At 65.7% G+C, this 112,891-nt stretch carries 103 protein-coding genes and 5 tRNA genes (1 of these 108 cut by a window edge); 59 read left to right on the top strand and 49 right to left on the bottom strand.

All coding sequences use genetic code 11. From position 1 onward, the window contains the following. From AC5RVS_RS00540 to AC5RVS_RS00505, 8 genes are all read left to right on the top strand, one after another. Positions 1-473, top strand: partial view of an MFS transporter gene (locus AC5RVS_RS00540; protein ID WP_493976947.1) — the end only. 937 nt of this gene lie to the left of the window's left edge; 473 of the gene's 1,410 nt are visible here — the last part of the coding sequence; the start codon falls outside the window, past its left edge; its stop codon occupies positions 471-473. 74 nt (positions 474-547) lie between these two features. After that, on the top strand, positions 548-946 hold the full coding sequence (locus tag AC5RVS_RS00535; RefSeq protein WP_493988806.1) for a GlcG/HbpS family heme-binding protein: 399 nt from the start codon (positions 548-550) through the stop codon (positions 944-946). 9 nt (positions 947-955) lie between these two features. Continuing rightward, positions 956-1,711 (top strand): SDR family NAD(P)-dependent oxidoreductase, encoded by a 756-nt coding sequence (locus tag AC5RVS_RS00530; protein WP_494106701.1) that lies wholly within the window; start codon positions 956-958, stop codon positions 1,709-1,711. A 223-nt stretch (positions 1,712-1,934) separates the two neighbouring features. Beyond that, a complete protein-coding gene (locus AC5RVS_RS00525; RefSeq protein WP_493976944.1) occupies positions 1,935-2,138 on the top strand; it encodes a cold-shock protein in 204 nt (67 codons plus the stop codon). A 411-nt stretch (positions 2,139-2,549) separates the two neighbouring features. Next, on the top strand, positions 2,550-2,780 hold the full coding sequence (locus tag AC5RVS_RS00520; RefSeq protein WP_493988808.1) for a zinc-ribbon domain-containing protein: 231 nt from the start codon (positions 2,550-2,552) through the stop codon (positions 2,778-2,780). Between the two features lie 128 nt (positions 2,781-2,908). Next, the gene (locus tag AC5RVS_RS00515; RefSeq protein ID WP_493988809.1) at positions 2,909-3,112 is read left to right on the top strand and encodes a hypothetical protein; all 204 of its coding nucleotides are present in this window, start codon (positions 2,909-2,911) and stop codon (positions 3,110-3,112) included. Positions 3,113-3,679: 567 nt separating this feature from the next. Beyond that, positions 3,680-4,987 carry a Glu/Leu/Phe/Val family dehydrogenase gene (locus AC5RVS_RS00510; protein ID WP_493988810.1) on the top strand — a complete coding sequence of 436 codons (1,308 nt, stop codon included), beginning with the start codon at positions 3,680-3,682 and terminating at the stop codon, positions 4,985-4,987. A gap of 162 nt (positions 4,988-5,149) precedes the next feature. Next, positions 5,150-5,347 (top strand): hypothetical protein, encoded by a 198-nt coding sequence (locus AC5RVS_RS00505; RefSeq protein WP_494106700.1) that lies wholly within the window; start codon positions 5,150-5,152, stop codon positions 5,345-5,347. 90 nt (positions 5,348-5,437) lie between these two features. Here AC5RVS_RS00505 and AC5RVS_RS00500 read toward each other — a convergent pair whose 3' ends face one another. Next, positions 5,438-5,941 carry a hypothetical protein gene (locus AC5RVS_RS00500; protein WP_494106699.1) on the bottom strand — a complete coding sequence of 168 codons (504 nt, stop codon included), beginning with the start codon at positions 5,939-5,941 and terminating at the stop codon, positions 5,438-5,440. Between the two features lie 120 nt (positions 5,942-6,061). On the opposite strand from AC5RVS_RS00500, the gene AC5RVS_RS00495 reads away from it, so the two are divergent. Next, positions 6,062-6,625, top strand: a complete 564-nt coding sequence (locus AC5RVS_RS00495) for a CGNR zinc finger domain-containing protein (RefSeq protein ID WP_494106698.1) — start codon at positions 6,062-6,064, stop codon at positions 6,623-6,625. Positions 6,626-6,738: 113 nt separating this feature from the next. Here AC5RVS_RS00495 and AC5RVS_RS00490 read toward each other — a convergent pair whose 3' ends face one another. The 3 genes from AC5RVS_RS00490 to AC5RVS_RS00480 form a co-directional block, all read right to left on the bottom strand. Continuing rightward, a complete protein-coding gene (locus AC5RVS_RS00490) occupies positions 6,739-7,140 on the bottom strand; it encodes an NUDIX domain-containing protein (RefSeq protein WP_494106697.1) in 402 nt (133 codons plus the stop codon). A 424-nt stretch (positions 7,141-7,564) separates the two neighbouring features. After that, positions 7,565-8,164 (bottom strand): shikimate kinase, encoded by a 600-nt coding sequence (locus AC5RVS_RS00485; protein WP_494106696.1) that lies wholly within the window; start codon positions 8,162-8,164, stop codon positions 7,565-7,567. Between the two features lie 206 nt (positions 8,165-8,370). Further along, complete coding sequence (locus AC5RVS_RS00480) at positions 8,371-9,621, bottom strand: MFS transporter (RefSeq protein WP_494106695.1); 1,251 nt, start codon at positions 9,619-9,621, stop codon at positions 8,371-8,373. A 73-nt stretch (positions 9,622-9,694) separates the two neighbouring features. Here AC5RVS_RS00480 and AC5RVS_RS00475 point away from each other — a divergent pair, with 73 nt between their 5' ends. Continuing rightward, on the top strand, positions 9,695-10,237 hold the full coding sequence (locus AC5RVS_RS00475) for an ArsR/SmtB family transcription factor (RefSeq protein ID WP_494106694.1): 543 nt from the start codon (positions 9,695-9,697) through the stop codon (positions 10,235-10,237). A 342-nt stretch (positions 10,238-10,579) separates the two neighbouring features. On the opposite strand, the gene AC5RVS_RS00470 is transcribed toward AC5RVS_RS00475, so the two are convergent. From AC5RVS_RS00470 to AC5RVS_RS00455, 4 genes are all read right to left on the bottom strand, one after another. After that, positions 10,580-11,197, bottom strand: a complete 618-nt coding sequence (locus tag AC5RVS_RS00470; protein WP_494106693.1) for a hypothetical protein — start codon at positions 11,195-11,197, stop codon at positions 10,580-10,582. Positions 11,198-11,265: 68 nt separating this feature from the next. Next, a complete protein-coding gene (locus AC5RVS_RS00465; protein ID WP_494106692.1) occupies positions 11,266-11,781 on the bottom strand; it encodes a hypothetical protein in 516 nt (171 codons plus the stop codon). A gap of 585 nt (positions 11,782-12,366) precedes the next feature. Continuing rightward, positions 12,367-12,579: a hypothetical protein gene (locus AC5RVS_RS00460; RefSeq protein WP_494106691.1), complete on the bottom strand. Its 213-nt coding sequence runs from the start codon at positions 12,577-12,579 to the stop codon at positions 12,367-12,369. Positions 12,580-12,867: 288 nt separating this feature from the next. After that, positions 12,868-13,242 (bottom strand): hypothetical protein, encoded by a 375-nt coding sequence (locus tag AC5RVS_RS00455; RefSeq protein ID WP_494106690.1) that lies wholly within the window; start codon positions 13,240-13,242, stop codon positions 12,868-12,870. A 443-nt stretch (positions 13,243-13,685) separates the two neighbouring features. Here AC5RVS_RS00455 and AC5RVS_RS00450 point away from each other — a divergent pair, with 443 nt between their 5' ends. The 4 genes from AC5RVS_RS00450 to AC5RVS_RS00435 all read left to right on the top strand — a co-directional run bounded on the left by AC5RVS_RS00450 (position 13,686) and on the right by AC5RVS_RS00435 (position 16,186). Further along, complete coding sequence (locus tag AC5RVS_RS00450; RefSeq protein ID WP_494106689.1) at positions 13,686-14,477, top strand: ATP-dependent DNA ligase; 792 nt, start codon at positions 13,686-13,688, stop codon at positions 14,475-14,477. 30 nt (positions 14,478-14,507) lie between these two features. After that, positions 14,508-14,939, top strand: coding sequence for a hypothetical protein (locus AC5RVS_RS00445; RefSeq protein ID WP_494106688.1), 432 nt, complete (start codon positions 14,508-14,510; stop codon positions 14,937-14,939). A 159-nt stretch (positions 14,940-15,098) separates the two neighbouring features. Continuing rightward, positions 15,099-15,539 carry a hypothetical protein gene (locus tag AC5RVS_RS00440; protein ID WP_494106687.1) on the top strand — a complete coding sequence of 147 codons (441 nt, stop codon included), beginning with the start codon at positions 15,099-15,101 and terminating at the stop codon, positions 15,537-15,539. A 332-nt stretch (positions 15,540-15,871) separates the two neighbouring features. Then, on the top strand, positions 15,872-16,186 hold the full coding sequence (locus tag AC5RVS_RS00435; RefSeq protein ID WP_494106686.1) for a hypothetical protein: 315 nt from the start codon (positions 15,872-15,874) through the stop codon (positions 16,184-16,186). Between the two features lie 182 nt (positions 16,187-16,368). Here the strand turns inward: AC5RVS_RS00435 and AC5RVS_RS00430 are convergent, their stop codons facing one another. The 4 genes from AC5RVS_RS00430 to AC5RVS_RS00415 form a co-directional block, all read right to left on the bottom strand. Next, a complete protein-coding gene (locus AC5RVS_RS00430) occupies positions 16,369-16,551 on the bottom strand; it encodes an Lsr2 family DNA-binding protein (protein ID WP_494106685.1) in 183 nt (60 codons plus the stop codon). A gap of 47 nt (positions 16,552-16,598) precedes the next feature. After that, the gene (locus tag AC5RVS_RS00425; protein WP_494106684.1) at positions 16,599-17,360 is read right to left on the bottom strand and encodes a hypothetical protein; all 762 of its coding nucleotides are present in this window, start codon (positions 17,358-17,360) and stop codon (positions 16,599-16,601) included. An 838-nt stretch (positions 17,361-18,198) separates the two neighbouring features. Continuing rightward, on the bottom strand, positions 18,199-18,444 hold the full coding sequence (locus AC5RVS_RS00420; RefSeq protein WP_494106683.1) for a type II toxin-antitoxin system Phd/YefM family antitoxin: 246 nt from the start codon (positions 18,442-18,444) through the stop codon (positions 18,199-18,201). Positions 18,445-18,576: 132 nt separating this feature from the next. Continuing rightward, positions 18,577-19,077, bottom strand: coding sequence for a hypothetical protein (locus AC5RVS_RS00415; protein ID WP_494106682.1), 501 nt, complete (start codon positions 19,075-19,077; stop codon positions 18,577-18,579). Positions 19,078-19,203: 126 nt separating this feature from the next. Between AC5RVS_RS00415 and AC5RVS_RS00410 the strand changes: the two genes are divergently transcribed. From AC5RVS_RS00410 to AC5RVS_RS00400, 3 genes are all read left to right on the top strand, one after another. Beyond that, the gene (locus AC5RVS_RS00410) at positions 19,204-19,401 is read left to right on the top strand and encodes a hypothetical protein (protein WP_494106681.1); all 198 of its coding nucleotides are present in this window, start codon (positions 19,204-19,206) and stop codon (positions 19,399-19,401) included. A gap of 1,117 nt (positions 19,402-20,518) precedes the next feature. Further along, the gene (locus AC5RVS_RS00405; RefSeq protein ID WP_494106680.1) at positions 20,519-20,746 is read left to right on the top strand and encodes a hypothetical protein; all 228 of its coding nucleotides are present in this window, start codon (positions 20,519-20,521) and stop codon (positions 20,744-20,746) included. 1,221 nt (positions 20,747-21,967) lie between these two features. Beyond that, on the top strand, positions 21,968-22,180 hold the full coding sequence (locus AC5RVS_RS00400; protein WP_494106679.1) for a hypothetical protein: 213 nt from the start codon (positions 21,968-21,970) through the stop codon (positions 22,178-22,180). Between the two features lie 652 nt (positions 22,181-22,832). Here the strand turns inward: AC5RVS_RS00400 and AC5RVS_RS00395 are convergent. Further along, on the bottom strand, positions 22,833-23,045 hold the full coding sequence (locus AC5RVS_RS00395; RefSeq protein WP_494106678.1) for a hypothetical protein: 213 nt from the start codon (positions 23,043-23,045) through the stop codon (positions 22,833-22,835). A 30-nt stretch (positions 23,046-23,075) separates the two neighbouring features. Continuing rightward, complete coding sequence (locus AC5RVS_RS00390; RefSeq protein WP_494106677.1) at positions 23,076-23,504, bottom strand: hypothetical protein; 429 nt, start codon at positions 23,502-23,504, stop codon at positions 23,076-23,078. Between the two features lie 318 nt (positions 23,505-23,822). Here AC5RVS_RS00390 and AC5RVS_RS00385 point away from each other — a divergent pair, with 318 nt between their 5' ends. Then, positions 23,823-24,050 carry a hypothetical protein gene (locus tag AC5RVS_RS00385; protein WP_494106676.1) on the top strand — a complete coding sequence of 76 codons (228 nt, stop codon included), beginning with the start codon at positions 23,823-23,825 and terminating at the stop codon, positions 24,048-24,050. Between the two features lie 88 nt (positions 24,051-24,138). Next, on the top strand, positions 24,139-24,366 hold the full coding sequence (locus AC5RVS_RS00380) for a hypothetical protein (protein ID WP_494106675.1): 228 nt from the start codon (positions 24,139-24,141) through the stop codon (positions 24,364-24,366). Positions 24,367-24,784: 418 nt separating this feature from the next. Here the strand turns inward: AC5RVS_RS00380 and AC5RVS_RS00375 are convergent, their stop codons facing one another. Together AC5RVS_RS00375 and AC5RVS_RS00370 are read right to left on the bottom strand one after the other, a co-directional pair. Further along, on the bottom strand, positions 24,785-26,521 hold the full coding sequence (locus AC5RVS_RS00375) for a fibronectin type III domain-containing protein (RefSeq protein ID WP_494106674.1): 1,737 nt from the start codon (positions 26,519-26,521) through the stop codon (positions 24,785-24,787). A 637-nt stretch (positions 26,522-27,158) separates the two neighbouring features. Beyond that, complete coding sequence (locus tag AC5RVS_RS00370; RefSeq protein ID WP_494106673.1) at positions 27,159-27,524, bottom strand: hypothetical protein; 366 nt, start codon at positions 27,522-27,524, stop codon at positions 27,159-27,161. Between the two features lie 108 nt (positions 27,525-27,632). Between AC5RVS_RS00370 and AC5RVS_RS00365 the strand changes: the two genes are divergently transcribed. The 4 genes from AC5RVS_RS00365 to AC5RVS_RS00350 all read left to right on the top strand — a co-directional run bounded on the left by AC5RVS_RS00365 (position 27,633) and on the right by AC5RVS_RS00350 (position 31,560). Beyond that, entirely contained in the window at positions 27,633-28,640 is a 1,008-nt protein-coding gene (locus tag AC5RVS_RS00365; protein ID WP_494106672.1) for an ATP-dependent DNA ligase, read from the top strand. A 22-nt stretch (positions 28,641-28,662) separates the two neighbouring features. Beyond that, positions 28,663-29,691, top strand: coding sequence for a PDDEXK nuclease domain-containing protein (locus AC5RVS_RS00360; RefSeq protein WP_494106671.1), 1,029 nt, complete (start codon positions 28,663-28,665; stop codon positions 29,689-29,691). Positions 29,692-30,065: 374 nt separating this feature from the next. Beyond that, complete coding sequence (locus AC5RVS_RS00355; protein ID WP_493950230.1) at positions 30,066-30,269, top strand: cold-shock protein; 204 nt, start codon at positions 30,066-30,068, stop codon at positions 30,267-30,269. A gap of 601 nt (positions 30,270-30,870) precedes the next feature. Further along, the gene (locus tag AC5RVS_RS00350) at positions 30,871-31,560 is read left to right on the top strand and encodes a DUF7793 family protein (protein ID WP_494106670.1); all 690 of its coding nucleotides are present in this window, start codon (positions 30,871-30,873) and stop codon (positions 31,558-31,560) included. Positions 31,561-31,702: 142 nt separating this feature from the next. Here the strand turns inward: AC5RVS_RS00350 and AC5RVS_RS00345 are convergent, their stop codons facing one another. The 4 genes from AC5RVS_RS00345 to AC5RVS_RS00330 all read right to left on the bottom strand — a co-directional run bounded on the left by AC5RVS_RS00345 (position 31,703) and on the right by AC5RVS_RS00330 (position 36,691). Further along, complete coding sequence (locus AC5RVS_RS00345) at positions 31,703-33,049, bottom strand: PQQ-dependent sugar dehydrogenase (protein WP_494106669.1); 1,347 nt, start codon at positions 33,047-33,049, stop codon at positions 31,703-31,705. A 767-nt stretch (positions 33,050-33,816) separates the two neighbouring features. Beyond that, complete coding sequence (locus tag AC5RVS_RS00340) at positions 33,817-35,160, bottom strand: MFS transporter (protein WP_494106668.1); 1,344 nt, start codon at positions 35,158-35,160, stop codon at positions 33,817-33,819. After that, on the bottom strand, positions 35,160-35,921 hold the full coding sequence (locus AC5RVS_RS00335; RefSeq protein WP_494106667.1) for an SDR family oxidoreductase: 762 nt from the start codon (positions 35,919-35,921) through the stop codon (positions 35,160-35,162). The genes AC5RVS_RS00340 and AC5RVS_RS00335 overlap by 1 nt, the downstream gene beginning before the upstream one ends. Positions 35,922-36,184: 263 nt before the next feature. Beyond that, positions 36,185-36,691, bottom strand: a complete 507-nt coding sequence (locus AC5RVS_RS00330; protein ID WP_494106666.1) for a MarR family winged helix-turn-helix transcriptional regulator — start codon at positions 36,689-36,691, stop codon at positions 36,185-36,187. A 95-nt stretch (positions 36,692-36,786) separates the two neighbouring features. On the opposite strand from AC5RVS_RS00330, the gene AC5RVS_RS00325 reads away from it, so the two are divergent. The 7 genes from AC5RVS_RS00325 to AC5RVS_RS00295 all read left to right on the top strand — a co-directional run bounded on the left by AC5RVS_RS00325 (position 36,787) and on the right by AC5RVS_RS00295 (position 44,786). After that, a complete protein-coding gene (locus AC5RVS_RS00325; RefSeq protein WP_494106665.1) occupies positions 36,787-37,875 on the top strand; it encodes an LLM class flavin-dependent oxidoreductase in 1,089 nt (362 codons plus the stop codon). Beyond that, positions 37,872-38,537 carry an NADPH-dependent F420 reductase gene (locus AC5RVS_RS00320; RefSeq protein WP_494106664.1) on the top strand — a complete coding sequence of 222 codons (666 nt, stop codon included), beginning with the start codon at positions 37,872-37,874 and terminating at the stop codon, positions 38,535-38,537. Before AC5RVS_RS00325 ends, AC5RVS_RS00320 begins: the two co-directional genes overlap by 4 nt. Before the next feature lie 51 nt (positions 38,538-38,588). Next, positions 38,589-39,632, top strand: coding sequence for an LLM class flavin-dependent oxidoreductase (locus AC5RVS_RS00315; protein WP_494106663.1), 1,044 nt, complete (start codon positions 38,589-38,591; stop codon positions 39,630-39,632). Between the two features lie 31 nt (positions 39,633-39,663). Next, positions 39,664-40,293 (top strand): superoxide dismutase, encoded by a 630-nt coding sequence (locus tag AC5RVS_RS00310; protein ID WP_494106662.1) that lies wholly within the window; start codon positions 39,664-39,666, stop codon positions 40,291-40,293. A gap of 216 nt (positions 40,294-40,509) precedes the next feature. Further along, positions 40,510-41,496, top strand: a complete 987-nt coding sequence (locus tag AC5RVS_RS00305; RefSeq protein WP_494106661.1) for a zinc-binding dehydrogenase — start codon at positions 40,510-40,512, stop codon at positions 41,494-41,496. A 267-nt stretch (positions 41,497-41,763) separates the two neighbouring features. Then, on the top strand, positions 41,764-43,392 hold the full coding sequence (locus tag AC5RVS_RS00300) for a type I restriction-modification system subunit M (RefSeq protein ID WP_494106660.1): 1,629 nt from the start codon (positions 41,764-41,766) through the stop codon (positions 43,390-43,392). A gap of 161 nt (positions 43,393-43,553) precedes the next feature. Then, a complete protein-coding gene (locus tag AC5RVS_RS00295) occupies positions 43,554-44,786 on the top strand; it encodes a saccharopine dehydrogenase family protein (RefSeq protein WP_494106659.1) in 1,233 nt (410 codons plus the stop codon). Between the two features lie 668 nt (positions 44,787-45,454). Here the strand turns inward: AC5RVS_RS00295 and AC5RVS_RS00290 are convergent. Further along, a tRNA-Ser gene (locus AC5RVS_RS00290) sits at positions 45,455-45,542 on the bottom strand. Positions 45,543-45,693: 151 nt separating this feature from the next. After that, positions 45,694-46,176: a nucleoside deaminase gene (locus tag AC5RVS_RS00285; RefSeq protein WP_494106658.1), complete on the bottom strand. Its 483-nt coding sequence runs from the start codon at positions 46,174-46,176 to the stop codon at positions 45,694-45,696. A 61-nt stretch (positions 46,177-46,237) separates the two neighbouring features. Here AC5RVS_RS00285 and upp point away from each other — a divergent pair, with 61 nt between their 5' ends. Both upp and AC5RVS_RS00275 read left to right on the top strand, forming a co-directional pair. Next, on the top strand, positions 46,238-46,873 hold the full coding sequence (upp, locus tag AC5RVS_RS00280; RefSeq protein ID WP_493988841.1) for a uracil phosphoribosyltransferase: 636 nt from the start codon (positions 46,238-46,240) through the stop codon (positions 46,871-46,873). A 523-nt stretch (positions 46,874-47,396) separates the two neighbouring features. Beyond that, on the top strand, positions 47,397-48,260 hold the full coding sequence (locus AC5RVS_RS00275; RefSeq protein WP_494106657.1) for a winged helix-turn-helix domain-containing protein: 864 nt from the start codon (positions 47,397-47,399) through the stop codon (positions 48,258-48,260). A gap of 25 nt (positions 48,261-48,285) precedes the next feature. Here the strand turns inward: AC5RVS_RS00275 and AC5RVS_RS00270 are convergent, their stop codons facing one another. Further along, positions 48,286-49,737, bottom strand: coding sequence for a dihydrolipoyl dehydrogenase family protein (locus tag AC5RVS_RS00270; protein WP_494106656.1), 1,452 nt, complete (start codon positions 49,735-49,737; stop codon positions 48,286-48,288). A gap of 57 nt (positions 49,738-49,794) precedes the next feature. Between AC5RVS_RS00270 and AC5RVS_RS00265 the strand changes: the two genes are divergently transcribed. After that, positions 49,795-50,316, top strand: coding sequence for a SixA phosphatase family protein (locus AC5RVS_RS00265; RefSeq protein ID WP_493988844.1), 522 nt, complete (start codon positions 49,795-49,797; stop codon positions 50,314-50,316). A 100-nt stretch (positions 50,317-50,416) separates the two neighbouring features. Here AC5RVS_RS00265 and AC5RVS_RS00260 read toward each other — a convergent pair whose 3' ends face one another. From AC5RVS_RS00260 to AC5RVS_RS00245, 4 genes are all read right to left on the bottom strand, one after another. Further along, entirely contained in the window at positions 50,417-51,505 is a 1,089-nt protein-coding gene (locus AC5RVS_RS00260; protein WP_494106655.1) for an NAD(P)-dependent alcohol dehydrogenase, read from the bottom strand. 124 nt (positions 51,506-51,629) lie between these two features. After that, a complete protein-coding gene (gene sigJ / locus AC5RVS_RS00255) occupies positions 51,630-52,520 on the bottom strand; it encodes an RNA polymerase sigma factor SigJ (RefSeq protein ID WP_494106654.1) in 891 nt (296 codons plus the stop codon). Beyond that, the gene (locus AC5RVS_RS00250; RefSeq protein WP_494106653.1) at positions 52,517-53,071 is read right to left on the bottom strand and encodes a carboxymuconolactone decarboxylase family protein; all 555 of its coding nucleotides are present in this window, start codon (positions 53,069-53,071) and stop codon (positions 52,517-52,519) included. Before AC5RVS_RS00250 ends, sigJ begins: the two co-directional genes overlap by 4 nt. Before the next feature lie 170 nt (positions 53,072-53,241). Continuing rightward, a tRNA-Arg gene (locus tag AC5RVS_RS00245) sits at positions 53,242-53,318 on the bottom strand. A gap of 358 nt (positions 53,319-53,676) precedes the next feature. Between AC5RVS_RS00245 and AC5RVS_RS00240 the strand changes: the two genes are divergently transcribed. Both AC5RVS_RS00240 and AC5RVS_RS00235 read left to right on the top strand, forming a co-directional pair. Next, positions 53,677-55,515 (top strand): phosphoenolpyruvate carboxykinase (GTP), encoded by a 1,839-nt coding sequence (locus AC5RVS_RS00240; protein WP_494106652.1) that lies wholly within the window; start codon positions 53,677-53,679, stop codon positions 55,513-55,515. 251 nt (positions 55,516-55,766) lie between these two features. Continuing rightward, positions 55,767-56,330 (top strand): hemerythrin domain-containing protein, encoded by a 564-nt coding sequence (locus tag AC5RVS_RS00235; protein WP_494106651.1) that lies wholly within the window; start codon positions 55,767-55,769, stop codon positions 56,328-56,330. 116 nt (positions 56,331-56,446) lie between these two features. Here AC5RVS_RS00235 and AC5RVS_RS00230 read toward each other — a convergent pair whose 3' ends face one another. From AC5RVS_RS00230 to AC5RVS_RS00220, 3 genes are all read right to left on the bottom strand, one after another. Next, on the bottom strand, positions 56,447-56,896 hold the full coding sequence (locus tag AC5RVS_RS00230; RefSeq protein WP_494106650.1) for an RrF2 family transcriptional regulator: 450 nt from the start codon (positions 56,894-56,896) through the stop codon (positions 56,447-56,449). 66 nt (positions 56,897-56,962) lie between these two features. Next, complete coding sequence (locus AC5RVS_RS00225; protein ID WP_494106649.1) at positions 56,963-57,451, bottom strand: hypothetical protein; 489 nt, start codon at positions 57,449-57,451, stop codon at positions 56,963-56,965. Then, on the bottom strand, positions 57,448-58,926 hold the full coding sequence (locus tag AC5RVS_RS00220; protein ID WP_494106648.1) for a phosphohexomutase domain-containing protein: 1,479 nt from the start codon (positions 58,924-58,926) through the stop codon (positions 57,448-57,450). Before AC5RVS_RS00220 ends, AC5RVS_RS00225 begins: the two co-directional genes overlap by 4 nt. Positions 58,927-58,996: 70 nt before the next feature. Here AC5RVS_RS00220 and AC5RVS_RS00215 point away from each other — a divergent pair, with 70 nt between their 5' ends. The 3 genes from AC5RVS_RS00215 (at position 58,997) to AC5RVS_RS00205 (ending at position 62,970) form a co-directional block, all read left to right on the top strand. Next, the gene (locus AC5RVS_RS00215) at positions 58,997-61,186 is read left to right on the top strand and encodes a RecQ family ATP-dependent DNA helicase (protein WP_494106647.1); all 2,190 of its coding nucleotides are present in this window, start codon (positions 58,997-58,999) and stop codon (positions 61,184-61,186) included. Positions 61,187-61,264: 78 nt separating this feature from the next. Continuing rightward, positions 61,265-61,627, top strand: coding sequence for a PadR family transcriptional regulator (locus tag AC5RVS_RS00210; RefSeq protein ID WP_493988854.1), 363 nt, complete (start codon positions 61,265-61,267; stop codon positions 61,625-61,627). Then, positions 61,627-62,970: a permease prefix domain 1-containing protein gene (locus AC5RVS_RS00205; RefSeq protein WP_494106646.1), complete on the top strand. Its 1,344-nt coding sequence runs from the start codon at positions 61,627-61,629 to the stop codon at positions 62,968-62,970. Before AC5RVS_RS00210 ends, AC5RVS_RS00205 begins: the two co-directional genes overlap by 1 nt. A 59-nt stretch (positions 62,971-63,029) precedes the next feature. Here AC5RVS_RS00205 and AC5RVS_RS00200 read toward each other — a convergent pair. Both AC5RVS_RS00200 and AC5RVS_RS00195 read right to left on the bottom strand, forming a co-directional pair. Continuing rightward, positions 63,030-63,118: transfer RNA gene (locus AC5RVS_RS00200), tRNA-Ser, on the bottom strand. A 65-nt stretch (positions 63,119-63,183) separates the two neighbouring features. Continuing rightward, on the bottom strand, positions 63,184-65,250 hold the full coding sequence (locus AC5RVS_RS00195) for a prolyl oligopeptidase family serine peptidase (RefSeq protein WP_494106645.1): 2,067 nt from the start codon (positions 65,248-65,250) through the stop codon (positions 63,184-63,186). Positions 65,251-65,309: 59 nt separating this feature from the next. Here AC5RVS_RS00195 and AC5RVS_RS00190 point away from each other — a divergent pair, with 59 nt between their 5' ends. Beyond that, a complete protein-coding gene (locus AC5RVS_RS00190) occupies positions 65,310-67,313 on the top strand; it encodes an FAD/NAD(P)-binding protein (RefSeq protein WP_494106644.1) in 2,004 nt (667 codons plus the stop codon). A gap of 119 nt (positions 67,314-67,432) precedes the next feature. Here AC5RVS_RS00190 and AC5RVS_RS00185 read toward each other — a convergent pair whose 3' ends face one another. From AC5RVS_RS00185 to AC5RVS_RS00175, 3 genes are all read right to left on the bottom strand, one after another. Then, positions 67,433-71,845, bottom strand: coding sequence for an ExeM/NucH family extracellular endonuclease (locus tag AC5RVS_RS00185; RefSeq protein WP_494106643.1), 4,413 nt, complete (start codon positions 71,843-71,845; stop codon positions 67,433-67,435). 232 nt (positions 71,846-72,077) lie between these two features. Then, positions 72,078-72,578 carry a septum formation family protein gene (locus AC5RVS_RS00180; protein WP_493988859.1) on the bottom strand — a complete coding sequence of 167 codons (501 nt, stop codon included), beginning with the start codon at positions 72,576-72,578 and terminating at the stop codon, positions 72,078-72,080. Between the two features lie 192 nt (positions 72,579-72,770). Further along, a tRNA-Ser gene (locus tag AC5RVS_RS00175) sits at positions 72,771-72,858 on the bottom strand. Positions 72,859-72,946: 88 nt separating this feature from the next. Between AC5RVS_RS00175 and AC5RVS_RS00170 the strand changes: the two genes are divergently transcribed. The 5 genes from AC5RVS_RS00170 to AC5RVS_RS00150 all read left to right on the top strand — a co-directional run bounded on the left by AC5RVS_RS00170 (position 72,947) and on the right by AC5RVS_RS00150 (position 77,666). Next, positions 72,947-73,927: an NAD(P)H-quinone oxidoreductase gene (locus tag AC5RVS_RS00170; protein WP_494106642.1), complete on the top strand. Its 981-nt coding sequence runs from the start codon at positions 72,947-72,949 to the stop codon at positions 73,925-73,927. 82 nt (positions 73,928-74,009) lie between these two features. Next, the gene (locus tag AC5RVS_RS00165) at positions 74,010-76,307 is read left to right on the top strand and encodes a carbon starvation CstA family protein (protein WP_493988861.1); all 2,298 of its coding nucleotides are present in this window, start codon (positions 74,010-74,012) and stop codon (positions 76,305-76,307) included. Continuing rightward, positions 76,307-76,513 carry a YbdD/YjiX family protein gene (locus tag AC5RVS_RS00160; protein ID WP_493988862.1) on the top strand — a complete coding sequence of 69 codons (207 nt, stop codon included), beginning with the start codon at positions 76,307-76,309 and terminating at the stop codon, positions 76,511-76,513. Before AC5RVS_RS00165 ends, AC5RVS_RS00160 begins: the two co-directional genes overlap by 1 nt. A gap of 53 nt (positions 76,514-76,566) precedes the next feature. Then, positions 76,567-77,205, top strand: a complete 639-nt coding sequence (locus tag AC5RVS_RS00155; protein WP_493988863.1) for a bacterial proteasome activator family protein — start codon at positions 76,567-76,569, stop codon at positions 77,203-77,205. 5 nt (positions 77,206-77,210) lie between these two features. Beyond that, positions 77,211-77,666 carry a hypothetical protein gene (locus tag AC5RVS_RS00150; RefSeq protein ID WP_494106641.1) on the top strand — a complete coding sequence of 152 codons (456 nt, stop codon included), beginning with the start codon at positions 77,211-77,213 and terminating at the stop codon, positions 77,664-77,666. 374 nt (positions 77,667-78,040) lie between these two features. On the opposite strand, the gene AC5RVS_RS00145 is transcribed toward AC5RVS_RS00150, so the two are convergent. Then, the gene (locus AC5RVS_RS00145; RefSeq protein WP_494106640.1) at positions 78,041-78,805 is read right to left on the bottom strand and encodes a hypothetical protein; all 765 of its coding nucleotides are present in this window, start codon (positions 78,803-78,805) and stop codon (positions 78,041-78,043) included. 556 nt (positions 78,806-79,361) lie between these two features. Between AC5RVS_RS00145 and AC5RVS_RS00140 the strand changes: the two genes are divergently transcribed. Next, positions 79,362-80,699: a DUF2254 domain-containing protein gene (locus AC5RVS_RS00140; RefSeq protein WP_494106639.1), complete on the top strand. Its 1,338-nt coding sequence runs from the start codon at positions 79,362-79,364 to the stop codon at positions 80,697-80,699. 80 nt (positions 80,700-80,779) lie between these two features. Here the strand turns inward: AC5RVS_RS00140 and AC5RVS_RS00135 are convergent, their stop codons facing one another. The 5 genes from AC5RVS_RS00135 to tmk form a co-directional block, all read right to left on the bottom strand. Next, the gene (locus tag AC5RVS_RS00135) at positions 80,780-80,962 is read right to left on the bottom strand and encodes a hypothetical protein (protein ID WP_493988867.1); all 183 of its coding nucleotides are present in this window, start codon (positions 80,960-80,962) and stop codon (positions 80,780-80,782) included. Positions 80,963-81,352: 390 nt separating this feature from the next. Further along, positions 81,353-81,428: transfer RNA gene (locus AC5RVS_RS00130), tRNA-Thr, on the bottom strand. A gap of 90 nt (positions 81,429-81,518) precedes the next feature. After that, on the bottom strand, positions 81,519-83,075 hold the full coding sequence (locus AC5RVS_RS00125; RefSeq protein ID WP_494106638.1) for an alpha/beta hydrolase: 1,557 nt from the start codon (positions 83,073-83,075) through the stop codon (positions 81,519-81,521). A 44-nt stretch (positions 83,076-83,119) separates the two neighbouring features. Next, positions 83,120-84,259, bottom strand: coding sequence for a DNA polymerase III subunit delta' (locus AC5RVS_RS00120; protein WP_494106637.1), 1,140 nt, complete (start codon positions 84,257-84,259; stop codon positions 83,120-83,122). After that, positions 84,256-84,906 carry a dTMP kinase gene (gene tmk / locus AC5RVS_RS00115; RefSeq protein ID WP_493988870.1) on the bottom strand — a complete coding sequence of 217 codons (651 nt, stop codon included), beginning with the start codon at positions 84,904-84,906 and terminating at the stop codon, positions 84,256-84,258. The genes AC5RVS_RS00120 and tmk overlap by 4 nt, the downstream gene beginning before the upstream one ends. An 82-nt stretch (positions 84,907-84,988) precedes the next feature. Here tmk and AC5RVS_RS00110 point away from each other — a divergent pair, with 82 nt between their 5' ends. Next, positions 84,989-86,155, top strand: a complete 1,167-nt coding sequence (locus tag AC5RVS_RS00110; protein WP_494106636.1) for a trans-sulfuration enzyme family protein — start codon at positions 84,989-84,991, stop codon at positions 86,153-86,155. 38 nt (positions 86,156-86,193) lie between these two features. Then, on the top strand, positions 86,194-86,517 hold the full coding sequence (locus AC5RVS_RS00105) for a DUF2516 family protein (protein ID WP_493988872.1): 324 nt from the start codon (positions 86,194-86,196) through the stop codon (positions 86,515-86,517). Between the two features lie 12 nt (positions 86,518-86,529). On the opposite strand, the gene AC5RVS_RS00100 is transcribed toward AC5RVS_RS00105, so the two are convergent. Continuing rightward, entirely contained in the window at positions 86,530-87,255 is a 726-nt protein-coding gene (locus AC5RVS_RS00100; protein WP_494107288.1) for a class I SAM-dependent methyltransferase, read from the bottom strand. Positions 87,256-87,506: 251 nt separating this feature from the next. On the opposite strand from AC5RVS_RS00100, the gene AC5RVS_RS00095 reads away from it, so the two are divergent. Beyond that, complete coding sequence (locus tag AC5RVS_RS00095; RefSeq protein ID WP_494106635.1) at positions 87,507-88,265, top strand: phosphoglyceromutase; 759 nt, start codon at positions 87,507-87,509, stop codon at positions 88,263-88,265. 63 nt (positions 88,266-88,328) lie between these two features. On the opposite strand, the gene phoU is transcribed toward AC5RVS_RS00095, so the two are convergent. After that, positions 88,329-88,988: a phosphate signaling complex protein PhoU gene (gene phoU / locus AC5RVS_RS00090; RefSeq protein ID WP_494106634.1), complete on the bottom strand. Its 660-nt coding sequence runs from the start codon at positions 88,986-88,988 to the stop codon at positions 88,329-88,331. Between the two features lie 175 nt (positions 88,989-89,163). Here phoU and AC5RVS_RS00085 point away from each other — a divergent pair, with 175 nt between their 5' ends. Next, complete coding sequence (locus tag AC5RVS_RS00085) at positions 89,164-90,366, top strand: sensor histidine kinase (RefSeq protein ID WP_494106633.1); 1,203 nt, start codon at positions 89,164-89,166, stop codon at positions 90,364-90,366. Further along, positions 90,363-91,043: a winged helix-turn-helix domain-containing protein gene (locus AC5RVS_RS00080; protein WP_493988876.1), complete on the top strand. Its 681-nt coding sequence runs from the start codon at positions 90,363-90,365 to the stop codon at positions 91,041-91,043. The genes AC5RVS_RS00085 and AC5RVS_RS00080 overlap by 4 nt, the downstream gene beginning before the upstream one ends. Positions 91,044-91,124: 81 nt before the next feature. Here the strand turns inward: AC5RVS_RS00080 and AC5RVS_RS00075 are convergent, their stop codons facing one another. Beyond that, complete coding sequence (locus tag AC5RVS_RS00075; protein WP_493988877.1) at positions 91,125-91,685, bottom strand: hypothetical protein; 561 nt, start codon at positions 91,683-91,685, stop codon at positions 91,125-91,127. 255 nt (positions 91,686-91,940) lie between these two features. Between AC5RVS_RS00075 and AC5RVS_RS00070 the strand changes: the two genes are divergently transcribed. From AC5RVS_RS00070 to glgX, 6 genes are all read left to right on the top strand, one after another. Beyond that, positions 91,941-92,423: a CarD family transcriptional regulator gene (locus AC5RVS_RS00070; protein ID WP_493988878.1), complete on the top strand. Its 483-nt coding sequence runs from the start codon at positions 91,941-91,943 to the stop codon at positions 92,421-92,423. An 89-nt stretch (positions 92,424-92,512) separates the two neighbouring features. Continuing rightward, positions 92,513-93,283, top strand: coding sequence for a 2-C-methyl-D-erythritol 4-phosphate cytidylyltransferase (gene ispD / locus AC5RVS_RS00065; protein WP_494106632.1), 771 nt, complete (start codon positions 92,513-92,515; stop codon positions 93,281-93,283). A gap of 2 nt (positions 93,284-93,285) precedes the next feature. Beyond that, positions 93,286-93,786, top strand: a complete 501-nt coding sequence (gene ispF / locus AC5RVS_RS00060; protein WP_494106631.1) for a 2-C-methyl-D-erythritol 2,4-cyclodiphosphate synthase — start codon at positions 93,286-93,288, stop codon at positions 93,784-93,786. 200 nt (positions 93,787-93,986) lie between these two features. Beyond that, positions 93,987-95,447 carry a cysteine--tRNA ligase gene (gene cysS, locus AC5RVS_RS00055; RefSeq protein WP_494106630.1) on the top strand — a complete coding sequence of 487 codons (1,461 nt, stop codon included), beginning with the start codon at positions 93,987-93,989 and terminating at the stop codon, positions 95,445-95,447. 120 nt (positions 95,448-95,567) lie between these two features. Beyond that, positions 95,568-96,548, top strand: a complete 981-nt coding sequence (gene rlmB, locus AC5RVS_RS00050; RefSeq protein WP_494106629.1) for a 23S rRNA (guanosine(2251)-2'-O)-methyltransferase RlmB — start codon at positions 95,568-95,570, stop codon at positions 96,546-96,548. Between the two features lie 115 nt (positions 96,549-96,663). After that, positions 96,664-98,658 (top strand): glycogen debranching protein GlgX, encoded by a 1,995-nt coding sequence (gene glgX / locus AC5RVS_RS00045; protein WP_494107287.1) that lies wholly within the window; start codon positions 96,664-96,666, stop codon positions 98,656-98,658. An 81-nt stretch (positions 98,659-98,739) separates the two neighbouring features. Here the strand turns inward: glgX and AC5RVS_RS00040 are convergent, their stop codons facing one another. The 5 genes from AC5RVS_RS00040 to glgP form a co-directional block, all read right to left on the bottom strand. Continuing rightward, positions 98,740-99,327, bottom strand: coding sequence for a DUF3618 domain-containing protein (locus AC5RVS_RS00040; protein ID WP_494106628.1), 588 nt, complete (start codon positions 99,325-99,327; stop codon positions 98,740-98,742). Then, the gene (locus AC5RVS_RS00035; RefSeq protein WP_493988885.1) at positions 99,324-99,800 is read right to left on the bottom strand and encodes a phage holin family protein; all 477 of its coding nucleotides are present in this window, start codon (positions 99,798-99,800) and stop codon (positions 99,324-99,326) included. The genes AC5RVS_RS00040 and AC5RVS_RS00035 overlap by 4 nt, the downstream gene beginning before the upstream one ends. Further along, the gene (locus AC5RVS_RS00030; protein WP_493988886.1) at positions 99,797-100,621 is read right to left on the bottom strand and encodes a hypothetical protein; all 825 of its coding nucleotides are present in this window, start codon (positions 100,619-100,621) and stop codon (positions 99,797-99,799) included. The genes AC5RVS_RS00035 and AC5RVS_RS00030 overlap by 4 nt, the downstream gene beginning before the upstream one ends. A gap of 48 nt (positions 100,622-100,669) precedes the next feature. After that, a complete protein-coding gene (locus AC5RVS_RS00025; protein ID WP_493988887.1) occupies positions 100,670-101,734 on the bottom strand; it encodes a YihY/virulence factor BrkB family protein in 1,065 nt (354 codons plus the stop codon). Between the two features lie 255 nt (positions 101,735-101,989). Then, positions 101,990-104,623, bottom strand: a complete 2,634-nt coding sequence (gene glgP, locus AC5RVS_RS00020) for an alpha-glucan family phosphorylase (protein ID WP_494106627.1) — start codon at positions 104,621-104,623, stop codon at positions 101,990-101,992. Between the two features lie 145 nt (positions 104,624-104,768). On the opposite strand from glgP, the gene AC5RVS_RS00015 reads away from it, so the two are divergent. Genes AC5RVS_RS00015 through glgB form a run of 3 tightly spaced genes read left to right on the top strand, consistent with a single transcriptional unit; the run spans position 104,769 to position 112,589 of the window. Further along, entirely contained in the window at positions 104,769-106,817 is a 2,049-nt protein-coding gene (locus AC5RVS_RS00015) for an alpha-1,4-glucan--maltose-1-phosphate maltosyltransferase (RefSeq protein ID WP_494107286.1), read from the top strand. Then, entirely contained in the window at positions 106,817-108,616 is a 1,800-nt protein-coding gene (gene treS / locus AC5RVS_RS00010; RefSeq protein WP_493988889.1) for a maltose alpha-D-glucosyltransferase, read from the top strand. The genes AC5RVS_RS00015 and treS overlap by 1 nt, the downstream gene beginning before the upstream one ends. After that, positions 108,609-112,589: a 1,4-alpha-glucan branching protein GlgB gene (gene glgB, locus AC5RVS_RS00005; RefSeq protein WP_494106626.1), complete on the top strand. Its 3,981-nt coding sequence runs from the start codon at positions 108,609-108,611 to the stop codon at positions 112,587-112,589. The genes treS and glgB overlap by 8 nt, the downstream gene beginning before the upstream one ends. Positions 112,590-112,891: the final 302 nt, after the last annotated feature.

The raw sequence follows: 112,891 nt of genomic DNA, 5'->3' as shown, positions 1-112,891 counted from the left end.
GGGGTGTTGTCTCCGATTACATCGGCCGAAAGCTGAGCCTCATCATCGCATTTGTGTGGCTGGCGATAGGCCTTTACCTTCTGCGGTTTTCGGCAGTGAGCCTGACCGTATTGATCGTGGTGCAGCTCATCGCAGGTCTTGCGACGAATGCCATCTTCCCCGTCCTTTACGCCTTCGGCTCGGACTCGGCAGAGCCGGGTGCCATGGGGACGGCGAACTCGATTCTTCTGTTCTTCCTTTATGTAGGAGGCGTCTCCCCGCTCGTCCTCGGATGGCTGATTGGACTCGGCGGCGGGTTTGAAAGTGAAACCGGATACTTCTACGGCCTCTACTTCCTGGTGGCGGTCGCTATCATTTCGGCAATCATCATTGCACTGTTCACGCGCGAGACGGTGGGTCGGTTTAAGGACCGTGACCGGGCACTGGTCTCCCGTGAGCGCACCCATGTGCGTCCGGGACTGCCCCAGGAGTAAGACGTCATCCTCTCGCCCTCGGGCTGCGGCCCATGGCAGTGACCTCATTCGATGACAAGGAGAAACCGATGGGAATGAGTTACGAGCAAGCACGGCAGGCGCTGGAAGCGGCGCTTGACAAGGCCACGGAGATCGGGTCCCCCTCCAGCGTGGCCATCGTCGACTCCGGACGTGAACTGATTGCGTTCGCGCGGCAGGACGGAGCGCTCCTGGCTAGCACCGAGATTTCGGTGGGGAAGGCCTACACGGCGTGTTCGATGAAGATGGCTACGAAGGACATCGGACCTTTGACCCAGCCAGGTCAACCCCTCTACGGGCTTGAGTACACACACCAGCGCCCACTCGTTACGTTCGGCGGGGGACGGCCCCTGGAGATCGCGGGGGACGTCGTAGGTGGCGTCGGAGTCGCCGGGGGAACCGTTGACCAAGACGACGAGATTGCAGCCGCCGCGCTCGCGGCCCTCACCTCCTAGGAGGAATGCATGCAGCTCCAGGGGAAAAAGGCGATCATCACAGGGGCAGCAACGGGCATCGGGGCGGTCACCGCCAGAGCGTTTGCTCAAGAAGGTGCGGCCGTCGTTGTGGCCGACATTAACGAGGACAACGGCTGGCGTGTGGTCGAGGAGATCCGCAGTCAGGGCGGCACAGCAGAGTTCGTCCGCACTGACGTCACCAGAGAGAGCGACGTAGCGGCGCTCGTAAAACAAGGCGCAGAGACGCTGGGTGGTCTCGACGTCTTGTTCAACAATGCAGGGGCCCAGCGCTCGGGTGCCATCACCGGCTTCGAGCAGGATCAGTGGGACCTGCTCATGGCGGTCAACCCCCGTTCATGCTTCTTCGGAGTCAAGCATGCCGTACCTGTCCTTCGCGAACAGGGAGGCGGGTCGATCATCAACATGGCGTCGCTGGCTGCCGTGAAGGGAGGTGCTGGCTTGACTGCCTACTCCGCCTCCAAAGGCGCCATAGTGGCTTTCACGAAGGCATTAGCCCCGGAGCTCGCGCCTTACCGCATCAGAGTTAACAGTGTTTGCCCTGGATGGATCGACACTCCGTTCAACCGGCCCGCAATCGAGTTTATGGGTGGTGCGGAGGAGCAGGAACGCATCGTCAAACAGGTCGTACCCATGGGCCGTCAGGGAACACCGGAGGAAATCGCGCCCATCGTGGTGTACCTCGCCTCGGACGGTTCCACCTATATGACCGGCCAAGCACTAGTAGTGGACGGAGGCGTGTACTGACGGGGCTTTATCGGCTCAGGTGATCGTCTTCGGGGCGGTCCATTGTCCCGGGGGTCAGTGGCTCCGGTTCACCTTCCAGGATCTCGAAAGATACGGATGGCAGTTGCCGGCCCGTAGTTGGCTCTTGCTGCGAGTCCAGCGCTCACTTAGGTTAAAGGTGGGCGGTCGCGGGCAGCTCCCGTTGGGGGAGTCGGCGCTGCCGTTCCAGAAGGAAAAGATCAGCATGGCAACAGGCACCGTCAAATGGTTTAACGCCGAAAAGGGGTTTGGCTTCATCAGCCAGGACGACGGCGGGCCGGACGTGTTCGCACACTTCTCGGCCATCGCCGCGAGCGGCTACCGCTCCCTGGAAGAAAACCAGAAAGTTGAGTTCGACGTCGTCCAGGGACAAAAGGGACTGCAGGCCGAGAACATTCACCCGCTCTAACACTTGCTCGAACCGACGCCCCGCACTCCGAAGGTGCGGGGCGTTGCCATATAGCCGACCGCGAACCGCCCAGGCTGGGCGTGTCCGCACTTCGCTGTCATCGTGGTGCTGCGGCCGAATGCGAACGGCTCGGCAGCAGCTGTGCTGCAGGGGCACGGCCACGAGTCTGTCGGCCACGGGGGTCGGGTCCCGGCGACGGCCGACGGTGACGATTTCGATGGTTGCACGCAGCGGCTAACGACCAGACCTGAGTGCCCTCGAATTTTTTCGCTCTGCGTTAAGCAGGCAATCAGCAAGTATGCTTACTATCTTGGGAAGGGCGGCTACGTCTGCCAGGAGATAAGGAGAACCACCTCGCGGTGCCCACACCACCCGGGACAGACCGGGAACAACCTTTGAAAGGCACACACCATGTTTCTTCTCTTCGGTCTTAAGACCGCCCTTCGCGATCTGCCCGGACGGATGGCGACGTGCCAGTACTGCGGCCGGTTCGTCCACCATCACCTGCAGGAACGCGCCACCAAACTCACCGTGTTCTTCATTCCCGTCTTCACAACATCCAAGAACTTGATCATCACCTGCACAAACTGCGGACAGAGCTCCAAAACGAAGTCCCGACAGAAGAACGCCCTCCTCAGCTAGCAGTGACTCCTCACTGACGAACGAGCACGCCGCACCGTCACCATCCTCCATGCCACCGGCAGGGGCGGGCCGTTCCGCCACCCGTAGTATTAGTGCAGCCCAGATTTCACACCCGGCACGGAGGCACCATGACTGACAAGCTGCATCTAACCCCAGAGGAACACTTTCCTGAGGACCTGGCCGTGGTCATGGATCGGCAGCTACAGGTCCTGGACAGCCAGATCCAGCGTCAGCTCGACTACGAGGTCATTGCTGACGGCGAACCCAGCCCAGAGACGGAGTTCCGGCACTTTGAGCTCGATGAGGAATTTCAAACCCGCGACAGTCGCTGACTGCACCGACCGCCGGAGCTCCCGCAGAAGATCTAAACGGCCAAGTTCCCTCTGGGGCCAAGTTCCCTCTGGCAGGTGCAGCTCCCAGGGTTTCGCACGCCAATCCGAGCCCGGATCAGTGACACGGTCCGAGGATGCACCCGGTAAATGGACGCCCAGATGTGCCGGGCCTTCGCTGTGCCTTTCCTGTTGCACGAACACGTCCATAACCGCTTCCGGCAAGTGACCCCGGATTTGAGTGGGGTTGGACGAGCGGACCTCCAACCCCTCTCACTCTTCGGCGACGACCACCATGGAGCTGCCCGCTAGCAAGGTCACGATTGCGTTGGCGGTGCTGAGGTCAAGAAAATGTGGGTTGTCCTGGCCGCGCCGTTGATCTGGTTCAGGCAGGCGGCGAAGCGGCGTGGGCATCTTTTGACCGTCCAGTCCAGTGGTAAGGCCGCGGGCGCTGTTGAAGCTGCTAGTTGTGTCACGCCGCATTGTGCAGTCGCACACTGACGGCCCCCGCGCGCCCTTGTAGCGTCACATACGCACTCACTGAAACCTACGCCAAGAAGGAATCTGTCAATGACGACGCCTGTCTTATCTCCATCAGCCGCACAATCCGGGCGAGGCGCGCCGGCTCCCAGTCAGGACGTGGGACCACTGGAGAACGCCCATAGGCAGCTTGCTTCAGCAATCCGTACGCTGGGATACAGCGAAGGGCTGCACCAACTGCTGGCCCAACCGCGCAGGGAACTGTCCGTGAGCATTCCCCTGCGCCGGGACAACGGCAGCGTTGAGGTTCTCACCGGTTACCGCGTGCAACATAACTTCTCCCGGGGACCTGCCAAAGGGGGACTGCGTTTCAGCCCCCACGTGTCGTTGGACGAAGTGCGTGCACTGGCGATGTGGATGACGTGGAAATGCGCGCTGCTGGACGTTCCTTACGGCGGCGCCAAGGGCGGGATCACTATCGACCCGCGGAATTACTCACAGCAGGAACTGGAGCGCGTAACGCGCCGCTACACCAGTGAAATCTTGCCTATCATCGGCCCTGAGAAGGACGTGCCGGCGCCCGACATCGGCACCGACGAACAGACCATGGCATGGATGATGGACACGTATTCGGTCAACGTCGGCTACACGGTTCCGGGCGTAGTGACGGGCAAACCTGTCAGCGTTGGCGGTTCCCTCGGCCGTTCGAGCGCCACCTCCAAGGGCGTCGTGCACGTCGCTCTGGCATCGCTTGCCCACGCCGGGCTTGATCAAAGGCAGAGCACCGCGGCTGTTCAGGGCTTTGGCAAGGTGGGAGCCGGAACTGCAGAGTTCCTTGCCGATGCCGGAGTCAGGGTAGTGGCTGTGGGCGACCAGTATGGGGCCATCCACAATGCTGACGGTCTGAACATCCGTGCCCTGCAAGACCACGTTAAGGAGACGGGCAGCGTCGTCGGCTTCGCCGGCGCAGGTGCCATCGCTTCGGATGAGCTGCTGGAGCTTGAGGTGGACCTGCTGGTCCCCGCAGCAGTAGAAGGCGTGCTGCACGGCGGAAACGCCGACAAGGTGCGCGCCAAGGTCATCGTGGAAGGCGCCAACGGCCCCACCACGTCGGCGGCGGACGTCATTCTGCAGGACAAGGGCGTGCTCGTTGTCCCGGACATTCTCGCCAACGCCGGCGGCGTCATTGTCTCCTACTTCGAGTGGGTGCAGGGCAATCAAGCCTACTGGTGGACTGCTGCCGAAGTTGAAGAAAAGCTGGAACACCGAATGTTGGCGGCGTGGGAGAACGTCTTGTCCATTGCGTCAAAGCGCGGCCTGAACCTACGCGAAGCCGCTACAGTGACGGCCGTCGAGCGTGTGGCACAGGCGCACCTGACCCGCGGGCTCTACCCCTGATCCTTACTGCGCGCAGTTGTCGGCGGGGTCCGGCACGCCCCGCATCAGGGACGTGGCCAGCAGGGGATGTTGCGGAACGAGGGCGACATCCCCTAAGCGACGGAAGCCTAAAACCCGATATGAGTCAAGAAAACTGCACAAGATTGAGAGGAAAGGTCTCCCATGACGGTGGACAACTGGAAAGAACTGACGGGCCAGCACGTACAGATCCGAAAGGATGGGAAGCCAGTCCGGAAAGGCCGTGTCGAAGAGGTGACGCGGGCAGCGGACGCGTTGTGGCTGGAATGGCATGGCGGATACCTGAGGCAGCTATATGAAAAAGCGGAAGGCTACTCGGTGGAGCTCGTTGCTAGCCCCTAAAGCGTGGTGCTCAAGGCGCTCGGCCCGTACAGGTGGTCGTCAAGACGGGCGGTCCAAGCCACAGTGCAGCGCCCGCTGGCGGAAGTCGACCTAATTGCCATGGTCTGTTCCGTAGACGAGCCGGTCCAAGGACTTGAGGCTCATCTCATCCGCTGCCAGTTCCACTTCACCGTCGTTGGTCCGGATACTCACCACGCGCTGGTCCCTTCGGAGCTCCTTCCGCCTCTGCGGAGACAGCGCCCGTTGCTCGGGGCATGACTGCACTTCGAGGATTCGGGGCGCTCCGATGACTTGGTCCAAGCCAAAGGGGTCAATGATGTTGCCTTCCCGGAAAACGATCGTGCCTGGTTTGAGCTGAGCTGACCCGGGCGCCCACCGGTCGCGCAGTGACCCGGGCACAGCATTTGGATAGCGGAGGAGGCAGTCGATGATCCCGTGTTCTTCGATATCCGCGGTCAGGCGCTTGCGTTTGTCGCGTCTCACGACGACGAGCAGCAGGGCCTCGACGAGTACGACTACTACGAGGCTGGATAAGATTCGGGCGCCCAAGTCCGCATTCGGCAGCAGAATATTGGCAGGCAGCAAAGCCACCATGGGTACCCACCAAATGGCGTGGTTAGAGATGCGCTCTAATTTGCTCTTCGGAGCGCGTGTGGGTGCTTCGGACGCGACCATGCTTCATTTTCGTCCCTTCGCCTTTGGATTTACTGAAGAATGTGTTGTGCGGGAGCCAGAGCCGTGCTTCTCGCAGCATCACTAGTCAACGACTGGCCATCGGATCGGGACGCCCTCGTCCACCGGACGCGCGAGTTCGGAATGCGTATGAAGTTCGCACCGGGTCCGGGCAACGATCACGCAGAGGTCCGCGCCGTACTCGATGACTGGTTGACCATCGTTGATAAATCAACACCCGAGAAACGCGCCGAGCTCCTCAACGCGCGTATGGCTGACACAGCCGCGTATCCCAGGATGACCAACCACGCCGGCGAGGGGTGGCATCTTCACTACAGGGCCGCGGATCAAAGTCTCACCCATGTGCTTAAAGCGGTTGTTAGCGCGGGAACCGCTCTGCATCTCACTACCCGCGGAATGCATCGGCTGTCCCGTTATGCGGCCGGTGACGACTCCCGCGACGAATACAGAAACGTCGTTGTTGAAACAGCCCGCAATGGGTCCCAGCGCTATTGCAGCGTTCGCTGCGTTAACAGATCGGCCGTTCGGCGCCACCGCTCAGGGGCTCTACTGAGTCTCCAGTCGGTTCCCCACCGCGACACCTAGGTGCCGCTCTCCCCAGTCATGAAAATTTATCGTCTTCAGAAGTCGGCTGAACAAATTTCAGTACTTGTCTTCACAGCTCAGCCGTGTCCGCAGTTGGACCCTTCCGGTCAAAATCAGGTCAGCACCTGATTGAAAAGTGCTGGGTACCCGTCATCGGCAAGGTCCAAGAATAGTGCCTCATCCAAACTGAACCATCCGAAGGCGTCGTGTTCATTGGGCGCAGCATTGATGATCTCACCTTCCCACGCTTCAACCCTCCATATTTCCTGGAATATCTCAGCATTTTGGCGGGTCAGTAGCGGATTCCCAACAGGCAAAGTGATCTCTACGCCCAACTCTTCTCGAAGCTCACGCACAAGCGCTTGACGACTATTCTCGCCGGGTTCGAGGTGACCTCCCGGGAAGTCCCAGACATTGGGATACCGTCCCTTCGACGGTGATCGATGCACGAGAAACACTCGGCCCGCGCGTATTAGCATGCCGCATGACACGTAATGCACCGAAGATTCATTCATGAGACGAGCCTACGAAAGAACCACCCGTGGGGTGACACGTATGGCACCCGAATAGCGCTCCCGCGGCTGGATCCAGTTCCGGCCTGGCTCTAATGAAGCGTGCAGAGTGCCGGAAGGATGTTCCGGTCATGGCGGTGTCGGCGGACACTTCGGCGACAAGCGGTTCCACCAGGGTCAGTTCGTGTCGCCGGCGTCGACGTTGACCGGTCCAGGATGGTGGATTTCACCCGGTGCGGCCTGGGATGGTCCGGGCCAGCCGCCTGGAGCTGGGACGCGAGCAGATTCGCAACCGCGGTTTAGAGGGGCGCAGAGCGCCCGACGGTGCGCAGTTTCCCGTCAACGGGCAACCCGACGACGATTGCCTTCAGACGGGCCCCGGTTAGTCAAGCGGTTCGACGCTACTGATGCTGACTGCTAACCGTCGTCAGGAACAGCCGTTTCGCGACTGCTTGGTTTCATGGATGCTCGAAGCCAAGCGTGCGGCCGTCGTCCGAGGTGCCTCGTTGGCAGTGAGTACGATCCGTGTCGCCAGTGAACGTGTCCCAAGGTCGTCTAACCATTCGGCCAGGAAGTCGTGCCCGGAGCTGATCCAATCGGTGCCCTTTGTCTCGATCGATCTTCGGCGCAGTACGGCGAGGCTTTCATTGCGGTGTTCTGTCGGGAGGACCAGGGCAACGTGGGCGACGTCGGCAAGGGCTGCCCTAACGTGTGCGGAACAACCGGCGTCGGTGAGCGAGGTGTGCCCGGCACCAAGGGCCAGGACTTTCCCGGGATGATCTTCGGTTGCTCGCGCCACAGCGTGGGCGCGAGCAGGTTCCCATTCGCGTTCGGCAGCAACTCGGCCGATCTCCGCGCTCCGGCGGATAACGCGATCGATGCTCCAGCCGACCTCCGCATAGTACGGCTCGCCGATGTCGTCGATGTCGACAAAGGCGAGGCCCAGGTGTTCGGCAACGAGTTCACCCAGCGTTGACTTCCCTGCAGCGGCAGGTCCAATCAGTACGAGTGCTGGATGAATAGACATGGCTCCGATCGTCGCATGAACCGTGGTTCCACGCCCAGGCGTCCGGGGCGAAGCCGACGCGCCAGACTGCGCTGACGTCTTCGGAGTCTTCCAGCCCGCCGGGTCGGTCGGGTCGTGTGTCCTCGACCACCGGCCCCAGCCCCTTTCGCACAGCCCGTTCTGCAACCGATTTTTCGATGCCGAGCAGCCGCATACGGCCAGGCAATTCATGATTCTAAGTCGGCCGCGGTGATCGCCTTGTTCGTAAGGATGGGCATCATCCCGATCAGTGCCAGGGTCAGCATTCCCATGATGGCGAACATGGTCTGCAAGCCGAGCCATTGGGCCAGCAGGCCGCCTGCTGCCGCTCCGAGCGGCATGGTTCCCCACGCCAGCAGGCGGTAGGCGCTGTTGACTCTCCCGAGCAGGCGGTTGGGCGTGATGCGTTGGCGCAGGGACACGGTGATGACATTCCACAGCACGATCAGCATGCCTCCCACGAAAAAGATTGGTCCAAGGACATAGGGATTGTCGGTGACGGCGGGCGCACCGACAAACAAAGCGACCCCGAAGATTGTCAGCGTCAGGGATGCCGATCTGCCGAGCCTGACCTCCACCCGTTCGGCGATGAATGAGCCGACGAACGCACCCAGAGCTGACGTCGTCAAGAGCAGGCCGAAGCCCGTCGCGGACAGCCCCATCGGTGAAGCCGGGCCCACGGCGAACAGCACCAGGACCGCAAAGGCGGCGCTGGATGCGAAGTTGAACACTCCGGTCATCAGCGCGAGTGTGCGAAGGATTCTGTGGTTCCGCAGGAACCGCAGCCCTTCGACGATGTCGAAACGCAGTGTCGTCTTGTGCTCGCGTTCGGTGCGGAAAGATCCCCGGACCAGGAGCAAACCACCGGCGGCCGCAAGCCACAGTGCCGCCGGCACGGCGAAACCGGCAACGACGCCGAGAGCCACCAGCAGCCCGCCCAGCGGTGGCCCGATGAACTGATTGGTGATGAGCTCGACCCCGTAGAGCCGGCCGTTGGCGCGCGAGAGCTGCTCCCTGTTCACCACCTGGGGCATGATCGACTGGGCGGAGGCGTCATAGAGCGTTTCGGCCACACCCACCATCAGCGCGACAATGTACAGGACCCAGAGGGCCCCCAAATCCAGCAAAATGATGCCCACCAGCAGACCTGGCAGCAAGGCCCGGCCAAGGTTGGCCCAGACCATGAGCCTGCGCCGGTCCAGCCGGTCGGCCAGCGCTCCGGCAGTCAGGGCGAACAGAAGCCAGGGAAGCGTCACTGCGACGCTCAGCCCGGCGATCAGGCCAGGTGACTGGGTGAACTGGATGGCCAGCAGCGGCAGCGCGATCTTGAAGACCCCGTCGGCGAGGTTGGACAGCCCCGAGGAGGTCCACAGCTTCCAGTAAGAGGCGCCCAGCGGCGCACGGTTCAACTTTTTCACCCGCGTCGCGTGAGGAGTCATAGGCGGACCATTCCACAGCGATTGAGAAAGTTCAAGGCGATAGACTCCAGTAAACCGGTAAAAGGATGGGTCTATGACCGACGCAGAACGGGTAGAGGCGGACGGAAAGAAGCCTGCCGCGACGGCCCGGGAGGTCAAGGCGCTGGCACATCCGCTGCGCCTGAGGATCCTGCGCCTGTGCGGGCTTCACGAACTGACCAACAAGCAGCTCGCCGACCGACTGGGCCAGGATCCGGGAACAATGCTCTATCACGTGCGGCAACTGCTCTCGACCGGGTTCCTCGAACCGGCCGAGGTCCGCACCGGAAGCAGCGGCGCACTTGAAAAGCCGTACCGATCCACGGGACGGTCCTGGAATTTGGATACCGCCCTGGGCGAAGCCGGTCCAGACGGCCCCCTGGCACCGGTCGAGGCGTTTCGGGAAGAGCTGATCGAAGCGGGCCCGGACGCACTCGCGAGCCTCTCGCGCTTTGTACTACACCTGTCCACGGAAGACGCCGAAGACCTCGTCACACGGGTCCACGCCGTGCTGAGCGAATACACCGACAGCGACAGGCAACGATCCGACCAGTCCGCATACGGCGGGATCTTCGTCCTTCACCGGACACCGGACTAGGAGAAGGTGACCGTCAAGCACAACTTCCCGGGGCACACCTTCACGATGCTTCCCATTGCCGTCTCGTCCAGATCAACCGTCATGCCGACCGGAACGCTCTACGACCCCACGGGAGCATTGTGCCCCATATGCGGAGGAAGAGATTCGAGCCTGTATGCACGGTAACGCTGCGGCCGTCGAGCCACAGGCTCGTACTAGAGACTGGGCAAATCTTCCGGGATGACTGGACTTCGAGGTTCGCGTCGCTCGGATGGCTTGGTCCCAGCCAAAGGGTGCAACGACGTTTCCCTCTCTCAAAACGATGATTTTTGGTTTGAGCAGAGCTGACCCGGTCGCCTTTAGTCACTCACCGGTCTGGATCGGTAGAAGCGTCGTGCCGCAGGCGAGCAGAAGGTTGTTCCCTGAACTGTCGAGCTCGCAGTCGCCCTGCATCACAGCCTCAGACCCCGAGAGTTCGTTTCCGCCGTTGGTGGGCTGATAAAAGAACGTGCTGTGCGGGACCCAGAGCGATACCAGGTCTCCGTCAAAGTTGTCTTGGGAAACGATGACCGTCTGCCCCTCGGCTGAGCGGACGGTCAGATAGTCTCGTGCCCCGGCGCTGAGGAACAGAACGCCTAGAAGGAGCAACCACACCAGGCCGGCTGCTACCGCAGCGAGCACTACCGATGACGCCAAGATTCTGCGGGCCCAAATCGTGCGCACCCGCCGCACCAGCGGGGGAATCAGCAGGGATAGTGCCGTGACCGCTGCCGGTCCACCCAGCAGGAAGAGGACGAAGGAAATCCAGGGCTCCGCCATGCCGAACACTACGAGCAGGAGTGATACCCCCTCCGCGTCCTTGAAGCTGAAGGTGGACAGTGAGGACGCCACCAAGAGGCATCCGATCCCAAGCGCCGCAGCGACCAAACCCCAGACCATTCTTCTGATGGAGGGGGCGACCTTCTCTACTGTCGCTGTCATCTGGCTAAGACGAGCACGATGAGCTTCTGTCCATGGGTAGGCACACGGCGTTTCGGCGGCCGCCGCTGCTATCCATTGGCGGTGCCGATCGTCTTAAAGTGCTTCGAATCCAAATAGCTTCCTTCCAGGAGGCCGTTGCTGGCTCCGTGCCGCAGGATTGTTAGGCCGGTACGTTCCCCAGCTTCCCAATCGGCCTCGGTGGGAGCTAAGTCTTGGTATGAGAATCCTTCGGTGATCCAGCCGGCTTCCCTTAGGCTGTCCGCCGCGTCGCTGAACGCCTGCCTTGCCCTGCCCCAGAGAGCTACTTGGCCCGGATATTCGGACTCGTGGTGTCGGAAAATCCCGAGGACTTCGCCTTCGTGGGGCAGGGAGCAATCGACGGTGAACAACGCCGTCGTTGTAGCGGTGTAGTCATAATCGAAGAAGAGGCAGTCTCCGATGTAAACGTCCGCCAGCGATTTCGGTTCAGTGGTGTCCCACGCTCGGCTCAGGAACTCGTTTGTGTACGCCTCATCCGCATCAACATCCCGCGGCCCGGGCGCAACCATCCGCCTTGCACCGGGAGCAGGCGTCGCCACGGTCATTACGGCTACCGGATCAGCGCTGACGCTGGGTGAGTTGGAGGGCCGGGCAGGGCTAGTCGCCACGTGAGTGGCACTCGGAGATGTTTGAGGAACAGAGCAGCCAACGAGAATCGCCGCGATGAACATGGCCAGAGCGATATGAACGCCGCGACGGTTTCTACTGCTGTGGTTCTGGTTCATATTCCCCCTGCGCTGAGGCTCAACATACAATTGCAGCTTTTAGCCAACAAACGGTCTACTTCGGGCCTTCACATAACTATGCACGACAAACGTCCATGAAACTGCGCAGATCCGGTCTTCGGCACATTCACGGCACGCAGACTATCGAGCTTGGTGATCCGCCCGCGGAAGCTACCCACATCTATATGGAGCTGACTTGTCTCAGTGCTGGAACTCTCCTGTTGCATGACACTGACGAAGTAACCTGCGCTGATCTGAATGAGGGTACAACCCGCGCATTCTCGTCATATCCGCTGTCACCGGACCAAGTCTCTTTAGAGGTGACGAGCGATCCCGATGTCAGCTACATAGTGAGGGCCGTTTACGAAAACGGCGCATCTGTCCAATAGCTTCTTCCGTCGCGCTCTAAATTGGCGTCTTCAAATCCGTTAGAGCCGTCATGAAGATGATGGCGAACGCCGCAATGCACAGACCTCCGGTAAGGCACAGGGCGAGCATCATCTTTCGTTGCGGCCCGAACGGCTCCCCTTCTCGTCCGGGATGTGCAATGGCGAAGACGGAGGAGATCCCAACCAGTACCAGGCCGACGATGAGAAGGATCAGCGCTTCCGGTTGCATGGCCCCATACTCCCATCGTGCGTGAGAAGGAGCAGGGTCAGCGCGGCTAACGGTTGCGTTCCCGTTCCAACCGCTCTCGTCGTGCCGCTAACCCCATGGGCAATGTGACGAGCATCCAGAACGCGGAAAGACCTCCCATCACCAAAAGCGGACTCAGCCCTGAAGGAACAGCAATTAGTCCGCCGATGAAGATCGAAGCAAAGACGCCTATCCCGCTAACTCGGGTGTACCGCCTTGCTGCTGGCCCAGGCATGAATGGCCCCTTACCATGTGCTAAGCATGTGACCGCTACGTCTTGGTGGAGCGGCGCCGCCCGGTTCCCAGCCATTCCGCCCGCGTACCCTCCGGCCGATACATCTGCCCGATCAGCACGCCGACTATCAAGGGAAAATACGCAACGGAGAGCAGGTTGCCGGAGACAATCAGAAGTCGCCATGCAACCGCCGTCGCTGCGATGGCCGCGACTAGGCCGGTGATGATCAGCTGCCACCGAAACGGTTCGAACGCCAGCGGCCGGCCCTTTTGCGTTCCTCGCAGCAAAGACAGGACACCAAATACCCCCATGGTCATAGCGAAGACCACCCAGACAATCCGGAATGCAACCTCCGCTCCGTCATCAGGGCTGGAGACCAAGGCCATCACCAGCGTGGCAAGAGAGAGCAAGCCAATGACCTAGGCGCCCCCCGCCAGTTGACGCCTTCGCTTCGATGTCCCCATCTGCCCATCAAAGTTCATCCGCAAGTGGCCGTCAACGCATGGGTTATGAGGCTGCTGGCGGTTCAATGCTGGGGGTGCTTGGGGCATCCAAATGGGGATGGCATTTGAGAAGGAGCAGGATCAATGCGGCCAGAAATTGGCCCGAAATGCACCCGGCGGGTGCTTGTATCGTGGGCTCATGAATCCCAGGCTCCCGGAGGGTCTGCGATCGCCTGTGGAGATCGCCTTGGCCCATGCCGTGGAGAAGATTCCGGGTCCCGGGGCTCTACCCGGCGGAGCCTGGTACGAGCCCAAGTGGGACGGGTACCGTGCGGTGATCGTTCGCGACGGGGACGAAACTTCCATCTGGTCGCGGCAGGGCAAGAACCCTCTCCAGGTACTCTCCGGACTTGATCAAAGCGGCGTCAGATCAGCTGCCGCCGGGCTGTCTGCTCGACGGCGAAGCAGTGATTTGGTCTGAAGACCGGCTGGACTTCTCTGCGCTTCAGCAGCGGCTGAGCACGTCGGCGAAAGCCATGCCAGGGCTGGCGCGCCAGGTGCCGGCCCACTTCGTCGCCTCCGACCTGCTCGCCGTCGCCGGTCACGATATCCGCCGTGAACCGCTCAGCGTCCGGCGGCAACTGCTGGAGGAACTCGCCAAGGACTGGGAGGAAACCCTCGAACTGTCGCCCGGTACCTCGGACCTCGACACTGCCGAGACCTGGTTCGAGGAGCTGCCCGCGACGGGCATCGAAGGTCTCGTCATCAAAGGCGCCGGCCAGCCCTACGAGGGCGGCCAGCGCCAGTGGCAGAAGATCAAGCACCGCGACACGGTGGACGTTATCTGCGCGGCTGTCATCGGTCCCATCACGCGGCCCCAGACGATCGTCGTCGGGCTGCCAATCAACGGGAAGCTGCGCATCGTCGGACGCTCTGTGCCATTGAAGGCGACAGCTGCAAAGCTGCTCGGATCCCAGCTCCAGGCCGCTGGGCCGGATCACCCGTGGCCACACCGGGTGAAATCCACGGTCTTGGACAGGTTCAACGCCGACGCAGGCGAAACCGAGCTGACCCTGGTGGAACCGATCGTCGTCGAGGTGTCAGCAGACACTGCGATGTCCGGAACATCCTTCAGACACTCTGTACGCTTCATTAGAGCCAGGCCGGAACTGGATCCAGCCGCAGTCGAGCCGCCCTGCTGACGGGCTCGAAGGAATGCCGAGAGGACCCCGATGACAGAAGGCAACAAGCCCCTTTCCGGAACCGCGGTGTTCGCCGGGCTTGTCCTGGGCGCTGCTGTTGGGGCGGTCATTGCCGTATTCAGCTTCGTCATCGGCACCGAACTTCCTGCCCGCGTGGTTGGGCTGATGGTCATCGCAGGGATCGTCGGTGCGGGTGCCGGTGGCCTCGCGGGTCTGATTCTTGGGGCGGTTGTCTGGAACCTGGACCTCATCCTGTTCCCGCAGCTTTCCTTTATGGCCCGGTCGGCGATCGAGTGCGCGCTGATCACCGCGGCCACAGGATTTACCACCGCGCTGGCGTTCTGGGGCCTGCCTCCCGGTACTGTGGCTGCCAGAATCGCGTCGGGCTCCCTGTTTGCCCTGGCGGTATCAGCCGCCTACTTCGCCTGGCGGTACAGAAAACAAACGACACAGCCGACCTGAGTTAGGGCACCAAGCGCCATGGCCCGAGCTGCACCCATTCCGGGGCGAATACCAGCCGCGGTTAGTTGTGCCGACAGCGTCGGTCAATTCTGCGCCACTCGGCCGCTAGGGTGGGATTGACCGCCCCCAGCGGCCCGGACCGGAAGGACGCGATCACCCATGAGTCAGCATGAGGATTTCGACGTTTTCGCAGGCTTTGACCGGGACGCCCAGCGGCAGTGGATGCAGTCCCTGCGGCCGCGGACCGCCAGCATCGAGCTCGTTTTCCTTGACGGCGACACTGACCACCCACTGACCGACGCGCTGGCATGGTTGGCCCCGATTCGGCAGGTCGGCGTCGGCGAACGTCCAGGCTACCAGCGGCCGCAGCCGGCGGCCGTGCTGCACCGATACCCCTACGACCGGACGATCCTTCAGGCCCTGGACGGACTGGGCGGGCTCTTTGAGCACATTCCGTCCCCGTCCGGTGATCGCGTGCAGTTCACCGCACTGGGCAATGTCGACGTCTCCTTCCTAGACCGAAGCGGGACGATCATCGGGTCCACCGTGACCCATGAGGGGCTGATCCTCATGCCCCAAGGAGACGGAAGTCTCCGCTGACACGGCGATGGTCGGTGCATCCTTTCGCCATGCGGTTCGTTCCCTCCGGGCAAGGCCGGAGAGGGACCCGGCATCGGTGACGCCTCGGCCGGCCGGTTAGCAACCTACATGCCCCGGCTGTGGACACGGGACTGGACATGCTCAAATGTCAGGCTTAAACGTTATGATCGTCACATCGCCGGGCAGTCCATGCGTGCCCGGCGGTCTTTCCCTTGGCCCTGCCAAGGGGGAGTGCCGGTGCTGTCAGCCATCTCGGCCAATGGGGGATGCGGCGGAGCCGTGGCGATCTACGCATGACAAGTAATCACAGCACTACTACGAAAGGGACAGCCATGTCCGAGCACCAGCAGCCCAGCCCGTCCTACTATCCGCCGCAGGGCCCGCCCACGCAGACCATGCAGTCGCGGGAAATGTTTGAGGGCCAGAAGGCCGCCCAGTCCTCCCTGATCTTCGGCATCGTCGGATTCTTCTTCCTCGGCATCGTCTTCGGCCCGCTGGCCATCGTCAACGCGAAGAAGGCCGAGCATCTGAACATCCCGGCCACCGCCGGCAAGGTTCTCGGCTGGATCGACACCATCTTCGGCGTTATCGGGATCATCGTCTTCATCGTCCTGATTGGCGGCATGGTTGCCGCGTCGGGAGCCTGACGGAACTTGAAAGCCGGGCAGGGGATCCTGCCCGGCTTTCTTTTTGCCTGAAAGTGCAGACAGTATCTGCACAAACCCAGGTAACGGTGATTATTCGCGAGGGCCGATCATGCATCGGATGCAATAATCACTGTTTTACTTGTCATAACGGAGTTTATCGGCTTCGGAGTACGCCACACAGTTCACGCCAGGGCTATGAGAAATGCGCAGCCGCGCTGGGCCGCCTTGTACTTTTCGACGATGGACGCTTGGGTCCGGCAGCGGTCGTTGACCTCCAGACTCTGCTCCCGGGCCCAGGCACGTACGGCTCCGGGTGCCGGTTCCTGCCTGGACGCTGAAGGACGCGGCCTTGCAGAACTGTGCACGGGCAACCTTACGGGAGGCTTTCACGCTGTTGCCCGGGCAGCATTGTTCACGATCCATTTGAGTCCGTACTCACCCCAGCCTCGGTGCCAGGCCGGTCGTTCTCCTGATCCCGAGACGCTTGGCCGGAATGAGCTAGCCGCAAGACGTGTGAAAGCATTCGTTCGATTTCGTCTGTCCGGCCGTGGTCGAAGGGGTTGGCTGCCTGCTTGACGTCGGGAAATGTGGCGGCGGCGGCAGTGACCACTGCCGCCGTTGGAAACCATTCAGGCAGCTCGCGATAGACGCGCTCAAAGCTCACTGCACCTGAGTTCGGATTTTCTGTCTGCATCCAGTGAGCGCAGCAGAGGAGCAGCTCCCGCACGCGATCCGGCTGAACCTCCAGTGCAGCAGCGAGTCGGTTGCGGGGCTCGCTCATTGACGTGAACGATGCCCAGGTGGCGAACATTCTCGAGCCGTAGTTTTCGTTGCCTTCCCAAGCCTCATTGCTCGTCCAATCCGCGTGCTCTAGTTCCGTCACTAGCGCCTCACGAGCTCGGCGTGCGAGGTCTTCATGTCCCTGCTCGTCGAGAACGTTTGAGAGTTCTCTGAGCAGAGCGGCGGTCACGCACAGAGGGCGCAGATTTCGGTCTTGATCGATCAGGAGGGCGAATTCGGTCGCTTCAGCGTTTCGGGCTACGACGCCGGCAAGGTAGGCCGTCATATCCAAATTGATCCTGATGGCTTCAAAAACCGGAGGAATTGTTGCCGCTTCCTTGGCTGCTTCAGCCAATTGCGCGCGCAGTTCGGAGTTGTAAGGGAGATGATCCACCCGTGAGAACGGCCTCGCACGATCAAGAAGGTGCTTATGTCGTGTAAGTGCGTCATCTTGCACCTCCTCTGTACCGGATGAAGCGGGCTCGGGAGGGGCGGCGGGAGGAGGCGCCACATGGTCACCGCGTAGCACAGCAGCAACCGACTGCGCGGCTTGGCGTAGTTCAGCGATGGCCGTCGTTAGCGCGCCATCGTCTTCCGCAGGAGGAGGCCCAGGCCAAGTTCCGGCGGCTTTGACTACACCGTTGGCTGCTCGCGTCAGCCAGTCACACCACGGCGCAGCGTTCGACTTAATTGCTTGAGCAGCGGCTGCTTCCGCCCTCAGCTGCCGTAGATTTGGTTTGAGGGAGTCCACCGCCTCTCGGAGGGCGTGAATGAGGGCGCCCTTGTGCCTTTCTGTCTCCATTCTCGAGGGCTCGGCATATAAAGGATTCCCGTCTTCGTCCCAAGCCACCATGACGTTTCGAGCATTTGCCCAAGTACGTCGCCAAGCCGCAGCTTCAACAACAGCTGAGTGCCGAGAGGATTCCGCATCTGTTGCTAGGTGCTCCGCGGCTCGGACGACTTCAGCTAGGACTGAAGCTGTCGGTGCGGGAGCGTGGATACAGAGATGCCTTCAAGAATGTGCAGTTCATGTTCGAGCTGCTCGCGCTCCACCTGACTCATACAGGGAGTCTGCCACACGCTCGCCTGAGGCACTCGCACAGAGCCAGAGCATCATCGGAGCTGCCTCAGGAACTGAGGAATCCAGACGCGGGCCCAGTGTCAATCTCCGGCACTAAAGGCCCACTCAATGCGCGCACGCGCCCCGAATTGCGAACCTGGCACGCATAGGGTCAACGCTTGTGTCCGGTCTCGTCGATTTCGACCTCGCGCACCGATTCCAGAGCGGACAGGAGACGTTGCGCGTTCCTAGGTGACGCCAGCAGGTAGCGTGTCTCCACCAACGAGTCGTACTCGGCTTTCGACATCAGCACTGCGGACCCGTGCTTTGACACGATCTCAACGGCGGTGCGGTCGAGGTTGACTCGATCGATGAGGCGGATAAGGTCGCGCCGGGCCTCGCTCGCGGTAAGGGCCATATCTGCCTCCTGGTTGTAGAACACATGCTAGTACTTGGCCTCAGCGACGTTCCGGCTATGCCGAGGCCCATTACAGCACCCTTTGATATCCCTGAATCGTTGTCCCTTGCGGAGAACCGTCTTTCGGGTCCTTCAGGAGGAGGCCACGATCTCCAACGTCTTCTGCACGTTCTCCGGGTGTCCAGCAAGTTCCACCAAGCCGGTGGACGTTCGCAGTTCCACGACCTCGGCCGTGGGATAGATGCTGAAAACTGCCTCGGTCAGTGTAGGCGCGCGGTTGCTTCCCGTTTCCTTGACGGACAAGACGTGGACGTCTCCTTTATCCTGCCGGCTGTTTTTCCAGCGGGGCTGAAATGCCAGACTTCCCTGTGATGGGGTCACGAGCCCGAACCGCCACTTTGTTTCGGTCGAAAAGCGCAGAAACCCTTCGAACTGGGAACGCGCGGCGTACTGCTTGTTAGGTCGTTTTCGCTTCCACGCACTGAACAATCCGACGCCGGTCGCCGTAACAGCCACCGGCACCACTAGCCAAGAATTCCCACTCCGGTGCCCCAACCAACCAAAGCAGACCACAACCAGCACGATGGGGATTCCCCGAACCATCAGGGCAATTAGAGCATTACGATTGGGCATAGCTCCAGCCAAGCCCCACGCCCTTGGAAAAAGCCGAATCGGTTGCTGTGCGCCGGGGCACCTGGGCGAGAAAGGCAAGAAGTCCGAATAGCACCGGAGGGCCGCCGACGGCTGCGAAGGCCCGGCGTGTCCACGTACACCCGCGAAGATCACTGCCATGAAACCAGCGAAGCCGCCATGACGGTGGCCCACCGCTTTGATCGGCTGGTCAAGGATTCTCCCGCCGCCGTGGCCGAGAGCAGTTTCGAGGCTGCCAGCAACGCCACCTCGAAACCGCGTGTCAGGAGCGCGCCGCAACCGGCTGTCCATGAGGGTGTCATCTAGCACGGTGCCGGCTCGGAACAAGCCCACGTGGCACGATGTGATGCGGATGGGCCCGTGCTCCTGACGCTGATCAGTGTTATTCAGCATCCACCTCGGAGGACAGCGCCATCCAAACCCGTCATCGTCAGCCAATCTAGTACCGCGTTGAGACAGTTCCTGCCCAACTATTGCCACTTATAGGCAGTTATAGCCACTTATAGGAAAAAACCAATAACCCCCTATAACTCGGTAAAGACGAGGACGGGGCGCTGCGGGCCTCTACCCTGCGAACTCAAAGTCGAGGGTGATCTCGGGATCGACGCTTGCGATGACCCCGGAGTAAAACGCCCAGGCAACGCTCCAATAACAAACTGCTCGATCTGAGGCTGATTTCTTAGCCAGCCTGCTAGCTTCAGCGAATGAAGCAACGACTAATGCCGGTTCTAGCAACTGCGGGACTGCTCTCGGCTGCCCTGCTCACCGGATGCGGGGCGGAGAATGCTGTGGATCCTGGAAGCCAGTCACCCACCGGTTACCCGGGTAGTACTGCCACAGCAGTCTCAGATCCGGTCTTCGGTACTTTTACGGGGACACAGACGATCGAGCTGGGCGATCCGCCCGCGGAAGCCACCCACATTTATGTGGAGCTGACTTGTCTCAGTGCCGGGACTCTCCGTTTGCACGACATCGACGAAATAACCTGCGCGGATCCGGATGAGGGTACAACCCGCGCATTCTCGTCATATGACCTGTCACTCGACCAAACCTCTTTTGAAGTGACGAGCGATACCGATGTCAGCTACATGGTGAGGGCCGTTTACGAGAACGGCGCATCTGTGCAATAGCCTCATCCCATCTCGGGAAGGCAACGCCGAGGACAGCTACCAGCAAGGTGGGCGGGCGCCACTGTCACGCCTCGTTTACTTCTTCCTCTTGCGATCTGCCTGAGCCAAAGCAGCTACAGAGATCAGCAGAAAGACCTACCGCGGTGCCCCAAAATCCGACGTTGCCCTGGGCTACGAGGATCAGAGACCACACAAGGCCGACTCCGGCGCCTGTGGCGAGAATCCAACGGAATCTGCGCATCGTTCCTTCTGTTTTCATGGGGACATGGGCTGATGGGCGCTAGGCTACCCGCATGGGGAAAGAGCCGGTGGGCAGGTTCGGCACATTGACGCAAAAACAAGCGCTGCTCTTGGCTTTTGTTTGGATGCTCGGCGGTATTGCTACCTCTGTGCTGCGTCTGGCGAACGGTGAGTCCCTTCTCGTCAGCCTGCTCATTTCTTCAGGATTTTTGGTCGCCGCCGGACTCATGTTGGTGGCGTGGCGCATAGCCAAGAGCCGCGCCGAAAGAAACCGGAGTTAGTCCTTCAACACCCGACATTTCAGGGTGACATGCGCTTGTTTCCTCAGCCGAGTGCTCCAGCTGACCACTCCCCGCACAATCGACGCAGTGAGCCGCTGGCTTAACAAGGTGGCTTCAGCGTTGAGGGCCGCAAGAGTACGGTCAGCACATGGAAGCTCACCTGATAGATCCCCGTGATCAGACTTCGGAGGTCGCCAGTCCGACATACCGCGTCTATTTCTGGACAGACGACGGTGCCGCGAGTGAAGAGTGGGAGCTGACCAGCACTGACCTCGATGAGGTCCTGGAGTGGATTCCAACTCGATCCGAGGGACGCTCGCACAGCCTCTGGGCAGTGGTTCGATCGCCAGGCCACGTCTGCCATGTACGTCTTCGCGGCATCGACCTTGATGCACAGGCCGGAACGTGGCCCAGCTGGGCGGGTCAGGTGTATCGGTGAGTCAATCCCTCAAGGCCACCGCCTCATGGAAGGTACTCGGCACAGCCCTCTGGATCATGCTTGGCCTGGCTGTCTGCACGTTCGCAATTGTTGTGCCGATTTTAATGACGCTAGGTCGGCGAAGCAGCTCCGTGTTGCTTTCTCCGCAGAGCAATCACCTGCTGAATTGCGTTACTGATCGCCGAGACAATCGCTGCAATAGATGCCCACACGGGCACCGCCGGCCAGCCCCAAATCAGAAGCGAGGCGACGCCGAAGAAGGCCGCTGAACCGCTGGCAGCAATCACAATGCGGCCCCAACTAAGTCTTTGTCTCAAACCAGCACCCCCGTTTCTAGGCCACACCCTGCCGTCCTTTCGCCTATAAGTACAGGGAGGCCCCCACTGCGATCGAGAATTGGTCAACGATCGCCAGCGACGAAAAGGCCAGCCGCACAGACGATGCAGAGCCCACCGGCCAAACCCAGGGAAAGCAGTGCTGTCCGCTGAGACCCCAACGGTTCCCCTTACCGCCGTGGCCGTGCGATGTTGTAGATGGCCGATCCTAGAATCAGGATCAAACCGGTGATGAGGAGCACCAGTGCCTGCTGCTGCATGGCCCCATCCTTGCACCGCGACCTTGGGGAGACCGTATCGTGGTCTCATGACTTCCAGCCTGTCGGCCGGTCTGTGGCCGCCTGTGGAGGTCGCACTGGCTCATGCGGTGGAGAAGATCCCAGGCCCCGGGGCTCTACCCGGCGGAGCCTGGTAGTCGGAATGGCCAACAGTCCCTACGCTGGGAGCATGTCGGAGCAGCCGCCGAGGTCCAAGCTTGCCCCGCGGTTTCTTTTGCTGCTGGTCGCCATTGTGCAAACGGTCTTCGCCCTCTATGTGATCTTTGCTGCGCTCTACAACTTCTGGCTGGGCTTGGGTGCGGTGTTACTTCTGGTGAGCGGTTTGTCCCAGTTCATGACATGGCGAAAGCTAGGACGTTCTCCTGACCCCGACGCCCGCTAGCCGCTCCGGGCAAGCAACCCTTTTTGTGCAGCAGGACGACTACGCCGGCGTGGTGATCCCGGGTGTCTGTTCGGCAAGCGTTAGCCCAACTCCCAGGCCACCCCTAGGCTTGGGCCATGACGGAGGTTCTGATTTTTGGCTCGGCCCTCATCGGATTCGGTATCGCTGTTCTTACTGACATCGAGCGCGACTCAGGAGATCAGACTGCGCGAAAAATACTCTGAGCCGTTCTATGGCTAGGGTTCACACTCGTGCTGGTGGCGTCGGGCTATGCGTCGTTTGGGCGATGATCTCTGCGGGTATTGGTGCCATGGCGGGCTTGCGCTATCGCAGGTGGCTCCGAAATCGAGCCGAACAGCGGCACTAGTCCCGGTGAAGAAAAAACAGATACGGATCGCCTTGGCTGCTTTGTATGCTGTCGCCGCAGTCGCAGCTGTTCTCACGGGCCACTTACACCAGTTGCTCGTCATAGGACTGCCGACGATGATCGTGACTTACTGGGCCGCCGGAATTGGTCTCAGGGCCTATGAAGAGCGGCAGAGGGAAGCCGAAGGCGGGCGCCCGCCCAAGTAGAAGGGTGGGGGTAGCCCCTCGTATGAGGGCCTATTACGAAGACGCGGAGCATCTCTCCAATAGCTTCTTCCGTCGCGCTCTAAGCTGGCGTCTTCCAAACCGTTAGAGCTATCAAGAAGATGATGGCGAACGCCGCAATGCACAGACCTCCGGTAAGGCACAGCGCGAGCATCATCTTTCGTTGCGGCCCGAACGGCTCCCCTTCTCGTCGGGGATGTGCAATGGCGAAGACGGATGAGATCCCAACCAGTACCAGGCCGACGATGAGAAGGATCAGCGCTTCGGGATGCATGGGCCCATACTCCCATCGCTCCGCCTCTGGTCACTTCACGCGTTCGATGAATTCAGCCAGGTCCTTGCCGCACTGACCGTAGTCATAGACCGTCGTTTCCATGCGCGGTGAGCACTGCGCGTCAATACGTGCAGGCGTGTTCTCGGGCAGGCGAATTGAGATGACTTCTCCCCAGGTCCAGATATTGGGCCGGATGTATACCTTGATCATTGAATGCTGGGTCTGGACCTTGACGTATTTCGCATGGCTCTCGGCAATCGTGAAGATCTTATGGCGAAGAGCATCGTGATCGCCGTGCCAATCGAAAGAACCGACTGCCGATGCCCCTCTCACCGATACCCCTTTGCTGCGCGAGGCTTCGTTCGTTATGCGAGTCCGGCGGCCCAGAAACATCACCAATCCCACGCTGACGACAGCACCAGCGGCCAACAGAACCGGAACGTAAACCGGGATCCCCATGTGTCATATCAAACTCGATGGGGTCGCGTAGCGCCAGCGGAGCGGCGCGCCTGATGATGTGCGCATCCCCAATGGGGCGGGCGCCACTGTCACGCCTCGTTTACTTCTTCCTCTTGCGATCTGCCTGAGCCAAAGCAGCTACAGAGATCAGCAGAAAGACCTACCGCGGTGCCCCAAAATCCGACGTTGCCCTGGGCTACGAGGATCAGAGACCACACAAGGCCGACTCCGGCGCCTGTGGCGAGAATCCAACGGAATCTGCGCATCGTTCCTTCTGTTTTCATGGGGACATGGGCTGATGGGCGCTAGGCTACCCGCATGGGGAAAGAGCCGGTCGGCAGGTTCGGCGCTCTGACACAAAAACAAGCGCTGCTCTTGGCTGCTATTTGGATGGTCGGCGGTATTGCTACCGCTGTGCTGCGCCTGGCGAACGGTGAGTCCCTTCTCGACAGCCTGCTCATTTCCACAGTATTTTTCGTCGGCGCCGGACTCATGTTGGTGGCGTCGCGCATAGCCAAGAGCCGCACCGAAGGAAACCGGCGCTGATCTCTCACCGTGAGACGCGGCCGAATCAGCCCAGAAGTGTTCGTTCGGCAAGCTGAATATGGGGGTTAGCGTGCAAGAGAAAAAGAGCGTGACGGGGAAAATGATCCTTGTTTTCGTTGCCATCGGAATCGGTGTCGCTGTTGTGGTGGGGGCAATTTTCGGATGGGAATACTCGATCCTCGGCCTGGGTGCAGGGCTGGGGCCCTGGATCGGCGGATACTTCGGCAATAAGAAGGCGCGGGAAGTCGACAAGTACCGCGAGGAGCTCATCAAGGGCCGGAAGCGACCTTCCACGGAGGAAGATCCGAAGAGCTGAGCTGGACCGGCTCAGCCGCCTTCCTTGCCACAAAGGTGGCGGTCCGCCACCTTCCTTGCCACAAAGGTGGCGGTCCGCCCGCGTCTCCGCCATCGCCGGTCTTTGTAGACGACAATCGAGAATTGATCAACGATCGCCAGGTGATCTCTCCGGCGATGTTCTTGCACAGCAGGTCCCGCAGGTGCGGGTCGTCAAGATAATGTCCGGGCGAGCCGTTGACGCCGTCGATGTACGCCATTCGCTCCTCGACCTCGGCTTCGGTGAGGCGCGTTGGTTCCGGATCAGGCTGCCACGGAGTGGTCGAGCTGGTGTCTGCCATGGTCGGCCTTTCAGTCGTGAGTAGTGGTGGGACGGAAAAGCCCCCGAGGAGCGTAATGCTCCCCGGGGGCTTTTGTGTTGCCTGGCGTGGCCGCAGGGCTTACGGGCAGCGGATCTGTGCGCCGTTTTTGTCAACGGTCCAGCAGACGCCCATGGAGCTGCGGTCGCCGATAACGCCGCCACCACCACCGCCCGACTTCTTCGTCCGCACAGTCTTAGTGACAGTGGAAGAGGACCTTTTGACCTTCCCGTTGACGGACTTCGCGTTCGCCTTCACGGACACCGTGTACTTGGTGTCCTGCTTCAGCTTCGTGAATGTCGCCGTGGTGCCGGTGGTGGTGTAGACCTTCACCGTTTTCTTGCCCTGCTTCAGCGTGACGGTGTACCCGGTCAGCTTGCCGGTGACAGCCGGCTTCTTCCAGGAAACCGTGACGCTGCCCTTACCTGCCGACGCCTTGACAGACGCCGGTGCGGCAACCTTCACAACCGAAGCCGAAACCGTCTTCACGGTCTTGGAGACCGTGGAGGAAGCCTTCCGGGATTTGCCGTTGGGAGAGACGGCGTTCGCTGTCACGTACAGCCTGTAGCTGGTGCCGGCCTTCAAACCGGTGAAAGTCTGCGAAGTGTTCGTGGTGACGAACGTCTTCACGGTCTTGGAGCCCTGCTTCAGTGTGACCGTGTAGTTCGTCAGCTTGCCGGTGACGGCAGGCTTGCCCCATGAAGCGGTGATTGAATCCGTGGTAGCGGACGCATTCACGGACTTGGGAGAAGCAACACTGACGATGTTGGCGGGGTCCTTCGCGGTGGTAACCGCCTTCTGGATGATTCCGGTGTGTCGCCTGCCATCGTCAGCGATCGCGTCGCCGTGGACCGAAATAAGGTACTTGGTTTCCGGCTTCAGTCCCGTGACGGTCAGGGAGGTGGCCCCGGCACCGGCATTGATCCATCGGTCGCCGCCCGCTCCCTCAACCCGGATCCGGTAGCCGGCGGGGGTGCCGCGTACGAGAGGCTTCGGCCAGTTGACGGTGACCCTGTCAAAGCCGACCTTGCTCATGGTGAGGGAAGTGGAAGGCGGGAAGGTCACCTCCGCCGTGGAGTCCTTCCGGGTCGTGAAGTCGACCGTCACGGGGGCGGAGGCGATCTTGTGCAGGCCGTTCGGGGATACCGCGTTGGCGCGGACCTCGGCGGTGTAGGCCGTATCGGGCAGAAGGCCGTACAGGAACTCGATAGACGCGTGCGGTACAACGACATTCCTTACGAGGGCCGTGCCCCTCTTCAGCGTCAGGGTGTAGTTCACGATTTTGCCGACGTAGAACCGCGGTTCATACCAGGACAAGACTGCGTGGGAGTTGGTGAGCTCCCGGATCTTGAGATCGCGCACGGGATCCGCGAGCACGGTGTCGGCCTCGATGCCGGTCTTGAAGCTCACCCAGGTGACCGGGGATGGGTTAAGCCCGCCCTCGCGCCCTCCCACCCAAATTCCGATCCGGGTCTCGGTGTTTTCGCTCAAGCGATGGGCGCGGAATTCCCCTACCGGATCAGAAGTGTATTCGTCGGACCCGGTTCCCACGTTGCGGGTTTCCCGGCCCTCCTGTTCGATGATGAAGTTGTAGGTATAACCCAGCCCTCGATAACCGGCCGGTATCGCCCAGGTCAGCGTTGCTGAATCGAAGGAGACTTTGGAGACTTTGACATTGGTCGGTGCAGCGGGCGGCACCTCCGGGGCGACCGGCGTGGCGTAGGCCGGCGCAGCCGTCAGGGCAGTGGCGGCAACGCCGCCGCCGGACAACAGGACGCCGGCCGCCAGGACCAGCGACAATCCTTTTCTGAATTTCAAGGTGATAAACCTGCCCTACTTCTAGATGGATGGGCGAGACAGAACCTTCACGAAAAATAACCTCGGAACTTGCAGCGCTTGATGAGAACACCAAAGGGCCTGTCGAAGCGGTTCTACCTCCCTTGTAGGTATCGACTCGTTCCGGGCAGATGTAAGTGAAGCGGCGCCGATTTGCTGTATCGACGCCGACAACTTGCCAGTAAACCGTCCATCGGTACAGGGACGTGATTCGTACGCCTTGCCGCCCTCGACTATCGAAGCAGCGTGACAGGAGATACGACATCGCGGTGCATTCGATCGCGACGGATAAACTCCTACATGCCCAGTGAGGCGCATACCGAGGGCCTTCCTCAGGCGCTACTCATCGTCGGAAACATGTACTAGATGCCAGCCGTCCCAGCCCGGATGTTTCCGAACTTCCAGTGTTCGCAACGGCGACGTCGACGTGGCCTGTACCTGGAGGCGCCAAAATTCGACGTCAACAATGTTGCCCTGGCCGCGCCCGGCGGGCAGGTTGGATTCCCACCAATTCCACCGGCTGAACCAGTGCAGCGGCTCGGCCGCTACCGGCCAGAGCCGGCCCCGCCAGCGCACCGCCAACGGCACCCCGTGGGGCGTGAAGCGGAGTTCGACCGGCTCATTGAGCGTTCGCTGGCCTGTGTGTTCCTGTACCGCTGTCATTGGCCTGTCCCGTCCTGTCTCCCAAAGCCGTGTTCCGTACCTGATCGTTCCGCCGCCGCACCGCGGATGCCCACACCCAGGTCACCCGCCGGACCCCTGCGTCCGTCCAGGTGACCTGCACCGCCCGGGACGTCCAGCCGAACGCCTCACCGGCAACCAGCTCGGCCGAACCCGGGAACCGGATCCACGCCCACACCGGCACCCCGGGCACCACCCGGGTCACTTTGCAGTGCTCGAGGTCCAGTTCCTCCGGGGTCAGCGACACCGGCTCGGCCCGCCTGGTGTAACGGGCCGCCAGCTTCGCCAGCGCGTCCCGATCCATCCCTTAAAAATAGAACACATATTCTAATAAAGCGAAGAGACGGAACGACAGATGCCCGCGTCTTTGCCCCGGCCATTGAGTCCAAGGTGTGCCTTGTATCGTGGGCTCATGGATGCCAAGCTGCCGGCGGCGCTGAGCCTGCCGGTCAAGGTGGCCTTGGCCCGCGCGGTGGAAAAGATGCCGGGCCGCGGCGCGCTGCCCGGGGGAGCTTGGTACGAACCCAAATGGGACGGCTACCGCGCGGTCATCAGCCGCGACGGGGATGAGACGTCCATCTGGTCCCGGCAGGGCAAGAACCTTTCCCGGTACTTCCCCGACCTGGTTGAGGCGGCGGGGGAGCAGCTGCCGCCGGGCTGCCTGCTCGACGGGGAAGCGGTGGTCTGGTCGGGGGAGCGGCTGGACTTCTCCGCCCTCCAGCAACGCATGAGTGCGTCGGTGAAATCGCTGCCCGCGCTGGTGCGCCGGGTGCCGGCCCACTTCGTCGCCTTCGACCTGCTCGCCGCCGCCGGGCACGACATCCGCAGCGAACCGTTTCTGACCCGGCGGGAGCTGCTCGAAGAACTCAGCCAAGACTGGGACGGACCCCTCGAACTATCCCCGGGCACCACCGACCCGGACACCGCCGCCACCTGGTTCGAGGAGTTGCCCGCCACCGGCATCGAAGGACTCGTCATCAAGGGCGCCGGCCAACCCTACGAGGGAGGGCAACGGCAATGGCAAAAAATCAAACACCGCGACACCGTCGACGTTGTATGCGCAGCAGTCATCGGTCCGCTCACCCGGCCCGAAGCCATCGTCGCCGGACTGCCGATCGACGGGGAACTCCGGATTGTCGGTCGTTCCGCGCCGCTGAAGGCGGCGGCCGCGAAACTGCTGGGATCCCAGTTGCAGGCGGCCGGCCGGGATCATCCCTGGCCGCACCGGGTGAAATCCACGGCCATGGACCGGTTCAATGCCGACGCCGGCGAAACCGAGCTGACCCTGGTGGAACCGCTCGTCGTGGAAGTGTCAGCCGACACCGCGATGTCCGGGACATCCTTCCGCCATGCAGTCCGCTTCCTGAGGGCCAGGCCGGAGCTGGATCCGGAATCGGTGTCCGCGCCCAGGACGCGGTGAGGCCGGAGATAGAGTAATGGCCATGGCCAGCCGTGAGATTGCCCTGCCCGATGACTACCAGGATCTTTTGAAGGTTCTGAAGGAGCGGGTGCGCGGGACCCGGGCACAAGCGGTGCGGACGGTAAATTCCCAGTTGATCGGGCTGTACTGGTCGATCGGGCGGGACATCCTGCAACGTCAGGATGCCGAAGGCTGGGGCAGTGGCGTCATCGCCCGGCTTGCCGAAGACCTCAGGGCAGAGTTCCCGGAGATGAAGGGCTTCTCCCAGCGAAACCTGCAGTACATGGCCACCGTTGCCAAAGCCTGGCCTGATGCAATTGCGCAGCAGCCTGCTGCGCAATTGCCCTGGGGCCATCTGATGGTCCTGGTCGATAAGCTCAGCGACCGTGAATCCTTGGACTGGTACGCGGCCGCAGCGGTGGAGCACGGATGGTCCCGGAACGTGCTGATGAACATGATCATGAGCCAGACCATGGAACGCACCGGCTCCGCGCCGTCGAATTTCGCCGAACTGCTGCCCGCGCCAGGTTCGGAGCTGGCACAACAGGCAGCGAAAGACCCGTACAACTTCGAGTTCCTCGGCCTGTCCGGTGAAGTCGCTGAACGGGATCTGGAGCAACGGCTGACCGACCGGATCGTGGAGACCCTGCGCGAACTCGGCCCCGGCTTCTCCTTCGTCGGCCGGCAGGTGCATCTGGAGGTCGGGGGAGACGACTTCTACATCGATCTGCTCTTCTTCCACGTCGAACAGCTTCGCTACTACGTATTCGAGCTGAAGACCGGCCGGTTCCAACCCGAGTACGCCGGGAAACTGAACTTCTACGTCGCCGTGGTCGATGACCTGCTCAAGCGCGATTTCCACCACGAAACGGTTGGGATCCTCATCTGCGGCAGCAAGAACGACCACACCGTCCGCTACGCGCTCGGCCGCACGACCTCGCCCATGGCGGTGTCCGCGTACACATACGAGCAGCTGCCCGCCGAAGACCAGGCCTTGGTGCCCGGGGAAGACAAGCTCACCGCCGCCCTGGACCGACTGCCCGACAACTAACAACCGTCCCTGCTGGGACAAGTCCTGGACGCCATGGAACGCGGTGGAAGGGAGGCGGGGAACAGCCCCGCGGTTGGGGGGATTGCGGGGCTGTTCCTCTCGCTGGGTGCCTTCGGCGCCGCACCGGCAGTTGGGGGAACGCCGGGGCGCTGCTTGGAGCGGGCACCGAAACCAGTCTTTCAGAAGGCGGCCAGTTAAACGAGTCATGCCGCGTGTGGTGGGCCAGTCCTTTCCCGGATTCCGGCAGTGTTCCTTGTGGGGCACGCTGGCTCTCTTGCTGCAGGTTCAGCCCTCGCTTAGGTTGAAGGTGGACTGCCGCGGGCGGGCTCCCGTTGGGGGAGTCGGCGCTGCCGTTCCAGGAGGAAGAGATCAGCATGGCAACAGGCACCGTCAAGTGGTTCAACGCCGAAAAGGGATTCGGTTTCATCAGCCAGGACGATGGCGGGCCGGATGTATTCGCACACTTCTCGGCGATCGCATCCAGCGGCTACCGCTCACTGGAAGAGAACCAACGGGTCGAGTTCGACGTCGCCCAGGGACAGAAGGGGCTGCAGGCCGAGAATATCCGCCCGCTCTAAGCTTGGCCACGACCGAAGCCCCGACGCTGCGAACGGTCAATATTGCAAGTAGTTTCCTTAAGCAAGCAGCTACTGCACTCGGTGCTGTGTATATATTGCTTTGCATGAGAAACAGGATCGCCAGCTCTACGGGTGAGCGCGTCAGGATCCCGGTGGCTGCTGCGGGAGGTGTGGGGTTCTCTTTTCTCGGGTCCTGACTGACTTCGGTAAAACGTAGAGCACTCCGCGGCTAAAGCCACATCGAGACACCAGCGGGCGATCATTCTGCGCTCGGTACACGCCAGCGGCATCAGCTTCCACACTAAGGACACACCCACAGCCAGCAGAAGCTGTGTCGGCTGTCAGGTTCTTCACGACCACACACATACCACCAGGAGTGCGTTGGGGTCGGGCAAAGCGTTTTACTACCTGACAATTTCTGCTCTGCGAAATGGTTATTAGGCAGAGGAGTTCCTCGGGATATGACCTGAAAGAAATACGAGATCGCATCAAAGAAAGTAAGGCTGCTGAATAGTTGAAAGTTGAAGTAATGACGTCCACGGGAATATGATTCGTCAAGGTTCTTGATGGAAGCTTTACCAAAAACTTCCCAAAGGTCGCCATGCATCCTGTATCCCAAACAATCACGCGGGGCGCCGATCAGCCCGTGCTGAGACCCGGTGTCCTTTGTAGTCCAGAGGTCGAGTTCCTCCCCGACGGCGTCGTCTTCGTTCGCTGGCCTTCGCATGCAACGATCGAAGAGCCTGATGCTTTGGCGGCGATATCTCTCATTGAAGGGCTGGGCGGGGACGAGCCCAGGCCGATGCTGGTCGACATGCAGGGAATGCGTTCTGCCAGCTCCGCAGCGATGACAAGATTTGCCAATGGCCTTCCCGCGACAAGGATGGCACTGGTCGGAACTTCCCCGGTTAAGCAAACGATTGTGCAGTTCTTCCGCACGATTCACCGGCCGACTTACCCTGCCACGTATTTCACCAAGGACGCGGAGGCGCTGCGGTGGCTCACAGGCGGGCAATACAAGAGTGCCCTGGACGCAGTTCCAGAGACTCAAGAGAAGCGGGATCCGGGCTCTTGCGCGGTCGATGACACCACCGTCCCCACACGATGGTTCCGCATAAGCAAAGCACTGACCGGGCTGGTTCGTTCCGCAGTGGAGGCACAACCTGAGCTGCCATCCTTGCGGACCCGCGTGATGCGGGCCCGCAGACGGTTCATCCTGATGGAAATATCTCTCACTGGTTGGGAGGCCCCGCCGAGCGTGCGCTCAGCGGGGCCTCTTCCTGCCCGGTGATGTGGGCTCACGTCCTTCGGTCGCGGTGCAGGATCGCCGGTCTGCTAGGAAATGGTGAGCTGGTCGCCGCAGGGCTGGGTTGGCCCGGGCCACCACATGTCAACATCTGTCATGACCTCGGGCCAGCTGTGTCCTTGTCCTCTCAGTGGTTGTGCTTGCCGTCGTGCCCATGATGATCGTGTTCCTTTGGGTCCGGGGCGACCCGGTAGATGGTTCCGTTGGCGTCTTCGCTGACGAGCATGGCGCCGTCTTGGGTGACCGTGATGCCGGTGGGGCGGCCGAAAACCCGTTCTTCATCCAGCGCGAACCCGGTCATGAAGTCCACGTACTCCCCGGTCGGCTCGCCGTTGACCATGACGGCCCGGACCACTTTGTACCCGGTCCGGTGTTCACGGTTCCAGGACCCGCGCAGTGTGGCGAAGGCATCACCGTGGTACTTACGCGGGAACGCTTCGGCGTCGTAGAACTGGACTTGCAGGGTGGAGGAATGGGCTTGGATCAATACCTCGGGCGCGATGACCTCGTCCTGCAGGTCCGGGCGCTCACCGGCGTGGGCGGGATCCTCAAAGCCGCCGGTGTAGAACCACGGCCAGCCATAGAACCCGTCCTCCTGCACGGTGGTCAGAAAGTCGGGCGGGACATCGGCGCCGAGATGGTCGCGTTCGTTGCCCGTGCACCACAGTTCGTCGGTGGCCGGTTGGATGGTCATGCCTGAGCAGTTGCGCAGCCCGGTGGCGTAGTTCCGGACGTTCTCGCCCTCCGGGTCGAAGACGCGGACCACGGCCCGGTCCTCCTCATCGGCCCAGGCAGCGCCCCGTCCGTGGGTGGCCTCCCAGTCCTGGATTTCCTCGGCGGTCTTCTCCGGCATGTCACCGGCGACATTGGAGGCCGAGCCGATCGAGACGAAGAGGTGCTCCCCATCCGGGGCCACGGCCAGATCCCGCGTCCAGTGCCGCTCGGTGGGGATGTCCGAGATGATCACCTCGGCCGGCCCGGCGGCCACGCGGTCGCCCTCACTGTAGGGGTAGCGCACGACCTGGTCTGCCGCGGCCACGTAGACATACTCCGGGTCCTCCTGGGGGTAGAACGCGATACCGAAGGGCCGATCAAGGCCTTCGGCAAAGACTTCGGGCTCGGCCGAAAGTTCTCCATCGGCGTCGGCGGCGAAGACCAGGACGCGCCCGGCGCCGCTCTCGGACAAGAAGACGTCGCCGTTGGGGGCGAGGCGCATGACGCGGGGCTGGTTGAAGCCGCTGGCGAATTCCTCCACCTCAAAGCCCTCCGGAACCTCCGGCATCACCCCGGCCGGCCGATCGACCACCGTGGGCTGCCGTTCGAAGTCGGGTGCTTCGGGGTCCCCTTCGTTTACCGGCGGGGGCAGCTCCTCGGCTCTGATCCAATGCCGATCGCCGGGTTGGTCCTGCTCGGCAGGCGCCGTGACCAGGGGCGCCGGCGAGGCGACAGCGGTCGAACCCGGCAGCAGGGACATGGACAACAGCAGAGCTACCGGGATTGAAGAACGCTTCAAAAATATGGACGTGCGCATAGTTTCCTCCGCGAAACTATGGGGTGGTGGCGTGCCGCTCCGGCTGCCTCGCGCGGGCTTGCAAAGCACCTGCCACCACGGTGACTTCTTGATTTTTTCGCCGTTCGGGTGCTTGCGAGAAGAGCGAACGGGAACACTGCCAACAAACAAACGTGGCGGTCGCAGAAGAAGACGACCCGGGTGACGTCAATCACGTCAGCTCCGATCATAGTGACACAGATGGGCGGCAACAAGTCGAGGGCGAGACGCCAAGCATCTCGGCCATGAGGCACGCATTACTACTCCCTAGGGGAGGTACCCCGCTCCAAGGAGCCTGTGCGCTCTGCTTAAGCCGGGCGTCAGGGCATTTGCTATCGGGCGTCATTTGCCGGACTCGGCGACCCCGAGGTGTCCGGCCGCACTGGTGCCGAGGACGCGCTGGGCGAAGGCGGCGTACCGACGAGGGGCAGCCCTTCTTCGCCCCAGAATGGCAAAAACAGGGGGCGGCGAAGGGTCCAGGTGAACTGGACGTAATCGCACCCTCTGGAAAGGCCTTGCACCCCAGCCCTGCGGGCGGCCGGCTGCCTGCTTCGGGCCCACATCGTAGACAGTCCCGTCACCGGAGGACGTGTCACTTAGGAGTCCTGGCAGTGCAAAGAAGGCCACGACAAACACCGCCTGCGGCTCCGAGGAGTTCGGGCTGCAGGCGGTGCCATCCGTTCACACTGGTGCTAGCGGATCGGGGTCTTGGTCGAATCCGGGGTGAATTTGTCCTCGAGGTAGCTGTCCTTGGGGGTCATCATCCATCCGCCGGCGAGCATCAGCATGCCGGTGGCCGCGAAGACCAACAACGCGGCGGTCCAGCCTCCGGTTGCCGAGAACAGGGCGCCGCCGAGCAGCGGGCCCAGGGTACCGAAGAGGTAGCCCACGCCCATGGCAAACCCGGCCAGGGCCGCGGAACCAGCTGCGGTGCGGGTCCGCCGGTTGAACATCGTGATGGCCAGCGGGAAGGCGCCCCCGCCTACGCCCATGATGAAGGCCCACAACATCGGCGTTCCCGGAGAGAGGATCAGGCCGAAGTAACCGATGGGCGCCACGAGGCTGAGCATTGCTGCCAGCGGGAACACGCGCTTAAGCCTCGCGGCCAGGATCGGGACGATGAAAGCCATCGGCAAGGTCATGAACGTGAAGACGGAAAACGCGCCGGCGGCCGCGTCCAGGTCCATGCCGCCATCCTTAAGGATGGTCGGCAGCCAGGCGAGCATGCCGTAAGTGTTCAACGACGCCATGGCGTAGAACAAGGCGGTGCCGACGGCGATCCGGCTGGTGACCAGCTGCGCCAGCCCAAGCTTGGGTCCCGATGCGGCGGCCGGTGATGCCGGCGTTGTTCCCGCCGCAGCTGCTGCGGTTCTGTTCCTGCGCAGGCGGATCAGCTGGATGATCCAAGGAAGCGCCGCCGCTAGGGAAAGGAGCGACCAGGACGCGATGGAGGCGCGCCAGCCGGCCGCGTTGTTGATCGGCATCGCGGTCATCGCCGGCAGGGTGGCACCGGCCTGCATCAGCAGCGCGAAGACGGTGAGCATGGCCGCCTGACGGTCCGGGAAGTACTTCTTGACCAGCGGCGCGCCGACGACATTGCCAAAGCCCATGCCGATCAGGGCGACCACGCTGAGGACGAAGAACAGCGGAACGCTCTCCGTGAGGGAACGGCCGAACGTGCCGGCGGCGGCGAGCAGCATGGCCAGGGCCGCGGCCAGTTCCGGTCCGCGGGCACGGATCAGCACGGGGGCGAGGAAGCCGGCGAGGCCGAAGCTCAGGGTCGGCAGCATGCCCAGAAAGCTGGCGCCGGCGACCCCGATACCGAGTTCCTCACGCAGGACCGGCAGCAGTGGGGACAGGCCGGTGACCGCGTGCCGCAGGGTGATGCCCAGCAGGACGATGCCGACGATGAGTAGGACCCGCCCGCGCCACAGGCCGCCAGGCCCGGACGTGGCGGCGGCCGCAGCAGGGGTAGCAGGCGTGGAGACGGACTCTCCCGCGCCGGAGGCCGGGGCGGAAAGCGATCGGGTGCTCATCAGACCGCTGCCTTGGAGTCGCCGTCGATGGGGAACATCTGGCCGGAGATGGTGCGTGCGTGCGGGCCGGCGAGGAACAGGATCAGTGCGGCGATGTCGTTCGGGTCAATGAACTTCTTGACGGACTGGTTGGCCATCGCCCCGTCGATCTCTTCCTGGACAGTGCGCCCGGAAACCGCCGCGCGGCCCTCGAAGACGCTCATGATCCGCGGGCCGTCCACCGCGCCCGGATGGATGGTGTTGGACGTGATGCCGAACGGGCCCAGTTCCATGGCGAGGGTCTTGGCGAAGCCAACCAGGCCCCACTTGGTGGTGGAGTAGGCGATGCGGTTCGGGTAGCCGAAGCGCCCGGCCAAGGAGGACATACTGACGATCGCGCCAGCCTCGGAATCCTTCAGCAAGGGAATGGCCTGTTGGGTGACGTTGAACGTTCCCTGCAGGTTGACACCGATGACGGCAGCGAAGGCGCCCGCGTCGTACTGCTCGACCGGCGCGGTGGGGCCGGCGATGCCGGCGTTGTTGACCAGCACGTCCAGGCCGCCGAGCTGGGACTTCACGTCGGCGAAGAGCGCCTCGACGTCGCCCGGTACGCTCACGTCGCCAACCGTGCCGGTGATGTTCGCGTTTTCGGCTGTGACCGATGCGACCGCGTCAGCATTGATGTCTGCGATGTGGACACGCGCGCCGCTGGCCGCAAAGGCCTTGGCGACGGCCAGGCCGATCCCGTTTGCTCCGGCAGTTATCAGAACCCGCTGTGACATTGTCTTCTCCTTCGATCATGGCAGGCGGGGACAGAAGCAGGCGGGCTGTAGCTCGCTTGTCTGTGTGCCCCGCAATCACGCATTTTGTATGCGTATGCATTTACATTGACCCCGTTAAGTTGAAATGTCAACTAAGTGTGAGGTGGTCCACCAAGCGGCTCCCTTCGCCCCGGCATCGAACACCCCGGACTTGTTCCTGCGATCTGCTTCCGCGCAGGCGAGCCGCCGCCGCGCGATCACCTGCTCGTGGCAGCGAATCGGTGTTAGGGCAGGTGGTCCATTGCTTCGCAGGGGCTGGAGCCGGGCTGTGAGCGGTGGACGTCCATGGCCAGGCGGGCGATCAGCGCCGCCAGGGTGTCCGCTTCGGGCGCCTTGAGCCCGGACAGCAGCCGGGATTCGGCGGCGGCCACCCGTTCCTCATAGCGGGCCAGACTTTCCCGGCCTTTTTGGGTGGCGACGATCTTGCGCGACCTGCGGTCGGAGGGGGCAGGGACGCGTTCGACAACGCCGGCTTCAACCAGGGTGTCCAGCAGGTAGGTCAGGACCGTGCGGTCGATGACCAGATGGGAGGCCAGGGCCTGCTGGTTGGGCGGGTCGCGGTGCACGACGGTGGAGAGCACCTGATAGCCGCGGACTCCTCCCGGCATCCCCTCAACGGCCTCCTCGAAGCCGGCCTGGTACCCGCGCAACACCATGCCCAGATGCCAGCCCAGGTCTCCGGGCGGTGCGGAGGCGGGACTGTTGCGGACGGCTTGGACGCTTTTACTCATGGTTCCATCCTACCGCATGTATGCATTTGCGCAGATGATCTGTTGCCAATATAGTCTGTTGAGCAACATACTTTTAGTGCTGGGAGTCCACCGTTATGGAACTAGGCGTTTACAGCTTCGGCGACGTGCAGAAAGATCCGTCGACCGGAAAACTCCGGTCGACGGCCGAGGCAATGCGCAATCTGGTCGAGGCGATCCGGGTCGCGGATGAGGCCGGGCTCGACTACTTCGGAGTGGGCGAGCACCACACACGGGAGATGCCGGCGTCCGCGGCCGCCGTCGTGCTGGCCGGAGCGGCGACCGTGACATCGAACATCCGGCTCGGCAGCTCGGTCACGGTGCTGTCCACCGATGACCCGGTGCGCGTGTTCCAGCAGTTCGCCACGGTTGACGCGCTCTCGAACGGGCGGGCCGAGATCACCGCGGGGCGGGGTTCCTCGAAGGAGTCCTACCCGCTTTTCGGTTTCGATCTGGCCGATTACGACCGGTTGTACGCGGAGAAACTGGACCTGCTCCAGCTGCTCAATGAGCACGAAACCGTGACCTGGTCCGGGGAGTACCGGCCCGCCTTGGAGGACGCGCTGGTGGTCCCGCGCCCGGAAAACGGGGAACTGACCCTGTGGCTGGGCACCGGCGGCAGCCCGGGCTCCTCGGTGCGCGCCGGCCGTCGCGGACTGCCTGTGGCCTACGGGATCATCGGCGGCGAGCCGGCCAAGTTCGCCCCGCTGGCCGACCTGTACCGGCAGGCCGCGGCCCAGTCGAACACCCCGGCCGAGAAGATCCGGGTGGGCATCGCCACCCCGGGGTTCATCGGCGATGACGGGCAGAAGACCCGGGCCATGTGGTGGGGGCACTGGATCACGCGGATGGAAATGATCTCCGCCCAGCGCGGCTTCCCGATGATGAGCCGCGACCGCTACCAGAAGACCGCCACCGGCAGCGGGGCACTGTTTGTCGGGCACCCGGAGGAAATCGCCGAACGCATCGTCGACCTGCACCGGGTGATGGGCCACGACCGCCAGATCCTGGAAATGGACTACGGGCACGTCCCGCACAAGGAGCTGCTGCACTCCATCGAACTGCTCGGCACCAAGGTCAAACCACTGGTCGACGCCGAACTCGGCACCACACCGGCCACGACAACGCCCACCACCGAACCTGCCCCTGAAGGAGCACCCGCATGAGCCCGCAGGCCAAGACCATCCAAACAGTCGGGATCCTCGGCGCCGGACGCGTCGGCACCGCCGTCGCCCGCCAAGCCCTCAAAGCCGGCTACCAGGTGAAAATCGCCACCTCGAAGCCGGCGCAGGAGATCGCCCTGCTCGTGGAGATCATCACCCCCGGCGCGGCTGCCGTCGACGCCGCCGAGGCCGCGGCCGCGGACCTGGTCGTTGTCGCGGTGCCCCTGCACAAATACCGCACCATCGACCCAGGCCTCCTGACCGGGAAGACGGTGATCGACGCCATGAACTACTGGGCTCCCACCGACGGGGAAGTCGACGACTTCGAAAACGACCCCCGGACCAGCAGCGAAATCATCCAGGACTTCCTCACCGGAGCCCGACTGGTCAAGTCGCTGAACCACATCGGTTACCACGAACTCGAAGAAGACGGCCAGGAACCCGGGGCCTCCGGCCGCCGCGCCCTGGCCCTCGCCGGGGACAACGACGAGGCCAAAACCGCGGTTGCCGGATTCCTGAATCGCCTGGGCTACGACCCGGTCGACGCCGGCCCGCTCGCGGCGGGACGGGCCTTCCAGCCCGGCACTGAGATCTTCAACGGATCCCACACTGCCGCAGAACTCGAAAACCTGCTGGCCGAGGCCACCGCACCAGCTCGGAGCTAGATCCCGGCCATTCCCTCCCGACCCCAACTGACTAACCCCAAAGGAAACACCATGGAAATCGGCGCCTACAGCTTCGGCGACACCCAACTGAACCCCGACGGCACACCACGCTCCACCTCCGAAGCCGTCAGCAACCTCTTCGAGGCCATCGTCCACGCCGACAGGGAAGGACTCGACTACTTCGGCGTCGGAGAACACCACACCACGAGCATGCCGGCCTCATCACCCGGTGCGCTGATCGCAGCGGCCGCCGCCGCGACCAAACAGATCATCCTCGGCAGCGCCGCAAGCATCATCGGCACTGACGACCCCGTCCGGGTCTTCCAGCAGTTCGCTACCGCCGACGCGGTATCCGGCGGTGGGCGGATCGAGATTACCGCCGGCCGTGGGTCCTCGGTCGAAACCTTCCCCCTGTTCGGCTACGACATGACCGACTATGACCAGCTCTATGCCGAAAGGCTCGATCTGCTCATGACCATCAATGGCAACGACGACGAATACGTGAGCTGGTCCGGCTCCCGCCGCCCGTCCCTGGACAACCTTGCCGTCGTGCCCCGCCCGGTGAACGGCAGGCTGCCGATCTGGCTGGCCACCGGGGGCAACGCCGGATCCTCCGCCCGCGCCGGCCAGCTGGGCCTGCCCGTCTCCTACGGCATCATCGGTGGAGCCCCGCACCGCTTCGCCCCGCTCGCCGAGCTCTACCGGGCCACCGCGGCCCAGGCCGGACACCCAGCGGAAACCACCAAGGTCTCCGTCGCCGCCATCGGGCTGGTCGCACCTACCAAAGCAGAGGCGCTCGACCGGTTCTACCCCGGCTGGCACAACCTCAATGTCGAGATGGGCCGGCTGCGCGGCTGGCCCGCCCCCGACAAGCGGGCCTACCTCGCCCAGGCCGATGCGCCCGGAGCCTACTACATCGGCGACCCGGACGAAGTGGCCGAACGTATTGTCCATTTGCACGGCTACTTGGGCCACATGCGGCACTTCCTGCAGATGGACATCGGCGGGCTGCCCCACGAGCACTTCCTCGAATCCCTCACTCTGTTGGCCACTGAGGTAAAGCCCCGCGTCGAGCGCCTCCTGGCCGCCAAATAGCCCACACCCACACGAAAGAAGGAAGACAACCATGAGTAAGTACGAACTGCCCGGACTCGACTATGATTACGCGGCCCTGGAGCCGCACATTTCGGCGAGGATCATGGAGCTGCACCACTCCAAGCACCACGCCACCTACGTGGCCGGCGCGAACACCGCGCTGGAGCAGCTGGCCGAGGCCCGCTCCAAGGGCGAATTCGGCAACGTGCCGAAGCTGTCCAAGGACCTGGCCTTCCACCTCGGCGGCCACACCAACCACTCAATCTTCTGGAAGAACCTCTCCCCGGAAGGCGGCGACAAACCCACCGGCGAACTCGCTTCCGCGATCGATGAGTACTTCGGCTCCTTTGACGCGTTCCGCGGCCACTTCGGCGCTGCCGCGCTGAGCCTGCAGGGCTCGGGCTGGGCCGTGCTGGCCTACGAACCCCTCGGCGGCAACCTGGTCATCGAGCAGCTCTACGACCAGCAGGGCAACATTCCGGTGGGCACCATCCCGCTGCTCATGCTGGACATGTGGGAGCACGCCTTCTACCTTGACTACGTCAACGTCAAGGCCGACTACGTCAAGGCGTTCTGGAACATCGTCAACTGGGCCGACGTCGCCGCCCGCTTCGACGGCGCCCGCGCCGGCGCCTCCGCGCTGATCACCCCGGCCAAGTAACACCGGACCAACACGGGCGGCTTGGCCCCGGTCTGAGCCGCCCGTGACCTCAGAGATGGAAGGTCTCCACCGACGGTCCGGAGGCCGGCGGTCATCTCGATCCGCCCGCCATCGGAGGCCGCGTCGGCCGAGGTCAATTGCTCCTGTTTGCGCACCTGACCCCGTGCCGGCAACGGCTTGGTGTTTTGTCCGGAAGTATAGAAGAAGATAGAGTAGATGCATTCGCATATATGCGTATGCGTACCGTGTAAGGAAGTGAATGTAGTGAAGGCTTGGCAGTTTACTGAAATCGATGCACCGCTCTCCCTGAACGAGGTTCCTGCGCCCGAGCCTGCGGCGGATGAGGTTGTCTTGGACGTCAAGGCTGCCGGACTGTGCCACAGCGATGTCGGGTTTATGGACGGAACACTGACGCCCCTGCTTCCTTTCCGGCCGATCACCCTCGGTCATGAGATCGCCGGCATCATCTCTGCAGTAGGTGCCGATGTCACCGCGTTCAAAGTGGGGGACCAAGCCGTCATCCCCGCCGCGATCGAAGGGCCCGGCACCTCGCTTAACGGAGGCTTCGCGGAGAAGGTCGTGGCTCCCGCACGGCTGGTGGCTCTGCTGCCCGATGGCGTTCCCTTCGACCAGGCGGCCGCAGCGACCGACGCCGGCATGACCTCCTACCACGCAATGATGGTGCAAGGCAGGCTCAAGCCGGGGATGAAGGTAGGCGTTATCGGACTGGGCGGTTTGGGCTCTCTTGGCGCACAAACGGCAGTCGCCAACGGTGCAGAGCTCTACGTCGCCGAAGTTAACGAAAAGGTGCACCCGATGGCGCTCGAAATAGGCGCCGTGGCAGTGTCAAAGGACATCAGGGACTTTTCTGATAAGCAGCTGGATCTGGTGGTCGACTTTGCCGGTTTCGGCACCACAACTGCTGGTGCTGTTGAGACGGTGCGCCGCGGCGGTCGCGTTGTCCAGGTGGGGCTGGGACGAAGTGAGGGCACTATCAACCTTCAGCAGCTCACGCTGAACGAGGTAGAGCTTGTCGGTTCCCAGGCAGGAACACTGCAGGACTGCGCGGATGTGCTTCAACTGGTGGCCGACGGCAAACTGTCATCCCATATCACCCGAATTTCCTTCGACGAGATCGCAGAAGGTGTCGGCAGGCTGGCCCGCGGGGAAGTTATCGGCAGGTTGGTCGCCATGATCGACTGAGGGCAGATTGTTCCCGGCTTCCCGCAAGCCCTTTGAGGCACCTCCAGCTCTGGCTGGGGGTGCCTCCCTGGTGTTTGCGGCCTAGCATCTGCTCGGAGGGGAGAGAAGCGTAGGGCGATAAGGGGGCAGACGTATGCGCTGTTATCGGCTCCGGGAGCTTAAAGGTTCAGCCGAGGACACATTCGCTCGCGGTTCCTGCCCATAAGGTGGATCCAGTAAACATCGGTCTGGTTGGGGGAGACCCTGCCCGTGTTCCTGGAAGCAGCTATGAACTACGCATCCTTTATCTGGTCTATCGCGGACCTGCTCCGCGGCAACTTCAAGGCTCACCAGTACGGCGACTTCATCCTGCCGTTCACTGTGCTGCGACGTCTGGACTGCGTGCTAGAGGAGACCAAAGATGCGGTGCTGGAAGTTGTGGCCGATGCAAAGGCTAAGGGACTTCCGGTTCGTCCGGTTCTGTTGGCCCAGCGCGCTGGGCACAAGCACTCGTTCTTTAACACCAGCCGGTTTGACCTGAAATCGCTCCTCGGGGATCCGGAAAACGTCCGCGAGAACCTGCTCCAGTATGTGAACTCCTTCTCCGGGAACGTCCGGGACATCTTTGAGAAGTACAAGATAGAGGACCGCATCGAGGAACTGGAAGCGGCCGACCTGCTTTTCCTGGTCATCCAGCGCTTCACCGAAGTTGACCTTCATCCGGACGTGGTCGACAACGCCAGGATGGGTCATGTTTTTGAGGAGTTGATCCGGAAGTTTGCTGAATCCTCCAATGAGACCGCCGGTGAGCACTTCACTCCGCGTGAGGTCATCGAATTGATGGTCGATGTTCTCTTCGATGCCGATACCGAAGCTCTGCGTAAGCCGAATGTTGTCCGTAGCATCTACGATCCCACGGCCGGCACCGGCGGCATGCTTTCGGTGGCTGAAGACCACCTCCGGGCCATGAACCCGAAGGCGACCCTGACCCTGGCCGGGCAGGAGATCAACCCTCAGTCCTATGCCATCTGCAAGGCTGACATGGTCATCAAGGGCCAGTCCGTGGACGCCATCGTCTTCGGGGACACCCTGCTCAACGACGGACACGACGCCACGACCTTCAACTATTGCCTATCCAATCCACCGTTCGGAGTGGACTGGAAGAAGCAGGAGAAGGCGATCCGCGAGGAGCACGCCGAGCGCGGCTTCGCCGGCCGATTCGGACCCGGTCTGCCCCGCGTCTCGGACGGGTCCCTGCTGTTTTTGATGCACCTGATTTCCAAGATGCGCCCTAAGACTGATACCTCTGCCGGTGGCCGGGCGGCCATCGTGCTGAACGGCTCGCCCCTATTCACCGGTGGCGCCGGGTCCGGGGAATCGGAGATCCGCAAATGGATCCTGGAGCGTGACTACCTTGAGACGATCATCGGCCTGCCCACCGACATGTTCTACAACACTGGCATCAGCACCTACGTCTGGGTCCTGTCCAAGAACAAGGCACGCGAACGGACCGGCAAGGTCCAGATGATCGACGGCACCTCGTACTTCCGGAAGATGCGCAAAAGCCTAGGCTCCAAGCGCAATGAGCTTGGCCCCGAGGACATCGAAGCTATCGTCAAGCTCTACGGTCAGTTTGAGGAGAACGAGCAGTCGAAAATCTTCGACGTCACCGACTTCTTCTACCGCACCATCACCGTCGAGCGTCCACTTAAGCTCAGTTTCACGGTTACCGAAGAACGCATCGACGCGGTGCTGGACCAGAAGCAGTTCGCCAAGCTGGCAGGACCCGAGACAGCAGCCCTGCGGATCTCCCTGGAAGCCCTGATCACGGGCCACGGCGGGATTCATCTCGTCAGAGTGAAATCTAAGACTGTAGCCAGAGAGCGTCAGAAAATGCGAGATGGCACTCTACTCTGACGGATTCCGGCGACTCAGCTGACGTCAGGTTGATGTGTACCTGAACTGGCGAACACACGGAACGCGAGCCAGTCTCCCAAGCAGGACCACTCACGGTACCCGAGGACCAAAGCAAGGAGCCGTGTGTCAGCTTGGAGTTGCCGCTGTGAAAGGCTGCAGTTATGGACAACTCATCCCGGGAACATGACCTCGTTCTCTACGGAGCGACGGGTTTCGTTGGCCGACTGATCGCCGGCTACGTCGCGGAGCATGCACCGACCGGCATGCGAGTCGGACTCGCGGGCCGGTCGAGGTCCAGACTCGAGGCGGTTCGGTCGCAGTTGCCGGTCGCGGCACACGGATGGGCCCTCATCGAAGCCGACTCGGAGGACGCGGACTCGATCGCTGCCCTGGCCGCGGGCACGCGCGTGCTTCTCACAACCGTCGGTCCATACACGAAACACGGATTACCTGTCGTCGACGCCTGCGCACGGGCCGGTACCCACTACGCCGACCTCGCGGGTGAGGTGTCCTTCGTCCGGGAGGCGATCGATCGCTACGACACTCTGGCCAGGACGAGCGGGGCCCGGATTGTGCACTCCTGCGGCTACGACTCCGTGCCGTCCGACCTCGCTGTATTGCTGCTTCATCAGGCAGCAGAAGCCGATGGCGCTGGCGGTTTGGTCGAGGTCCAACTCGTTGCTACGGCCAAGGGTGGCATCAGCGGAGGCACGCTCGAGTCGATGCGCGGGCAGCTCGACGCCATGCGATCGAGCACCGCCCTGCGGTCATTAGCCGCGGACCCCTACGCTCTGAGCCCCGACCGCACACGGGAGCCGACGACACAACAGCCTCCCGACGCCGGTCCTGTGCGCCGTTCCGATGACGGCACCTGGACCGCGCCTTTCATCATGGCCGCGGTCAACACTCGGACAGTGCGCCGCAGCAACGCATTGCAGGGTTGGGCCTACGGCCGCTCCCTTCAGTACGGCGAGGTGATGGGGGTAGCCCGCGGACCGGCAGGAGCGGTCATCGCAAGGGCAATGGCACTCGGGCTCCGGGCATTCACGGGCGCGATGGCGTTCCCGCCGACCCGAGGAGTGCTCGACCGCTGTCTTCCGTCACCAGGTTCGGGTCCGAGCACCAGCACGCAGCGCGCGGGCTGGTTCCACTCCCAGGTAACCGCCCGCGCCGAGAACGGGCACCGATACCAGGCGATTGCTGCTGGCCCCGGCGATCCCGGCTATGCCGCCACCGCCGTGATGGCAGGGGAGACTGCACTCGCTCTTGCCCTCGACGGTGACCGGCTGCCGACTGCGAAAGGGTCGCTAACACCGGCCACTGCACTCGGCAACGTGCTCATGCAGCGACTCCGTGCGGCCGGCCACACTTACCAGGTAACCAAACTCGCCTGAACCCAGATCCTGCAGGTCCCCTGATAACGGGGCAATCATTGACTGGACCAGTCCGACTAGCGGCCCGATGGGATTTCGCCGAGGGAGTATGCCAGGGTCATCTAATGATCGCGACCAGCGATGCTTCCAAATCGGCTTTTAACCCTGGGCCGCCCCGGCGCGCACCTTCACGCCCTGAGTCCAGACCAGCACTCTCCTCCAAGTCGCGGAGCCCTTGAGCAGCCACTCCCTCTGCCCGTTTTTAAGGGCCGATAACCGTGAGTATGTCCGGACAGGCGCCTCAATGAAGAATGCTCAAATGGCGCACCGGACTTATCCAGGCACTGGCATAAGTCCTCGCTCATCTTTGCGCGGTAGGGGACCGGCTTACGCGCGCTAGGGCACGGAAAGGCCGTGCCGCTGCACGGCCTTGCACCGCGGCTCACGGCGCGAAGGAACCCGCTGACCCTGCGCATCGCTTGGTGCCCATTCCGAGGTGGCCGTTCGACCGGGACCTGCATCCAAAGGGGTACGGCTGTGAGCTGGTCATCCCTCGGCGTGCCAATGGTGGCCGGACTGGGTGCCAGCGGATTACAAAGTTTTGCCAATTCTTTGCCAAGAGCGCAACCCTCGCATACGCGAAAGGCCCCGGTTCCCTTTATTTACAAGGGAACCGGGGCCTTCTCAGTTGGCGGTGACGGTGGGATTTGAACCCACGTTGGCTTTCACCAAACAACATTTCGAGTGTTGCACCTTCGGCCGCTCGGACACGTCACCAACGCGTCAACTTTACCCGCTGTTGGCCCTCAGCCCCAAAACGGTTCGGCGGGGCGGCCGGACTGGCCGGCTTAAGTCCCTATCGTGAGGCCGGGACTGGCGCCGAAGCCAGCGGGAGCGGCCGCGCACGTGCAACGACGGAAGGAGAGTGTTAGTCCTCCGGAAGTTCGCCTCGGTGGCGCGCAAAGAACGCGCGCAGCATGGCTGCCGACTCGTCGGTGCGGACCTCCGGGTAAACCTCCACCCAGTGGTTCAGCCGCCGTTCGCGCAGGACGTCGAAAACGCTGCCGGCGGCGCCGGCCTTCTCATCCCACGCCCCGAAGACCACTTTGGGGATGCGGGCGAGCACAATGGCGCCTGCGCACATGGCGCACGGTTCCAGCGTGACCACCAGCGTGCAGCCGTCCAGGCGCCAGGAGCCGAGCTTGCGGGCCGCCTCCCGGATGGCCACCATTTCGGCATGGCCGGTCGGGTCGTGCAGCGCCTCCCGTTCGTTGCGCCCGGAACCCAGCACCGCGCCGTCGGGCCCCATCACCACGGCGCCGATGGGCACATCGGCGGTCTCCAGGGCCAAGCGGGCCTGGTCCAGGGCAAGGCCCATCCACTGGTGGTGCTGCGGATCAATCGGGCCCATGCCATCATTCTGGCAGGCCCGGTGTTTGTCCCTGCTATCCGGCTGCCGGTAGTTTTGTGGAATGCGCGTACTCGAAGTGGATCATCCCCTTGTTGCCCACAAACTCACCGTTCTCCGCGACAAGACCACTCCGTCGCCCGTCTTCCGCCAACTCACCGAAGAACTGGTGACCCTGCTGGCCTACGAGGCCACCCGCGACGTCCACACGGAGCCGGTGGAGATCGAGACACCGGTGACCCGGACCATCGGGACCGCTTTCACCAAGCCCACGCCGCTGGTGGTGCCGATCCTGCGCGCCGGCCTGGGCATGCTCGAGGGCATGACCAAGCTGGTGCCGACCGCCGAAGTGGGCTTCCTGGGCATGGCGCGCAACGAGGAAACCCTGGACATCATTACTTATGCCGAGCGGCTGCCGGCCGACCTCACCGGCCGCCAGGTGTTCGTGCTCGACCCCATGCTCGCCACCGGCGGCACGCTGCGCGAATCCATCAAGTTCCTCTTCGCCCGCGGCGCCGCCGACGTCACCTGCATCTGCCTGCTTGCGGCACCGGAAGGGCTGCAGGCCTTGCGCGATGAGCTCGAGGACCGGAACGTCTCCATCGTGGTGGCCTCCATCGACGAGCGGCTGAACGAAAAGGCCTACATTGTGCCCGGCCTGGGCGACGCCGGCGACCGGCTCTACGGCGTTGCCGGCTGACGCTGCCGACCACGGGCACCTCTGACGGGTTTTGTGGGCTGCCACACGGTGGCCCGCAAGAACCAGGGGTGTCCACACTTTGGATGGCTTGCAAATTCCCGCGGTTTGCACCCGGCGCGTCCGAGGTCGAACCAAACGCCTCGATGAATAATTATTCAGCAGCTGCCCGCAAGGCCGACCGTTGGCTGATATTTATGCACATCGATGGTGTGATGTGTGGCACAAAACCACTGCTTCTTCTCACTATGTGAGACAAGCAGGCTTATATTACTTGCACGTAAGCTTTGTTACGAGCAAACTCATGGTTGTGAACAACAACGCAACAGCATCTGCAGCCGCAGCCTTCAGTTACGGGACGTATCCCGGCGGACTGGCGGACTGTTGCCGAATGCAGGCCTAACTCACCACCCCTCGAGTTATTCAGGCAATTCATCTGTCCAATGGCGGGCACCAGAAACATCCCGTGCGGGCACACCCATGCATTCGCGCCGCGATGACGGCCATTTTCACACATGAGGTTCTAATGTCAGTTTCATCCGGATACGTCCACATCTCCGTCCGCAACGCCCAGAACCGCGCGGCCGCCGCCCAGCGGCAGGCAGCCGGACAGCACCCGCAGTTCGCCGGGCAGCCGGCTTACCCGGGGGACCAGCAGGCCTACCGCGTGTTGCGCGCTGTTCCCGGCCAGTTCGACGCCGCTGCCCCCAACCCGACCACTGCCCCGACCCCCGTGGTCACCCCCAATGGAATTCCCGGCCCGCAGGCGGTGTCGAATGACACTGTTGCCCGCGGGTTTGTTCTCTATGTGGGCTTGGACGAGGAAGCCGCCGCCGCCCAGGGAACCACGCTGAGCAAACTGGCTTCCCAGGTGCGCGGCTACGTGCAGTCGCTGGCTCCGGACGCCCAGACCCACGGGGCCGTGGCCCTGGCTCCGGCCGACGCCCCGGGCGAAAACATTGACGTGGTGCGCCAGGCCCTGGGCGATCCGACCGTCAGCCGCCGTCCGCGGACCCCGGCCGTGGAGATCCAGCGGCAGCCGCAGCCGGCCTCGCACGCCAACCGCCCCAGCGGCGTCCTGATCGATCTTTCCCGCCGCGAGGTGCACCTGGACGGGGACACCCTGAACCTGACGTTCAAGGAATTCGAGCTGCTCAACTACCTCGTGGAGAACGCCACCCGCACCGTCGGCCGTGAAGAGCTGCTCTCCGGGCTGTGGAAGAACGCCGAGGAAGTTCCGAACGAACGCACCATCGACGTGCACATCCGCCGGCTCCGCTCGAAGCTGGGCCGCCTGGCCAACACCGTGCGTACCGTCCGCGGCCAAGGCTACCGGTTCTACGAGCACCCGGAAGTAGTGGTCTGGGCCGCGCCGGAGTACTCCATCTAGGTTCTACCTGCCTGCGCTGCCTCAGCTAGAGCCCGTATTCTTCGAGGAGGCGGAGCCAGACTTCGCTGATGGTGGGGTAGGAGGGCACTGCGTGCCAGAGGCGGCCCAGCGGGACCTGGCCGACGACGGCGATGGTCGCCGAGTGCAGCAATTCGCTGACGCCGGGCCCGGTGAACGTCGTGCCGACGACGACCTTGCGGTCCTCGTCCACCACCATCTGGGCCCAGCCCTGGTAGCCGTCGGCATACAGGGACGATCCGGCGACGGCGATCGGCAGTTGGGTGGCGGACACATTAAGCCCGCGATCCCTTGCCTGGCCTTCGGATAGGCCGACGACGGCGACCTCCGGATCGGTGAATATCACCGAGGGAACCGCCGCCTCGTCGGAAGTACTGGCAAAGCGGCTCCACGGTTCCGGGTCGCCGTCCAGCTCGCCGGCTGCCCGGGCGGCTATGGCATCCCCGGTGGCCCGCGCCTGGTATTTGCCTTGGTGCGTCAACAGGGCTTTGCCGGCCGCGTCGCCCACCGCGTACAACCAGCCCCCGTCAACTCCGACGACGCGCCCGCTGGCGTCCACCTCCAGCCGCTTCGGATCCTGTCCCAGCTCCTCCAAGCCAAGTCCCGACAGGGCCGGCCGTCGTCCGGTGGAGACCAGCAGCTTGGCACCCGTGACGGTGTCAGCCGCACCCGTCTCCCCGTCGGCACCCGCAGCGGACAGGGTGAGGGTGACGCCGCCGTCGTGCGCATCCACCCGTGCCGCCGGCGTGTGGAGCCGGATCCGCACGCCGTCGCGGCGCAGCCCGGCTTCCACCAGCCGCCGTGCGGGTTCGGGGACGTTCGTCAGCAGGTCCCCGCGTGCCACCAAGGTGACGTCGGTGCCCAACCGGGCGTACGCCTGCGCGAGCTCGCAGCCGGAAACACCGCCGCCCAGCACCAGCAGGCTCTCCGGGACCTCCCGGGCGGAGGTGGCTTCGCGGGTTCCCCAGTAATCGATGCCGTCCAGCCCGTCGAGCGGCGGAACGTTCGGCGCTGAACCGGTGGCCAGCACGACGGCGTGCCGTGCGGTGATGCGGGTCTCGGTCCCGTCGTCGTCCGTGGACGTCACTTCGCGCGGACCGCTGAGCCGGGCGGTGCCGCGGACCAATTCGATGCCGGCGCCCTTTACCCACTCCACCTGCGAGCCGTCGTCCCAGCCGGAGGTGAACGAATCCCTGCGGGCCAACACCGCCTCCGCCGCCAGGCCGCCGGTCACGGCCTGGGCCGCGCCCTTCACGCTGCGTGCGGCCTGCAGGGCCGTGCCGGGACGCAGCAGCGCCTTGGAGGGCATGCAGGCCCAGTAGGAACACTCGCCGCCGACCAGCGCCGATTCCACCAGGATGGTCTTGAGCCCGCCGCGGGTGGTTCGGTCCGCCACGTTCTCACCGACCGCCCCTGCCCCGAGTACCACGACATCCGCTTCCAGCGTCCGCTCTGCCATGTTCCGAGCCTTGCACCGGGAGGAGGCGGAGGCAAGGGCCCGCACTACACTCGTGGTGTGAACGACCACCACCTGAAGAAGCTGATGATCATGCGCCACGCCAAGGCCGCGTGGCCGCTGGGCGTCGAGGACCACGAGCGCCCGTTGGCCCAGCGCGGCCACGACGAGGCACCGCAGATCGGACGGTGGATGGTGGAGCACGACTGCATCCCGGACTTCATCCTGTGCTCGTCGGCACTGCGCACCCGCCAGACCTGCACCTGGGTGTGCAGCGAGCTGGGGGAAAAGGCGCCAACGCCCATGCTGTCCGACGAACTCTACGACGCGCCGGCCGTGCGGGTCCTGTCCGAAATCAACCAGCTGCCCGACACCATCACGTCCCTGCTGGTGGTGGCCCACATGCCGGCGGTGCAGGACCTGGCGATGCGGTTGGCGTCGGTGGATTCCGACGAGGAGGCCGTGGTGGACATGGCCACGCACTATCCGACGTCAGGCCTGACGGTGCTGCGGCATGGCAAGAGCTGGGCGGAGCTGGACGGGCGCGACGCCGCGGTCACCGATTTCGTGGTGCTGCGCTGACGCGCGTCATCCAGCGCCTGCCCGGGCGGTGCGCCTTGGCCCGAAGCCCAGCGGCCAGGACTGGCCACGGCCGCGCCTGCCCGGGCGGGGACTCCGCCGATCAGAAGAGAAGGATCGGTTTGATCGTGGAACCGTTGGCCGAGTCCTCGAATCCCTGGTTGATGTCGGCAAAGGAGTAGGTCTTGACCAGCTTGTCGTAGGGGAACCGTCCCTGCTTCCATAGCTCGATCAGGCGCGGAATGAAGACCTGATACACCGAGCTGCCCTGGACGTTCATTTTGAACGTCCATCCCTTGACCTGGGACTCGCCGATCTCGAACGGCGCCTCGGTGCCGAAGGTCGTGTTGCCCACGGCCACCAGCGTGCCGCGGAACGCCAGCGCCCGGGCAGCCTGGTTGAGCACCGCGGGCACGGAGGTGGTGTCGACGATGTAGTCCACCCCCTCCCCGCCGGTGATGCGGTCCAGTTCCTCGCCCATGTCCGTCTTGGCGGAGTTGATGGTGTGGGTCGCGCCGAGTTCAAGCGCCGTCTCCAGGCGGTTGTCGTGCAGATCCACCGCGACCACCGTGGTGCAGCCGGCGATCTTGGCGGCCATGATCGCGGCCGAGCCGACCGCGCCCGCACCGATCACCGCCAGCGATGTCGCCGCCTCCGGCCGCAGATCGTTGAGCACGGCCCCGGCCCCGGTCTGCAGCCCGCAGCCCAGCGGGGCGAGCATCTCCAGCGGAACCTCGGGATCGACCTTGACCACGCAGCGCTCCAGCACGTTCGCGTAGGACGAGAAGGATGACTGGCCGAAGAAGTGCGAGGCCACGGATTCGCCGTCGGCCGAGAGCGCGGTGCGGCGACCACTGAGATTGATGGCGATGTAGTGCTCGCAGTACGCCATCTCCCCGCGGCGGCACTGCTTGCACGTACCGCACGATGCCGGCGCCATCACCACGTGGTCACCGACCGCGACGCTCGTCACCGCGGTTCCCACACCGTCCACAACACCGGCGCCCTCGTGACCGAGCACCGCCGGCCACTGGAGGGGATAAGCCCCATTTCGGGCGGTCGAATCCGTGTGACAGATACCGGTGGCGACCATGCGGACCCTCACCTCATCGGGCCGGAGCTCGGCAAGCTCCAGCTCTTCAACTGAAAGCGGTGCGCCCGTCTCGCGCACGACGGCGGCGGTGACCTTCATGGGTACTCCTCCTAAATCCGGGACCAACACAACAGGCCCACGCGCGATGGCGCGGATGCCTGTTTTAACCGTCTCATGCCCGCTGGTTCGGCCGGCAGTGATGACCGCCACGAGGTCAGTGCAGCTAGATGCTGATGCGGCCAAGCTTGTCCGGGTTCCGGATGAGAAAGATTTCCCGGACCAAGCCGTCATCGACCCTGAAGCCCGCGACCGTGTCCACCGCGCCGTCCTCGTCCACGGCCACCAACCCGGGCAGCCCGTTGACGTCGGCGACGTGCAGATGGAAGGGGGCGCCCGGCTTGCTGGTGATGCCGAGCAGGAAGCGCAGCACCTTCTCGACCCCGAAGATGGGCCGCAGCGCCGCGGACTTCTGGCCGCCGCCGTCGCTGGTCAGTACGACGTCCGGAGCCAGCAAGCCCAGCAGCGGCTCGATGGCCCCGGTGTTGGCCGCGTGCAGGAACTGCTCGGTGATCCGCCGGTGCAGGGCCGGATCCACCTGGTTCCGGGCCTGCCGGCTGGCGACGTGGTCACGGGCGCGCGACATCAGTTGCCGTACCGCCGCGGGCGAGCGGCCCAGCGTCCGGGCGATCTCCGGTGCCGGGTAGCCGAAGACCTCTCCTAGGATGTAGGCCGCACGTTCCAAGGGGGAGAGCTGCTCCAGGACCACCAGCATGGCCAGCGAGACATCGTCGGCCAGCACGGCGGCGTCGTCCGGCGCGGGAGGGGTCGGGGCACCCGGCAGGGAGCTGACAGGCTCGGGCAGCCACGGCCCGACGTAATTCTCGCGGCGGCGTTGCTGGGCGCGGATCTGGTTCAGCGCCAGATTGGTCACCGTCCGCAGGAGAAAGGCGCGCGGCTCCCGGACATGGTCCTGCGGCACGTCGGAGAACCGCAGCCACGCCTCCTGCAGGACGTCCTCGGCGTCGGCGGCGCTGCCCAGGAGGCGGTACGCAGCTCCGAAGAGGAGCCCGCGGTGCTGCTGGAACACGGCCAGGTTTGCCTGGGTCGTCGTCATCTCAAACCTCCTACGCTGCAGGTTTCCGTGAAGCCCTGGCTGGCCAGGCCCAACGCCGCGTTAACCCTCGACCGCTGGTTTTCCACCGCAATCAGATAGGTCAGCTCCGCCAGCTGGGCCGGGTCCAGATGCTGCTTCAGCCTATCCACAAGGTCATCCGTGACGGCGGGTGGGGTTGCGGTCATGGCCTCCGCGTAACTGAGCACATCGCGTTCCAGCTGAGTGTAAACGGTAGCCGTGTGCCAGCGCGGCACCTCCCGCAGCTTCGCCGGGTCCACGCCCCGGTGATGGAATTCCCAGTAGCCGAAGTCAATGCACCAACTGCAGCCGATTGAGGAAGCCGCTCCCATCACGGCCAACGCCTTGAGCACGGGCGGCACGGTGTTGAACCTGGCGACGGAACTTTCGTGCCGCAGCCAGGCAAACAGCACCCGCCGGTTGTGCAGCATCGCCAGGCCGGGGTCCAGCACCTTGCCGTACTTCCGCTTGCTGTAGCCCGACATGATTCTCAGGAACAGGCTGGGGGAGTGCTCCAGGGGTATCCGTGCCATGCTGTCCTCCTCGTCGATGCCCCGGCGAGCGGGGATACAAGGAAGACACCGCGGAAGCAGCGGGTGTGACATGAGGCCCAAAGGACGTCCAAGCCTCAGAAACCGCCGGGCTGCGGCACATTGGCGGCAAAGAGAAATGCAGCCCGGTCGGTGACCGGACTGCATTTCGTTGGTGCGCCCAGAGGGATTCGAACCCCCGGCCTTCTGTTCCGTAGACAGACGCTCTATCCAGCTGAGCTATGGGCGCTTGGCCTCGCGGCCGGATACAACTGTAGCGTGTTTGCCGGACAGTCGCCAAATCGAGGGAGCCCCGCCGGCCTCCGCCCCGGAATTCCGCGCATCCCGGCTCTTGGCGGTCGTGCCTCATCCCCGTGGACGGACTGCCGGGCCTGGGAAGTCGGTGTGACGGACCCATCAAAGGACATATGAACTAGACCGGTCTATATGACCTTAATCACACGGGTGGCGGTTGACACGTAGAAAAAGCCCGGAATTCCGGGCCCATGCTATCCGACCCGGGCAAATCCCCTTTTTCGGCAGCCAGCTGGTCTAGCCATCGACCCATAGCATCTAGAAACACCACTGGCCCAGGAAAGGGATGAGTCATGGGCGATATTACGCGTCAGCCGGTTCTTGAGGAAACACTTATGGATGCCCCAACTACACACGCAAAGCTTCTGGCCTGGGTTGCCGAAGTTTCAGAGCTGACGCAGCCCGACTCCGTGTATTGGGTGGACGGCTCCGAAGAGGAGTACGCGCGCCTGACCGACCAGCTGGTCGAGGCCGGCACCCTTAAGCGGCTGAACCCGGAGCTGTTCCCGAACTCTTTCGTCGGCTTCTCCGACCCGAAGGACGTCGCCCGGGTCGAAGAGCGGACGTTCATCTGCTCCGAGAAGGAGGCAGACGCAGGGTTCACCAACAACTGGATGGACCCCGCCGAGATGAAGTCGATCCTCACGGAGCGCTTCGCCGGCAGCATGCGCGGACGCACCATGTACGTGATTCCCTTTGTCATGGGGCCCCTGGACGCAGAGCAGCCGCAGTACGGGGTGGAAATCACCGACTCGGCCTACGTGGTCGCCTCCATGCGCATCATGGCCCGGATCGGCACCGACGTGCTGCGCAAGATGGAGGCCGAGGACGCCTTCTTCGTCCCGGCGCTGCATTCCCTTGGCGCCCCGCTGGAGCCCGGTGAGGCCGACGTGGTCTGGCCGTGCAACGAGGAGAAGTGGATCGTGCACTTCCCCGAAGAGCGGTCCATCTGGTCCTACGGCTCGGGCTACGGCGGCAACGCGCTGCTGGGCAAGAAGTGCTACGCCCTCCGCATCGCCTCGGTCATCGCCCGCGACGAAGGCTGGCTGGCCGAGCACATGCTGATCCTCAAGCTCACCAGCCCGCAGGGCAAGGCGTACAACATTGCGGCAGCCTTCCCCTCGGCCTGCGGCAAGACCAACCTGGCGCTGCTGGATCCGACCATCGACGGTTGGAAGGCCGAGACCCTCGGCGACGACATCAACTGGATGCGCATCGGCAAGGAGGGTGAACTGCGCGGCGTGAACCCGGAGTACGGCCTGTTCGGCGTCGCACCGGGCACCGGCTGGAGCACCAACCCCAACGCCATGCGCGCCATCGCCAAGGGCAACTCCATCTTCACCAACGTGGCACTGACCGACGACGGCGGCGTCTGGTGGGAGGGCATGACCGACGAAGTGCCGGATCACCTGATCGATTGGGAGGGCAACGACTGGACACCGGAGTCCGGCCGGCCGGCGGCCCACCCGAACTCCCGCTTCTGCACGCCGATCTCGCAGATCGACATGCTGGCACAGGAGTACTACAGCCCGGACGGTGTGGAGATCCACGCGATCCTCTTCGGCGGCCGCCGCAAGACCACCATCCCGCTGGTTACCCAGGCCCGCTCCTGGACCAACGGCATCTTCATGGGCTCCACCCTGTCGTCCGAGACCACCGCGGCAGCCTCCGGCGCCGTCGGTGTGGTCCGCCGCGACCCGATGGCCATGCTTCCGTTCATCGGCTACAACGCCGGCGACTACCTCAAGCACTGGGGCACCATCGAGGGAAAGGCCAACCCGGACCGCCTGCCCAAGGTCTTCCTGGTCAACTGGTTCCGCCGCAATGCCGACGGCGGCTTCGCTTGGCCCGGCTTCGGGGAGAACTCCCGGGTGCTCAAGTGGGCCATCGAACGCATCGAGGGCACCGCGGACGCCACGGAAACCCCGATCGGCTACATCCCGACCGGCGATTCGATCGACCTGACCGGGTTGGACATGACCCGAGAGCAGGTGGAAGAAGCCGTCAAGGTGGATCCGGAGGAGTGGAAGGAAGAGCTCAAGGGCATCGAGGAATGGTACGCACAGTTCGGCGATTCCCTGCCCGAGGAACTGGATGCCGAACTCAAGCAGCTCCAGGTCCGCTTCGCCTGATTGACTGAAGGAGGGACGCCAGCACAGGCTCCCGAGATGAGGCCCCCGCGCAGCTGCGCGGGGGCCTCATCCGCTTAACGGCCGATCTTCGACCCCGGATGGCCCCGCGGGCATCCGGTCTAGACCGGCCGCCATGATTTCGCGCTCCAGCACCCCGAAAGCGCTTCGGACCGTGGATTCGGGTGCCGCTCATTGGTATGTTGAGGCCTCCCACGCACGCTCAGGAGCAACGACCCAAAGGAGGGCGTTCCATGGCCGATACTCAGGGCGGGGATGTCATCGATATCCTCACGACCGATCACCGCGAAATGATCGAACTGCTCAGCCAGATCGAGCAGACCGCAGACCCCGGCCAGCGCCGGGACCTGGCCGATACCGTCATTGCCGAGGTTATGCGCCACGCCGTCGCCGAAGAGATGCTTGTTTACCCCGTGATTGAAGAACACGTGCCGAACGGCAAGGAAGAGGTTGAGCACGACAAGAAGGAGCACGACGAAATCGTTCGGCTCATGAAGCGGATGGAGGACGTCGACTCTTCCGATCCGACCTTCATGGAGCTGGTCAGGGAACTGGCAGGACAGCTGCGCCACCACGCAAACGACGAAGAGACTGATCAGTTCCCGAAGCTGCGCGCCCACATTCCCCAGGACAAGCTCGTCGATCTGGGTGAAAAGGTCCAGAGCGCCAAGAAGGTCGCGCCGACCAGGCCTCATCCCAGCGCCCCGCACTCCGAGCTGTTCCACAAGACCGTGGGACCCGGCGTCGGCATGGTGGACCGGCTGCGCGACAAGCTCTCGGGACGCCAGACCGGCTGAGGCGAGACGGGTCAAGGGGCAGCCGGCGGGCAGGCCGCTCCACGGGGACGCGGGCTGGCGGTTCCCGGAGGCCACCGACCGCCGCAGTGGTCAAAGGTGGCGCGGCCCGGCGTGGATCACGCCGGACGGCGCGTGAGCAACGCCATGAAGACGGGCTCCATCTGCGACCGGTGTGGCAACGTAGACACGACGAGGGGATCCAGTTCGCGGTAAAAGGCCTCGCGGGCCCGGCGCAGCGCTCCGCGCAGCGCGCAGTTGTTGTTCATCGGGCAGTCGCCGCTGGCGGACTCGCAATCCACCAGGTCCTCCCGCGCGTCGAGGGTCCGCAGCAGCCCGCCCACCGTCGCCAGCCGTCCGGCTGCGCTGATCCGGATGCCGCCGGAGCGGCCGCGCACTGCGTCGACCAGTCCGAGCGAGCGCAGCTTCAGCACCGCCTTGCTGACGTGGTTGTAGGGGGTGCCTACGCCGTCCGCGATGGCCTGTGTGGTCATCAGTTCCCCTTCCGGCGCCGCGGAAAGCAGCATCAGTGCACGCAGGCACACGTCCGAGAAGGCATTGATACGCATGCTGCCTATTTTAGTGGCCTGCCCGGACCGGAATTGGCCACGGTGCGCCGGGAACGGTCCGGCCGATCAGCCCCGGGGCGGCTCGGCTCCTTCGTCGGGTTCCTGATCGGGCCACACGAGGCGTTCCTGCGGGTCCACGAAGGGGTCCGGGTAGCTCCAGGTGCCGTCGTCGTCGTGATGATAGGGCTGGATGGCCGAGACTGCGATGCCGGCCGAGTGCTCCACGGCAATCTGGATCGCGTCGGCGTCCTCTTCGGGCAGGAAGATGTCGCTGATGACGGCGATGGCGCGGAAATCGGCGCGATCCTGGCGCAGGGTGGCGTACAGGTCCTCAATCATGCCGTCCACGTTGACCTCGGCTGCCTCGGCGTCCAGGTCGTCGGGGGAGACGACCACGAGCCGCAGTCCGCCGTCGTGCGTGGTGACCAGGGCCGCGGGCAGGAACGCCCCATGCTCGGTCAACTGTTCCTGCGCCACCCCGAGCCCCGTTCCGAACAGGGTGTCGATATCGGCCAGTATCTCCGCGGGGATGCCGTCCCGCCACGAGGCACTCATCCTGCGTCCCGGACGCGGGCCAGGACGTGGCCGCGGAGGGTGTCGAGGAGGCCGGGGTTGGTGGCTTCGGCGTTCAGCCGCAGGAAGGGTTCGGTGTTGGAGGGGCGCAGATTGAACCACCAGGAGCCGTCGTCGGCGACCACGGTGGTGCCGTCGAGCCGGTCCACGCTTACCCCGGTGCCCGCATAGGCGGCCGGGCAGTTACCGGCGGTGGTGTCCGTTCCGGCCGCGGCGGGATCGGACGCGAGGGCGGGGGCGAAGTCGGCCAGCACGCGGGCGATGGCGGCGTCCTTGTCTTCGACCTGGGAGTTCAGTTCGCCGGTTGCGTGGTACGGGTCGTATTCGGCTGCCAGTTCGGACAGCGGCGACTCCTGCTCGCCGAGGGCGGCGAGCACGTGCATGGCGGCGAGCATGCCGGTGTCGGCGTTGTAGAAGTCGCGGAAGTAGTAGTGGGCGGAGTGTTCGCCGCCGAACACGGCCTTCTCCTCCGCCATGTGCGCCTTGATGAACGAGTGCCCCACCCTGGTGCGCACCGGGCGTCCGCCGGCGGCGGTGATGGTTTCGGGCACCGCACGGGAGGTGATCAGGTTGTGGATCACCGCCGGGCTTTCTTCGCCGGCGGCCCGGGCGCGGGCGATTTCCCGCCGGGCGACCAGCGCGGTGATCGCCGAGGGGGAGACCACCGCCCCGGTGTCATCGATCACGAAGCACCGGTCGGCGTCGCCGTCGAAGGCCAGGCCGATGTCCGCCCCGTGCTCGATGACCGCGGCCTGCAGGTCCACCAGGTTTTCCGGTTCCAAGGGGTTGGCCGGATGGTTGGGGAAGGTTCCGTCCAGCTCAAAATACAGCGGCACGACCTGAAGCGGCAGCGCCGGCAGCAGGGTGTCGCCCAGCACGGCGGGGGTGGTCATGCCGGCCATGCCGTTCCCGGCGTCCACCACTACCTTCAGCGGACGGATGCCGGCCAGGTCCACCAGGGAGCGCAGGTAGGAGGCGTAACCGGCCAGCACGTTGGTTTCGCTGATGGTCCCGGGTTCGGTGCCGTCGGGGATGCCGGTCTCGAGGTACTTCTGCGCCAGGTCGCGGATGTCGAACATGCCGGTATCGGAGGAGACCGGGACCGCCCCGGGCTTGGCCATCTTCAGGCCGTTGTACTGCGCGGGGTTGTGGCTGGCGGTGAACACCACCCCGGCGGCGTCCAAGGACCCGCAGGCGTAGTAGAGCTCGTCGGTGGAGATCAGCCCCAGCATGCGGATGTTGGCCCCGCGGCCGGCCGCGCCGTGGGCGAACGCGGCGGCGAACTCAGGCGAGGACGGACGCATGTCGCCGCCCACCAGCACGGTCTGCCCGGCCAGGGACAACACGTCCACGAACGCGGCACCGGTCGCCTCGACGGTCGCCGCCGTAATGGTTTCGCCCACGATCCCGCGGACGTCGTAGGCCTTGAAGGACAGGCCGAGATCTATGCTGCTCACTTCACCAGCTTATAAGGGGCCGCTGTGGAAAAGGGCCAGGTTGTCGGCAGCGGCTGCAATACTGGGCAGCATGGCTGAGCTGATCGACGGGACAATGGACGCGGCGACGACGGGAACGGCGGGTCCGGGGCAGGACGACGGCGGGCTGCGCGGGGAGGCCACCGCGTTGCTCCGTGCCCTGGTGGGCAACGACACAGCGGAGTTCCACGAGGGCCAGTTCGAGGCCGTCGAGGCGCTGGTCTCCGGCGGACGCCGGGCGTTGGTGGTGCAGCGTACCGGTTGGGGAAAGTCGGCGGTGTACTTCGTGGCGAGCCTGCTGCTGCGCCGCCGCGGCGCCGGCCCCACCCTGATCGTCTCGCCGCTGCTCGCGCTCATGCGGGACCAGGTGGCGGCGGCCGAACGCGCGGGTGTCCGGGCCGCGGCGATCAACTCGGCGAACCAGCTGGAATGGGGCCAGATCCAGGAGCAGCTGGCCGCCAACACGGTGGACGTGCTGCTGGTCTCGCCCGAGCGGCTGAACAATCCGCGCTTCCGCGACGAACAGCTTCCGCAGCTGGTGCAAAGCTCAGGCCTGCTGGTGGTCGACGAGGCGCACTGCATTTCCGACTGGGGCCACGATTTCCGCCCGGACTACCGGCGGATCCGGGACCTGATCGCCCAGCTGCCCGACCGGGTCCCGGTGCTGGCCACCACGGCCACCGCCAATTCCCGCGTGGTCCACGACATCGAGGAGCAGCTCGGCGTGCATGCTGCCACCGGGCACGACGGCGGAGTGCTCACCATCAGGGGGCCGCTCGCCCGTGCCTCCCTGCGGTTGGGAGTGCTCCGCCTGGCCAGCCCGCGCGCCCGGCTCGGATGGCTGCTCACCCACCTGGACGACCTGCCCGGCAGCGGAATCATCTACGCCCTCACGGTTTCCGCCGCCGAGGACACCGCCCGGCTGCTCCGGGAGGCCGGCCACGAAGTGGCCGCCTACACCGGCCGCACCGACCCGGCCGAGCGGGAACAGGCGGAGGCGGCGCTGAAGGAGAACCGGGTCAAGGCGCTGGTGGCCACCAGCGCCCTCGGCATGGGCTTCGACAAGCCGGACCTGGGCTTTGTGGTGCACTTGGGTGCGCCGAGTTCCCCGGTCGCCTACTACCAGCAGGTGGGGCGCGCGGGCCGCGGAACTCCGAACGCCGACGTACTGCTCCTGCCGGGTACCGAAGACCGGGACATCTGGGAGTACTTTGCCACGGCGTCGATGCCGAACGAGGGGACGGCCACGGCCGTGCTGCGGGAGCTCGCCGCCCCGGGGACGGTGCTGTCCACGGCGGCACTGGAAACGCTGGTGAACCTGAAACGGTCCCCGCTGGAACTCTTACTGAAGGTCCTGTCCGTGGACGGCGCCGTGCGCAAGGTCAGCGGCGGCTGGGAGGGAACCGGCCAGCCCTGGAGCTACGACGCCGAGCGCTACGGGCGCATTTCGCAGGCCCGGGTGGCCGAACAGAACGCCATGCTGGACTACGAGAACACCTCCGGCTGCCGGATGGAATTCCTGGCCAAGGCCCTGGACGATCCCGCCGCCGCGCCCTGCGGACGCTGCGACAACTGCGCCGGACCGTGGTACTCGGACAGCATCGCGGCCGAGGCCACCGAAAGCGCGGGCGCCGCCCTGCAGCGTGCCGGCGTCGAACTGGAGCCACGGGCCATGTGGCCAAGCGGCATGAACAAGCTGGGCGTGCCGGTCAAGGGAAAGATCCCGCCGGCGGAGGCCACTGGCAGCGGCCGTGCCCTGGCACGCCTGACGGATCTGGGCTGGGGCGGAAAGCTGCGCGAAGTCTTCTCGGACGGGGCGCCGGACCGCGAAGTGGATCCTGTCATGTTGCAGGCCTGCGTCCAGGTGCTGGCGCAATGGGGTTGGGCGCAGCGCCCGGTCGGCATCGTCAGCGTTCCCTCGCGCAGCAGGCCACTGCTGGTGCAGTCGCTGGCCCGCGGCCTGTCCGAGATCGGCAGGCTGCCGTACCTGGGCGAGCTCACCGTCCCGCACGGCGGACCCCGCAGCGGACCCGGCGGCAACAGCGCCTTCCGGCTGGCCGACGTGTGGGACCAGTTCCAGGTCCCCGAGGGCGGTGACGCCTGGTTGGCAGAGAACCGCGGCCCCGTGCTGCTGGTCGACGACGTCGCCGACAGCCGCTGGACCCTCACCGTGGCCGGACGCGCGCTCCGCCTGGCCGGGGCCGAAGCTGTCCTGCCCTTCGTTTTAGCCCTCAAGGCCTGAGCTTCCCGCCGACTCCGCGGACCTGATACCTAGAACTGCTAGGGTTATACCTTGCAGATCTAGGTATGAGGAGGCCCGGTGCGCATTGATAAGGACCTGGTCGCCGCTTCGGCCACCCCGCTGGTGCTGGGGATATTGGCGGAGGGCGAACTGTACGGCTACGCGATCAGCAAACGCGTGAGCGAACTGTCCGACGGGGGGCTGGAGTGGACGGACGGCATGCTCTACCCGCTGCTGCACCGACTCGAGCGGTTCGGGTATGTGTCGTCCTCGTGGGGCCTCTCGGAGGCCGGGCGGCGGCGCAAACACTATGCGCTCACGGCCCAAGGACGCGAGGCGCTCGCCGAACGGCAGCAACAGTGGACGGTTGTCGCCGAGACGCTGCGGCGGGTGTGGCAGGCGGTGCCGCCGCCCGCCGCTCCGGTCGAAGGGTGGGCCTGATGGAACCCCATGCCGAGTTGGAAGCACAGATAGACCGGTGGCGCGGGTACGTCCGGCGGCGCCAGGCGATTTCACCCGCGGACCTCGATGAACTGGAGGACCACCTGCGCGGACAAATCGCCGACCGGCAAGCATCAGGACTGGACGACGAGGAGGCCTTCCTCGTAGCGATCAAGCGCCTGGGCAACCTGGATGCGGTCTCGCGCGAGTTCGCCCGCGAGCACTCCGACCGGCTGTGGAAGCAGCTGGTGCTCGTCCCGCAGGACTCCGACACCGCAGCGCCGCCGTGGCGGGAGCTTGCTGTGGTCCTCGCGCTCGCCGTTGGGGCAGGGGCGGCCGTCAAGGCAGGCACCGTGTGGCTCGATGGCGCGGCCCTGGCGCGGAACCTCGGCCTCCTCGTCTTCCCGTTCCTTGCCGCGTATTTCGCCTGGAAACGCCGGTTGACGGTGTCCATGGCGGCGGCGCTGCTCCTCCCGTTTGCCGCGCTGGCGGTGCTGCTCAATGCCTACCCGTTCGCGGCCGCCGGTTCCACCGAGGTGCTCGCCGTGCTGCACGCCCCGGTCGTCCTGTGGCTGCTGGCGGGCGTGGCGTACGTTGGCGGCAGGTGGCGGGACCACAACCGGCGCATGGACTTTGTCCGGTTCACCGGGGAACTCGCGATCTACTTCACGCTGCTGGCCCTCGGCGGGGCTGTGCTGATTGGGCTCACATTCGGGGCGCTGCAGGCTGTCGGCGTCGACTTCGAGCCGGCGATGGAGGCCTGGATACTGCCGTTCGCCGTTCCGGGTGCGCTGGTCGTAGCAGCCTGGCTGGTCGAGGCCAAGCAGAACGTTGTTGAGAACATCGCCCCGGTGCTCACCCGCGTCTTCACGCCCCTGACCATTGTGATGCTGCTGGCGCTGCTGGCAGTGCTCACGGCGGCCGGCGGCCTGGTGGACGTCGACCGGGGACTGCTCATCCTCATGAACGCGATCCTCGTGCTCGTCCTGGCCCTGCTGCTGTACGCGATCTCCGCCCGCGAGGCGCTGGCGCCGCCGGGCCTGTTCGACGGCCTGCAATTGGTCCTCGTCGCCGCCGCGGTCGCGGTCGACGCGGTCATGCTGACGGCGATGCTGACCCGGATCGCCGAATTCGGTACCAGCCCCAACAAGGTCGCCGCGCTCGGCCTGAACCTGCTGCTGTTGGTGCACCTCGTGAGGGCAGCGTGGCTTACCGTCGGGTTCCTGCGCGGGCGGCGCCCCTTCGCCGCGCTTGAGCGCTGGCAGACGGGGTACCTGCCGGTCTATGGTGCCTGGGCCGCCGTCGTCGTCGTGGTCTTCCCGCCGGTCTTCGGCTTCGCCTGACGGGCGGGGCCCGGCGCCAGCAACGCAAAAACTCCCCCGGTTTCCCGGGGGAGTTGACGCGGAGACGGGGGGATTTGAACCCCCGGTCGAGTTTAACCCCGACCCTTCATTAGCAGTGAAGTCCATTCGGCCGCTCTGGCACGTCTCCATACGCTATTGCTAGCCACACAAGACTACCCAGAATCCGGGGCCAAGAGCAAAACCGCGAACGGGCTAGCCGGCCAGCGCGCGCCACAGGAACGCGTGCGAGAGTGCCTGCAACCGGGCCGTCTGCTTGTTGTCGCTGGCGCCGGCGTGGCCGCCCTCGAGGGCTTCGTGGAACCAGACGTTCCGGACCCCGAGCTCCTGCATCCGCGCGGCCATTTTCCGGGCCTGCACCGGGCCCACCCGGTCGTCCGAGGTGGCGGTCCAGATAAGCGCGTCGGGGTACTCGGTGCCAGGCTGGAGCAGGTGGTAGGGCGAGAACGTGCGGATGAACTCCCACTGCGCCGGGTCCTCGGGGTCCCCGTACTCCGCAATCCAGGAGTAGCCGGCGGAGAGCTTGGTGTAGCGGGCCATGTCCAGCAGCGGCACCCCGCAGGACACGGCGCCAAAGAGGTGCGGGTAGCTCGTCAGCATGTTTCCCACCAGCAGGCCGCCGTTCGAGCCACCGGCGCAGCCCAGCCGCTCCCGGCGGGTGACCCCGCGGTCCGTCAGGTCCTGCGCCACCGCGGCGAAGTCCTCGTAGGCGCGGTGCCGGTTGGACTGCAGCGCCGCCCGGTGCCAGCCCGGGCCGTACTCGCCGCCGCCGCGGATGTTGGCCACCACGTACACGCCGCCGCGGCCATCCGGGGTGCGCTGTTCCAGCCACGCCCGTCCCACCGTGCCGCTGTAGCCGGGGGTCCTGGCCACTTCGAACCCGCCGTAACCCGAGAGCAGCACCGGGTTGCCGCCGTCGTACTCAAGATCCTTGGGGCCCACCTGGAAGTAGGGGACCTGCGTGCCGTCCTTGGAGGTGGCGAAGTGCTGCTGGACCTCGTAGGCGGAGGCGTCAAAGTACGACGGCGATGCCTTGACTTCCAGCGCCGGCCCGCCGATGGTGCCGCGCGAGAGGGTCGACGGCGTGAGGTAGCCTGTGGCCACCAGCCAGTAGTCGTCGGATTCGTCGTCGTCCACTCCGGAAGCATCCACTGCGTGCAGCGGCGGGCAGTCCCGGAGTTCGGAGGCGGCCCACTGCGCGGCGGGATCCAGCACCAGGATCCGGGACGAGACGTCCTGCAGCAGGTTGAGCAGCAGGTAGTTCCTGGTCCAGCTCCAGGACTGCAACGAGGTCGCCGCATCGGGGGCGAAGAGGACCTGCAGGGAACGGTCGCCGGCCAGGAACGCCTCCAGGTCGGCGGCGAGCAGGGAGCCGGCCGGGTGGACGGTGCCGTCCAGCTCCCAGTCGCCACGCGGCCGCAGCAACAGCCACTGGCGGTGGAGATCCACGTTCACGTCCGTGGGAACGTCGATGGGCAGCCACTCGCCGTCGCGCCGCAGGTAGGTGCGGTAGTTGAAGAAATCGATCACGTCCACCGCCACGTCCCGTTCGAAGCCGGGGGTGGAGTCGTGGCCCACCTGGGCCAGCATGTGGTCCCGGGGGACGTCGAAGTACTCCGTGGCAGCCTCCGGAGCCTGGCCGCGGCGCAGGATGCGGCTGGTCCGCGGGTAGGAGGAAGTGGTCAGCGAGCCGGGGCCGAAGTCGGTGCCCAGCAGGATGCGGTCCTCGTCCAGCCAGGAGACGTAGCTCTTGGCCACCGGAATGTCGAAGCCGCCGGGCACGAAGGCGCGGTCCTCGACGTCGAACTCGCGCAGCCGAACCGCGTCGCCGCCGTCGGGCGAGAGCCGCAGCATGGCGCGCCGGTAGCTGGTGCCGTCGGCCGGACGCAGGAAGGAAGAGCCGGCATAGACCCAGTCGACGCCCTCGGCAGCGGCCAGCGCATCAACGTCCAGCAGCACCTCCCAGTCCGGGGAATCGGTCAGGTAGCTCTCCCAGCTCGTGCGGCGCAGCAGGCCGCGGGGGTTGGCCTTGTCGCGCCAAAAGTTGTAGTAGTGGGGGCCGCGCTTGGTGACGGCCGGGATCCGGTCCTCCGCGTCCAGGACCTCCAGGATGCCGGCTTCCAGCGCTGTGAACGAGTCGTCCACGAGCTTCGCCTCGGTGCGTTGGTTCTGCGCCTTCACCCACTCCAGTGGCAAGGCGCCGTAAATGTCCTCGAGCCAGATGAACTCGTCCTGGGGCAGATGCTGGGTGTCTTGGGCCATGGACCCATCCTAGGCATGCCGCCACGGGGAGCCGGCTGCCAACCCGTAGGCTAGACGGCATGGACAATCCGGTCAGTTACCGTGTGGCGATCGTGGGCGCCGGCCCTCGGGGCACCTCCGTGCTGGAGCGGTTGCTGTCCAACCACCGGGCACACGGCGGGGCGCCGCTGCGGATCCACCTGGTCGATCCCTACCCGCCCGGCGCCGGGCATGTCTGGCAGCCGGGCCAGTCCCGGTTGTTCCTGATGAACACGCCCTGCCTGTTCCCCACGGTGGTGCCCGCTCCGGGGACCGGGCAGGTGGGCCCCGATCCGGTGGCGGGGATGACCTTCGAGGCCTGGCGCTCCGCCGTGGCGGCCGGCGGCCTTCCCGAGGTGCCGCAGGAGGACCGCGAGGAAGCCGCGGCGCTGGGGCCAGCCGATTTTCCCAGCCGGGCGCTCTACGGGCGCTACCTGACCTGGACCTTCGCGCAGTTGGCCGCCCGGACCGGGGCGGACTTCTCCCTCACCGTTCATCCGGCGGAGGCCACCGGTCTCAACGAGCACGACGGCGAATGGCAGCTGGAGCTGACCGACGGTGCCACCGTGGCGGCGGATGCCGTGGTGCTGGCCTTGGGTCACGTCCCCGCGGCGCTGAATCCTGAGCAGCAACAGCTTCAGGATGCCGCGGCCCGGCACGGCCTGAACTACCTGCCGCCCAATGTGCCGGCCGACGTGGACTGGGATCGGCTCCCGCCCGGCCGCACGGTGCTGGTGCGCGGCATGGGGCTGAACTTCTTCGACCTGATGGTGCAGGTCACCGAGGGCCGCGGCGGGCAGTTCCTCCCGGCGACGGACACCGAGCCGTTGCGCTACGTACCTTCGGGTCAGGAACCGCGGCTGGTGGCCGGCTCCCGGCGCGGCACGCCGTACCGGGCGAAGGCCAGGATCGACACGTATATTCCGGCCGGTGTGGAGCTGCGGCATTTCACCACGCAGGCGGCCCGCCTGTACGCCGAAGCCGGCGTGCAGCCGGGCTTCGACCACGACCTGTGGCCGATGCTGCACCGCGACGTCTACTGGGCCTACTACTCCACGCTCGCGCGGGTGGAACCGGAGTGCCTGAGCGTGCCGCCCGAGGAGCTGCTGGCCGGACTGGGGCAGCTGCTGGCGGAGAAAACGGAGCCGGGCAGCCGCACCCTGCAGATGCGGGCGGGGGCCTACCTCGCCGAACGGGTCGCCGGGCACCGGCTGCTGGATGTGGAGGCCCTGGCCAAGCCGTTCAACGGGCGGAAGTTCGCCTCCGCCGCGGACTGCCAGCACGCGGTGCTGGACTATCTGGATGCCGATGCGGAGGGCTCTGCCCGCGGTACCGACGATCCGCTCAAGATGGCCATCGGGGCGCTCAACGCCGGGCGGTCGCTGTTGAAGAAGATCGTGGCCGACGGCGGCATTACCGAGGAATCCTGGCTGGCCGAACTGCGCGGCTGGTTCGAACCGCTGGTCGAAGGGCTGGCGAGCGGACCTCCTGCCCAGCGCATCGAGCAGCTGGCCGCCCTGGCACGGGCCGGCATCGTCCGGTTCGCCGGGCCGGAACCGGTTTACGAGGTGGACCCGGACAGCGGCCGGTTCCGGGTGACGTCTCCGTGGATCGACGGCGCCGAGTACACCGGCGCGTACCTGGTGGAGGCGATGATGCCGGCCAACCGGGTGGCCCACAACCGGTCTCCGCTGCTGCGACGGATGCTCGAGGACGGCCTGGTCCGGCCGAAGCTGATGATCGGGCCCAACGGACAGCCCGTGACCGCGTCGGGCCTGGACGTGACGCTGCCGCCCTACCGTCCGCTGAACCGGAACGGCCAGCCGGCCCGCAGCCTGTATGTGATCGGACTGCAGCTGTCCTCGGTCCAGTGGGGCACGTCGATCGCCGCCGAGGCGGGGGCGCCGGGCGACACCGGCGGCCGCACGCTGCAGGATGCGGACCGGATAGCGCGCGCCATCCTGGCCGCGGCAGACAACAGGAGCCTGGCCGACCCGGCGCAGGCGAGCACCGACGTCGTCGCCAGCGGGGTTCCGGGGTCCTAACCCGGCCATGGACGCGCGTAGGCCCTCCCCGGTTGGGGGAGGGCCTACGCTCTGGCTTCTAACGGGCGTAGCCGGCGCGTGGGCCGCTCCCCGGTGGGGAGCGGCCCACGCGGTCGTTTCTAACGGGCGTTGCCGCCGTCCTTTGTCTTGCCCATGTCCAGGCCCACGATGATCGGGTCGTGGTCGCTGGCCCGGTAGGGATCCGGCGCATAGAAGTCGGTGGCGTTGTAGTTGTACCGGCTGTACTCCAGCGCGATCGACTCCACCGAGTTGATGTTCCAGATGTCGGCGCCCTTGACCTTCGCGTCCGCCGCTGGCGAGGCGAAGATGTAGTCCAGCGAGCCGACCATGCCTCCGAAGCTGTAGCTGTGCTCGCCTGTCTTGGCGCCCTGGTCGACGTACCCGGCGTCGGTCAGGACCCTGATCGGGTCCTCCTTCGCGTAGGCGTTGAAGTCGCCGGTCAGCAGCACCTTGTCGGTCCGGAACTGTTCCTGCAGCCGGTCCGCGAAGCCCACCAGGGAGTGCGCCTGCGCGGTGCGGGCAGCGTTCCAGGCGCCCTGGCCGTGGTCGGCGTTCTCGCCCGAGTTGGGGCCCGAACCCTTGGACTTGAAGTGGTTGGCGATCACGATGAAGGTATCCGAGGCGCCGTTCTTGGCCTTGAAGGCCTGGGCCAACGGCTTGCGGGCGTTGGCGAAGGCCTCGGTGTCGTTGTGGATCACCGACTCCTTGACCGTCTTCACCGCGTCCTTCCGGTAGATGAACGCGGTGCGGATGAAGTCTTCATCCGCCAGGGCCGGTAGATCCTTCGGCGAGCGGACGTAGTCCCAGCCGCCATGCTTGCCCTGGCCGGTGTGTTTTCCGTGGTGGCGGGTGTCGCCCAGCTCTTCGTTCAGTGCGTCGGTCAGCGCGGCAAGGGCCGCATCGCGGTCCTTGCCGAATCGGGCGGAGTTCTCGATTTCCTCCAGCGCCACGATGTCCGCGTCCAGGGCGTTGATGGCGGCAACGATCTTGGCCTGCTGGCGTTGCAGGTTCTCCGCGTCCCAGGCGCCGCGGGCGTCGCAGTTGCGGGCCGTGATCGGGTTGCCGTCGCGGTCCAGGTAGGCATTGCAGTCCGCCAGTTGGTCTCCCGTGGTGGTGAAGTAGTTCAGCACGTTGAACGACGCGACCTTCACGTCCCCGCGCACCTTCTCCGGGGAGGTGGTGCGGGTGTTCTGGAACGACGCCGGCTGGACGGTTCCGGCGTTCTCCACCGTCAGGTGGCCCAGCGGCTGGAGCCGCCACAGGTTAAAGCGGTAGTCCAGCACCACGCTGGTGGTGAACTCGGCGGGGGATCCCACCCGGACCGGATCGTCGGCGGAGAGGTAGGGCAGCGGGATGTCCTTATTGGCGTCGGCGCCCAGGTAGTTGACGCTTGAGCCGTCGTCCAGCGTGACGGCCAGGGCGGCGTTCTTCTCGGTTTCGGCCCAGAAGGCGTCCGATCCGTAGGTCCCGACGGCGGTCGGCTGCACCAGCGGGGAGTTCCCGGCGGCCAGGCCGATTTCACCGTACTGGTTCAGGGAGTAGTTGTCGGTGACGGTGAAGCCGCCCTGGGGGGCCAGCAGCATGCCCTCGAACTTCTCGCGCTCCTCGTCGGTGGCGGGCCAACCGATGGCGGCCGCCTTCGGAGCGGCGGCTGCCTCTGTGAGCAGCTTGAGTCCGTCGGCGGCCACCGTGAGCTCGGTCAGGCCGTGGAACTCGCTGACCTTGCCCGTGACCTCCACGAAGTCGCCAGCCTTCACCTGGCCGACCGTGGCCGGGGAGTAGACGAAGACGGCATCGGACGCCGTCCGGGCTGCTGCGTCGGTGTCGCCGCCGGTGCCTTCCGTCTGGATGTAGTAGCCGTCAAAGCCGCCCGTGGCGTAGGCGGCGGTGACCACGCCCCGGGTGGTCACGGTCTTGCCGGCCAGCGGGGACTGGGTGCCGGTGCCTTGGATGTCGGCGATGGCCACGGACTGCGGCTGCGGTTCGGGATCACCGCTGCCGTCACCCCCGCCGGTGCCCTGCGGGGTGATGTCTTCGCTGAGGCTGAAGTCCGCGGAGTTGTTGTCGGTGTCCGTTCCCCCGGCGCGGTTCAGCGACCGGACGTCCTGGTTGTTGTCCGGCGACTGGGCCGCTTCGGTTTCGAAGGTGTTCGAGGTGCCGTAGCCCAGCAGGTCCACCACGTTGGCGCGGTCGACGACCGAGCCGGTGCCCAGGTCCGCCACAGCACCGGCCTGGTTCGACAGCACCAGCGTGCCTCTCGTGCCGGACGGGGCCATGCCGGTCACCAGGTCAGGGGCCGGCAGTTCTTCGCCGATGCTGCCGTTGGAGTTGGCCTGCACCAGATAGTGTCCGCCGGCCTGGATGCTGCCGGACAGCTCTGCCACGGCACTGGGGTTTCCGGAGCCGGTGGCCGAGCGGTACTGCAGCGACCAGCCGTCGAGGCTGAGGTCCGCGTCCGTGGGGTTGTACAACTCCACGAACTTGTTCCGGTAGGCCGCACCGGCGCTGCCGCCGGACAAATAGGCCTCGTTGATGACCACATGGTCGGCGCCGGTGCCACCGGCAGCGAGGACGGCCGGCAGCCGGAAAGTGGTTCCGGACGCGTCCGCGGTCAGTTCGAAGTAGCCGCCGTCCAGCGCCGAGGGTGCGCTGAACTCGACGGAGGCAGCGCCGTCGGCCACCGGGAAGGTGCCCAGCGCGGTCCTGGTGCCTGAGGCGTCGACGTAGGCCAGCGACACCTGGGCGGTCACGGGGGCGCCCAGCGACGTGAGGTCCAGCTTGGTTACCTGCACGCTGACCTGCTGGCCGGGGCCGACGGCTTCCGGCGCGCCGGTGAGCTGCACGCTGCGGCGGGCGAAGTCCGGGGAGAGCGGGCTGTTGCCCCGGAGGTAGGCGATCCACGCGTCGCGGTCCACCAGGCCCGAGTCGCGGGTGTCCGTCCCGTCGTTAAAGATGTGGAAATTGTCGCCGCCCTGGGCCAGGAAGCTGAAGGTGCCCACGCGGTAGCCGCGCTCCGGGTCCAGCGGTTCGCCGTTGACCCAGACGCCGGTGATGCGCTCGCCTTCGGGCAGGGCCGGGTCGTAGGTGTAGTTGACGTTTTTGCTCAGGCCAAGCTGCAGGTAGGCGCGGCTCGGCACGTCACCGGCGCCGGTGCGCTGCCACTGCTGCTCCAGCATGGTCTTGACCTGCGCGCCGGTCAGCGTGGTGGTCCACAGGTTGTTCAGGAAGGGCAGCACCGCGTTGGCCTCGGCGTAGGTGACCGTGCCGTCGGGCGCGTAGTAGAGCTCGTTGCGCAGGCCGCCGGGGTTCACCACGCCGATCTCCGCGCCGCCGCGTTCGGCGGAGGAGAGCGACGCCAGCAGCGAGTCCGCCACCAGGTTGCCCAGCGTCGATTCGGAGGCGCGGTCATCGCGGTCCGGCTCCGTGCCCGCATCCGGCCCGTCGGGAAGGAACGCGGTGGTGATGTCGGCGGTGACGGAGCCAACCGGCTGGGCGCCGATCTCCGCGGCGTGCTCGAGTGCGGCCTGGACAATCGACGAGACCTCGGCCACCCGCGGGTAGGCGGCCACCAGGTCACCGTCCGAGGTCTTGGTCCGCGGCACCACGGCTCCGGTGTGCGCCACGACCTGATCCGTTCCGGCGTCATAGCTCAGCTGCACCTGGCCGATGTTCTCGCCGTAGGAGCCGGTCTGCACCACGGGCCGGGTCTTGCCCTCCGCTCCCGGGACCGGGGCGTCGAAGCTGTAGGCCTGGTGGGTGTGGCCGTTGAAAATGACGTCCACGTCCGGGCTGGTCTCGTTGACGATCCGATTGAACACCGCGCTGGCGCCTGCCGCGCCGCCCAGATCGGTGTTGGTGTTCGCTCCCTCGTGGAAGGACGCGATGATGACGTCGGCTTCGTCGCCTTCGCCGTCGGTCAGCCGGGCCGCCACCCGGTTGACTGCGTCCACCGGGTCGCCGAACTCCAGGTCCGCGATCCCGCCCGGGGACACCAGCGAGGAGGTTTCTTCCGTGACCACCCCGACCACGCCGACGTCCACGCCGTTGACCGTGACCAGCTCGTACTCGGGCAGGGCCGGTTCCGTGGTGCCGGCCCGGTACACGTTGGCGCCCAACTGCGGGTAGTCGGACGCGGCAGCCACACGGTCGGTCAGGTCGGCGAAGCCGCCGTCGAACTCGTGGTTGCCCACCGCCGTCGTCGCCAATTCCAGGGCGTTGAGCACGTCGATGGTCGGCTGGTCCTGCTGTGTGGAGGACGCGAAGACGGAGGCGCCGATGTTGTCGCCGGCGGACGTGAACAGCGTCCCCTCGGGGTTCTGCGCGCGGAGCTGTTCCACCGTGCCGGCAAACTTGACGGTGTTCGCGTCAATCCGGCCGTGGAAATCGTTGATGCTCAGCAGGTTAAGCTCGACCGGGTCGGCCGCGTGCGCAGGCATCGCGGCGAAAGGCGCCGCCACCAAGCCTGCCGTCAGGACCGCTGCCAGCGCGGTCCTCGGTGATGAAGTAGCCATGTGGCCCTATCTCTCAGGTGGAAGTGATGATCCTCGCACCGCAGGGAAGGGCTGCGGCACAGCTGGTTGCACGGTGCACAGGGCGCACCGCCCCCAGTCCAGCGGGCATGGATGAACGGGAGGTTACCCGAGGGCCATCAGCAGCGGAAGACTTCTGAGAAAGAACGTTTAAATGGGCGGGCGGAACGCCCCCCACCCTTGACAGGAAGGGCCTGGGGCTAGCGCCGGGCAGCTACCGCCGGGCGTCCTTGAGCGTGCCGGTGACGGGCTTCGAGCCTTCCTCGCCCAGCAGGCACAGCAGCTCCCGGTCCTGCTCGCCGGTCCAGCTGGCTTCGGTCGGGTTCAGGTAGGTCAGTTCCAGGGCCGAATCGTCGTAGGGGATGCCGGCGAAGGCCTCGAACTCGGCCACGCAGAACTCCTCGGCCTTGGCCGCCACTTCCTCGTCGCCGGGAAAATCGCCCTCGGGCAGGTTGCTGGCGGCAAACGCCTCCAGTTCGTGGGCCTGGTCGCACGGCACGAACTCCACCTCGGTCAGGCGGTCGGTGTCCGGGTTGTTCAGGCAGTCGCCCACCTTGATGGCGTAGGCGCCGGCGGCGGCGGCTTCGGTCACGGCACCGGATTCGTCCCGCGGCGGTTCCTCCGTTCCACCGCCACAGCCACTGAGCAACGCCACGAGGACGACGGCGGCGGCCGCCTTGAGCGGGCGGCGGACAGGTGCTGGCTGGCTGGGCACGGGGGACTCCTCAAGCTTTAGTGCGAACGGCTCCTAGCCGAGGGTATACCGGGGGAGCGCCGGGTCAGAATACTTGACGCCGGATGGCCGGCGACCGGAACATGCGGTGCGAAGAACCTGGGACTGCAGCAGGCGTGGGAGCACAAATGCAGCAGGTGCCCGGGCCATGCGGCCAAGACACCTGCTGCGAAGCGGAAGGTATGGGATTTGAACCCATGAGACGGGGTTACCGCCTACTGGTTTTCAAGACCAGCTCCTTCGGCCGCTCGGACAACCTTCCTCACCTTGTAGTCTGACACGGAGGGGTCTACCCGGGCAAAGCGCGCAGCACCGGGGGTTTTGATGTCCGGACAAGGCGAAAGGCTGGTATGAAGGCGGTTTTCTACGACGGAGCAGGCGGACCCGAGGTCATGAGCGTGCGGGACACCGAAGCCCCGCAACCGGCCGAGGGCGAAGTGGTCATCGACGTAGCTGCCGCAGGCGTGAACCGCGCCGACGTCCAGCAGCGGCTCGGCGTCTATCCGCCGCCGCCGGGCGCATCCGAGATCCCGGGCTTGGAAGTATCGGGCCGGGTAGCCGCGGTCGGTGCAGGCGTCGGCGGCCTACGGGTGGGCGACGAAGTGTGCGCCCTCCTGGCCGGCGGTGGCTACGCCGAGCAGGTGGTGGTTCCGGCAGGCCAGGTGCTGCCGGTCCCGCGGGGGACCGACGTGGTGACGGCCGCGGCCCTGCCGGAAGTGGCGGCCACCGTCTTTTCCAATCTCTTCATGACCGCGGGCGTGCAGGCCGGGGAAACGGTGCTGATCCACGGCGGCGCCGGCGGCATCGGCACCATGGCCGTACAGCTGGTTGCCGCTTTCGGCGCGATTCCCGCGGTGACCGCCGGCAGCCAGGAGAAGCTCGACGTCGCGCGTGCCCTGGGTGCCGAGGTGCTGATCAACTACCGCGAGGAAGACTTCGTGGAGCGGATTAAGGACGCCACCGGAGGCCGGGGCGCCGACGTCATCCTGGACGTAGTGGGCGCCAAGTACCTGCAGCGGAACGTGGACGCGCTCGCCACCTCCGGGCGGCTGGTGGTGATCGGGCTGCTGGGCGGGGCCAAGGCCGAGCTGAACCTTGGCCAGTTGATGGCCAAACGCGGGGCGGTCATCGGCACCACCCTGCGGGCGAGGCCGGCGGAGGAGAAAGCTGCCATCGTGCGGGCGGTCGCCGAGCATGTCTGGCCGCTGGTCGTCTCCGGCGACGTCAAACCCCAGGTGCACCGCACGTTCCCGCTGTCGGAGGCGGCGGCGGCCCACGAGTACTTCGATTCAGGCGAACACACGGGCAAGATCCTGCTCACTGCCTCCTGAAACCGGCTTTACCGTTCCCTCCCACGGGCGTCGCTGCTACGGTGCTGCGTACAAACGATCGGCCTTCGATGAGGGGAGCATCATGAGCGGGAATTTCAGCGGACCCCGGCCCGGGCAATCCGGGAGGAATGGTCCCACATCCGACGTGCTGGTGCAGGATCCGACCCTGCCGCCGGTAGCGCTGGATCCGGCCGCGGAGGCCGATGCCCGGAGGTGGACCCCGACCAAGATCGTGATCTGGGTGGCCATCGCCCTGCTGGGGGCCGTTAGTTGGAGCATCCTTGCCTTTTCGCGGGGAGAAACCATTAACGCGATCTGGTTCGTCTTCGCGGCCGTCTGCACGTATTTCATCGCCTACCGGTTCTACTCCAAGTTCATCGAGAACAAGCTCACCCGCCCCAACGACCTGAGGGCGACGCCGGCGGAGTACAACGCGGACGGTAAAGACTTTGTCGCGACGGACCGCCGCGTGCTCTACGGGCACCACTTCGCCGCCATTGCGGGCGCCGGCCCGCTGGTCGGACCCATCCTTGCGGCGCAGATGGGCTACCTGCCGGGCACCCTGTGGATCATCGTCGGCGTGATCCTGGCCGGTGCGGTCCAGGACTACCTGGTGCTGTTCTTCTCCATGCGCCGGGGCGGCCGTTCGCTGGGCCAGATGGCCCGCGAGGAACTCGGTGTCATCGGCGGCACGGCGGCCCTGATCGCCACGCTGACCATCATGATCATCATCGTGGCGATCCTGGCCCTGGTCGTGGTGAACGCCCTGGGCGAATCGCCATGGGGCGTCTTCTCGGTGGCGATGACCATCCCCATCGCCATCTTCATGGGCATCTACCTGCGTTTCCTCCGGCCGGGCAAGGTCAGCGAGGTCTCCCTCATCGGCTTCGTGCTGCTGATCGCCGCCATCATCGGCGGCGGTATGATCGCGGACACCGAGTGGGGCGCGGCGGTCTTCACGCTGGACAGGACCACCATCGCCTGGGGCATCATCATCTACGGCTTCATCGCGGCGGTACTGCCGGTGTGGCTGCTGCTGGCCCCGCGCGACTACCTCTCCACGTTCATGAAGATCGGCACCATCCTGATGCTGGCGCTGGCCATCGTGCTGGTGCGCCCGGAGATCAACGTGCCGGCGTTCAGCGAGTTCGCCGGCCGTGAAGACGCACCCGTGGTGGCAGGGTCGCTGTTTCCCTTCCTCTTCGTGACCATTGCCTGCGGCGCACTCTCGGGATTCCACGCGCTGATCTCCTCGGGAACCACGCCGAAGATGGTGCAGAAGGAGAAGCAGACCCGCTTCATCGGCTACGGCGGAATGCTGATGGAGTCCTTCGTGGCCATCATGGCGCTGGTCGCGGCCATCTCGATCGACCGCGGTATCTACTTCGCGATGAACGCTTCGGCAGCGGCCACCGGCGGCACTGTGGAAGGCGCGGTGGCCTTCGTCAACGGCCTGGGCCTGGCCGGCGTCAACCTGACACCGGACATGCTCACCGACCTGGCCAGCAACGTCGGCGAGGAATCGGTGGTATCGCGCACCGGCGGCGCGCCCACCCTCGCCGTCGGCCTGGCACACATCATGCAGGGACTGATCGGCGGCATCGGGATGATGGGCTTTTGGTACCACTTCGCCATCATGTTCGAGGCGCTGTTCATCCTCACCGCGGTCGACGCCGGTACCCGCGTGGCCCGCTTCATGCTGCAGGACACCGTCGGCAACGTCCTGCCGAAGTTCAAGAACATGTCCTGGCGGCCCGGCGTCTGGATCTGCACGGCCATTATGGTGGCGGGCTGGGGATACATCCTGATCCTGGGCGTCACCGATCCGCTGGGCGGCATCAACACGTTCTTCCCGCTCTTCGGCATCGCCAACCAACTGCTGGCGGCCATCGCGCTCGCGGTCTGCCTGGCCATCGCGGCCAAGCGCGGGGCGTTCAAGTATCTGTGGATCATCGGGCTGCCGCTGGCCTTCGCCGCCGTCATCACCATCTGGGCCTCGATCCTGAAGATCTTCAGCTCGGATGTGAAGGTGGGCTACTGGGCCAACCACATCGCCCACCGCGAGGCCCTGGCGGCCGGCGAAACGAGCCTGGGGAACGCCGCCTCGGTGGCAGAAATGGAGGCGGTGGTCCGCAACACCGCGGTGCAGGGCACGCTGTCCATCGTGTTCGTGGTGCTGACCATCATCGTCATCGCCACCGCCCTCATCGCCACCTACAAGTCCTGGCGGCTGGGCGGGGAACCCTCGCACGAGGACCCGGCGGTCGTCTCCTCCATCTACGCGCCGTCCGGTCTCCTGGCCACCCGGCCGGAGAAGGAACTGGAAAGGCAATGGAACGAACTGCCAGCGGACACCGGGCGCGCCAAGGCGGGCCACTGATGTCCGGCGTCATCTGGCCCCGGGCCCGCAGCGGCTGGCAGAGGTTCGCCTGGTACTTCCAAGGCGTCATGGGCGAGCACGCCTACCAGGACTATCTTCGGCACCACCGGCGGGCACATCCCGGCACGGAGCCGATGAGCGAGCGCGAGTTCTGGCGGGACAAAACGGACCGGCAGGAGAACAACCCGCAGGGACGCTGCTGCTGACCGGGGGCTGGAAATGATCTGCGCCCGCTGGTCGTCTCTGGCAAGATGAAAACATGAGCGAAGAGCAGACGCCGCAGCCCGCAGAACCGGTCATCCTCCCCGCGCTACCCAGCGGCCACAGCCCGGCCGCCGGAGAGCCCGTGAACCCGGAGCCCGGTCCCGCTGCGCGGCGATCCGGCCGCGGCAATTCCGCGCTGGCCGATCTGGTCGATGAACCGGCCAAGGTCATGCGGATCGGCACCATGGTCCGCCAACTGCTCGAGGAAGTGCGCAGCGCCCCGCTCGACGACGCCGCCCGCGTCCGCCTGGCCGAAATCCACGAGCGGTCCGTCAAGGAGCTTGAGGACGGGCTGGCACCGGAGCTGATCGAGGAACTGCACCGGATCAACCTGCCGTTCACCGACAACTCCACGCCGTCGGACGCCGAGCTGCGCATCGCCCAGGCGCAGCTGGTCGGCTGGCTGGAAGGCCTCTTCCACGGCATCCAGACCGCGATCGCGGCGCAGCAGGCCCTCAACCAGCAGATGGCGGCCCGCATGCAAATGCGCCAGCTGCCGCCCGGCACCATGATCGCGCCCGGCGTCGTGATTGGCGACGACGGAGAACCGCGCCGGGCCACCGGAGCCGAGGGGGAGAATGCCGGCTCGGTGCAGGGCGGCGAACGGCACACCGGGCCCGGACAGTACCTGTAGGACCGGTGGCGCTCTTCGGTGCTGCCCGGCAGGCCCGCCGGGAGGATAAGGAACTCGGCAAGGGAGTTTGGCGCCGCGCGCACGACCGCTTCCGGCGTGCCCTGGAGCGTTACCACCAGGTCCTCGAGGGCGTGGAGGACGACGGCCTTTACGGCGAGCTGCTGCCGATAGCAGACCAGCTCGCCGGCCTCCTGCCCCGGGTGCGCACCTGCTGCACGACCGCCCAGTCGCTGCATCCCACCGACGGGCTGGACATCCCCGGCGGTGCCCTGTCAGATGTCCACCGCAGCCTCTCCAGGGCCGGCAACTCCCTGGCGGCGGCCGCCCAGGCCGCCGCGATGGTCAGGCTCGGCGGCAGCCAAGGCTACGAAGCCGGCGTCGAGAACGTGCGCCGCCGCGCCGCCGTCGTTCTCTCGGACCTGGCCGATGCCGAGCGCGTGCTGGCCGGCCTGAAGCACTGACCGGCGCTGGCGCTGTGGGTCGGCCTCTGCTCGCAGTCCCGGGTACAGCTGGTCCACAATGGGAGCGAAGTAGTGAATCCAGAGGTAAGTCCCGAAGCCGATGAGGATCAACAGGAGAGCTGCCCCGATCACGACCCATGGATGTGGCCCCGACTTCCGGGTGAATCTGCCCATGGCCCCTCCGCGGAGAAAGACATCGCGTTTTCTGTTCCGGTCCGGCACCTGGAAATTGTGCCCCCGCACCCTCGCTGCGGCATGACCCCGCTCTTAATCGCCCTCGCGCCCCTATGGCGGGTTACGACCTCACTTTAGCAACATGACGAAACCGCGAGAGGCTGGTCGCTGATTTTCACGCAGCTATCGGCTCGGCGGCGTCAATTATTTCCCGTATCTGGGCCGGTGGGGGTACCAGGGCCGTCAAGGCGTTGGGGATCGCCGGTCACTCCGGTTTGATCCCGCCCGTTCCGGGGTTCATTATCGCCGCGCAGGAAGTAGGCGCCGACGGAGCCGGCGAGTGTCGCAAAAACGGCGACCGAGTAGATGGCCAGAAAAACCTGCAGCAGGCGGGCAAAGGCATCATCAGCACCCAAGCGGGTGCCGGTGATTGTCGACATCGCCGCGTCGTGCAGCGCGTCGGCGTAGCTGCCGTAGGAGCCGCTGATGTAAAGGAGCTGGCTGGATACCAGGACGACGACCGCAGTGACCGCAGCCAGCCACCCGATCCGGTTTGACAGCAAGCGCCCGGCCGAGCGTGAACCGCGCACACCGGCGGAAAGGATTCCGCCAACACGGGACAACCGTGCCACGCGCCAGATCCGCAAAGCCTGCAGTGCCCGGAAGAAGCGCAGGAAAGGAACCAGCAGAAAGATGACCTGCCACCAGTTGCGTTTCCAAAAACTCCACTGAAAGCCTGCAACGAACGCCCGCAGGAGAAACTCGGCCACGAAGACCGCCCAGAAAAGCCATCCCGCCGTGCCCAGGACCGCAAGCAGTACCGGGTCAGTCGCCAGTAGCTGGGCCAGCACGATGAACAGGAATAACACGCCCAGAATGCCCATAGGCCGGTCGAGCCGCGCGGCCAGCGCTTCGGCACGGCCGAGCTGTTCACTCCGGGGCTTGGGCTGACGTTCTTCACCCACGGCCCCGGCCCTCCTTGGCGGCGGCTAGGAAACCGGCAAGGTGTCCGGTGCCTGCGCCGGCCATCCTGCCACCCCGGGGGCGGTTACAGCCGGGGCTTCGGCCCCACCTGTAACAGAAAACGAACCCTACGGTCAGGATGCCAACGAGTCGCTTAAGCCGCGGAACAGGGGGCGCCGTCCGCTTTGCCCTGCCGCGACCGGAACCGCTTCCGCGACCCTTACCCATTGTCCCTGCCGGCCCGACGGCGTTGTATCCATGACCTGTCCAGCACCACATCATGTACGATCCTCGCACAGTGCGCCCACCGGGGGCGCGGTTCAGATAGGCGCTGTTTCCGTAACCGGGCGATTGCTTTCTTGTCAGTCTCAGCCGGCGTGTCAGACCGGAAGCGATGCAGTACGATGCGAGGGCCGACTCGCTGAGGGGGGAATCCATGGTCATTCCGGGACTGCTTTTGGGGCCGAAGACCCTAGGCTCTTGGCTCGGTGCGCCGGGTCCGCATACTCGGTGCAGGGGCACATGGGTCCTCACCTCACCGGGTGACGGGTAAGACCCGTGGGTCAGCGGGCGCTGCAGGTGTGGGACGCCTACCGCACGCAGCTCTGGCCGCTGCCCGCTCTGTCTGTTGCCGCTGCCGTGGGCTTGGGGGTGGCGCTCCCCGTTATGGACGCGGCCCTAGACGATGACATGCCGCGGTCCGTGGCCGGGCTGCTGTTTGGGGGCGGTCCCGAAGCGGCACGGTCGTTGTTGGAGACGATTGCGGGATCTCTGATCACGGTCACGTCGCTGACGTTTTCACTCACCGTCGTCACGCTCCAGCTGGCCAGCAGCCAGTTTTCACCTCGCTTGCTGCGCACCTTCACCCGTGACCGCTTCGTCCACGCGACCTTGGCCCTGTTTCTGGCCACGTTCGTCTTCGCCCTCACCGTGCTCAGAAGCGTCAGGACAGGAGGGCAGGAGAGCGGTTCCTTCGTCCCCGATATTTCCGTTACCGTAGCCTTCGTCCTGGCCGTCGCCAGCGTCTTGGCCCTGGTGCTTTTCCTGGCGCATCTCACACGCGAAATCCGGGTCGAAACCATGATGCGGACAGTGCACTCCGAGACCAGGGCGACCTTGGACCGAGTTTTCCCCGAGGACCGTCGTGATCGGCCACCGCACCCGGGGATGGAAGGCTCACCCGTGCACGTTCGAGCCGTGTCCTCAGGTTTTCTCACAGCCGTGGACGAAGCAGCCTTGGTAGCGGCCGCAACGGCCGCCGGCGCAGTACTCAGAATAGACTGCCCACCCGGCAGTTCCCTGATTGAGGGCGTCCCGCTCGCGAGGGCATGGCCGCTGGAGCCGGCCAAGAAGCTCACTGCCGAGGCCACTGAGCGGCTGCTGCAGCAGGTTAATGCTGCCGTCACCACCGGTTTCGAACGCACCAGCGTCCAAGACGTCGGCTTCGGTTTCCGCCAGCTCGTCGACGTGGCCGCCCGCGCGCTCTCGCCGGGCATCAATGATCCCACCACCGCAGTGCACGCTCTGGGCCATCTGTCTGCGCTGCTGTGCCGACTGGCTGCCCGGAACCTTTCTCCTCGAAGGCTCACCGATGATAGCGGTAGGGTCCGGGTGGAGTTAGCGCTGCCGTCGTTCGAAGACCTCCTAAACCTGGCGGTGGGGCAGCCGAGGCTGTACGGGATAAAGGATCCGGCCGTGGCCCAACGGATCGTGGAACTGCTCAAGGAAGTCTCATGGTGCGACCAGGAAGGCCGGTACCGGTCGGCTATCCGCGAGCAGCTTGCTCAGATGCGCGAAGCCATCGAAGCCGGCACCTACACCCAAACGGAACGCCGGCAGCTCCTCCGGGCGGTCACCGACGCAGCAGCCCCGCCCGTCATGCCTCCAGAACCGTGACGAGTGCCAGCAGGCCAGGCCTGCGCTGAACCAGCCGAACCTGGAACCCCCGCTGGAGGGCAGTTCTTCCTTGAAAACGTTCAAGCAGTACGAAACCGGCCAGGAGCCGTCAGCACTGCCACGGCCAGCGTGCCCGTGGGTGCCGCAACAGCGGAGAGCGCCCATCCCGCCAGCAGCGAACCGGCCAGGAACACCCGCCCGGTCGCAGCGAAACGGTCGGGGCAATGCTCGTCAAGACTTCGGTCGGTCAGGTTCCAAGACATCGGAGAGCGCCTCGCCGACGGCTTCATCGCCGTCGGCGATCTCGGGCAGCAGGTGAAGAAACACGCACGAGACGGCCAGTCCGCCTGCGAAGGAACCGGTGGCGCGTTCGGGAACTAAGGCCAGCGCACGCGTCCGGATGGCTGATGAGGGCAGCTTGGGCAGGCACCACGTATCGTGGTCCTCCCATCATCCTTGCGGTGTGCCCTTGCAACCCAAGCGGGTTCCGGCCTTGTGCCGTCGGCAGGTCGGGGGGAAGGGAGCCGGTGTTCCGTGGCTTCGCCCGCTGCGCTTCAGATGGCGGGATGCCATGGTAAGGCTGTGGCATGTGGTTTCATACTTGGGCCGATACGTGCCATTGGGATTTCTGGAACTCCCGAAATCCCGGGAAGTGGAGCCCCCTGCCAGAATCGAACTGGCGACCTTTTCATTACGAGTGAAACGCTCTACCGACTGAGCTAAGGAGGCCGGGATCTTCACCGTTTCCGGGCCGAATCCACGAAGAACAACTATATGGGAGCCGTGGCGGGCCGGTCAAAACGACCGGCCCGCGCTGGCTCAGGAGCAGACGGTGCCCTCGGCCGGCATCGTGCCGTCGGCGAAGTAGCTGTCCACCGCATCGCGGATGCAGGTGTTGCCGCGCCCATACGCCGTGTGGCCTTCGCCCTCGTAGGTCAGCAGCGTGGCCGACGCCAGGTCCTCGGCCATCGATTCGGCCCACTCGTAGGGGGTGGCCGGGTCGCCGGTGGTGCCGATCACCAGCATCGGCGCGGCCCCCTCGGCGTGGATCGGGGCGCGTTCACCGGTCGGCTCGTACGGCCAGTGCTTGCAGTTCGCCCCGCCGTAGGCCAGGTAGCGGCCGAGGGTGGGGGAGGCCTGCTCCAGTTCCTTGGCGTCCTCGCGCATGGCGGCCAGGTCGGTCTCCATCGGGTAATCCAGGCAGTTGACCGCCATGAAGGCGAACGTGCTGTTGCTGGTGTAGCGGCCGTCGGTATCGCGTCCGGCGCTGCTGTCCGCCAGCAGCAGCACGGTGCTGGGATCGCCCTGGAACGCGCTGGTCAGCGCCTGGGTGAGGATCGGCCAGCTGGCGTCGTCGTACAGCGGCACCAGCAGGCCGGAGACAAAGGTGCCGACCGGGACCAGGCGGCCGTCGGATGCGGTGAGCGGGCTCTCCTCGACCGAGCGGATCAGGTCGCGCAGCTGGGCCACGGCGTCGTCCACGCTGCCGCTCATCGGGCAGCCGTCCTTCTCCAGGCAGGACTCCGCGTAGGCGTGGATGGTGTCCTCGAAGGCGGCCGCCTGGCCCAGCGTGATTTGTTCGTTGCTCAGCGAGGGATCCAGCGCACCGTCCAGCACCATCCGGCCGGTCCGCTCCGGAAACAGCCCGGCGTAGGTGGCGCCCAGGAACGTGCCGTAGGAGAAGCCCAGGTAGTTCAGCTTTTCGTCGCCGACGACGGCCCGGATAATGTCCATGTCCTTGGCGGCGCTGACGGTGTCCACATGGCCCAGGACCTCGCCGGTCTTCTCCGCGCACTGGGCGGCGAGTTCGGCCGCATCGTCGATCGCCCGCTGGAGGTCCTCGGCCGAGTCGCGGTCGTACTCCGCCTGCCGGGCCTCGTCGCGTTCGGCGTCGGTCTGGCAGGTCACCGGCGCCGAGCGCTGGACGCCGCGCGGATCGAAGCCGACCAGGTCGTACTCGCTCCGCAGCTGCTCGGAAAACATCGTCTGGAGGCCGTCGCGCAGCAGGTCGTAGCCGGAACCCCCGGGTCCGCCCGGATTGACCAGGATCGACCCCTGCGCCGAACCGCCGGCGTCGCTGCGGACGGTGGCAATCTGGATTCGTTCGCCGCCGGCATCCGAGTAGTCCAGCGGCACGTCGACGTCCGCGCACTCCAAACCGTTCTCGCACGGCTGCCAGTCAACGTCCTGCGTGTAGAACGGCATCAGTTCTTCGGCCACGCCGTTGGTGACCTGCGCCGGGTCCGCGGGCTCGCGCTCCTGTTCCGGGGCGATCACCGAACAGCCGGAGCCCAGCAGGAGGACGACGGCGGCCAGCACCGCTGCTGCGGAACGGCGCGCTGTGGAAGCGGGGTGCCTGGGGCGGGTGTGGGGCATGCGGGCGGCTCCTGGATAGTGCTGCGTGCGGGTCCGGGGCGGACTCAGAGCAGGCTGACGGCCATGGCTTCCATGGCCAGGACGGGGGCAACGTTGGTGCCCAGGCGCTGCCTGGCCTGGGCAATGGCGTCCATCCTGCCCAACGTCTGTTCGGGGGTGGATCGTTCCGCATACGCGGTCAAGTCCGGGCGCAGGTATTCGTTGACCAGCTCGGTGCCGGTGCCCAGCTGGAGGGTGAGCACGTCGCGGAAGAACGTGCTCAGGTCGATCATCACCCGGTCCAGCGAGTCGCTGACACTGCGCTTGGCGCGGCGTTTCTGGTCTTCCTCCAGCCGCTTGAGCTGGCTGCGGATGGCCGGCGGCATGGCGCCCTTCTCGGGTGCCCCGAGCGCCATCAGCAGCGCTTCGCGCTCGGCCTCGTTGCGCTGTTCGGAGGCGGCCGCGGCGTCGGCATTGGAGATTTCCACCAGCTCGCCGGCGGCCGTGACGGCATCGGCCACACCGCGCAGCCGCAGCGGCAACCGCACAATCGTGTCGCGGCGGTGGCGGGCATCGGCGTCCGTGGCCAGGCGGCGGGCCACGCCGATGTGGCTCTGCGAGACCCGGGCGGCGAAGCCTGCCAGCTCGGGATCCGCACCGTCCCGTCGGATCAGGAGGGCGGCGACGTCGTCGGGCGGTGGAATGCGCAGGCTCACCGGGCGGCACCGCGAGCGGATGGTCACCAGGACGTCCGCCGGGCTGGGGGTGCACAGGATCCAGATGGTCCGCGGCGGCGGTTCCTCGATGGCCTTGAGCAACACGTTGGTGGTGCGCTCGGTCATCCGGTCCGCGTCCTCGATGATGATCACGCGCCAGCGGCCCGACGACGGCTTGTCCTGTGCCTTGCCGACAAGGTCGCGCATCTCCTGGATGGAGAACGTCACGTTTTCGGTAGCCACGAGGGTGGCGTCCGCATTGGAACCGGCCAGCACGGTGCGGCAGGCATGGCAGGCTCCGCAGCCGCGTTCGGCCGGATCCGCATGGTCGCACAGCAGCGCAGCGGCGAAGGACTTGGCGGCGTTGCTGCGGCCGGAGCCGGGGGGACCGGTGAACAGCCAGGCGTGCGCGGGGCGTTCGGCGGCGGCCGCCCGGCTGAGCTGTTCGATCACCGCGGTCTGGCCGGGCAGGTCGGACCAGACGCTCATGCCAACAGCTCCCGCACCCGGGCCATGATGGCCCCGGTCAGCTCTTCGCGGCCGGCGGCGGCGTCCAGGACCAGGTACTTCTCCGGGGCAGCGCCGGCCAGTTCCAAGAACGCGTCCCGGATCCGTGAGTGGAAGTCGTCGGATTCGGACTCCAGCCGGTCCTCGGCGGCATCTCCGGCCGTCCGCCGCTCGCGGCCCTGCTGCGGGGCAACGTCCAGCAGCACGGTCAGGTCGGGCAGCAGCCGGTCCGTGGCCCACAGGTTGAGCTCCCGAACCGCCGCCAGGCCGAGGCCGCGGCCGGCACCCTGGTACGCCACCGAGGAGTCGATGAACCGGTCGCAAACCACTACCTCGCCGCGCTCCAGTGCGGGCCGGATGACCTGTTCGACGTGGGCGGCCCGGGAGGCCGAGAAGATCAGGGCCTCGGTGCGGGCATCGATCTCGCCGTTGCCGTGTTCGAGCACCAGCGCGCGCAGCTTTTCGCCCACGGGCGTGCCGCCGGGTTCGCGGGTGCGGAGCACCGTCCGGCCCAGCTCCTGCAAGCGTTGTTCGACGGCGGCGGCCTGGGTTGATTTTCCGGCCCCGTCCCCGCCTTCGAATGCGATAAAGAGGCCGCGGGCGGCGGCGGGCTGGCGGTCGGAACTCACCTGATTAGCCTAGCTGGAATCGCCCGTGCACGCGGGACGGTCACAGTTAGCGTGTGGATGGCGGCGGTACTAGTGTGCTGTCATGACCGACGCCTTCTCCCACGGCCGCCAGCATGCCGAGCATCTTGCTCCGGACACCGTTGTGGTTTCTTCCGGACGGCCGCCACGCGACCACGACGCACCGGTCAATCCGCCGCTGGTGTTGTCCTCCACGTTCTTTGGCCGGGGCGAAGTGGTGCAGGGGGACCGCGCCTACGGGCGCTACTCCAACCCGACCTGGGACCCGTTCGAACAGACCCTGGCCGAGTTGGAAGGTGCGGCCCGGCCCGGACTGGTCTTCGCGTCCGGGCTCGCTGCCGTTTCCGCGGCGCTGTCGCTGATCCCGCCGGGCGGCGTGCTGGTGATGCCGCGGCACAGCTACCAGGGCAGCCTGGCCATTGCCGAGCAGCTGGCCGCACGCGGCGAACTGCAGCTGCGCACCGTGGACATCGCGGACACCGCTGCCGTGACGGCGCAGTTGGGCGGCGCCGACATGCTCTGGCTGGAAAGCCCGACCAACCCGATGCTCGAGATCGCCGAAGTGGAGGTGCTGGCCCGCGCCGCACACGCGGCCGGCGCCCTGGTGGTCGCGGACAACACCTTCTCCACGCCCCTGGGCCAGCGTCCGCTGGCGGCGGGGGTCGACGTCGTCGTGCATTCGGTGACCAAGTACCTGGCCGGCCACTCCGACGTGGTGCTTGGCGCCCTCGTGACGTCCGACGAGGACCTGCGCTCCAAGCTGCTCGTGCACCGGTCGCTGCGCGGCGCCATCGCCGGACCGTTCGAGACCTGGCTGGCACTGCGCGGCGTGCGGACCATGGCGCTGCGGGTGGAGCGCTCCCAGGCCACCGCCGGCGAGCTGGCCCGGAAACTGCAGCGGCACCCGGCCGTGGAGGCCGTCCGCTACCCGGGCCTGCCGGAAGATCCGGGGCACGCCCGTGCCGCCGCCCAGATGGACGGCTTCGGCTCCATCATCGCGATTCAGGTCAAGGGCGGGGCGGCAGCCGCGGACAAGGTCATTGACGCGCTCCGGCTGTGGCTGCCGGCGACCTCGCTGGGCGGCGTGGAATCGCTGATCGAGCGGCGCCGCCGCCATGTCAACGAACCCGAGAGCGTCCCGGAGAACCTGCTGCGGCTGTCCGTGGGAATCGAGAACCCCGCGGACCTCTGGGCGGACTTGGACCAGGCACTCGCCGCGGCGGACGTATGAGACTGCCGAAACGCACCCCCACCGGTTAGGCTTAACCCGTGCTACTCGCCTACGACATCCAATACTGGCTATATACGGTCCTGGGACTGATCGCCCTGGTTATCGAGATATGGGCGCTGGCGGATTGCGTGGGCCGCAAGGCCGACTATTTCCAGGCCGCGTTCAAGAAGACCAAGGGCTTCTGGGTCGGCGTGCTGGCAGCCTCCACCGCGGTCGGTGCCCTGGCTGCGCTGGGCGCGGGCGGCCTGGGCACGTGGATGATCTTCCAGCTGGCCGCCGTTGCCGCTGCCGGCGTGTACCTGGCGGACGTCAAGCCCGCCCTGATCGAGGTCAAGGGCGGCGGGTCGGCCTACCCCTGGTAGGCTCGGCGTCGCTCAGCGCGCGGGCGCGACGGCGTGCCACGCCACGGTGACTTCCCCCAGCCGCCATCGCGACGGCCCGTCGAGAAGCGGCCATCCGGCGTCGTGCATTGAATGGCACATGGCCAGCCAGCGCTGCCGGGTTCCGAACGAAGCCAGCGGAGCCGCGTCCGCCCAGGCCCGGTCCAGCGCCTGCAGATAGCGGTGCACCCGCTCGCCGGGAACATTGTGGTGGATCAGCGCCTTGGGCAGCCGCTCGGCCACATCCGAGGGCCGGGAGAACGCGCCGAAGCGCAGCGAGATGCTCAGCGAGAGCGGCCCTTCCGGCGCCACCGCTATCCATGTGGCGCGGCGGCCGATCTCATCGCAGGTGCCGTCGATGAACAACCCGCCCGCCGCCAGCCGTCCCCGCACCGTGTCCCACGCCGCGCCATACTCGGATTCCGGGTACTGCCGCAGCACATTAAACGCGCGGACCACCGCGGGCCGCCGGCCCGCCACCGGAATTTCGAAGCCGCCCTGCCGAAAGGTCAGGCCCGGCCGCTCCAACGGTTTGGCCGAGGCGACGCGTGCCGGCTCGATTTCGATCCCGATTACCTCGATATCGAGGCGCACCCGGGAGAGGCGGTGATGGAGTTCGACGGCGGTGGTTGGCGCCGCCCCATAGCCCAGGTCGATGACCAGCGGGTCCGCCGACCGGCGGAGGCAGCTGACCGCGGGACCGGCCAGCCAGCGGTCCATGCGGCGCAGCCGATTGGGATTCGTGGTGCCGCGGGTGACCGTGCCGATGGGTCGACGGACTGGCCGGGTGGCGGTCGCGGTGGTCTGGGGCACGAGAAAAAAGAATAAGGGCACGGCGGCCCCGCATCGGCCCCTTCGGGCCGAGTGTGCCCAAGCTCACGCGCAGGAAATTCTGGGCTGTCCCCTGTTTGGCTGCGTAATGTCCTGCCGGCGCCGCCGGTGCCACGCGGTGCTCCGCTAGGATGGCAGCCATGACTTCCACCTCGAAATACACGCTGGTCCTGTTGCGCCACGGGCAGAGCGACTGGAACGAAAAGAACCTGTTCACCGGCTGGGTCGACGTCCCGCTGACCGACTTGGGACGCAAGGAAGCGCACCGCGGCGGCGAACTGCTGGTCGAGCACAATCTGCTTCCCGACGTCCTGTACACCTCCCGGCTGAAGCGGGCCATTGTCACGGCCAACCTCGCGCTGGAGGCCGCCGACCGCAGCTGGATCGACGTCAAGCGCAGCTGGCGGCTGAACGAGCGCCACTACGGCGCCCTGCAGGGCAAGGACAAGGCGCAGATCCGCAGCGAGTTCGGCGAGGACCAGTTCATGGTCTGGCGCCGGTCCTACGACACGCCGCCGCCCGCCCTGGACGACGCCAGCGAGTGGTCGCAGGCCAACGACCCGCGCTACGCCGACCTGGGCGACGCCGTCCCGCGGACCGAATGCCTCAAGGACGTGCTGGAGCGCTTCCTGCCCTACTGGGAATCGGACATCTCCGTGGACCTCAAGGCGGGCAAGACCGTGCTGGTGGCCGCGCACGGCAACTCGCTGCGGGCACTGGTCAAGCACCTGGACGGCATCAGCGACGAAGACATCGCCGGGCTGAACATCCCCACCGGCATCCCGCTCGTGTACGAGCTGGACGAGAACCTGAAGCCCGTCACCGCCGGCGGCACCTACCTGGACGCCGCCGCCGCGGCGAAAGCCATCCAAGCCGTGGCGAACCAGGGCAAGAAGTAGGCACACGCTTAAGCAGGAAGGCCGGCCCCCGCGGGAGCCGGCCTTCCTGCTTAAGTTCTTGCGTCACACGGACTGGCCGTTGGGGCGCCACTCACCGGTGACCAGGTACGTCACCTTGCGGGACACCGATACCCCGTGGTCGGCGAACCGCTCGAAGTAACGGCTCGCCAGCGAGACGTCCACGGTGGTCGGCGCGGAGGAGTTCCACGCCGGATCGGCAATCGCCTTAAAGACGCCGGCATGGAGCTCATTGATGCGGGAATTGTAGGTGTCGATCTGGGCCGCGAGGTCCAGGTCGCGGGTCTCGAGCAGCTCGGTCAGCTTCTCCGAGATCGCGATGTCCTTCTCGGCGAACTCCCGGAACGTGTCGCGCAGCGAGGCGGGGATCACGAGGTCGGGATACCGCAGCCGGACCAGCTGCGCGATGTGCCGGGCGAGGTCGCCCATCCGCTCCAGCGAGGCGCTCATCCGCAGGGCGCCGACAATCATCCGCAGGTCCGAGGCGACCGGCCCCTGCAGCGCCAGGATGTCGATGGAACGCTCGTCCAGGTCCGTCTGGAGGAAATCGATCCGGGCGTCGGCGGCAATGACTTCCTGGGCCAAATCGATGTCGGCGGTATCGAGCGCCGTGGTTGCCTTCTGCATCGCCTCGGTGACCAACCGGGAAATCTCTACCAGCTGCTCTCCGACTTGATGGAGCTCGGCCTGGAAAACCTTGCGCACTGGCGTCCTTTCGCTTGTGTACGTGGAGCATAGGGGTCCTAGCATCCCACTGGCTTCATACCCTCTCAGCCCGCGGTTAACTATTACGCCACCTCAAGTGAACGTTAGTTGAACGGAGGGGCGATTGCTACTGGAACGGCCTTCGGCCGTGCCCGGCTGCGCCTAAGCTAGAGGCGTGGATCCACTGATATTCGGCTTGCTGGCAGGGCTCGTTGGGCTGGTGCTGGGCAGCTTCGGTGTGCTCGCCTTCGGCCTGAGCGATCGTCAGCGTCGGCGCCTGCAGGACGTGGACGAACCGACGCTGCCGGACGGTGCCGCCGAGGTGCTGTCCGTCGTCGGCCGCGCCTACGTGGTGGTGGACGCGATCGACGGCGTGGTCCGGGCCAGCCCGGCCGCCTACGCCTTCGGCTTGGTCCGCGGACACACGATGGTGCATTCCGAATTGCTCGACCTGACGGCCCGGGTGCGCCGCGATGGCGTGATCGAGGAGCGGCAGCTGGAGCTGCCGCGCGGTCCGCTGGGCCAGGGCACCATTGTGGTCCAGGTGCGCGTGGCGCCGATCGGCGAGGAATACATCCTGCTGCTGGCCGATGACCGGACGGAAATAACCCGCACCGAAGCGATGCGCAACGACTTCGTGGCGAACGTGTCCCACGAGTTGAAGACGCCGGTCGGAGCAATCTCGCTGCTGGCCGAGGCCATCGACGACGCCGCCGACGACGAGGAAGCAGTGCGCCGCTTCGCCGGCCGCATGCACAAGGAATCGCGCCGGCTGGGCGCCCTGGTGCAGGACATCATCGAGTTGAGCCGGCTGCAGGGCGCGGACGTGGTGCAGGGCGGCACCGAAGTGGACCTGAACGCCGTGGTGGCCGAGGCCGTAGACCGCAACAAGCTGATGGCCGAAAGCCGCCACGTAGAACTGTCGGTGGGCGGGAAGGTCGACGCGCCGGTCTTCGGCGATTACGAACTGCTGACCACCGCGTTTCGGAACCTGATCGACAACGCGATCCGCTACGCGCCCGAACGAAGCAAGGTGGGTGTCGGGCTGCGGGTGCGGGAGGGACTGGCCACCGTCTCGGTGACCGACCAGGGACCGGGCATCACCGCCGACCAACAAGACCGCATCTTCGAACGGTTCTACCGGATCGACGATGCCCGTTCGCGGCAGACCGGAGGAACAGGCCTGGGCCTGAGCATTGTTAAACACGTCATCTCCCAGCACGGCGGGGAAGTATCGGTGTGGTCGCAGCCCGGACAGGGCTCCACCTTCACCGTGCGGCTGCCGGAAATGGAGCAGGAAGACGGCGGCACCACAGAATCCGTGGAGCCGCGCACGCAGGGCGCCGGTGTGGCGCATGAACAAGGAGTCGGTGCTTGACCCGCATTCTGGTCGTCGAAGATGAAGAATCGCTGAGCGATCCGTTGAGCTATCTGTTGGGCAAAGAGGGCTTCGAAGTTGAGGTGGTGGACAACGGGCTGGACGCCATTGTGGCGTTCGACCGGGCCGGCGCGGACCTGGTCCTGTTGGACCTGATGCTGCCGGGGCAGTCCGGAACGGAAGTGTGCCGGCAGCTGCGGCAGCGCTCGGCGGTTCCGGTCATCATGCTCACCGCCAAGGACTCGGAGATCGACAAGGTGGTGGGACTCGAGCTCGGTGCCGACGACTACGTCACCAAGCCCTACTCCTCGCGAGAGCTGGTGGCCCGGGTCCGTGCGGTACTGCGCCGCCAGGGCGAACCGGAAGAACTGGTGCCGAATGCCGTCTCCGCCGGACCGGTGCGGATGGATGTGGAACGGCACGTGGTCAGCGTGGACGGCGAACCGGTGTCGCTGCCGCTGAAGGAGTTCGAACTTCTGGAGATGTTGCTGCGGAACTCCGGCCGGGTACTGACGCGCGGGCAGCTGATCGACCGGGTGTGGGGGTCCGACTACGTGGGCGACACGAAAACCCTGGACGTGCACGTGAAGCGGCTGCGCAGCAAGATCGAACCCGATCCCTCGGCGCCGCGCTACCTGGTCACCGTGCGCGGGCTGGGCTACAAGTTCGAACCGTAAACCGAGGGCGCCACCACAGCAAAAGGCCGGGCCGCTTCCTGAAAGGGAAGCGGCCCGGCCTCTTGTGAAGCGACGGTCGGGTTAGGCGCCGGCCTCTTCGGTCGGCTCTTCGGTGGCGCCGTCTGTCGGAGCGGCGGTCTCGGTCGGCGCCGCGGTCTCGACGGGCTCAGCGGACGGAACGAAGTCCCGGTACTCCGGGAGCGTACCGTCGAGGACCGGCACCAGCACGTCTGCGGACTCGTTGTTCACGCGGACGGTGATGTCCACCAGGGCGCCGGGAGCGGCACCCGGGCTGCCGACGATGGTCTCGTTCTCGTCCTCTTCGAAAATTACCTTCCCGTCCGCCGGGACGGTGACGGTGGCGGTGCTGCCGGGGCCGGTCAGGGCCAACTGCACGGGAGAATCCGAGGTGTTGAAGGCGGTGCCGAGGACACGGGCGGGGGCGTCGGCAGACTCTGCGACGACCAACAGGTTGCGCAGTCCGATCGAGCCGACGTTGGCCACGATGCCGTCGCTGGCGGAGTAGGACTTGGTGGTGGCCTGTTCGTTGATTGCGCCGCATCCGGTCGATGCGAGCAGGGTGAGCGCGGCGGCGCCTGCTACAAGGGTGCGCTGCACACGGTTCTTCGGCGCAATCTTCACGGCGGAAACTCCTCAGTCAAAATCAGGTGCGGTGCTGCAGATCTCGGCAGCTTGCCTCGCCTAGCCTAGCCGCAAACCGGTCAAAAGTAGGATTCGACGCCCGTAAGAACCCGCGGACGAAGCACCAAATCCGGGATCCGTCAAGGGGTCAAAACGCGGCATTCTAGCGTGCCGACGGGCGTCCAGGCCCGCAAACTCGCGGAAGTGGCCAAACCATCCGTGATAAACTAGAGGTCGGGAAAGGGGATACTACAGATGGTATTTGAGGTCGGCGAGACGGTTGTTTACCCTCACCACGGTGCAGCAAAGATCGAAGAGATCAAAATGCGCACCATCAAAGGTGAAGAGAAGATGTATCTCAAGCTCCGGGTTGCCCAGGGCGATCTGACTATTGAAGTTCCGGCAGAGAACGTGGATTTGGTCGGCGTCCGCGATGTGGTGGGCAAGGAAGGCCTCGAGCATGTGTTCGATGTGCTCCGTGCCGAGTTCACCGAAGAACCGACCAACTGGTCCCGCCGCTACAAGGCGAACCTGGAAAAGCTGGCCTCCGGCGATGTCATCAAGGTAGCGGAAGTTGTCCGCGACCTGTGGCGCCGGGACCACGACCGCGGCCTTTCCGCGGGCGAGAAACGGATGCTGGCCAAGGCGCGCCAGATCCTGATTTCCGAACTCGCCCTGGCAGAGAAGACCGACGAAGACAGGGCAGCCGAGGTCCTCGACGAGGTTCTCGCCTCCTGATTGCGCTTCAAGCGGCCGGCATCCAGCACTGGATGCCGGCCGCTTTTTCGTGGCCGAACCGCCCGGCCGTGGCCCAGTAGGCTAAAGGAGTGAGCACAGCAAGCACGTCCCTGGGCGTGATCATCGTGGCGGCCGGCTCGGGCACCCGCCTCGGCTACGGCCTGCCCAAGGCCCAGGTCCCGCTGGCCGGCGAACCGATCCTCGTCCACGCCCTCCGGGGCGTGCTGGCGGCCGACATCGCGTCACGGATCTGTGTAGCCGTCCCCGCCGGCGACACCGCCCTGCGGCAGCTCTGCGCCGGCTTCGCCGCGCAGTACCCCGACGTTCTTGTCTCCGCGGTCGACGGCGGTGCCACCCGCGCCGCCTCGGTCGCCGCCGCGCTCCGCGGGCTGGGCGAGGGCATGTCCGGCGTCCTGGTGCACGACGCGGCCCGGGCACTCACCCCGCCCGAGGTTTTCGAGCGGGTAGCCGCCGCGCTGGCGGCCGGCGCGCGCGCCGTCGTTCCTGCGGTGCCGGTGGTGGACACCATCAAGACGGCCGCGCCGAGCACCGGTGCCGAGGCCGCGATCGCGCCGGAGAAAGTAGCCGCAACCGTGGACCGCGCCCAGCTGCGCGCCGTCCAGACGCCGCAAGGGTTCGACGCGGCAACCCTGGCCCGGGCGCACCTGAGCCTGGCCGGCATGGCACCCGAGGAGGCCGCGGCCATCACCGACGAAGCCCTGTTGATGGAGCGCCACGGCATCGATGTGATGCTGGTGCCGGGCTCCGCGCGGGCCCTGAAGATCACTACGCCGCTGGATCTGGCCGTGGCGGAGGCCCTGCTGGCCGCCGGCCAGCCCCGACCCGTCCTGGAAGGCTGACCGTGCCCGAATTCCCGTATCGCCTGCCGCGCACCGGCATCGGTGTGGACGTCCACGCTTTCGCACCGGAATCCGACCCGCAGCCGCTGTGGCTGGGCGGCCTGCTGTGGGAGGGGGAACGGGGCCTGGCCGGTCATTCCGACGGCGACGCTGCCGCGCACGCCGCCGCGGACTCGCTGTTCTCCGCGGCCGGCATCGGGGACCTGGGCACGCACTTCGGCACCGACCGTCCGGAGTATGCGGGCGCGTCCGGTGTCCGGCTGCTGTCCGAAGCCGCCCGGATCGTCCGCGAGGCGGGGTTCGAGATCGGCAATATCGCGGTCCAGTTGGTCTGCAACCGCCCCAAGTTCGGGCCGCGCCGGCCCGAATCCGAGGCGGTGCTCAGCGAGGCGGCCGGGGCGCCGGTCAGTGTTTCGGCGACCACCAGCGACGGGCTGGGATTCACCGGCCGCGGCGAGGGGATCGCGGCGGTGGCCACCGCCGTCGTCGTTCCCATGCGCTAGGAGAGGGCAGCGCCCGAGCTTGCCCTGCCCCGCATGCGGGGTGTGCCGCCGATGGACCGAGTGGTTAGGCCGAGTTGCTGCGCCGCGCTCCACTTCGGGTGCCTGCTCCGCAAAATAACCGGAGCAGGTGCCCCAAACGGAGCCCGCTGCGCACGTGCAGCGGTTCGCACGGGCACGGCGGCCGCCGCTAGGCTAGAGCGGTGAGCCTGAGATTCTATGACACCGCCACCGCGCAAGTACGCGACTTCGTCCCGCTGGCCCCGGGCAAGGTCGGGCTCTACTACTGCGGAGCCACGGTGCAGGGCGACCCGCACGTCGGCCATATCCGCTCGGCCATCGCGTTCGACCAGCTCACCCGCTGGCTGCGCTACAGCGGCTATGACGTCACGGTGGTGCGCAACGTGACGGACATCGACGACAAGATCCTGGTCAAGTCCGCCGAATCCTTCCGCCCCGATGCGGCCGAAGACCCGATGGTGCCGGTGCCGAACGAGCCGTGGTGGGCGCTGGCCTACCGCTACGAGCAGGAATTCGCCAAGGCCTACGACATCCTGGGCGTGGAACGGCCCACCTACGAACCGCGTGCAACCGGCCACATCCCGGAAATGCACCGCCTGATCCAGCAGCTGATCGACCGCGGCCACGCCTACCCGGCGCTGGACGATTCCGGCGACGTCTACTTCGATGTGCGCTCATGGCCGGAATACGGCTCGCTGACGCATCAGCGGATCGAGGACATGCAGGCGGCGCCCGACGCCGGCCCGCGCGGCAAGAAGGACCCGCGCGACTTCGCGCTCTGGAAGGGGCACAAGGACGGCGAGCCGGAGACCGCCAGCTGGTCCAGCCCGTGGGGAGCAGGCCGGCCGGGCTGGCATCTGGAGTGCTCGGCCATGGTCACCAAGTACCTGGGCACCGAATTCGACATCCACGGCGGCGGGCTGGACCTGCGGTTCCCGCACCACGAGAACGAGGTGGCGCAGTCACGGGCCGCCGGGCACGGTTTCGCCAACTTCTGGATGCACAACGGCATGGTCACCTTCGAGGGCGAGAAGATGTCCAAGTCCATCGGCAACATCATCACCCCGGAGCAAATGCTTCAGGACGCCAGGCCGCTGGTGGTCCGCTACTACCTGGGCCAGGCGCAGTACCGGTCCGCGCTCGACTACAACCCCGGTTCGCTGGCGGAGGCCGGTTCCGCGGTGGAGCGGATCGAGGGGTTCCTGCAGCGGGCGCTGAAGTTCCTCTACGGCGAGCAGTTCGGGTTCGTGGTGACGGAACGCGTACCGGAGGCTTTTGCCGCGGCCATGGACGACGACCTGAACGTGCCGCAGGCACTGGCCGTGGTCCACGAAACCGTCCGTGCCGGCAACACCGCGCTGGACACCAGGGACAAGGAGGCGGCCACCCGCGCGCTGCACCAGGTCATGGCGATGACCGACGTGCTGTACATCAATCCGCTGGATCCGCACTGGAGCAGCGGCAGCGCGGACCCCGCGGCCCACCAGGCGTTGGACGTGCTGGTGAGCGCCCAGCTGGAGGAACGCCGGCTGGCCCGCGAGGCGAAGGACTGGGCCCGCGCCGATGCCATCCGCGACACCCTGGCGGCCGCCGGGATCGTGGTGGAGGATTCGCCCGAGGGCGCCAGCTGGAGTCTCGGCTGACGGCAGCCCGCACCGTTGGGCGGTACCCTTTAAAGCAGACGATTCCCGTCGGGCTTGCCGCGCACAGCCGGTGTGCCGCACGTGGGAACGAATCTTCCCCAACACAAAGGTAGTTTTTCGATGGCCAACAAACCTCGCCCCGGAGCGGTGCGCAAGTCCAAAAAGGGACCCACCGCCGGAACCGGCGGACACGGGCGCAAAGCGCTCGAAGGCAAGGGGCCGACCCCGAAGGCCGAAGACCGCCCGTACCACAAGGCGTACCGCACCAAGCAGCTCTCCGAACGCTCGGCCGCCAAGCGCCCGGGCGGCCAGCGCGGCACGGCCCCCCGCCGCGGCAAGTCCGCCGGCGAGATGGTGACCGGACGCAACTCCGTGGTGGAAGCCCTGCGCGCCGGCGTCCCCGCCAAGGCACTGCACGTCGGAGTCCGGATCGAGATGGACGACCGCGTCAGGGAATCCCTGAAGATCGCCGCCGAACGCGGCATTCCTGTGCTCGAATCGCACAAGCCGGAACTGGACCGGATGACCGATGACGCCGTCCACCAGGGCCTGGTGCTGCAGATCCCGCCGTACGACTACCAGGACGCCCTGGAGCTGGCCGAGGACACGATGGCCAAGTTCAAGAAGGGCTACATCAACAACGCCCCGCTGTTCGTGGCCTTGGACGGCATTACCGACCCGCGCAACCTCGGTGCCATCATCCGTTCCGCCTCGGCCTTCAGCGGCCACGGCGTGATCGTGCCCGAGCGCCGCTCGGTCGGGATGACGGCCTCCGCGTGGAAGACCAGCGCCGGCGCGGCGGTGCGCGTGCCGGTGGCCAAGGCGAGCAACCTGACCAATACGCTCAAGGCATTCCAGCAGCTGGGCATCTTCGTGCTCGGTCTGGACGGCGGCGGCGACGTTTCGCTGCCGGACCTGTCGCTGGCCACCGAGCCGGTGTGCCTGGTGGTGGGCTCCGAGGGCAAGGGCCTGTCCCGGCTGGTCCGCGAACACTGTGACCAGATCGTCTCCATCCCGATCGACTCGGCCATGGAGTCGCTCAACGCCTCCATGGCCGTGGGCATCAGCCTGTACGAAATCTCGCGGCAGCGCGCGCGCTAGGAGCAGGTGGACCGTTTTGGCCCGTCACGCCAAGAGCCTTTCCCCTGAGCCGCCCGCGCGCCAGGCGCAGCTTTCGCGTGCCTTCCCGCTGGGCGTCAGCGACACCGCCCCGGGCATGCCGCCGATTCCCGGAGCGGTGAATGTGGCGGTCTTTGCCCCGGGGTTCGGGACCATGGACGTGCACTTCGAGGATGCTTCAGGAGCCAGGCAGCGCGCCGAGCTGACGGCACTCACCGACGGCGTCCACCACGGGACGGTCAAGGGTCTGGAGGCCGGCAGCCGGTACGCCTTCTGGCCGCACGGCGAAGAGCTGCCCGCGTCCGGGCAGCTGCTGCTGGACCCCTACGGCCGTGCCATCGACGACGACGGCGGCGTCCTGCGCTCGGTGTACGTCACCGGCGGTTTCGACTGGGGGAACGACGCCCGCCCGCACGTGCCGTGGCGGGACACGGTGGTCTACGAGTGCCATGTCAAGGGCCAGACGATGCTGCACCCCGACATCCCGGAGGAACTGCGCGGTACCTACGCCGGCCTTGCCCACCCGGTGATGATCCAGTACCTGCTGGAGCTGGGGATCACCACGGTGGAGCTGCTGCCGGTGCACTACCACCTGGACGAACCGCACCTGCAAAACCTTGGACTGGCCAACTACTGGGGCTACAACACGCTCGGCTTCTTCGCCCTCTGGCCGGGGTACGCCACCGCTGCCGCCCAGGCCGATGGGCCGCGGGCGGTGCAGGACGAGTTCCGCACCATGGTCAAGCAGTTGCACGCCGCCGGCCTCGAGGTGATCCTGGACGTGGTCTACAACCACACGGCCGAGGGCGGCAAAGACCAGGACACCTACTCCTTCCGCGGGCTGGCGGACCACGTGTACTACCGGCACGACGGCCACGGGAATTACCTGGACACCACCGGCTGCGGCAACACGATGAACTTCAACGAGCCGCGCGTGATCCAGTTGGCCCTCGATTCGCTCCGTTACTGGGTGGAGGAGTTCCACATCGACGGCTTCCGCTTCGACCTGGCGGTGTCGCTGGCCCGCGACGGAAACAACCATTTCGATCCCCGCCACCCGTTCCTGGTGGCCGTCGGCGCCGATTCGGTGCTGTCGGGAGCCAAGCTGATCTCGGAACCGTGGGACGTGGGCGACGGCGGCTGGCAGACGGGGCACTTCCCGCCAGGGTGGACCGACTGGAACGACCGCTTCCGCGATACCGTCCGCGATTTCTGGCTGGCGGACCAAGCCGCGCTGGCGGCGGGCGGGCAGGCCGGGACGGTGGCGAGGCTGGCCGGCTGCCTGGCCGGATCCACCGAACTGTTCGCCGGCTCCGGCCGCACCGCGCTGGCCTCGCTGAACTTCGTGACCGCCCATGACGGCTTCACACTGGCCGACCTGACATCGTACGACCGCAAGCACAACGAAGGCAACGGCGAAGAAAACCGCGACGGCCACGACCATAACCGCAGCTATAACCACGGCATCGAAGGGCACACGGGGGACAGCCAGGTCCTCGACGCCAGGGACCGGAGCGCCCGGAACCTGATGGCTACCCTGTTGCTGTCGCTCGGGGTGCCCATGATCTGCGCCGGCGACGAGATCGGCCGCAGCCAGCAGGGAAACAACAACGCATACTGCCAGGACAACGAGCTGGCCTGGACCGACTGGCAGCTGGACGAGCGCGAACACCGGATGTTCGATGCCACCCGCCGGCTCATCCAACTCCGCCGGTCCTTCCTGGCGCACCAGCCGTACAACTACCCGGCACGGACGGAAAGTTCCTACCTGCTCTGGTTCAACGCCGACGGCGAACCGATGACTCCGGATGATTGGAACAACCCGGACTGCCGCCTGGTCCAGCTGCTGATGGGGTCGCCCCAGGGCATGATCGACGGACTGGTGGTGATCAACGGCGGAGGCCAGCCGCAGAAAATCGTGATGCCCACCCCGCAGTCGCTGCAGGACTTCGGCAAACACCGCGGCGGGAAGCACCTCTTCGAGCTGCTCTACACCACGTCCCACGACGGGGAACACCGGCGCGGCGCCACGGTCCGCAGCGGCGACATGGATGTGGCGGGCGCGAGCACCATCTCCATCTACCGCTCCTAGGCAAACGCGCCGGCGCCGGGAGTGCCTCAAGGGCTCTCCCGGCGCCGGCATGCTGGCCGTCAGGCAGCGTGGACGAAGGGCCTAGATCTGCCGGGGCGGTTCCTGCACGTTGCCGCGGGCCTCCTGTGCCCGCTGCTTCACATCCTCGGCGGCGGACGTTCCTTCGGACTTCACCCTGCCCGCCGAGTCCTGGGCCGAGGACTTGAGGTCTTCGGCTGCCTCGCGGGCCGGCTCCTTCATGTCCTGGGCCACCTGGCGGGCGGAGTCCTTGACTTCCTGCACCACCGGTTCGGCCTGTTCCTTGACCTTGTCGGCTGCCTGCTGCTCCACCCGGCTGGCCGGGAACAGCGAGGACAGCAACCAGCCGGCGCCGAAGGCGATCAGGCCGGCTGCTACCGGGTTGCCCTCGGTCTTGCGGGCGAGCTGGTGCGGGGCGTCGCTGGCCATTTCGCCGGCGTCGTGCATCATGGAGCGGGTGCCGCCGGTGGCGTCGTCAGCGGCGCCCATGATCTTATCCTTGACGCGGCCCACGGAATCCTTCACTTTGTCCGTCTGCCGGTGGACGATGTTCGACGGCGACGCTTTCTCCGCCACGGCGTCGACGTCCGTGCCCAGCCGGGCGCGGGTGCGTTCGATGTCGGCTCGGATTTCTTCGGGTGACTGGCTCATAGCGCTTCCTCACTTGGCTTCAATGTTTCCGGAATCTGCTTTACTGACTCGGTGGTCTGGGGCATCCCTTCGACCGTCTTCAGCTGCTTGCGGCCGAGCGAATAGAGAATGGCAGCGATGATGGCCCAGAGGACTGCCACAATCAGGCCGGACCAGGCCCACCCGATCCCGTCGGCGATGAGCGCCCACAGGGCCAGGGACAGGAACAGGAGGACGAAGTGGCCGGCCACGCCGGCTCCACCCAGCATGCCTGCCCCCTTGCCGGCCTTGGTGCCGGTCTCCTTGAGCTCGGCCTTCGCCAGCTCCAGTTCCTGGCGCATCAGGACGGAGATGTCCGTGCTCACCTGGCTGAGCAGGTCGCCCAAGGATTCGTTTTCGGCCTTAATTTCCGCCCGGGTAGGTTGGGCGGCATCCTGGCCGGGCACCCGCGTAGGTTCGCCGGAATCCGCACCGGGCACTTGCTGGTGACTCATCGAGTCCCTCCGTCCTCATAGGGGTTCCGCTCCGGGATGGCGGTGCCGCGGCCCCCGACGGGCGGTTCGCCCACGGGGTAGGTGGTTTCAGGCTGTGCCGGTGCACCGCCGAGGGCGGAACCAGTCTGCGCCCCGGGCGCCGCAAAACCTTCGGCGCTTTGGGCTTCATAGCTGCCGGCCCCGGCCGTGCCGTAGACCGAACCGGTGGTGGCACGGTGCGTGCCCACTTGCCTGCCCGTCATGGAGCCGCTGGCTGATCCGCTGTCGGCGGTGAGCCCCTTGGTCAGCCGCCCGGCCAGGACGCCGGCTCCTGCCGCGATCGCAAGGAAGGCACCGGGACGTCGCCGGGCAAAACGCTTGACCTCGTCGAGCAGCGATCCCGGATCGCGGTTCTCCAGCCACCCCGCGACGGAGTCGGCTCGGCCTGCCACCTGGCCGACCAACCGGGTCGCCGGCCCGGACTGCTCGGAGTTGTGGGCCATGGAGTTGAGCTCCTCCCCGATCGACCGCAGCCCCGAAGCCACGCGCTGCTGCTGCGTGTTGGCCTGGCTGTGAATGCCATCGCCCATTTCTGACATCAGGTTGCGGGCCTTTTCCTTGGCTTCGTGCGCTACGTGCTTAACCTCGTCCTTGGCAGTCTCGGCAACCTGCTGGCCCGCTTCGGCTCCTTCGCGCCCCACTTCCCTCGCCTCGGTCTTGGCTGTCTCGCTCTTGGACTGGCCGGTGGACGGGGGATTCGAGGGTGGCGGGACGGCCGTGCCCCCTGTCGGGTAAACGGGAGCGCCCTCGTCGTAACTGCCGGAATGTGGATTCGTGGTCATGGCAATTCCTTTTCCTTGTCGGGTTCTTCCTGTCAGTCCTGATCTTGATCAACTACTGTCACGGGATTCCTCCTCGGAATGCGCGAACTTGCGGCGCAGATCGCGCCCCCGTGTAATGTCCTCCTCTTCCTTCTCAGCCTTCTTGTCGATCTTGCGGCTATCGCGGACCGGCAGTTGGATGTTTTCTTCGGCAGCCATGCCGGCCTGCAGTTCGCGGCCGCGTTCCGTCTCGGCATCAAACTCCGCGCCGAACAGCAGGGCGAGGTTCGCCAGCCAGAACCACAGCAGCAGGACGATCACGCCGCCGATGGCTCCGTAGGTCGCGTTGTAGTTGCCGAAGTTGGCTACGTAGAAGGCGAAGCCAAGGGTCGCCAGGGCCAGCACAATCAGCGCCAGGAGGGCGCCAAGGCTCATCCAGCGGAACTTTGGCTGCTTCACGTTGGGCGTCGCGTAGTACAACACGGCCACGATCACCACGGCGAAGATGACGACGACCGGCCATTTGGCGATGTTCCAGGCGGTCACCGCCGCCTCGCCGAGTCCGATCACCGATCCGATCGCCTCCGCAATCGGGCCGGACACCACCAGCATCAGCAGCGTCAGCACGGCCAGCAGCAGCACCACGACGGTGATCAGCAGCATCACCGGGCGAAGTACCCAGAACGGCCGGCCTTCCTCGACCTCGTAGATCCGGTTCATGGCCCGGGCGAAGGCGTTGACGTAGCCGGAGGCCGACCAGAGGGCACCGACCAGGCCGACGACGAACGCGAGCCCGGCTCCCGGGGCGCTGGCCAGTTGTTGGATTGGCTGTTGGATGACCTCCACTGCCTGGGCCGGTGCTACCTGCCCGAGCATGCTCATCATGGCGTTGGTGGTCTGTTCCGCCTGTCCGACGAGCCCCAGAATGGAAACCAACGCCAGCAGGCCGGGGAACAGGGACAGCACTGCGTAGTACGTCAGTGCCGCCGCAAGATCGGTGCAGTTGTCATCGGAAAATTCCCGAATGGTCTTGCGGAGGATGTACTTCCACGAAGCCTTCTTTACCTGCTGCGGCTGCTGCGGCTTGTCCTCGTGGTCCGGCGGTGGTGCCTCCCGGTCGGTGCTCGTGCCCATGTTCGCCTCCTTCGTAGTCCGTTCGGACGGAACACCCTCATGCTATTAGTCAGCATGCTGATAATAAAGGGGTGAGACACACAGAAGGACGTACGAAGGCGCTTATTTCCGCTCGAAATCGGCATGAACGTGCGGTCTTTAGCGGAATTAAACAAACTGCCGGATAGTGACGTTTCAGCCGTTCCGCGGCCCTCCCCGAACGCCGCTCGCGCCGGCGGCGGACGCGAGCGGCGTCGGGGGCGACGTTGGCGTGGCTCAGCCGGTGGCGTTGGAAACCAAACCGAGTTCGGCCTGGTTCGCCAGCGCCGGGTGCTTGGGCAGCACCCGCACGCTGTACCCGAACGACCCGGACCGGTCGATGGTCACCGGGCCGGTGAAGAGATAACGGCCGTCGCCCAACTGGTCGCTGACGGCCAGTTCGTCGCTGGAGGTCTGCGCGAGGTCGTCGTTTTCGGTGACCTGGCCGTGCACCACCTGGACGGTGACGCTGTCCGGCGCCAGGGATCCGAGCCGGACGTAGGCATTGACCGTCAGCGACTCGCCGATCTGCGGCTCGTCCGTGATGCCCATCGAGTCCACGTGCTCCACCGACACGTCGTCCCAAGCGGCGTGGACCCGGCTGGTCCATGCCGCCAGTTCCTTCGCCGCCGCAAAATCGTCCGCCCGGGCCGTCCTGCCGGATGCCCAGGCCGGACGGTAGAGCTGCTCCACGTAGTCGTGCAGCATCCGTTCGGCGGAAACCGCCGGTCCCAGATTGGCCAGCGTGTGTTTGATCATCGCGATCCACTGGTGCGGGACGGTATCGTTCGCCACCGGCTCGGACGGCCCGGCAGCGCCTGCGCCTTCGGAGACCTCGGCGGCATAGAAACGGGGTGCCACGTGGTGCTCAATGAGGTCGTAGAGTGCGGCGGCTTCAATATCGTCGCGCTCGTCGGGGGTGAACATGTCGGCCGTCCGGGGGCCGGTGGAAGGGTTCGCCGTCGGAATCGCCCAGCCGTTGTCGCCGTCGTACATCTCGTCCCACCAGCCGTCCAGCACGGAGAGATTCAGTCCGCCGTTGATCGCGGCCTTCATGCCGGACGTCCCGCAGGCCTCCAGCGGGCGCAGGGGGTTGTTCAGCCAAACATCGCAGCCCGGGAAGAGCGTGCGCGCCATGGCGATGTCGTAGTTGGGCAGGAACACGATCCGGTGCCGCACCTCGGGGTCGTCGGTGAAGCGGACCAGGTCCTGGATCATCCGCTTGCCCTGTTCGTCCGCCGGGTGGGACTTGCCCGCGATGACCAGCTGGACCGGCCGTTCCGGGTGCAGCAGCAACGCCTTGAGCCGGGCCGGATCGCGCAGCATCAGGGTCAGCCGCTTGTAGGTCGGCACCCGGCGGGCGAAACCGATGGTCAGTACGTCCGGGTCCAGCACGGCGTCGGTCCACGCCAGCTCCGCATCCGCGGCCCCCCGCTTCTTCCAGGAGGCACGCAGCCGGCGGCGGACATCCTCGATCAGGGCCGTCCGCAGGCTCCGGCGCAGCGCCCAGATGTCTTCGTCGGACACGTCGTAAACGCGGTCCCACTGGCGGGCGATGACCGTCTCGTCGCCGAACGCCGACCGCGCGAACTCCGCGATCCGGGGATCCACCCAGGTCGGCACATGCACGCCGTTGGTGACCGAGCTGATCGGCACTTCCTCCTGGTCGAAGCCCGGCCAGAGCCCCGAGAACATGCCGCGGGAGACCACACCGTGCAGCTTGGCCACGCCGTTGGCCCGCTGCGCCAGCCGCAGGCCCATCACGGCCATATTGAACTTGGACGGATCTCCGCCGTCGTAATTCTCGTCCCCGAGTTCCAGGATCTTGGCGGTGGGTACATCCGGGGCCAGGCCCGCACTGAAGAAGTGCTGGATCTGTGCCTTGTCGAACCGGTCGATGCCCGCGGGCACCGGCGTGTGCGTGGTGAACACGGTGTTGGCGCGGCCGGCGGCCAGCGCCTCATCCCACGTCAACCCGGCGGCCGCCAACTCCTGGATGCGTTCGATCCCCAGGAAGCCCGCGTGCCCTTCGTTCGTGTGGTAGACCTCCGGGGCCGGGGCGCCGGTGAGCCGCTGGTGGATGCGCAGCGCCTTCACGCCGCCCATGCCCAGCAGCAGCTCCTGCTGCAGGCGGTGGTCGCCGCCTCCACCGTAGAGCCGGTCGGTGATGCCGCGGGCGGCCTCGTCGTTGCCCGGGATGTTGGAATCCAGCAGCAGCAGCGGCACCCGGCCCACGTCGGCGCGCCAGATGTAGGCGCCGAGCCTGCGCCCGTTCGGCAGCGGCAGCGTGACCTGGGCGGGCTGCCCGTCCGCCTCGCGCAGCAGCGTCAACGGCAAACCGTCCGGGTCCAGCACGGGGTAGGTTTCCTGCTGCCAGGCATCGCGGCTCAGCGACTGCATGAAGTAGCCGGCGGCGTAGAGCAGGCCCACGCCCACAAGGGGCACGCCCAGATCGGAGGCGGCCTTCAGATGGTCGCCGGCCAGGATGCCCAGGCCGCCGGAGTACTGCGGAAGCACATGGGAGACCCCGTACTCGGGGGAGAAGTAAGCGATCGACGCCGGTGCGTCCGCTCCCAGCGTCTGGTACCAGCGGTCCTCGGCCAAGTACTGCTCCAGGTCGGCGTCCAGCTCGCGCACCCGCGCCACCACGTCCCGGTCGTCGGCCAGAGCGCGCAGCCGTTCCCGGGTGAAGGAGCCCAGCAGGGCGACGGGATCCTCGCGCACCTCGGCCCAGGCCTGCCGATCCAGCTGTTCAAACAGCTGCTGGGTGGGCCGGTGCCAGGACCAGCGGAGGTTGCCCGCCAAGCGGGCCAACGGAGCAATGCTCTCGGGGAGGACAGTTCGGACAGTAAATCTGCGGATTGCCTTCACCCGGCCTAGGCTAGCGCACATCCCTGCGCCGGTGATGGCCGGCGGGTGAATGCCCGCCGAACTGGCCGTCAACACGGTCGCAAGGGGTAAGGGTCCTTCGCAATCGGGAAGGAATCTCGCTAACGTCTGTCTTGTGACGACTTCGATGCAGGAGCACAGTACAACCCAGCCAGCCGCGCGCCTGAAGTTTGGCCGGATACCGGTTGTCGACGTCTGGCCCGTCGTCGGCGGCGGCGAGTTTCCGGCCAAGGCGATCCCGGGCGAGGACATAGAGGTAGCCGCTACCGTCTTCCGCGAGGGGCACGACAAGATCGGCGCCACCGCGGTGTTGTTCGACCCGGACGGCCAGCCCGTCCAGCGGGCAAGACTCACGCCGGGCGCGCCCGGCACCGACCGCTGGCACGGCACGCTCCGGCCCACCGGCACCGGCCTGTGGACCTTCCACGTCGAAGGCTGGGGAGACAATTACGCCACCTGGCGGCACAACGCCGAGGTCAAGATTGCCGCCGGCGTGGACGTGGAACTCATGCTCGCCGAGGGCCGGCTGCTGCTGGACCAGGCCGCTGGCCAGGGCGGGCGGCCGGAGGGCAACGCGCAGGTGTTGCGCGATGCTGCCGCCGCGCTCGGCGACGAATCGCTCACCGTGCATGAACGTTTGGCCGCCGGAACCTCGAACGCCGTGCTGGACGCCGTGAACAGCCACCCCATCCGCAGCCTGGTCAGCCCCTCGAAGCAGTACCCCATCCTGGTGGAGCGTGAACGCGCCGGCCGCGGCGCCTGGTACGAATTCTTCCCGCGCTCCGAGGGCGCACATTACGACCCGGCGGACGGGACCTGGACGTCCGGCGACTTTACGACGGCGGCCGAGCGGCTTCCGGCCGTTGCCGCCATGGGATTCGACGTGGTGTACCTGCCGCCGATCCACCCGATCGGCGAGGTCAACCGCAAGGGACCGAACAACACGCTGACCGCCGGTCCTGGCGACCCCGGATCGCCCTGGGCCATCGGATCCAAGGACGGCGGGCACGACGCCATCCACCCCGACCTGGGCGGATTCGAGCAGTTCGACGCCTTTGTGGCCGCTGCCGAGGCGCTCGGCATGGAGGTGGCCCTGGACCTGGCCCTGCAGGCTGCCCCGGACCACCCGTGGGCCACAGAGCATCCCGAATGGTTCACCACCCGGGCCGACGGCACGATTGCCTACGCGGAGAATCCGCCGAAGAAATACCAGGACATCTATCCGCTGAATTTCGATAACGACCCGCGCGGCCTTTCCGAAGAGGTCCTGCGGATCGTGAAGCTGTGGATCTCGCACGGAGTCAAAATCTTCCGGGTGGACAACCCGCACACCAAGCCCTTGTGGTTCTGGGAATGGCTGATCGGAACGGTGAACCGCGACCACCCGGAGGTGGTCTTCCTGGCCGAGGCTTTCACCCGCCCGGCCATAATGCACGCGCTGGGCCGCGCCGGCTTCCAGCAGTCCTACAGCTACTTCACCTGGCGCAACACCAAGGAAGAGATCGAAGAGTATTTCACCGAAGTCAGCCACGAGACGGCACCGTTCTTCCGGCCAAACTTCTTCGTCAACACCCCTGACATCCTCACCGAGTACCTGCAGTACGGCGGCCCCGCCGCGTTCAAGGTCCGGGCGGTGCTGGCGGCCACGGCCAGCCCGCTCTGGGGCGTGTACGCCGGTTTCGAACTGTACGAGCACGTGGCCCGGCCGGGCGCCGAGGAATACATCGACAACGAAAAGTACGAGTACAAGGCCCGCGACTTCGCCGCCGCGGAGGCCGAGGGACGCTCGCTCGCGCCGTACCTGACCCGGCTGAACACCATCCGGCGGGCCCACCCGGCGCTGGGGGACCTGGGCAACCTCACCGTGCACCGCAGCACCGACCCGGCCACGGTGGTGTACTCCAAGCACAAGGCGCACCTGCCCCAAGGCCACGGCGGCGGGCGGGACACGGTCATCGTCGTCGTCAACGTGGACCCGCACAGCGCGCGCGAGTCGACGGTCTCGCTGGATCTGGCGGCGCTGGGGCTGCGGGACGAGGACTTCAACGACGACGGCACGTTCTGGGTGGACGACCTGCTCAGCGGGCAGAGCTGGCGCTGGGGCGAACACAACTATGTGCGGCTGGACGCACACGTGGAACCCGCCCACATCCTGCACATCCGAAGGAACCGCTGATGGCCAGCCCCTTCCAGCTGCATGCTCCGGGGCTGCCGCATGACCCGCACTGGTACCGCAAGGCAGTGTTTTACGAGGTGCTGTTGCGGGGCTTCGCGGACTCCAACGGGGACGGATCGGGCGACTTCTCCGGGCTGATCGACAAGCTCGACTACCTGCAGTGGCTGGGCGTCGACTGCCTGTGGATTCCGCCGTTCTTCACCTCCCCGTTGCGCGACGGTGGATACGACGTCGCGAACTACTTCGACGTGCTGGACGAGTTCGGCACCATCGGCGACTTCAAGCGCCTGGTGGCGGAGGCACATGCCCGCGGAGTCCGGGTGATCATCGACCTGCCGATAAACCACACGTCGGACAAGCACGACTGGTTCGAACAGTCCCGGCGGGACCCGGAGGGGCCGTACGGAGACTTCTATGTCTGGTCCGACACCGACGAGAAATACCAGGACGCGCGGATCATCTTCGTGGACAGCGAGGATTCCAACTGGGCGTTCGACCCGATCCGCCGTCAGTTCTACTGGCACCGCTTCTTCAGCCACCAGCCGGACCTGAACTTCGAAAACCCCAAGGTGATCGAGGCACTGTTCGACGTCGTACGGTTCTGGCTGGACCAGGGGATTGACGGTTTTCGCGCGGACGCCATCCCGTACCTGTTCGAGGAAGACGGGACCAACTGCGAAAACCTGCCCGCCACGCACGCCTTCCTGCAGGACCTGCGCGCACTGGTGGACACGGAATACCCCGGCCGCGTGATCATCGCCGAAGCCAACCAGCTGCCGCACGAGGTGGTGGAATACTTCGGCCAGCCGGACGGCGACGGCGGGCTGCGCCCCGAATGCCATATGGCCTTCCACTTCCCGATCATGCCCCGGCTGTATTACGCCCTCCGGGACCAAAAGGCCGCCCCGATCATTGCCACCATGGAGCAAACACCGGCCATCCCGGCCGGAGCGCAGTGGGGAACCTTCCTGCGCAACCACGACGAACTGACGCTGGAAATGGTCACCCGCGAAGAGCGTGAGGCGATGTTCGGCTGGTATGCACCGGATTCCCGGATGCGGTCCAACATCGGAATCCGCCGCCGGCTGGCCCCGCTGCTGGACAACTCGCGCGCCGAGATCGAACTGATTCACGCGCTGCTGCTGTCGCTGCCGGGCAGCCCGTTCCTTTATTACGGGGACGAGATCGGCATGGGCGACAACATCTGGCTCGAAGACCGCGATGCCTCCCGCACGCCGATGCAGTGGAACCCCGACCGCAACGCCGGGTTCTCCACCGCGGACCCCGGCAAGCTGTACCTGCCGGTGGTGCAGTCGCTGGTCTACCACTACAACTACGTCAACGTTGAGGCGCAGTTGGCGCACAACAGCTCGCTGCTGCACTGGGTGCGCCAGATGCTCGCGGTCCGCAAGGCCCATCCCGCCTTCGGCCTGGGTACCTACCGGAACGTGCCGGTGGACTCGGAATCGGTGCTGGCCTTTTTGCGGGAAGTGCCGGAGGGCAATGCGGAGGGCCTGGAGAAAGAGGTGCTGCTGTGCGTGTTCAACCTGTCCCAGCACCCCGTGGCGGCACCGCTGCGGCTGCCCGAATTCGCTGGCCGCGGTCTGCGCGACACGTTCGGAGGCGTCCCGTTCCCCGCCTTTGACGACGCCGGCCAGCTCACGCTGACGCTGGGCAGCCACGACTTCTTCTGGTTGCGGCTGCGTTCGGCCGCGTCCAACCTGGCATCTCCACAGACCGAGACACTCCCAGTCATCAAACCCGCGACTGAAGGAACAGAGGTGGCAACACATGCCTGAATTCACGCCGAGCCTTCCCGAACTGCTGCACCAGTGGCTGCCCGTCCAGCGCTGGTTCCCCGCCAAGGGCCAAGAGTCGGTCCTGCACCGGCTGGGCGGCATCCGGTTGCAGGACCCGGCCGGAGCGGTGGGACTGGAAGTGCACATCGTGGCCGTGCACACCGCCGACGCAGTCCACGTGGTCAACGTGCCGCTGAGCTACCGCCGGGAGCCCATGGCCGGTGGTGAGGCGGCCCTGCTGGGGCGCGCGCAGCAGGGCACCGAGGACACCTGGGCGGCAACCAGCCACGAGGGCGAGACCGCCGGGGCGGACGACCGCGCGGGCGGCGCCGCGGGGGCGGCCGGCGGTGCTGCGGGCGATTCCGGGGAGCGCTGGATCTACGACGGCGCCCACGACCCGGTGTTCGTGGCCGCCTGGCTGGAGCTGATGCGGCGGCAGCTGGTGACCGGCGACGGGCATACCCGGGGCCATGCCGGGGCCGGGTTCGAATCCTGGCCGGAGTTCACCACCGGGCTGCAGGCCTCCGTGCTGCTGGGAGAGCAGTCGAACACTTCGGTGGTGGTGGAGTCCGACCAAGGCCCGCTGATCGTGAAGTTCTTCCGGGTGTTGGAAGCCGGCACCAATCCGGACGTCGAAGTCGGCGTGCTGCTCACGGAGGCCGGATGCCGTGAAGTCCCGGTCACCTACGGGTGGGTCACCGGCGGGTGGCACACTCCCGGACAGGACAACGATGGCAGCGACCGCCTGTGGGATACCGGCCACCTGAGCGTGCTGCGGGAATTCATTCCGGACAGCCAGGATGCCTGGCGCACCGCGTCGGGCTCCGCCCTGGACGGCACGGACTTCAGCTCCCAGGCCCGCGAGCTCGGAGCCGTCACCGGACGGATCCACCGCAGCCTGCGCGACGCGGCCGGCGCCTACCCGGCGGATGCCAAGGCCGTCGAAGCTTTCAAGACCGCGCTGGCGGAACGGATCCGCTGGGGCTGGGCCCAGGCGGGTGCGTCCGTGGGGCCCCTGGACGACGCGGTGCAGGAACTGCTGGACCGGCTGGACCAGGTGACTGAGCTGCCGCAGCTGCAGCGAATCCACGGCGATTACCACCTGGGCCAGGTGCTGTTCTCGGCACAGCGGGGCTGGGTGGTGCTTGACTTCGAGGGCGAACCGCTGCGGCCCATGGGGGAGCGCGGCACCGACGACGTGCCGCTGCGCGATGTGGTGGGGATGCTGCGCTCGTTCGATTACGCCGCCGGCGTTGCCCGGCTCGCGGAGCCCGACGATGCAGCCGGCGCCGCCGCCGACAACTGGGCGGCGCAGGCCAGCTCCGCGTTCCTGGACGGCTACCGGGAAGGGACGGGCGAGCCGGTGGACACGTCGTCCACGCTCTTCCGGGCGCTGCTCCTGGACAAGGCCCTCTACGAAGTCGTGTACGAACAGCGCAACCGCCCGCGCTGGGTGCAGGTGCCGGTCCGCGGGGTCCGCGAGGCGCTGGCACCGCTGGCGGGAGCCGGCACCCCGGTCGGGACCGGCAACAAGGACAAGGTTGCCGCGGGCACCGGCAACCGGCCCGGAGCCGGCAACCGGGACCAGGCCGCGGGCAACGGCGGGACTTTCGCCGCCGCCGGCGCAGCCGCGGCCGGAACCACCGCCGCCGCCAACACCTCCGGCGCGGCCACCGGTTCCGGTCGGCGGGCCCGTCCCGTGCACTCCACCGCCGCGGAGCCGTCCCGGCCCGGGCCGGCATCGCCGGCGGGCAGCCGATCCGGCACCCCGGTGCATGTCGAGCAGGAGGTGCTCTCCGCCGTCGCGCACGGGTCCTACCACCAGCCGCACGCCGTCCTCGGCGCCCACCTGGACGACCACGGACACGTCACGGTCCGCACCCGGCGCCCGCTGGCCGATTCCGTCACCGTGATCACGCCGTCCCTGCGCGTGCCGATGGAACACGAGCACGAGGGCATCTGGGTGGCGGTCTTTCCGGCCGACGATCCGGGACGCGTTCCGGATTACCGCCTCGAGGTAGCGTACGACGGCGGTGCACCCGCCATCAGCGACGACCCATACCACTATCTGCCCAGCCTGGGCGAAATCGACCTGCACCTGATCGGTGAGGGCCGGCATGAGACCCTCTGGAGCGCGCTCGGTTCCCACGTGCGGCGCTATAACTCCGCGCTGGGCGACACGTCCGGGGCCAGCTTCGCAGTCTGGGCGCCGAATGCCCGGGCCGTCCGGGTCAAGGGCGACTTCAACCACTGGGACGGCGCCCGGCACGCGATGCGCTCGATGGGCGGATCCGGCGTGTGGGAACTGTTCATCCCCGGCGTCGAGGCGGGTGCCGTCTACAAGTACGAGTTGCTGGGCCAGGACGGCCAGTGGCGGGAGAAGGCCGACCCGATGGCCCGCTGGACCGAGGTCCCCCCGTTGACCGGTTCCCGCGTGGTCGAATCGCACTACCGCTTCGGCGACCAGGAATGGATGGAGCGGCGTGCCGCCCGCGACCCGCACAACGGGCCGATGAGCGTATACGAAGTGCACCTGGGGTCGTGGCGGCTGGGGCTGGACTACCGGCAGCTGGCCGACCAGCTCGCCGAATACGTCAGCTGGCAGGGCTTCACGCACGTGGAGTTCATGCCCGTGGCCGAGCATCCGTTCGGAGGATCGTGGGGCTACCAGGTCACCTCCTATTACGCGCCGACCTCGCGATTCGGGCACCCGGACGACTTCAAGTACCTGGTGGACCGACTGCACCAGGCCGGCATCGGCGTCATCCTGGACTGGGTGCCGGCGCACTTCCCCAAGGACGAGTGGGCGCTGGCCCGGTTTGATGGCCAGCCGCTGTATGAACACGGCGACCCCCGGCTGGGCGAGCACCCGGATTGGGGCACGCTGATCTTTGACTTCGGCCGCCGCGAGGTGCGCAACTTCCTGGTCGCGAACGCGCTGTACTGGCTGGAGGAATTCCACATCGACGGACTCCGGGTGGATGCGGTGGCCTCCATGCTGTACCGCGACTACTCGCGCAAGGAGGGGGAGTGGTTCCCCAACATCCATGGCGGCCGCGAAAACCTGGAGGCCATTTCCTTCCTGCAGGAGGTCAACGCCACCGCGTACAAGCGGGTGCCGGGCATCGTCATGATCGCGGAAGAGTCCACCGCGTTCGACGGCGTGACCCGCCCGACCAGCGCGGGCGGCCTCGGCTTCGGGCTGAAGTGGAACATGGGCTGGATGCACGACACGCTGGAATACATCGCCGAGGACCCGGTCAACCGGATGTATCACCACGGCAAGGCCACCTTCTCGATGGTCTATGCCTACACGGAGAACTTCCTGCTGCCGATCAGCCATGACGAAGTGGTCCACGGCAAGGGGTCGATGCTGCGCAAGATGCCGGGCGATCGCTGGCAGCAGTTGGCCAACCTGCGCGCCTACCTGGCATTCCAATGGGCGCATCCGGGCAAGCAACTGATTTTCATGGGAACCGAATTCGGCCAAGAGTCCGAATGGTCCGAACAGCATGGGTTGGACTGGTGGCTCTCCGAAAATGTTCCGCACAAGGGGCTGCAGCACCTGGTCCGCAACCTCAACGGGATTTACCGCTCCACGCCGGCTTTGTACGAGCGCGACAATGAGCCGGCCGGCTTCCAGTGGATCGATGAGAACGACGGCGCGCACAACACGCTGTCCTTCATCCGCTGGGACCAGCAGGGAAACCCGCTGGTCTGCGTGGCCAACTTCTCCGGCGCCCCGCACGAAGGATTCCGGCTCGGCATGCCGTGGGCGGGCGAATGGGACGAGGCCTTGAACACCGACGCGGCCGAATACGGCGGATCCGGAGTCGTCAACGGTGGTGCCGTCACAGCCCTGGAAGGCGGCTGGAAGGACAGCCCCGCTTCGGCAACCCTGCGGGTGCCCCCGCTGGGGGTGGTGTACCTGAAGCCGTCGGCCGGTGGCCGGCCCCGGGTGGCGGAAAGATGAACGGCAGTGGAATTTACATCCGCGCCGTCCGGTGCTAGAGTTTAAAGCCGCGCAGGGCGGTAGGGCCGCCCCGCCGGAACCGACCGAAGGCACTCGCCAACGGGAGGAACGGACAGGGCAGTTTGACAAGGACTGCCGGCGCGGGTAAGTTAGAAAAGTTGCTCCGGAGCGATGGAGGGCCTGAGAGGGTCGTCCTGGTGCCGGGTGCTCCTGTTGTTTGAGAACTCAATAGTGTGCCAAGTTTGTTGATACCAATTTTTTATTGGTTGAAAGTGCCGTGGCGTGCCGCCCCTGTGGTGTGT

The organism is Arthrobacter sp. Y3221048, from assembly GCF_059092685.1.
Note: the sequence above shows the minus strand (reverse complement) of the source record. Positions and strands in the feature narration are given on the sequence as shown.

Bases quoted from the DNA above. Each gene is read 5' to 3' on its own strand.
- AC5RVS_RS00535 (WP_493988806.1), top strand. From the start codon at position 548: ATGAGTTACGAGCAAGCACGGCAGGCGCTGGAAGCGGCGCTTGACAAG.
- AC5RVS_RS00530 (WP_494106701.1), top strand. From the start codon at position 956: ATGCAGCTCCAGGGGAAAAAGGCGATCATCACAGGGGCAGCAACGGGC.
- AC5RVS_RS00525 (WP_493976944.1), top strand. From the start codon at position 1,935: ATGGCAACAGGCACCGTCAAATGGTTTAACGCCGAAAAGGGGTTTGGC.
- AC5RVS_RS00520 (WP_493988808.1), top strand. From the start codon at position 2,550: ATGTTTCTTCTCTTCGGTCTTAAGACCGCCCTTCGCGATCTGCCCGGA.
- AC5RVS_RS00515 (WP_493988809.1), top strand. From the start codon at position 2,909: ATGACTGACAAGCTGCATCTAACCCCAGAGGAACACTTTCCTGAGGAC.
- AC5RVS_RS00510 (WP_493988810.1), top strand. From the start codon at position 3,680: ATGACGACGCCTGTCTTATCTCCATCAGCCGCACAATCCGGGCGAGGC.
- AC5RVS_RS00505 (WP_494106700.1), top strand. From the start codon at position 5,150: ATGACGGTGGACAACTGGAAAGAACTGACGGGCCAGCACGTACAGATC.
- AC5RVS_RS00500 (WP_494106699.1), bottom strand. From the start codon at position 5,941: ATGGTGGCTTTGCTGCCTGCCAATATTCTGCTGCCGAATGCGGACTTG.
- AC5RVS_RS00495 (WP_494106698.1), top strand. From the start codon at position 6,062: ATGTGTTGTGCGGGAGCCAGAGCCGTGCTTCTCGCAGCATCACTAGTC.
- AC5RVS_RS00490 (WP_494106697.1), bottom strand. From the start codon at position 7,140: ATGAATGAATCTTCGGTGCATTACGTGTCATGCGGCATGCTAATACGC.
- AC5RVS_RS00485 (WP_494106696.1), bottom strand. From the start codon at position 8,164: ATGTCTATTCATCCAGCACTCGTACTGATTGGACCTGCCGCTGCAGGG.
- AC5RVS_RS00480 (WP_494106695.1), bottom strand. From the start codon at position 9,621: ATGACTCCTCACGCGACGCGGGTGAAAAAGTTGAACCGTGCGCCGCTG.
- AC5RVS_RS00475 (WP_494106694.1), top strand. From the start codon at position 9,695: ATGACCGACGCAGAACGGGTAGAGGCGGACGGAAAGAAGCCTGCCGCG.
- AC5RVS_RS00470 (WP_494106693.1), bottom strand. From the start codon at position 11,197: ATGACAGCGACAGTAGAGAAGGTCGCCCCCTCCATCAGAAGAATGGTC.
- AC5RVS_RS00465 (WP_494106692.1), bottom strand. From the start codon at position 11,781: ATGACCGTGGCGACGCCTGCTCCCGGTGCAAGGCGGATGGTTGCGCCC.
- AC5RVS_RS00460 (WP_494106691.1), bottom strand. From the start codon at position 12,579: ATGCAACCGGAAGCGCTGATCCTTCTCATCGTCGGCCTGGTACTGGTT.
- AC5RVS_RS00445 (WP_494106688.1), top strand. From the start codon at position 14,508: ATGACAGAAGGCAACAAGCCCCTTTCCGGAACCGCGGTGTTCGCCGGG.
- AC5RVS_RS00440 (WP_494106687.1), top strand. From the start codon at position 15,099: ATGAGTCAGCATGAGGATTTCGACGTTTTCGCAGGCTTTGACCGGGAC.
- AC5RVS_RS00435 (WP_494106686.1), top strand. From the start codon at position 15,872: ATGTCCGAGCACCAGCAGCCCAGCCCGTCCTACTATCCGCCGCAGGGC.
- AC5RVS_RS00420 (WP_494106683.1), bottom strand. From the start codon at position 18,444: ATGGCCCTTACCGCGAGCGAGGCCCGGCGCGACCTTATCCGCCTCATC.
- AC5RVS_RS00415 (WP_494106682.1), bottom strand. From the start codon at position 19,077: ATGCCCAATCGTAATGCTCTAATTGCCCTGATGGTTCGGGGAATCCCC.
- AC5RVS_RS00405 (WP_494106680.1), top strand. From the start codon at position 20,519: ATGGGGAAAGAGCCGGTGGGCAGGTTCGGCACATTGACGCAAAAACAA.
- AC5RVS_RS00400 (WP_494106679.1), top strand. From the start codon at position 21,968: ATGTCGGAGCAGCCGCCGAGGTCCAAGCTTGCCCCGCGGTTTCTTTTG.
- AC5RVS_RS00395 (WP_494106678.1), bottom strand. From the start codon at position 23,045: ATGCATCCCGAAGCGCTGATCCTTCTCATCGTCGGCCTGGTACTGGTT.
- AC5RVS_RS00390 (WP_494106677.1), bottom strand. From the start codon at position 23,504: ATGGGGATCCCGGTTTACGTTCCGGTTCTGTTGGCCGCTGGTGCTGTC.
- AC5RVS_RS00385 (WP_494106676.1), top strand. From the start codon at position 23,823: ATGGGGAAAGAGCCGGTCGGCAGGTTCGGCGCTCTGACACAAAAACAA.
- AC5RVS_RS00370 (WP_494106673.1), bottom strand. From the start codon at position 27,524: ATGGATCGGGACGCGCTGGCGAAGCTGGCGGCCCGTTACACCAGGCGG.
- AC5RVS_RS00365 (WP_494106672.1), top strand. From the start codon at position 27,633: ATGGATGCCAAGCTGCCGGCGGCGCTGAGCCTGCCGGTCAAGGTGGCC.
- AC5RVS_RS00360 (WP_494106671.1), top strand. From the start codon at position 28,663: ATGGCCAGCCGTGAGATTGCCCTGCCCGATGACTACCAGGATCTTTTG.
- AC5RVS_RS00355 (WP_493950230.1), top strand. From the start codon at position 30,066: ATGGCAACAGGCACCGTCAAGTGGTTCAACGCCGAAAAGGGATTCGGT.
- AC5RVS_RS00350 (WP_494106670.1), top strand. From the start codon at position 30,871: ATGCATCCTGTATCCCAAACAATCACGCGGGGCGCCGATCAGCCCGTG.
- AC5RVS_RS00345 (WP_494106669.1), bottom strand. From the start codon at position 33,049: ATGTCCCTGCTGCCGGGTTCGACCGCTGTCGCCTCGCCGGCGCCCCTG.
- AC5RVS_RS00340 (WP_494106668.1), bottom strand. From the start codon at position 35,160: ATGAGCACCCGATCGCTTTCCGCCCCGGCCTCCGGCGCGGGAGAGTCC.
- AC5RVS_RS00335 (WP_494106667.1), bottom strand. From the start codon at position 35,921: ATGTCACAGCGGGTTCTGATAACTGCCGGAGCAAACGGGATCGGCCTG.
- AC5RVS_RS00330 (WP_494106666.1), bottom strand. From the start codon at position 36,691: ATGAGTAAAAGCGTCCAAGCCGTCCGCAACAGTCCCGCCTCCGCACCG.
- AC5RVS_RS00325 (WP_494106665.1), top strand. From the start codon at position 36,787: ATGGAACTAGGCGTTTACAGCTTCGGCGACGTGCAGAAAGATCCGTCG.
- AC5RVS_RS00320 (WP_494106664.1), top strand. From the start codon at position 37,872: ATGAGCCCGCAGGCCAAGACCATCCAAACAGTCGGGATCCTCGGCGCC.
- AC5RVS_RS00315 (WP_494106663.1), top strand. From the start codon at position 38,589: ATGGAAATCGGCGCCTACAGCTTCGGCGACACCCAACTGAACCCCGAC.
- AC5RVS_RS00310 (WP_494106662.1), top strand. From the start codon at position 39,664: ATGAGTAAGTACGAACTGCCCGGACTCGACTATGATTACGCGGCCCTG.
- AC5RVS_RS00305 (WP_494106661.1), top strand. From the start codon at position 40,510: ATGCATTCGCATATATGCGTATGCGTACCGTGTAAGGAAGTGAATGTA.
- AC5RVS_RS00300 (WP_494106660.1), top strand. From the start codon at position 41,764: ATGAACTACGCATCCTTTATCTGGTCTATCGCGGACCTGCTCCGCGGC.
- AC5RVS_RS00295 (WP_494106659.1), top strand. From the start codon at position 43,554: ATGGACAACTCATCCCGGGAACATGACCTCGTTCTCTACGGAGCGACG.
- AC5RVS_RS00285 (WP_494106658.1), bottom strand. From the start codon at position 46,176: ATGGGCCCGATTGATCCGCAGCACCACCAGTGGATGGGCCTTGCCCTG.
- upp (WP_493988841.1), top strand. From the start codon at position 46,238: ATGCGCGTACTCGAAGTGGATCATCCCCTTGTTGCCCACAAACTCACC.
- AC5RVS_RS00275 (WP_494106657.1), top strand. From the start codon at position 47,397: ATGTCAGTTTCATCCGGATACGTCCACATCTCCGTCCGCAACGCCCAG.
- AC5RVS_RS00270 (WP_494106656.1), bottom strand. From the start codon at position 49,737: ATGGCAGAGCGGACGCTGGAAGCGGATGTCGTGGTACTCGGGGCAGGG.
- AC5RVS_RS00260 (WP_494106655.1), bottom strand. From the start codon at position 51,505: ATGAAGGTCACCGCCGCCGTCGTGCGCGAGACGGGCGCACCGCTTTCA.
- sigJ (WP_494106654.1), bottom strand. From the start codon at position 52,520: ATGACGACGACCCAGGCAAACCTGGCCGTGTTCCAGCAGCACCGCGGG.
- AC5RVS_RS00250 (WP_494106653.1), bottom strand. From the start codon at position 53,071: ATGGCACGGATACCCCTGGAGCACTCCCCCAGCCTGTTCCTGAGAATC.
- AC5RVS_RS00240 (WP_494106652.1), top strand. From the start codon at position 53,677: ATGGGCGATATTACGCGTCAGCCGGTTCTTGAGGAAACACTTATGGAT.
- AC5RVS_RS00235 (WP_494106651.1), top strand. From the start codon at position 55,767: ATGGCCGATACTCAGGGCGGGGATGTCATCGATATCCTCACGACCGAT.
- AC5RVS_RS00230 (WP_494106650.1), bottom strand. From the start codon at position 56,896: ATGCGTATCAATGCCTTCTCGGACGTGTGCCTGCGTGCACTGATGCTG.
- AC5RVS_RS00225 (WP_494106649.1), bottom strand. From the start codon at position 57,451: ATGAGTGCCTCGTGGCGGGACGGCATCCCCGCGGAGATACTGGCCGAT.
- AC5RVS_RS00215 (WP_494106647.1), top strand. From the start codon at position 58,997: ATGGCTGAGCTGATCGACGGGACAATGGACGCGGCGACGACGGGAACG.
- AC5RVS_RS00205 (WP_494106646.1), top strand. From the start codon at position 61,627: ATGGAACCCCATGCCGAGTTGGAAGCACAGATAGACCGGTGGCGCGGG.
- AC5RVS_RS00195 (WP_494106645.1), bottom strand. From the start codon at position 65,250: ATGGCCCAAGACACCCAGCATCTGCCCCAGGACGAGTTCATCTGGCTC.
- AC5RVS_RS00190 (WP_494106644.1), top strand. From the start codon at position 65,310: ATGGACAATCCGGTCAGTTACCGTGTGGCGATCGTGGGCGCCGGCCCT.
- AC5RVS_RS00185 (WP_494106643.1), bottom strand. From the start codon at position 71,845: ATGGCTACTTCATCACCGAGGACCGCGCTGGCAGCGGTCCTGACGGCA.
- AC5RVS_RS00170 (WP_494106642.1), top strand. From the start codon at position 72,947: ATGAAGGCGGTTTTCTACGACGGAGCAGGCGGACCCGAGGTCATGAGC.
- AC5RVS_RS00165 (WP_493988861.1), top strand. From the start codon at position 74,010: ATGAGCGGGAATTTCAGCGGACCCCGGCCCGGGCAATCCGGGAGGAAT.
- AC5RVS_RS00160 (WP_493988862.1), top strand. From the start codon at position 76,307: ATGTCCGGCGTCATCTGGCCCCGGGCCCGCAGCGGCTGGCAGAGGTTC.
- AC5RVS_RS00155 (WP_493988863.1), top strand. From the start codon at position 76,567: ATGAGCGAAGAGCAGACGCCGCAGCCCGCAGAACCGGTCATCCTCCCC.
- AC5RVS_RS00135 (WP_493988867.1), bottom strand. From the start codon at position 80,962: ATGTCTTGGAACCTGACCGACCGAAGTCTTGACGAGCATTGCCCCGAC.
- AC5RVS_RS00125 (WP_494106638.1), bottom strand. From the start codon at position 83,075: ATGCCCCACACCCGCCCCAGGCACCCCGCTTCCACAGCGCGCCGTTCC.
- AC5RVS_RS00120 (WP_494106637.1), bottom strand. From the start codon at position 84,259: ATGAGCGTCTGGTCCGACCTGCCCGGCCAGACCGCGGTGATCGAACAG.
- AC5RVS_RS00110 (WP_494106636.1), top strand. From the start codon at position 84,989: ATGACCGACGCCTTCTCCCACGGCCGCCAGCATGCCGAGCATCTTGCT.
- AC5RVS_RS00100 (WP_494107288.1), bottom strand. From the start codon at position 87,255: ATGGACCGCTGGCTGGCCGGTCCCGCGGTCAGCTGCCTCCGCCGGTCG.
- AC5RVS_RS00095 (WP_494106635.1), top strand. From the start codon at position 87,507: ATGACTTCCACCTCGAAATACACGCTGGTCCTGTTGCGCCACGGGCAG.
- AC5RVS_RS00070 (WP_493988878.1), top strand. From the start codon at position 91,941: ATGGTATTTGAGGTCGGCGAGACGGTTGTTTACCCTCACCACGGTGCA.
- rlmB (WP_494106629.1), top strand. From the start codon at position 95,568: ATGGCCAACAAACCTCGCCCCGGAGCGGTGCGCAAGTCCAAAAAGGGA.
- glgX (WP_494107287.1), top strand. From the start codon at position 96,664: ATGCCGCCGATTCCCGGAGCGGTGAATGTGGCGGTCTTTGCCCCGGGG.
- AC5RVS_RS00040 (WP_494106628.1), bottom strand. From the start codon at position 99,327: ATGAGCCAGTCACCCGAAGAAATCCGAGCCGACATCGAACGCACCCGC.
- AC5RVS_RS00035 (WP_493988885.1), bottom strand. From the start codon at position 99,800: ATGAGTCACCAGCAAGTGCCCGGTGCGGATTCCGGCGAACCTACGCGG.
- AC5RVS_RS00030 (WP_493988886.1), bottom strand. From the start codon at position 100,621: ATGACCACGAATCCACATTCCGGCAGTTACGACGAGGGCGCTCCCGTT.
- AC5RVS_RS00025 (WP_493988887.1), bottom strand. From the start codon at position 101,734: ATGGGCACGAGCACCGACCGGGAGGCACCACCGCCGGACCACGAGGAC.
- AC5RVS_RS00015 (WP_494107286.1), top strand. From the start codon at position 104,769: ATGCAGGAGCACAGTACAACCCAGCCAGCCGCGCGCCTGAAGTTTGGC.
- treS (WP_493988889.1), top strand. From the start codon at position 106,817: ATGGCCAGCCCCTTCCAGCTGCATGCTCCGGGGCTGCCGCATGACCCG.
- glgB (WP_494106626.1), top strand. From the start codon at position 108,609: ATGCCTGAATTCACGCCGAGCCTTCCCGAACTGCTGCACCAGTGGCTG.